At 57.5% G+C, this 86953-nt stretch carries 73 protein-coding genes, 1 tRNA gene, 2 pseudogenes and 1 other annotated feature; of the genes and pseudogenes, 41 read left to right on the top strand and 35 right to left on the bottom strand.

The features are described from left to right. Positions 1 to 12 precede the first annotated feature (12 nt). From dnaX (FQK12_RS14830) to FQK12_RS14795, 8 genes and pseudogenes are all read left to right on the top strand, one after another. Positions 13 to 480 (top strand): annotated as a pseudogene (gene dnaX, locus FQK12_RS14830) (DNA polymerase III subunit gamma/tau); the annotation flags it as partial. A gap of 14 nt (positions 481 to 494) precedes the next feature. Next, positions 495 to 2402 carry a DNA polymerase III subunit gamma/tau gene (gene dnaX / locus FQK12_RS14825; RefSeq protein WP_014228212.1) on the top strand — a complete coding sequence of 636 codons (1908 nt, stop codon included), beginning with the start codon at positions 495 to 497 and terminating at the stop codon, positions 2400 to 2402. Then, positions 1735 to 1799: a sequence feature (DnaX frameshifting element), on the top strand. Its footprint overlaps the gene before it by 65 nt. Positions 2403 to 2459: 57 nt before the next feature. Next, positions 2460 to 2792 (top strand): YbaB/EbfC family nucleoid-associated protein, encoded by a 333-nt coding sequence (locus FQK12_RS14820; protein ID WP_004099673.1) that lies wholly within the window; start codon positions 2460 to 2462, stop codon positions 2790 to 2792. After that, entirely contained in the window at positions 2792 to 3397 is a 606-nt protein-coding gene (recR, locus tag FQK12_RS14815; RefSeq protein WP_004129946.1) for a recombination mediator RecR, read from the top strand. The genes FQK12_RS14820 and recR overlap by 1 nt, the downstream gene beginning before the upstream one ends. A 111-nt stretch (positions 3398 to 3508) precedes the next feature. After that, complete coding sequence (htpG, locus tag FQK12_RS14810) at positions 3509 to 5383, top strand: molecular chaperone HtpG (protein ID WP_009653565.1); 1875 nt, start codon at positions 3509 to 3511, stop codon at positions 5381 to 5383. A 188-nt stretch (positions 5384 to 5571) separates the two neighbouring features. Continuing rightward, positions 5572 to 6216: an adenylate kinase gene (gene adk / locus FQK12_RS14805; RefSeq protein WP_004848363.1), complete on the top strand. Its 645-nt coding sequence runs from the start codon at positions 5572 to 5574 to the stop codon at positions 6214 to 6216. Positions 6217 to 6343: 127 nt separating this feature from the next. Further along, complete coding sequence (gene hemH / locus FQK12_RS14800; RefSeq protein WP_014228213.1) at positions 6344 to 7306, top strand: ferrochelatase; 963 nt, start codon at positions 6344 to 6346, stop codon at positions 7304 to 7306. Positions 7307 to 7369: 63 nt separating this feature from the next. Further along, positions 7370 to 8674, top strand: a complete 1305-nt coding sequence (locus FQK12_RS14795; RefSeq protein ID WP_004137947.1) for an inosine/guanosine kinase — start codon at positions 7370 to 7372, stop codon at positions 8672 to 8674. A gap of 43 nt (positions 8675 to 8717) precedes the next feature. Here FQK12_RS14795 and ybaL read toward each other — a convergent pair whose 3' ends face one another. Then, positions 8718 to 10394, bottom strand: coding sequence for a YbaL family putative K(+) efflux transporter (ybaL, locus tag FQK12_RS14790; protein ID WP_014228214.1), 1677 nt, complete (start codon positions 10392 to 10394; stop codon positions 8718 to 8720). A 357-nt stretch (positions 10395 to 10751) separates the two neighbouring features. Then, positions 10752 to 11972, bottom strand: a complete 1221-nt coding sequence (locus FQK12_RS14785; RefSeq protein WP_004848370.1) for an MFS transporter — start codon at positions 11970 to 11972, stop codon at positions 10752 to 10754. A 163-nt stretch (positions 11973 to 12135) separates the two neighbouring features. Here FQK12_RS14785 and ushA point away from each other — a divergent pair, with 163 nt between their 5' ends. Further along, on the top strand, positions 12136 to 13788 hold the full coding sequence (gene ushA / locus FQK12_RS14780; RefSeq protein WP_014228215.1) for a bifunctional UDP-sugar hydrolase/5'-nucleotidase UshA: 1653 nt from the start codon (positions 12136 to 12138) through the stop codon (positions 13786 to 13788). Positions 13789 to 13916: 128 nt separating this feature from the next. Here ushA and ybaK read toward each other — a convergent pair whose 3' ends face one another. Both ybaK and FQK12_RS14770 read right to left on the bottom strand, forming a co-directional pair. Next, on the bottom strand, positions 13917 to 14396 hold the full coding sequence (gene ybaK / locus FQK12_RS14775; RefSeq protein WP_014228216.1) for a Cys-tRNA(Pro)/Cys-tRNA(Cys) deacylase YbaK: 480 nt from the start codon (positions 14394 to 14396) through the stop codon (positions 13917 to 13919). A 201-nt stretch (positions 14397 to 14597) separates the two neighbouring features. Then, a complete protein-coding gene (locus FQK12_RS14770; protein ID WP_014228217.1) occupies positions 14598 to 15392 on the bottom strand; it encodes a TraB/GumN family protein in 795 nt (264 codons plus the stop codon). 323 nt (positions 15393 to 15715) lie between these two features. Between FQK12_RS14770 and FQK12_RS14765 the strand changes: the two genes are divergently transcribed. The 5 genes from FQK12_RS14765 to FQK12_RS14745 are packed head-to-tail and all read left to right on the top strand — an operon-like array spanning position 15716 to position 21053. Beyond that, on the top strand, positions 15716 to 16123 hold the full coding sequence (locus tag FQK12_RS14765; RefSeq protein ID WP_014228218.1) for an ExbD/TolR family protein: 408 nt from the start codon (positions 15716 to 15718) through the stop codon (positions 16121 to 16123). A 1-nt stretch (position 16124) separates the two neighbouring features. Further along, on the top strand, positions 16125 to 16868 hold the full coding sequence (locus FQK12_RS14760; protein WP_014228219.1) for an energy transducer TonB: 744 nt from the start codon (positions 16125 to 16127) through the stop codon (positions 16866 to 16868). Positions 16869 to 16902: 34 nt separating this feature from the next. Next, positions 16903 to 19143, top strand: a complete 2241-nt coding sequence (locus FQK12_RS14755; RefSeq protein ID WP_014228220.1) for a TonB-dependent receptor family protein — start codon at positions 16903 to 16905, stop codon at positions 19141 to 19143. A 19-nt stretch (positions 19144 to 19162) separates the two neighbouring features. Continuing rightward, a complete protein-coding gene (locus FQK12_RS14750) occupies positions 19163 to 19810 on the top strand; it encodes a MotA/TolQ/ExbB proton channel family protein (RefSeq protein ID WP_004137930.1) in 648 nt (215 codons plus the stop codon). Next, a complete protein-coding gene (locus FQK12_RS14745; RefSeq protein ID WP_014228221.1) occupies positions 19803 to 21053 on the top strand; it encodes a phospholipase D-like domain-containing protein in 1251 nt (416 codons plus the stop codon). Before FQK12_RS14750 ends, FQK12_RS14745 begins: the two co-directional genes overlap by 8 nt. Positions 21054 to 21127: 74 nt before the next feature. Here FQK12_RS14745 and copA read toward each other — a convergent pair whose 3' ends face one another. Next, positions 21128 to 23629, bottom strand: coding sequence for a copper-exporting P-type ATPase CopA (copA, locus tag FQK12_RS14740; RefSeq protein WP_014228222.1), 2502 nt, complete (start codon positions 23627 to 23629; stop codon positions 21128 to 21130). Positions 23630 to 23735: 106 nt separating this feature from the next. On the opposite strand from copA, the gene cueR reads away from it, so the two are divergent. Then, positions 23736 to 24146 (top strand): Cu(I)-responsive transcriptional regulator, encoded by a 411-nt coding sequence (cueR, locus tag FQK12_RS14735; RefSeq protein ID WP_014228223.1) that lies wholly within the window; start codon positions 23736 to 23738, stop codon positions 24144 to 24146. On the opposite strand, the gene FQK12_RS14730 is transcribed toward cueR, so the two are convergent. From FQK12_RS14730 to FQK12_RS14715, 4 genes are read right to left on the bottom strand one after another with little or no spacing between them, the layout of a single operon-like run. After that, positions 24143 to 24859, bottom strand: a complete 717-nt coding sequence (locus FQK12_RS14730; protein ID WP_014228224.1) for a DUF3142 domain-containing protein — start codon at positions 24857 to 24859, stop codon at positions 24143 to 24145. The genes cueR and FQK12_RS14730 overlap by 4 nt on opposite strands. Further along, the gene (locus FQK12_RS14725; protein WP_014228225.1) at positions 24829 to 26994 is read right to left on the bottom strand and encodes a hypothetical protein; all 2166 of its coding nucleotides are present in this window, start codon (positions 26992 to 26994) and stop codon (positions 24829 to 24831) included. Before FQK12_RS14725 ends, FQK12_RS14730 begins: the two co-directional genes overlap by 31 nt. A 21-nt stretch (positions 26995 to 27015) precedes the next feature. Further along, complete coding sequence (locus FQK12_RS14720) at positions 27016 to 27474, bottom strand: NfeD family protein (protein ID WP_014228226.1); 459 nt, start codon at positions 27472 to 27474, stop codon at positions 27016 to 27018. Further along, positions 27471 to 28388 (bottom strand): SPFH domain-containing protein, encoded by a 918-nt coding sequence (locus tag FQK12_RS14715; RefSeq protein WP_004129981.1) that lies wholly within the window; start codon positions 28386 to 28388, stop codon positions 27471 to 27473. The genes FQK12_RS14720 and FQK12_RS14715 overlap by 4 nt, the downstream gene beginning before the upstream one ends. A 136-nt stretch (positions 28389 to 28524) precedes the next feature. On the opposite strand from FQK12_RS14715, the gene fetA reads away from it, so the two are divergent. Together fetA and fetB are read left to right on the top strand one after the other, a co-directional pair. Next, complete coding sequence (gene fetA / locus FQK12_RS14710) at positions 28525 to 29205, top strand: iron efflux ABC transporter ATP-binding subunit FetA (protein WP_004848402.1); 681 nt, start codon at positions 28525 to 28527, stop codon at positions 29203 to 29205. Then, on the top strand, positions 29192 to 29974 hold the full coding sequence (gene fetB, locus FQK12_RS14705) for an iron efflux ABC transporter permease subunit FetB (protein ID WP_014228227.1): 783 nt from the start codon (positions 29192 to 29194) through the stop codon (positions 29972 to 29974). Before fetA ends, fetB begins: the two co-directional genes overlap by 14 nt. 108 nt (positions 29975 to 30082) lie before the next feature. Here the strand turns inward: fetB and FQK12_RS14700 are convergent, their stop codons facing one another. From FQK12_RS14700 to tesA, 3 genes are all read right to left on the bottom strand, one after another. Beyond that, the gene (locus FQK12_RS14700) at positions 30083 to 30937 is read right to left on the bottom strand and encodes a co-chaperone YbbN (RefSeq protein WP_014228228.1); all 855 of its coding nucleotides are present in this window, start codon (positions 30935 to 30937) and stop codon (positions 30083 to 30085) included. A 61-nt stretch (positions 30938 to 30998) separates the two neighbouring features. Next, positions 30999 to 31808 carry an SDR family oxidoreductase gene (locus FQK12_RS14695; protein ID WP_162097162.1) on the bottom strand — a complete coding sequence of 270 codons (810 nt, stop codon included), beginning with the start codon at positions 31806 to 31808 and terminating at the stop codon, positions 30999 to 31001. After that, the gene (gene tesA / locus FQK12_RS14690) at positions 31798 to 32421 is read right to left on the bottom strand and encodes a multifunctional acyl-CoA thioesterase I/protease I/lysophospholipase L1 (protein ID WP_014228230.1); all 624 of its coding nucleotides are present in this window, start codon (positions 32419 to 32421) and stop codon (positions 31798 to 31800) included. Before tesA ends, FQK12_RS14695 begins: the two co-directional genes overlap by 11 nt. Between tesA and ybbA the strand changes: the two genes are divergently transcribed. Together ybbA and ybbP are read left to right on the top strand one after the other, a co-directional pair. After that, positions 32392 to 33078: a putative ABC transporter ATP-binding protein YbbA gene (ybbA, locus tag FQK12_RS14685; RefSeq protein WP_014228231.1), complete on the top strand. Its 687-nt coding sequence runs from the start codon at positions 32392 to 32394 to the stop codon at positions 33076 to 33078. The genes tesA and ybbA overlap by 30 nt on opposite strands. After that, positions 33075 to 35492: a putative ABC transporter permease subunit YbbP gene (gene ybbP / locus FQK12_RS14680; protein ID WP_014228232.1), complete on the top strand. Its 2418-nt coding sequence runs from the start codon at positions 33075 to 33077 to the stop codon at positions 35490 to 35492. Before ybbA ends, ybbP begins: the two co-directional genes overlap by 4 nt. Positions 35493 to 35614: 122 nt before the next feature. On the opposite strand, the gene FQK12_RS14675 is transcribed toward ybbP, so the two are convergent. Continuing rightward, positions 35615 to 35923, bottom strand: a complete 309-nt coding sequence (locus FQK12_RS14675) for a monooxygenase (protein WP_014228233.1) — start codon at positions 35921 to 35923, stop codon at positions 35615 to 35617. A gap of 209 nt (positions 35924 to 36132) precedes the next feature. Between FQK12_RS14675 and FQK12_RS14670 the strand changes: the two genes are divergently transcribed. Beyond that, positions 36133 to 37278: a porin gene (locus FQK12_RS14670; protein WP_004130005.1), complete on the top strand. Its 1146-nt coding sequence runs from the start codon at positions 36133 to 36135 to the stop codon at positions 37276 to 37278. Between the two features lie 117 nt (positions 37279 to 37395). On the opposite strand, the gene mnmH is transcribed toward FQK12_RS14670, so the two are convergent. From mnmH to ppiB, 5 genes are all read right to left on the bottom strand, one after another. Beyond that, positions 37396 to 38475 (bottom strand): tRNA 2-selenouridine(34) synthase MnmH, encoded by a 1080-nt coding sequence (gene mnmH / locus FQK12_RS14665; RefSeq protein WP_014228234.1) that lies wholly within the window; start codon positions 38473 to 38475, stop codon positions 37396 to 37398. A 205-nt stretch (positions 38476 to 38680) separates the two neighbouring features. Next, positions 38681 to 39748 (bottom strand): 5-(carboxyamino)imidazole ribonucleotide synthase, encoded by a 1068-nt coding sequence (purK, locus tag FQK12_RS14660; protein ID WP_014228235.1) that lies wholly within the window; start codon positions 39746 to 39748, stop codon positions 38681 to 38683. After that, a complete protein-coding gene (gene purE / locus FQK12_RS14655; protein ID WP_004130058.1) occupies positions 39745 to 40254 on the bottom strand; it encodes a 5-(carboxyamino)imidazole ribonucleotide mutase in 510 nt (169 codons plus the stop codon). Before purE ends, purK begins: the two co-directional genes overlap by 4 nt. A 281-nt stretch (positions 40255 to 40535) precedes the next feature. Then, entirely contained in the window at positions 40536 to 41258 is a 723-nt protein-coding gene (gene lpxH / locus FQK12_RS14650) for a UDP-2,3-diacylglucosamine diphosphatase (protein ID WP_014228236.1), read from the bottom strand. Positions 41259 to 41261: 3 nt separating this feature from the next. Next, a complete protein-coding gene (gene ppiB, locus FQK12_RS14645; RefSeq protein WP_004099775.1) occupies positions 41262 to 41756 on the bottom strand; it encodes a peptidylprolyl isomerase B in 495 nt (164 codons plus the stop codon). Positions 41757 to 41929: 173 nt separating this feature from the next. Between ppiB and cysS the strand changes: the two genes are divergently transcribed. Next, a complete protein-coding gene (cysS, locus tag FQK12_RS14640; protein WP_014228237.1) occupies positions 41930 to 43315 on the top strand; it encodes a cysteine--tRNA ligase in 1386 nt (461 codons plus the stop codon). 294 nt (positions 43316 to 43609) lie between these two features. Here cysS and ybcJ read toward each other — a convergent pair whose 3' ends face one another. Beyond that, positions 43610 to 43822, bottom strand: coding sequence for a ribosome-associated protein YbcJ (gene ybcJ, locus FQK12_RS14635; protein ID WP_004099787.1), 213 nt, complete (start codon positions 43820 to 43822; stop codon positions 43610 to 43612). Between the two features lies 1 nt (position 43823). Beyond that, complete coding sequence (folD, locus tag FQK12_RS14630; RefSeq protein ID WP_004099791.1) at positions 43824 to 44690, bottom strand: bifunctional methylenetetrahydrofolate dehydrogenase/methenyltetrahydrofolate cyclohydrolase FolD; 867 nt, start codon at positions 44688 to 44690, stop codon at positions 43824 to 43826. Between the two features lie 340 nt (positions 44691 to 45030). On the opposite strand from folD, the gene FQK12_RS14625 reads away from it, so the two are divergent. After that, positions 45031 to 45107 (top strand) — tRNA-Arg (locus FQK12_RS14625). 18 nt (positions 45108 to 45125) lie between these two features. Here the strand turns inward: FQK12_RS14625 and FQK12_RS14620 are convergent. Then, positions 45126 to 45266 (bottom strand): annotated as a pseudogene (locus FQK12_RS14620) (integrase); the annotation flags it as partial. Positions 45267 to 45598: 332 nt separating this feature from the next. Between FQK12_RS14620 and FQK12_RS14615 the strand changes: the two are divergent. Further along, the gene (locus FQK12_RS14615; protein ID WP_038423285.1) at positions 45599 to 46213 is read left to right on the top strand and encodes an FMN-binding negative transcriptional regulator; all 615 of its coding nucleotides are present in this window, start codon (positions 45599 to 45601) and stop codon (positions 46211 to 46213) included. A gap of 223 nt (positions 46214 to 46436) precedes the next feature. On the opposite strand, the gene FQK12_RS14610 is transcribed toward FQK12_RS14615, so the two are convergent. From FQK12_RS14610 to FQK12_RS14600, 3 genes are all read right to left on the bottom strand, one after another. Next, a complete protein-coding gene (locus FQK12_RS14610) occupies positions 46437 to 48413 on the bottom strand; it encodes a glycosyl hydrolase family 28 protein (protein WP_014228239.1) in 1977 nt (658 codons plus the stop codon). 184 nt (positions 48414 to 48597) lie between these two features. Next, on the bottom strand, positions 48598 to 49425 hold the full coding sequence (locus tag FQK12_RS14605; protein WP_014228240.1) for an MBL fold metallo-hydrolase: 828 nt from the start codon (positions 49423 to 49425) through the stop codon (positions 48598 to 48600). A 9-nt stretch (positions 49426 to 49434) separates the two neighbouring features. Then, the gene (locus tag FQK12_RS14600; RefSeq protein ID WP_014228241.1) at positions 49435 to 49977 is read right to left on the bottom strand and encodes a hypothetical protein; all 543 of its coding nucleotides are present in this window, start codon (positions 49975 to 49977) and stop codon (positions 49435 to 49437) included. 137 nt (positions 49978 to 50114) lie between these two features. Between FQK12_RS14600 and FQK12_RS14595 the strand changes: the two genes are divergently transcribed. Then, complete coding sequence (locus FQK12_RS14595) at positions 50115 to 50990, top strand: LysR substrate-binding domain-containing protein (RefSeq protein ID WP_014228242.1); 876 nt, start codon at positions 50115 to 50117, stop codon at positions 50988 to 50990. A gap of 37 nt (positions 50991 to 51027) precedes the next feature. On the opposite strand, the gene FQK12_RS14590 is transcribed toward FQK12_RS14595, so the two are convergent. After that, positions 51028 to 51894: a GNAT family N-acetyltransferase gene (locus tag FQK12_RS14590; protein WP_014228243.1), complete on the bottom strand. Its 867-nt coding sequence runs from the start codon at positions 51892 to 51894 to the stop codon at positions 51028 to 51030. A gap of 351 nt (positions 51895 to 52245) precedes the next feature. Between FQK12_RS14590 and cadC the strand changes: the two genes are divergently transcribed. The 6 genes from cadC to FQK12_RS14550 all read left to right on the top strand — a co-directional run bounded on the left by cadC (position 52246) and on the right by FQK12_RS14550 (position 61669). After that, on the top strand, positions 52246 to 53778 hold the full coding sequence (gene cadC, locus FQK12_RS14585; RefSeq protein ID WP_014228244.1) for a lysine decarboxylation/transport transcriptional activator CadC: 1533 nt from the start codon (positions 52246 to 52248) through the stop codon (positions 53776 to 53778). Positions 53779 to 54142: 364 nt separating this feature from the next. Continuing rightward, positions 54143 to 55480 (top strand): cadaverine/lysine antiporter, encoded by a 1338-nt coding sequence (gene cadB, locus FQK12_RS14575; RefSeq protein WP_004848490.1) that lies wholly within the window; start codon positions 54143 to 54145, stop codon positions 55478 to 55480. Between the two features lie 81 nt (positions 55481 to 55561). Further along, a complete protein-coding gene (gene cadA, locus FQK12_RS14570; RefSeq protein WP_004848492.1) occupies positions 55562 to 57709 on the top strand; it encodes a lysine decarboxylase CadA in 2148 nt (715 codons plus the stop codon). A 59-nt stretch (positions 57710 to 57768) separates the two neighbouring features. Next, positions 57769 to 59244 (top strand): dipeptide permease DtpD, encoded by a 1476-nt coding sequence (gene dtpD / locus FQK12_RS14565; protein WP_014228245.1) that lies wholly within the window; start codon positions 57769 to 57771, stop codon positions 59242 to 59244. 341 nt (positions 59245 to 59585) lie between these two features. Continuing rightward, positions 59586 to 61103: a lysine--tRNA ligase gene (lysS, locus tag FQK12_RS14555; RefSeq protein ID WP_004848495.1), complete on the top strand. Its 1518-nt coding sequence runs from the start codon at positions 59586 to 59588 to the stop codon at positions 61101 to 61103. A 152-nt stretch (positions 61104 to 61255) separates the two neighbouring features. Next, the gene (locus FQK12_RS14550; RefSeq protein WP_014228246.1) at positions 61256 to 61669 is read left to right on the top strand and encodes a hypothetical protein; all 414 of its coding nucleotides are present in this window, start codon (positions 61256 to 61258) and stop codon (positions 61667 to 61669) included. A 267-nt stretch (positions 61670 to 61936) separates the two neighbouring features. Here the strand turns inward: FQK12_RS14550 and FQK12_RS14545 are convergent, their stop codons facing one another. Next, positions 61937 to 62812, bottom strand: coding sequence for an extended-spectrum class A beta-lactamase OXY-1-1 (locus FQK12_RS14545; RefSeq protein WP_014228247.1), 876 nt, complete (start codon positions 62810 to 62812; stop codon positions 61937 to 61939). Between the two features lie 162 nt (positions 62813 to 62974). On the opposite strand from FQK12_RS14545, the gene FQK12_RS14540 reads away from it, so the two are divergent. Next, positions 62975 to 64006, top strand: coding sequence for a Gfo/Idh/MocA family protein (locus FQK12_RS14540; RefSeq protein ID WP_014228248.1), 1032 nt, complete (start codon positions 62975 to 62977; stop codon positions 64004 to 64006). A 43-nt stretch (positions 64007 to 64049) separates the two neighbouring features. Here the strand turns inward: FQK12_RS14540 and FQK12_RS14535 are convergent, their stop codons facing one another. Then, on the bottom strand, positions 64050 to 65057 hold the full coding sequence (locus tag FQK12_RS14535) for a Gfo/Idh/MocA family oxidoreductase (protein WP_014228249.1): 1008 nt from the start codon (positions 65055 to 65057) through the stop codon (positions 64050 to 64052). A gap of 104 nt (positions 65058 to 65161) precedes the next feature. Here FQK12_RS14535 and FQK12_RS14530 point away from each other — a divergent pair, with 104 nt between their 5' ends. The 9 genes from FQK12_RS14530 (at position 65162) to FQK12_RS14490 (ending at position 76263) form a co-directional block, all read left to right on the top strand. Beyond that, positions 65162 to 66181 carry a LacI family DNA-binding transcriptional regulator gene (locus tag FQK12_RS14530; RefSeq protein WP_014228250.1) on the top strand — a complete coding sequence of 340 codons (1020 nt, stop codon included), beginning with the start codon at positions 65162 to 65164 and terminating at the stop codon, positions 66179 to 66181. A gap of 449 nt (positions 66182 to 66630) precedes the next feature. Further along, positions 66631 to 67554, top strand: coding sequence for a sugar ABC transporter substrate-binding protein (locus tag FQK12_RS14525; protein WP_004848507.1), 924 nt, complete (start codon positions 66631 to 66633; stop codon positions 67552 to 67554). Positions 67555 to 67578: 24 nt separating this feature from the next. Then, a complete protein-coding gene (locus FQK12_RS14520) occupies positions 67579 to 69063 on the top strand; it encodes a sugar ABC transporter ATP-binding protein (RefSeq protein ID WP_004848509.1) in 1485 nt (494 codons plus the stop codon). A 19-nt stretch (positions 69064 to 69082) separates the two neighbouring features. Beyond that, a complete protein-coding gene (locus FQK12_RS14515) occupies positions 69083 to 70105 on the top strand; it encodes an ABC transporter permease (RefSeq protein WP_170873311.1) in 1023 nt (340 codons plus the stop codon). Between the two features lie 253 nt (positions 70106 to 70358). Then, positions 70359 to 72239 carry a beta-glucoside-specific PTS transporter subunit IIABC gene (locus FQK12_RS14510; RefSeq protein WP_014228252.1) on the top strand — a complete coding sequence of 627 codons (1881 nt, stop codon included), beginning with the start codon at positions 70359 to 70361 and terminating at the stop codon, positions 72237 to 72239. After that, complete coding sequence (locus FQK12_RS14505; protein WP_014228253.1) at positions 72236 to 73660, top strand: glycoside hydrolase family 1 protein; 1425 nt, start codon at positions 72236 to 72238, stop codon at positions 73658 to 73660. The genes FQK12_RS14510 and FQK12_RS14505 overlap by 4 nt, the downstream gene beginning before the upstream one ends. Beyond that, entirely contained in the window at positions 73657 to 74496 is an 840-nt protein-coding gene (gene licT / locus FQK12_RS14500) for a BglG family transcription antiterminator LicT (protein WP_014228254.1), read from the top strand. The genes FQK12_RS14505 and licT overlap by 4 nt, the downstream gene beginning before the upstream one ends. Positions 74497 to 74645: 149 nt before the next feature. Then, positions 74646 to 74984 carry a helix-turn-helix domain-containing protein gene (locus FQK12_RS14495; protein WP_032694593.1) on the top strand — a complete coding sequence of 113 codons (339 nt, stop codon included), beginning with the start codon at positions 74646 to 74648 and terminating at the stop codon, positions 74982 to 74984. Next, positions 74974 to 76263, top strand: coding sequence for a type II toxin-antitoxin system HipA family toxin (locus FQK12_RS14490; protein WP_038423481.1), 1290 nt, complete (start codon positions 74974 to 74976; stop codon positions 76261 to 76263). Before FQK12_RS14495 ends, FQK12_RS14490 begins: the two co-directional genes overlap by 11 nt. Before the next feature lie 84 nt (positions 76264 to 76347). Here FQK12_RS14490 and FQK12_RS14485 read toward each other — a convergent pair whose 3' ends face one another. From FQK12_RS14485 to FQK12_RS14450, 8 genes are all read right to left on the bottom strand, one after another. Beyond that, positions 76348 to 77352 carry a LacI family DNA-binding transcriptional regulator gene (locus tag FQK12_RS14485; RefSeq protein ID WP_014228257.1) on the bottom strand — a complete coding sequence of 335 codons (1005 nt, stop codon included), beginning with the start codon at positions 77350 to 77352 and terminating at the stop codon, positions 76348 to 76350. A gap of 30 nt (positions 77353 to 77382) precedes the next feature. After that, positions 77383 to 78783 (bottom strand): sucrose-6-phosphate hydrolase, encoded by a 1401-nt coding sequence (locus FQK12_RS14480; protein WP_014228258.1) that lies wholly within the window; start codon positions 78781 to 78783, stop codon positions 77383 to 77385. After that, a complete protein-coding gene (locus tag FQK12_RS14475; RefSeq protein WP_014228259.1) occupies positions 78783 to 80153 on the bottom strand; it encodes a sucrose-specific PTS transporter subunit IIBC in 1371 nt (456 codons plus the stop codon). The genes FQK12_RS14480 and FQK12_RS14475 overlap by 1 nt, the downstream gene beginning before the upstream one ends. A 137-nt stretch (positions 80154 to 80290) precedes the next feature. Beyond that, the gene (locus tag FQK12_RS14470) at positions 80291 to 81808 is read right to left on the bottom strand and encodes a carbohydrate porin (RefSeq protein ID WP_014228260.1); all 1518 of its coding nucleotides are present in this window, start codon (positions 81806 to 81808) and stop codon (positions 80291 to 80293) included. A gap of 164 nt (positions 81809 to 81972) precedes the next feature. After that, entirely contained in the window at positions 81973 to 82896 is a 924-nt protein-coding gene (locus tag FQK12_RS14465; RefSeq protein ID WP_014228261.1) for an aminoimidazole riboside kinase, read from the bottom strand. Positions 82897 to 83177: 281 nt separating this feature from the next. Beyond that, positions 83178 to 83969: an ABC transporter ATP-binding protein gene (locus FQK12_RS14460; RefSeq protein ID WP_014228262.1), complete on the bottom strand. Its 792-nt coding sequence runs from the start codon at positions 83967 to 83969 to the stop codon at positions 83178 to 83180. Continuing rightward, a complete protein-coding gene (locus FQK12_RS14455; protein ID WP_014228263.1) occupies positions 83966 to 85048 on the bottom strand; it encodes a FecCD family ABC transporter permease in 1083 nt (360 codons plus the stop codon). The genes FQK12_RS14460 and FQK12_RS14455 overlap by 4 nt, the downstream gene beginning before the upstream one ends. A gap of 6 nt (positions 85049 to 85054) precedes the next feature. Continuing rightward, positions 85055 to 86173 carry an ABC transporter substrate-binding protein gene (locus FQK12_RS14450; RefSeq protein WP_009654147.1) on the bottom strand — a complete coding sequence of 373 codons (1119 nt, stop codon included), beginning with the start codon at positions 86171 to 86173 and terminating at the stop codon, positions 85055 to 85057. Between the two features lie 274 nt (positions 86174 to 86447). Here FQK12_RS14450 and FQK12_RS14440 point away from each other — a divergent pair, with 274 nt between their 5' ends. Next, a complete protein-coding gene (locus FQK12_RS14440; protein WP_004130158.1) occupies positions 86448 to 86840 on the top strand; it encodes a hypothetical protein in 393 nt (130 codons plus the stop codon). Positions 86841 to 86953: the final 113 nt, after the last annotated feature.

Here is an 86953-nt window from a genome sequence, read left to right as displayed (position 1 = left end):
CAGAGCCAGCCCATGAGTTATCAGGTCTTAGCCCGTAAATGGCGCCCACAAACCTTTGCTGACGTCGTCGGCCAGGAACATGTGCTGACCGCACTGGCGAACGGCTTGTCGTTAGGGCGCATTCATCACGCTTATCTTTTTTCCGGTACCCGCGGGGTCGGGAAGACCTCCATCGCCCGTCTGCTGGCGAAAGGGTTAAACTGTGAAACCGGCATCACCGCCACCCCCTGCGGCGTGTGCGATAACTGCCGGGAAATTGAACAGGGGCGCTTTGTCGATCTGATTGAGATTGACGCCGCCTCGCGAACCAAAGTCGAAGATACCCGCGATCTGCTGGACAACGTCCAGTACGCGCCGGCCCGCGGCCGCTTTAAGGTCTATCTCATCGACGAAGTCCATATGCTGTCGCGTCACAGCTTCAACGCGTTGTTAAAAACGCTGGAGGAGCCGCCGGCGCACGTCAAATTCCTGCTGGCGACGANCAGAGCCAGCCCATGAGTTATCAGGTCTTAGCCCGTAAATGGCGCCCACAAACCTTTGCTGACGTCGTCGGCCAGGAACATGTGCTGACCGCACTGGCGAACGGCTTGTCGTTAGGGCGCATTCACCACGCATATCTTTTTTCCGGTACCCGCGGAGTCGGTAAAACCTCTATCGCGCGCCTGTTGGCAAAAGGATTAAACTGCGAAACCGGCATTACCGCCACGCCGTGCGGCGTCTGCGATAACTGCCGTGAAATAGAACAGGGGCGCTTTGTCGATCTGATTGAGATCGATGCCGCCTCGCGCACCAAAGTCGAAGATACCCGCGATCTGCTGGATAACGTCCAGTACGCGCCGGCCCGCGGTCGCTTCAAGGTCTATCTGATCGATGAAGTCCATATGCTTTCGCGCCACAGCTTCAACGCGTTGTTAAAAACGCTGGAGGAGCCGCCGGCGCACGTTAAATTTCTGCTGGCGACGACCGATCCGCAGAAGCTGCCGGTGACTATTCTTTCCCGCTGCCTGCAGTTCCATCTTAAGGCGCTGGACGTCGAGCAGATTCGCCATCAGCTGGAGCATATTCTCGGCGCCGAGCAGATCGCTTTTGAACCGCGCGCGCTGCAGCTGCTGTCGCGCGCGGCGGACGGTAGCCTGCGCGATGCGTTAAGCCTGACCGATCAGGCCATTGCCAGCGGCGACGGTCGCCTGACGGCTGAATCCGTCAGCACCATGCTCGGCACCCTTGACGACGATCAGGCGCTTTCGCTGATTGAGGCGCTGGTGGCTGCCGACGGCGAGCGGGTCATGGCCGGCGTCAATGAGGCTGCCGCCCGCGGCGTGGAGTGGGAGGCCTTGCTGGTGGAGATGCAAAGCCTGCTGCACCGTATTGCGATGGTTCAGCTCTCGCCGTCGGCGCTGGGAGCGGATATGGCCGCGATTGAGCTGCGCATGCGCGAGCTGGCGCGGACGGTGCCGCCAACCGATGTTCAGCTGTACTATCAAACGCTACTGATTGGCCGCAAAGAGCTCCCGTACGCCCCGGACAGACGAATGGGCGTCGAGATGACGCTTCTGCGTGCGCTGGCTTTCCATCCGCGTATGCCGCTGCCGGAACCGGAGGCGCCGCCGGTGCAGGCTATTCAGGCCGCACCGGCCCAGCAGGCTGCCCCGGCATCCGCGCCGTCGTCGCCGCCGCCGAATTTGCCGCAGACCACCAGCCAGGTGCTGGCGGCCCGCAGCCAGCTGCAGCGTAGCCAGGGAGCGCCCACCCCAAAAAAGAGTGAACCGGCAGCCGCTTCCCGCGCGCGGCCGGTGAATAACGCTGCGCTGGAACGACTGAGTTCAATTACCGAACGCGTACAGGCGCGTCCGGCGGCGGCTGCGCTGGAGAAAGCGCCGGCGAAAAAGGAAGCCTATCGCTGGAAATCGACGACGGTTGTTGAAGCCGTAAAAGAAGAAGTGGCGACGCCGAAGGCGCTGAAAAAAGCGCTGGAGCATGAAAAAACGCCGGAACTGGCGGCAAAGCTGGCAGTCGAAGCGGTCGAGCGCGATAGCTGGGCGGCGGAAGTCAGCCGGCTTGCGGTACCCAAACTGGTGGAGCAGGTCGCCCTGAACGCCTGGAAAGAGCAGGAGGGCAATCGCGTCTGCCTGCATCTGCGTCCGAGCCAGCGTCACCTGAATTCGGCGGGCGCGCAGCAAAAGCTGGCGGAAGCGCTCGGTATTTTGTACGGTACGCCGGTTGAATTGACCATCGTGGAAGATGATAATCCCGCGATGCGCACGCCGCTTGAGTGGCGGCAGGCAATTTATGAAGAAAAGCTCGCGCAGGCGCGTGAAGCGATTATTGCGGATAATAACATTCAGACGCTGCGTCGATTCTTCGATGCGGACCTGGATGAAGAGAGTATTCGCCCCATTTGATTGCAAGTCTGACTTGCGGTCAGCATCCTTAACGATGACTTACTGAGAGAGAAGCCTATGTTTGGTGGAAAAGGCGGTCTGGGTAACCTGATGAAGCAGGCCCAGCAGATGCAAGAAAAAATGCAGCAGATGCAGGAAGAAGTGGCCCGACTGGAAGTGACCGGTGAATCCGGCGCTGGCCTGGTAAAAGTCACCATCAACGGCGCGCACAACTGCCGTCGCGTTGAGATCGACCCGAGCCTGCTGGAAGACGACAAAGAGATGCTGGAAGATCTGGTGGCTGCCGCGTTTAACGACGCCGCCCGCCGCATCGAAGAGACGCAGAAAGAAAAAATGGCGTCCGTGTCCGCCGGTATGCAGCTGCCGCCAGGCTTTAAGATGCCGTTCTGATGCAGACCAGTCCGCTGTTAACGCAGCTTATGGAAGCACTGCGCTGCCTGCCGGGTGTCGGCCCGAAGTCGGCGCAGCGCATGGCGTTTACCCTGCTGCAGCGCGACCGCAGCGGCGGAATGCGCCTGGCGCAGGCGCTAACGCGCGCGATGTCGGAAATCGGCCACTGCGCCGATTGCCGTACCTTCACCGAGCAGGAGGTGTGCAATATTTGCAGCAACCCTCGGCGCAAGGAAAACGGCCAGATCTGCGTGGTAGAGAGCCCAGCGGATATCTACGCTATCGAGCAGACCGGGCAGTTTTCCGGTCGCTACTTTGTGCTGATGGGCCACCTGTCGCCGCTTGACGGTATCGGGCCGGATGACATTGGGCTCGATCGTCTGGAACAGCGTCTGCGTGACGAATCGATGCAGGAAGTGATCCTCGCGACCAACCCAACGGTAGAAGGGGAGGCGACGGCCAATTATATCGCCGAGCTCTGCGCGCAGTATGGCGTAGACGCGAGCCGTATCGCCCATGGCGTACCGGTCGGCGGCGAGCTGGAGATGGTTGACGGCACGACGCTATCCCACTCGCTCGCCGGGCGGCATAAGATTCGTTTTTAATCAAACGGAGGCGCTTTTCGGGGCCTCCGCTTGAAAACTTCTCCCTCTGTCCCCATCTCACCCTCAACGGTTTTTTTACCATTAACAATGGCATTGTTGAGGTTGATTTAGATGAAAGGACAAGAAACTCGTGGTTTTCAGTCAGAGGTCAAGCAGCTTCTGCACCTGATGATCCATTCTCTTTATTCCAATAAAGAAATTTTCCTGCGTGAGCTGATTTCCAACGCCTCCGATGCGGCCGACAAGCTGCGCTTCCGCGCGCTGTCCCAGCCGGATCTGTACGAAGGCGACGGCGAACTGCGCGTGCGTGTTTCATTTGATAAAGACAACCGCACCCTGACCATCGCCGATAACGGCATTGGTATGAATCGCGATGAGGTCATCGACCATCTCGGCACCATCGCCAAGTCCGGCACCAAAGCGTTCCTTGAGTCCATGGGCTCTGACCAGGCGAAAGACAGCCAGCTGATTGGCCAGTTCGGCGTGGGCTTCTATTCGGCGTTTATTGTTGCCGATAAAGTTACCGTCCGTACCCGCGCGGCGGGCGACAGCGCCGAAAACGGCGTCTTCTGGGAATCCGCTGGCGAAGGCGAATATACCGTTGCCGACATTAACAAAGCCGATCGCGGTACCGAGATCACGCTGCACCTGCGCGAAGGCGAGGACGATTTCCTCAACGACTGGCGCGTGCGTTCGATCATCAGCAAATACTCCGATCACATTGCGCTGCCGGTGGAAATTGAAAAGCGCGAAGACGTTGACGGCGAAACCGTCATTAGCTGGGAGAAAATTAACAAAGCCCAGGCGCTGTGGACGCGCAATAAGTCGGAAATCAAAGACGACGAGTACAACGAGTTTTATAAGCACATTGCCCACGATTACAGCGATCCGCTGACCTGGAGCCACAACCGCGTTGAAGGTAAGCAGGAGTACACCAGCCTGCTGTATATCCCGTCGCAGGCGCCGTGGGATATGTGGAATCGCGATCATAAACATGGCCTGAAGCTGTACGTGCAGCGCGTCTTCATCATGGATGACGCCGAGCAGTTTATGCCGAACTACCTGCGTTTCGTCCGCGGCCTGGTCGACTCTAACGATCTGCCGCTGAACGTGTCACGTGAAATCCTTCAGGACAGCAGCGTCACCCGCAATCTGCGTACCGCGCTGAGCAAACGCGCCCTGCAGATGCTGGAAAAACTGGCGAAAGACGACGCGGAAAAATATCAGACCTTCTGGCAGCAGTTTGGCCTCGTGCTGAAAGAGGGGCCGGCGGAAGATCAGGCCAACCAGCAGGCCATCGCCAAACTGCTGCGTTTCGCCAGCACCCATACCGACTCCGCCGCGCAGACCGTGTCGCTGGAAGAGTACGTCTCCCGCATGAAAGAAGGGCAGGAGAAGATTTACTACATTACCGCCGACAGCTACGCCGCCGCGAAAAGCAGCCCGCATCTGGAACTGCTGCGTAAGAAAGGCATTGAAGTGCTGCTGCTTTCCGATCGCATCGACGAGTGGATGATGAGCTATCTGACCGAGTTCGACGGTAAGCCGTTCCAGTCGGTGGCGAAAGCCGATGAGTCGCTGGATAAGCTGACGGACGAAGTGGATGAAACTACTAAAGAAGCCGAGAAGGCGCTGGAGCCGTTCGTTGAGCGTGCCAAAACGCTGCTCGGCGACCGGGTGAAAGAGGTTCGTCTGACCCATCGTCTGACCGATACGCCGGCCATCGTCACCACCGACGCGGATGAAATGAGCACCCAGATGGCAAAACTGTTTGCCGCTGCGGGCCAGGCCGCGCCGGAAGTGAAGTACATCTTTGAACTGAACCCGCTGCATCCGCTGGTAAAACGCGCGGCGGATACCCAGGATGATGCGCAGTTCGGCGAGTGGGTTGAGCTGCTGCTCGATCAGGCGCTGCTGGCCGAGCGCGGTACGCTGGAAGATCCGAACCAGTTTATCCGCCGCATGAACCAGCTGCTGGCGTCGTAATCTTTACCCTCACTCTACCCCTCTCCCGCTGGGAGAGGGCCGGGGTGAGGGCATCAAACCGCACTCTACGTAAAATATCTCACCATTAACCGTTTCAGCCGCCCCGCCTTCCTTGAGCCATCCGCGTTCTGGTGGTATGGTTTAGCGTTTTTTGAAAAATTGAATCAACTTTTGAGGGGATTTTCGTAATGCGTATTATTCTGCTTGGCGCTCCGGGCGCGGGTAAAGGAACTCAGGCTCAGTTCATCATGGAGAAATACGGTATTCCGCAAATCTCCACCGGCGACATGCTGCGTGCCGCGGTGAAGTCAGGCTCCGAGCTGGGCAAACAGGCGAAAGATATTATGGACGCCGGTAAGCTGGTCACCGACGAACTGGTTATCGCCCTGGTCAAAGAGCGTATTACTCAGGAAGATTGCCGCAACGGTTTTCTGCTGGACGGCTTCCCGCGCACCATTCCGCAGGCTGACGCCATGAAAGAAGCGGGTATCACCGTGGATTACGTGCTGGAATTCGATGTTCCTGACGAACTGATCGTTGACCGCATCATCGGGCGTCGCGTTCACGCAGCTTCCGGCCGCGTTTACCACATCAAATTTAATCCGCCGAAAGTTGAAGGCAAAGACGACGTGACCGGCGAAGAGCTGACCACCCGTAAAGACGACCAGGAAGAGACCGTGCGTAAGCGTCTGGTTGAATATCATCAGATGACGGCTCCGCTGATCGGCTACTATCAGAAAGAAGCCGAAGCGGGCAATACCCAGTACGCGAAAGTCGATGGCACCAAAGCGGTGGCCGACGTTCGCGTTGAACTGGAAAAAATCCTCGGTTAATTCCGTTAGTTCTCATCCCGCCGCGGCGGGGTGAGAACTCCTCTCATTTTACCTTTTTCTATGATTGGTTCCGTTTAGCGCCATTTCAGCTACAATTGTCAGCGATTCAAATGGTTAAGAGGCGGTAATGCATCAGACGAAAACAGGTATCTTATTAGCCAATTTAGGCACTCCCGATGCGCCCACGCCCGACGCGGTAAAGCGCTATCTACGACAGTTTCTTAGCGATCGGCGCGTGGTGGATACCTCCCGTCTACTGTGGTGGCCGCTGCTGCGCGGCGTGATACTGCCCCTGCGCGCCCCCAGGGTCGCCAAGCTCTATCAGTCCATCTGGATGGAAGATGGCTCGCCGCTGATGGTCTATAGCCAGCAGCAGCGGCAGGCGCTGGCCGCGCGGCTTCCGGATACGCCGGTGGCGCTGGGGATGAGCTACGGTTCGCCGTCGCTGGAGAGCGCGGTTGATGAACTGCTGGAGCAGGGCGTGGATCACATCGTGGTGCTACCGCTCTATCCGCAGTACTCCTGCTCCACCGTGGCGGCGGTCTGGGATGAACTAGGGCGTATCCTTGCCAAAAAGCGCGCCATCCCCGGCATCTCTTTTATTCGCGACTACGCCGATGACGTGGACTATATTCACGCGCTGGCCGCCAGCGTGCGGGCATCCTTTGCGGTGCACGGTGAGCCAGATTTACTGCTGCTCTCCTATCATGGCATCCCGCAGCGGTACGCCCAGCAAGGGGATACCTATCCTCAGCGCTGTCGCGATACCACCCGTGAGCTGGTTTCAGCCCTGGGGCTGCCGCCTGAGCGGGTGATGATGACGTTCCAGTCGCGCTTTGGTCGTGAGCCCTGGCTGACGCCCTACACCGACGAAACGCTGAAAATGCTCGGTGAGAAAGGGGTGAAGCATATTCAGGTTATCTGCCCCGGCTTTTCCGCCGATTGCCTGGAGACGCTGGAGGAGATCGCGGTGCAGAACCGGGAAATCTTCCTCGAAGCCGGCGGCCAGCAATATGAGTACATTCCGGCGCTTAATGCGGACACCGCGCATATTGAAATGATGGTCAACCTGACGGCGAAATATCGCTGATCGCGCGTGCGGCGGGGAGTATGCTACTATTCCCCGCTTGTTCACTGTCAATAAATCGCCACTATGAAATTTCCCGGTAAACGCAAATCCAAACACTATTTTCCCGTCAACGCTCGCGATCCGCTGCTGCAGCAAATTCAGCCGGACAATGAGTCTAACGTCGCCTGGGTGGTCGGCATCGATCAAACCCTGGTTGATATCGAAGCGAAAGTGGATGAGGCGTTTATCGTACGCTACGGCCTGAGCGCCGGGCATTCGCTGGTGATTGAAGACGATGTCGCCGAAGCGCTGTATCAGGAACTGGTCCGCAACGACCTGATTACCCACCAGTTTGCCGGCGGCACCATCGGTAACACCATGCACAACTACTCGGTGCTGGCGGATGACCGTTCGGTTCTGCTTGGCGTCATGTGCAGCAATATTGAAATCGGCGGCTACGCCTACCGCTACCTGTGCAACACCTCCAGCCGTACCGATCTGAACTACCTGCAGGGGGTGGATGGGGCGATTGGGCGCTGCTTTACGCTGATTAGCGACTCCGGCGAGCGCACCTTTGCGATCAGCCCCGGGCATATGAACAAGCTCCGTCCGGAAAGCATTCCGGAGAGCGTCATCGCCGGCGCCTCCGCGCTGGTGCTGACCTCCTATCTCGTGCGCTGCAAGCCGGGCGAGCCGATGCCGGACGCGACGATGCAGGCCATCGCATATGCGAAAAAGCACGATGTACCGGTGGTCCTGACTCTGGGGACCAAATACGTTATCGCCGATAATCCGGCGTGGTGGCAGGCGTTCCTCAAGGAGCACGTCTCTATTCTGGCGATGAACGAAGAGGAGGCGGAAGCGCTGACCGGACTATCCGATCCGCTGCTGGCTTCCGACAAGGCGCTGGAGTGGGTTGACCTGGTACTGTGCACCGCCGGGCCTGCCGGGCTGTATATGGCCAGTTTTACCGAGGATGAGGCTAAGCGCAAAACGCAGCATCCGCTGCTGCCGGGCGCGATTGCCGAGTTTAACCAGTATGAATTCAGCCGCGCGATGCGCCATCAGGATTGCGAAAATCCGCTGCGTATTTATTCGCATATCGCACCCTATATGGGCGGGCCGGAGAAGATCATGAATACCAACGGCGCGGGCGACGGCGCGCTGGCGGCGCTGCTGCACGATATCACCGCCAATAACTATCATCGCAACAACGTGCCGAACTCCAGCAAGCACAAGTGCAAGTGGCTGACCTATTCCTCGCTGGCGCAGGTGTGTAAATACGCTAACCGCGTGAGCTATCAGGTGCTGAACCAGCACTCGCCGCGTCTGACCCGCGGCCTGCCGGAGCGTGAAGATAGCCTGGAAGAGGCTTACTGGGATCGCTAAGCCGGTAAGTAAAGCCGGCCCCGAGAAGTCGGGGCCGGAAGCATTAACCGGTAATAAGCTCGCCTGCTGGCGGCGTTTCGAGCAGCTGCAGCATGGCGCGGGCGATTTCCCGCTCGCCCATCACCACCTGGTTGGCGCCGCGTTCAACGATATACTCCACTTCATCGTCGTAGTGGGCGCGCGCGATGATCTCGATATTCGGGCACTTCTCGCGCGCGGAAGCCACGATTTCCCCGGCTTCATAGCCGTTAGGGATGGTCAGCAGCAGCCAGCGGGCGCAGTCAAGATGCGCCAGATTCATAATCTCTTCATTGGCGGCGTTGCCTAATACCGCGCGAATACCGCGTGCGCGCAGTTCGTCAACGCGGGTACGCGAGGTTTCGATAACCACCAGCGGCACGCCCTGCGCCATCAGTTTTTCACCGAGCAGGCTCCCGACGCGACCGAAACCGACCAGCAGCGCGTGGTTACAGATATCGACGGGGATCTGTTTCTCATCTTCAAGCACTTCTTCCAGCGTCTGTTCGTCCAGCGTCTCCGTTTTATCGAGATATTTTTCCAGCAGGGTAAACAGGACCGGGTTGAGCATGATGGAGATAATGGCGCCGGCAAGCACCAGGTTTTGCCCGGCCTGCGGCAGCAGATCCAGCGCCATTCCCAGCCCGGCGAGAATAAAGGCAAATTCACCGATTTGCGCCAGGCTGGCGGCAATGGTCAGCGCGGTGCGCGGCGAGTGGCCGAACATTCGTACCAGGAAGAAAGCGGCGGCCGATTTACCGAAAATAATGATGACCAGCGTCGCCAGCACCGCCAGCGGCTGATCGATCAGGATCATCGGGTCAAACAGCATTCCCACGGAAACAAAGAACAGTACGGCGAAGGCGTCGCGCAGCGGCAGGGTATCGTGGGCCGCGCGATGGCTGAGCTCGGATTCATTGAGCACCATACCGGCGAAAAAGGCGCCGAGGGCGAAGGAGACGTCAAACAGCTCAACGGCGCCGAAGGCGATGCCGAGCGCTAACGCCAGCACCGACAGCGTAAACAGCTCGCGCGAGCCGGTTGCCGCGCTGCGTGACATAATCCACGGCACCAGTCGGCGGCCGACCAGCATCATTATGGCGATAAAGGCAACGACTTTACCGATGGTAATGCCCATATCGAGGGCCAGGGTAGCCAGGCCAACGTCGCCTTTCTCGGTCATGCCGGCGACCGCCGGCAGCAGCACCAGCGTCAGCACCATCACCAGATCTTCCACAATCAGCCAGCCGATGGCGATTTGCCCCCGCTGGCTATCAATAAGCTGTCGTTCTTCCAGCGCGCGCAGCAGCACCACGGTACTGGCGGTAGAAAGACACAGACCAAAAACGATCCCGGTCATTAACGACCAGCCCAGCATGGCAGAGAGCGCCATACCCAACAGCGTCGCCACGGCGATCTGGGCGATTGCCCCCGGAATAGCGATAGCCTTGACCGCCATCAAATCTTTTAAGGAGAAATGCAGACCCACGCCGAACATCAGCAGGATCACGCCAAGCTCGGCCAGCTCCGGCGCCAGCTTGGTATCAGCAACGAAACCTGGGGTAAAAGGTCCGGCCAGCACGCCCGCTAATAAATATCCCACCAGAGGAGAAATACGTAGCTTATTGGCAATCATGCCGAGAATAAAGGCGAGCACAAGGCCGCCGACAATGGTGGTGATTAGCGGTGTTGCGTGGTGCATTCCGTCTCCTTGCAGTGGTGAGCTGATCCATTTTCGGCATATACCCGTCATACTTCAATTTGCATGGGCGTTGGCTTTCCTCGCTCACCCCAGTCACTTACTTCAGTAAGCTCCAGGGGATTCCCTGCGTCGCCGCCTTCCTGCAACTTGAATTATTTAGGGTATAAAACCAAAAAACCGAATAATAGTTTATGACAATTTCAGCGGTTTTGTTTATGAATAATCGTTGAATTTTGCAGAAAAATGGAATTGGCATGCAAAAAAGCACGGACCGCAAAATGGCAGCAGCTTATGCGGGGTAATGCTGGTGGAGTAAGGGATTGAGGCAGCCAAAGTTACACTTTGGCTGCCGAAGAATCAGGACTTTTGGTGGTTGTTAGGCAGAAATATCGTCAGGATGCCAATCAGTGGCAAGAAAGCGCAGATTTTATAGACCAGCTCGATACTGGTATGGTCAGCTAACAGCCCCAGCACCGCGGCGCCAAGGCCACCCATGCCAAAAGCGAATCCGAAGAACAAACCAGAAACCATACCGATCCGCCCCGGCAACAGCTCCTGAGCGTAGACCAGAATGGCGGAAAAAGCCGACGCGAGGATAAAACCAATTATCACCGTTAAAATGCCGGTCCATTCCAGCGATGCGTAGGGTAAAACAAGAGTAAACGGCGCTACGCCAAGGATAGAGCCCCAAATAACATATTTGCGCCCAATCTTATCGCCTACAGGCCCGCCAATCACCGTTCCCGCCGCGACGGCAAAAAGAAAAGCAAACAGATGAAACTGCGCGTTTTGCACCGATAATCCAAACTTTTGCATCAGATAAAAGGTGTAATAGCTGCTGATGCTCGCCATATAGAAGTATTTTGAGAAAATCAGCAGCAAAAGAATGCTAACCGCCAGAATGACTTTGTTTTTCGGCAATGGATTGACAATGACCGCTTTGGGTTTACCTTTGTTCATACGGTGCTGAGCGGCATACCAGCGGCTGATCTGCGCCAGCACGACGATCGCCAGCAGCGCCGCCAGGACAAACCAGCCAACGTTACCTTTGCCGTAGGGCGCGATAATCAGGGCCGCAAGCAGCGGGCCTAACGAACTGCCAAAGTTGCCGCCGACCTGGAATATCGACTGCGCCAGGCCATGGCGACCGCCGGAGGCCATTCGCGCCACGCGTGAAGACTCCGGGTGAAAGACCGAAGAGCCGGTACCGACCAGCGCGGCAGCCAGCAGAACCATCCCGAAGCTCCCGGAAATCGCCAGCAGTACCAGACCGCTTAAGGTAAAGCACATGCCTATCGGTAGCGACCACGGCATCGGGTGTTTGTCGGTCAGATAGCCGACGACCGGCTGCAGCAGCGATGAGGCCAGCTGAAAGGTGAGGGTAATCATCCCTATCTGCACAAAGGTCAGCGAAAACTCGGCCTGCAGCAGCGGGTAGATAGCCAGAATAAGCGATTGGATCATATCGTTTAGCAAATGTGAGAGGCTGATAGCGCCGAGAATGCGAAACGAGGTGCGTGCTTTTTGCGGCGCAGCAGCAGGGCCGGATAAGGGTTGTGCGGTCTGATTCATTGCCATAGGTTCGCTTAAGTATTTTTTATAGAGGATGCAGGTGGAATTATTATCTGCCTAACATACCTGCCCCTAAGGTTTGAAGGAAGTCGCAATTCTGAAAACATATTTGTCTAATCGGCTAACTCGCTATACTTTCGGCACTTGTCATTTCGTCAGGGAGAGAAATATGCACTTTATGAAGCAAGGCGTTGCGCTGGCGCTATTCACGGCGTTATCGCTGGGGAGCCTGTCTGCGCAGGCTTATGAGCAGGATAAAACCTATAAAATTACCATTCTGCATACTAACGATCATCATGGCCACTTCTGGCGCAGCGACTATGGCGAATACGGGCTGTCGGCACAAAAAACGCTGGTGGACGGCATTCGCAAAGAGGTGGCGGCAGAGGGCGGCAGCGTGCTGCTGTTATCCGGCGGCGATATCAACACCGGCGTGCCGGAATCCGACTTACAGGACGCGGAACCCGATTTTCGCGGGATGAACCTGATTGGCTATGATGCGATGGCGGTAGGCAATCACGAGTTTGATAATCCCCTTAGCGTACTGCGTCAGCAGGAAAAATGGGCGAAGTTCCCGTTCCTCTCCGCCAATATTTACCAGAAAAGCACCGGCGAGCGTCTGTTTAAGCCGTGGGCGCTGTTCAAACGCGGCGGGCTGAATATTGCGGTTATCGGCCTGACGACCGACGATACGGCCAAAATTGGTAACCCTGAGTTCTTTACGGATATCGAGTTCCGCAAACCGGCGGAAGAGGCCAAACTTGTTATCCAGGAGCTGCAGCAGAATGAAAAACCGGACGTCATTCTGGCCACCACCCACATGGGCCATTATGACAACGGCGCCCACGGCTCGAATGCGCCGGGCGACGTCGAGATGGCGCGCAGCCTGCCGGCAGGTTCGCTGGCGATGATCGTCGGCGGCCACTCGCAGGACCCGGTATGCATGGCCTCTGAGAATAAAAAACAGGTGGATTACGTTCCGGGCAGCCCGTGCGCGCCGGATAAGCAGAACGGTATCTGGATCGTCCAGGCCCATGAGTGGGGCAAATATGTGGGCCGCGCCGACTTCGAATTCCGCAATGGCGAAATGAAGCTGGTGCACTATCAGCTGATCCCGGTCAACCTGAAGAAAAAGGTCACTTACGACAACGGCGAGAGCGAGCGCGTGCTCTATACGCCGCAAATCGCCGAAAATCCGCAGATGCTCTCCCTGCTGACGCCGTTCCAGAATAAGGGCAAAGCGCAGCTGCAGGTCAAAATCGGTAGCGTAAACGCGCACCTGGAGGGCGATCGCAGCAAAGTGCGTTTTGTGCAAACCAATATGGGACGTCTGCTGCTGGCGGCGCAAATGGCGCGCAGCAATGCCGATTTCGCGGTGATGAGCGGCGGCGGCGTGCGTGATTCGATTGAAGCGGGCGATATCACCTATAAAGACGTGATGAAGGTACAGCCTTTCGGCAACGTGCTGGTGTATGTCGATATGAGCGGTAAGGAAGTGACGGAGTATCTGACCGCCGTGGCGCAGATGAAGCCCGATTCTGGCGCCTATCCGCAGTTTGCCAACGTCGGTTTTGTGGCCAAAGACGGTAAGCTTAATAATTTGACCATCAAAGGCGAACCGGTCGATCCGGCGAAGACCTACCGTATGGCGACCCTGAGCTTTAACGCCACCGGCGGCGACGGCTACCCGCATATTGATACCAGGCCCGGCTATGTGAATACCGGCTTTATCGACGCCGAGGTGCTGAAAGAGTATATCCAGAAAAACTCACCGCTGGACGCGGCAGCTTATGAACCGAAAGGCGAGGTAAGCTGGCAGTAACGTCAGAGCAGCGCCCCGGTGGCGCTGCGCTTACCGGGGCGACAGGTCTGAGCGGTTTTGGATTTTATAGCCCGGACAAGGCGCGTCAGCGCCGCCTCCGGGAGTGTTCCCTGACGAAAAACCGTCAATTAATCGCGACGCGCGATATCGGCGAATTTTGCCTCAAGGATCTTCGCCAGATCGCTGGCCGCCAGCTCAATATCCAGCCCGCGTTTGCCGCCGGAAATATAGATGGTGGCAAACGACTGGGCCGGCGCGTCAATCACCGTCGGCAGGCGTTTTTTCTGTCCAAGCGGGCTGATCCCGCCCACCAGATAGCCGGTGACCCGCTGCGCGACCATCGGGTCTGCCATATCGACTTTCTTAGCGCCTAAAGCCTTCGCCACCTTTTTCAAATCCAGCTGACCCGCTACCGGCGTCACCGCGACGGCCAGATGCTTCATATCGCCGTTGACGGCGACCAGCAGCGTTTTATAGACCTGGTCGGCGTTGAGCCCCAGCTTACGCACCACCTCATCGCCAAAATTGGTTTCGTTCGGATCGTGATCGTAGCTGTGAATGTGAAAACTAATTTTGTTTTTTTCGAGTAATTTTACGGCGGGAGTCATCGTTATCCTTCTTACCAACCGATTTAATGTGACATAAGCATACGCCCGACGGCTGTCTAAAAAATAGTATCATCTTGCGCAATAGTATTGGCAGTGATGGTCACTTTGAGCGACAATCAGACGATCCGGGGCGCGAACCCCGGAATAATAATAATGATGAAATTCCTCTTTGACGGGCCAATAGCAATATTGGCCATTTTTTTACGTCAGCATGTCCGGCAGATTCCCTTCCCCGTACAAATGAAGCGCCCCTACGGCAACCACGTAGCGCCCCGGCGGCAGCGCCAGCAGCGTTTCGCGCCAGGCGAGATTGCGCTGATGCATCAGCACATCATATAGCGACTGGCTAAACGTTGTCGGCAGCGAGGTTGCGCCCGTTGACGGCGGCTGCTCCAGCCACCAGCCGATCATCACCTGCAGCAGACGCGCATTCGTGCGCCAGTGGGTGAGGGTATCCTCCAGCAGCGCCAGACCGCCGTCGGGCAGATCCCGCAGCAGCGCTATCTGGCTATCGGCGCCCTCCAGCTCCATCACGCGGATATTGCTCTCACGCGCCGCCATCAGCAGTTGATAATCAATGCCGTAATCCGCCCTTAGCCCCAGTTTTTGCGCCTGAGTCGCCTGCAATACCATCGCCACCTGCCACAGCGGCTGGCTGTCGAACAGCGCGATGGACAGCCCCATTTCTCCTGCCCGCTCTTGCAGTTCAGCAAGCAGGGAGGCGCTCAGGCGTTCCGCCAGCGGCGGACAGGAGGGGAGGTTGCTGAACGGCGTTTCGCTGCCGCTAATATCCGCTTCCACAATCAGCGCATCGGCCTGGCGGATCTTTTTTAATAACCTGGCGGGCGGCGGCGACATGTCGCGGGTGCCCATATGAATACTGCCGACCAGGTGCAGATAGCGCTCGCCGGGAAGCGTGATATCCAGCGCGGGCCAGGAATAAGACGAGCCGACGGCGGCTTGCCACAGCATTTTTATTCGGTTTAACAGGCCCATACGTGCTCCGTAGTGTGAGGAAGCCATGCTAGCGCGCGGGGGGCTGGGGCGCAAGGGGACTCAACGTGCGCGACGGAAGAGGCGTTTTGCAATGTCACGAAAATAACAAAAAAATTTGATGTTCTCTTTTTCGTCATTTCTGTAATGGCGTTTTGAAATTAATTATCACTTAAAAAACAATGGAATGACTATTTATAACGTGAATGACCATGGTGTTTTTTTTCTCAAATATTCCTCTGTTGTGATAATAAAATAAAAAATCTGTAACAAAAAATAAACAAAGCGCTTCTATATTGGCCCCTTCAATTTTTGGGGGGAGTGACATGCGTAACTGGAGTGAGCCTAAAAAGAATAAAGCCCATATCGAGCTGATCCCGATGATCGATGTGATGATGTTTCTACTGGTTTTCTTTGTCCTGATTAGCCTGAATGTGATCCCGGCTCTGGGCTTGAAAACGCAGCTGCCGTCGGCCGGCAGCGCCCAACAGCTTAAACCGCAAAAAAAAGCCATTATCACCCTCGGCGCCGGCGACCAGCTGCAGCTTGATGGCCAGCCGCTGCCCCTGGATGCGCTGGTCAATACCCTGAAGCAACAGCAGCAGGAAAACCAAACCACCACCATTATCGTGAACAGCGATAAAGAGGTTGCGGTGGAACGCCTGATCGCCGTGATGGATACCCTGCGTCAGGGTGGTTTCTTCTCCATTTCCATTGCCACACGGAAGCAGTGATATGTATCTGCTTTATCGCTCACGTCACGTTGTTAGCTGGCTACCCGCCATTGTCGTCGCGGGATGTTTACTGTTTGTCAGCCAGCAGGCAGTGCTGCAGGTCAAACCGCATTATGACGATACGGTCATGGAACTGTCGCTGGCTGAACCCGAACCGCCGCAGCCGGAGCCTGTCCCGGAACCGCAGCCGGAAATACCGCCGCAAATTCAACCTGAGCCGGAACCGGAGGCGGTCGCTGAACCCGTCGTTCCTGCGCCAGAACCCATTATCCAGGCCAAACCGGTTGTTAAACCGAAAGCCAAACCCAGACCCAAACCGGTTGTGAAGGAAAAAGCGTCGAAACCGCAGGCGATCGCGGCTCCGCAGCCCGCCGCCGTTCGTAGTCCGGTGAGTAAACCAGCCGCGCCGCCTTCTCCCCCGGCGCCGAAGGCGAACGCGCAGGCGGTGGAAAACGGCTATCTGCAGGCGCTGCGCCGGGAGCTGGAGCAGCGCAAGCGCTATCCGAGCGGCCGTCAGGCTTCGCTGGAGCGCCCACAGGGCAACGTGGAGGTCTGGCTGGAGGTTGACCGCAGCGGCAGAGTGCTGGCTTCCGGTATTGCCAGCAGGGCGCCGAACATGCTGCTCAATCGCGCTGCGCTTAGTTCCCTGCAAAGCATCAGCCAGCTGAAGCCCTTTCCTGAAGAGGCTTTTGCCGGACAAAGCAGCAAAAAATTTACCGCGACGTTTAATTACCAGGCGCCATAAGCCTAATTAATCATTTGTTTTTACAGGAAAAGAAATGAAAAACTTTAATTATTCTGGGATTGCGTTAGCCGTGGTGTCGGCCCTGTTATCGGGGTCCTCGCTGGCGGCGGAAAGCAGCGACGTGGGGGAGATTAACGTTAAGGGGCAATCGCTCGGCGGCGGTCTGATGGTGCAGGAAGACAGCGGCAAAGCGCGTTCCACCCTGACCAAAGAGGCGATGGAAAAAGCCCCCGGCGCCAGCAACGCTATCGACATGCTGAAATATACGCCGGGAATGAACGTCAACAGCAATGACGCCAGCGGCCTGAGCGGTATCGACTACACCATGCGCGGGATGAACTCGGATCAGATCGGCCTGTCGATGGACGGCATCCCGATTAACGACTCGGGCAACTATGCGGTCTACCCCAACCTGCTGGGCGACGCGGAAAACCTTGAGCAGATCTTTGTCACCCAGGGCTCTTCCGAGGCTGACGGCCCGCATATTGGTTCCAGCGGCGGTAATATTGGCCTTGTGACAAAGCGTCCCTCAAAGGAGTTTGGCGGCTTCGTCAAACAAACGCTCGGCAGCCATAACCTCAGCAAAACTTTCGCTCGTCTGGAGACCGGGGAGTACAACGGTTTTAGCAACTGGCTCTCGTACTCGCATACTGAAGCCAAAAAATGGCGCGGGGAGGGGCGTAATTATTCCGATAAGTTCGAAATGAACTCGCTGTACGAGGATGGCAACGGCAACAGCAGCAACCTGATCATGAAGTATAACCGTCAGGATAACAGCAACTATAACACCCTGAGTAAAGCGCAGTTCGAAGAAGACCCGCGTCAGGACTACTCGACCACCCCGGTCTACAACAGCAAAGGTCAGCTGAGCAAATATTACAAGCTGAACCGTAATCCGTTTGAAACCTTCACCCTCTCTTTTGCCCAGCGCTTACAGCTGCGCGATAACCTCGCGTTGACCGTTCAGCCCTATTACTACTGGGGTAACGGCGGCAGCTTTACCGGACAAACGGCCTCGGTGCTGTCCAATACGTCTGATACCGCCGGACAGTACGATCTCAGCAACCTGACTTCCAATACCTACTACCGGCCTTCGTGGACCCAGACCTGGCGGCCGGGCGTTACCACGAAATTGAAGTGGGATATTAACGACGAACACAGCCTGGATATTGGCTACTGGTACGAGCGCGCGCGTCAGTCGCAGACCCAGCCGTTTATTAGCATTCAGGACGATGGCAACCCGGCGAACGTTTCCGGCAAACCGGGCGGTTCCGATCAGGTTAAAGATGCGAACGGCAATACGGTACAGGGGCGTAACCAGTACACGGTGACTCCTGCGCACAAAGTATGGCTTCAGGACAGCTGGTTCGTGACGCCGGACTGGACGCTGGTGGGCGGGCTGGCTTATCAGTATGTTGAACGTAAAGGCGATAATAAAGGCAGCCTGTATAGCGCTGCGGAAAAACGCCAGGCGACCTACCATGAATTCCTGCCGAACTTTAGCATCAGCTATAAGCCGGATAGCGAAAATCAGCTGTTCTATAACCTGACGCGCAACATGCGTACGCCACCCAACTACGTGCTCTACAACGTCGGCGACTCGATCAGCACCAAACCTGAGCTGAGCTGGAACCACGAGCTGGGCTGGCGTTTTCAGCGCGAAGATATGCTGCTGAGCGCGACGCTCTTCTATATGCGCTATACCGACCGGCAGATTTCGACCACCAATGCGGATGGTGACTACGAAATGATGAACATCGGCAGCGTGGAGAGTAAAGGTCTGGAGCTGGAGTGGAGCGGTAAGCTGCCGTACAACTTCAACTACTACACCTCTTATACCTACACCCATTCCGAACAAAAAGACGACATTGTGAGCAACGGCGGACATCCGCTGCCAACGGCGGGCAAAACGGTGCCAAACGTACCGAAAAACATGCTTAACGCGTCGCTGGGCTATGACGATGGTCTCTACTACGGCAGCTTCGGCGGCAAATACGTCAGTTCGTTCTACGGTGATTTGACCAACGACGAAAAAATCGGCGGGCGCACGGTCTTTGATGTCGCCGCGGGCGTGCATCTGCCGGTGGATAAAAAGATTGTCAAAAGCGCCACCCTGCGCTTTGGCATCGATAACCTGTTCGATAAACAGTACCTGACCTCCGTCCGCTCGACGACTTTTAACGCGGCGGCTTACGACGGCGTGAAGGCCAGTACCCCGTACTACAACGTTGGCGAAGAGCGCACCTTTAGCGTCTCGCTGGAAGCCACCTTTTAATTAACCGGAGGGCACTCTGATGGATGCCAATCTGATTCACGATATTATTTTCTACGTTATGTACGCCGCGCTGGCGATCGCCGTGGTGATACTGGTTGAACGCGGCCTCTATTTTTCGTGGGCCCAGCGTCAGGCTTTGCGCTTTGAAAAGGCGCTGACGCCGGACGTTCGCCGCGCGTCGGATCTGCCGGAATCGCTGACCGGCCGCAGTAGCCTCCCGCTGACCCTCATTCTGCCGGTGCTGGAGAAAAAGCAGACGGCGGAAGACCGTGAGGCGATGAGCGATCTGATCGACGCTCAGTATCTGCTCAGCAAACCGCAGATGTCGCGTGGGCTGTGGATGCTTGAAACCGTTGTCACCGCCGCGCCGCTGCTGGGCCTGCTGGGGACGATCCTCGGTATTATGGATACCTTTAAGGCCCTTTCCGCCTCCGGCGTCTCCGATGCCAGCATGGTTTCTGCGGGTATGGGGACCGCCCTGTATGCCACCGGCCTGGGCATTGCTATTGCGCTGCTGTGCCTGGTGGGCAATAACTATTTGCAAAGCCGCATGGAGCGAATCAACGAACTGCTGAAGGTGCTGCTGATCCGCGCCGGCAGCCCGGTCAGCCGTCCGGAGCAGGGCGGCAAACGCTGGGAAGGCCACGAGGCGCAGCGCTATGCCTGAACATGGTCAATGCGGGTGGCCGGCAGGCCGCCTGATGAGCGCGCTGGCGGGGAGCTGGATGCTGTTAAGCCAGCCGGTATGGGCGGCGTTCTCTATACCCGGCTACGAGCTGGTGTATAACGCGCCGCAGGAAACCACCTTACAGGATAACGACTTACGTCATGCTGCCGAGGTCTGGCAGCAGATGTTCGATGCGGCGCGCAGCCATATCGATCTGGCGCAGTTTTATGTGGCGAATGAAAAAGGCTCTCTGCTGGATGGGGTTCTGGCACGTCTGCGGGCCGCCGGGGAGCGTGGAGTAAAAATTCGTTTTCTGATGGAGGAGAAGGGCGTGGGCCTTTCAACGCCGGAAACGCTGACGGCGCTGAAAGCGATCCCGAACCTGGAATTGCGGGTGATTCCGTTCCATCGGCTGACTGGCGGTATTGTTCACGCCAAGTATCTGCTGGTGGATGGCAAAGAGGCTTTTGTCGGTAGCCAGAATTTTGACTGGCGCGCGCTGGAACAGATCCAGGAGACCGGTCTGCGCATCAGCGATCCGCAAACGGTGCAGCAGATTCAGGCTATTTTCGATCAGGACTGGCAGGCGCAAGCTCTGCTGGCGGAGAGTAAGCCGGTACCGAAGCCGGCGCGGCAGGCGGTAGCGTCGGCCCCGCAGGGCAATTATCTGGTTGCCAGCCCGCGCGATTATAACCCGAGCGGGGTGATTGATTCGCAGGTGGCGCTGCCGCGGCTGCTGGCGAGCGCCAAATCGCGGATCCGGGTGCAGGTGATGGACTATGCGCCGCTGGCGTGGGGAGAAAAGGGGAGCCGGCCCTTTTATGCGCCCATTGATAACGCTCTGCGCAGCGCGGCGGCCCGCGGCGTACAGGTGGAGCTGATGGTGGCGAACTGGAACCTGAAAAAGCCGGAGGTATTCTGGCTGAAGAGTCTCTCTCTGGTGCCAAACGTTCAGCTAAAAGTGGTGACCATACCTCCCGCCAGCCGGGGGTTTATCCCCTTTGCCAGGGTGGTACACAGTAAGCTGATGACCATCGACGGTACGACGGCGTGGGTCGGAACCAGCAACTGGAGCGGAGGCTATTTCGATAACTCACGCAACCTTGAGCTGGTGCTGAATAATGCGTCGATGGCCGCGCGCGTGGACGCGCTTTACAGCCAGCTGTGGAATAGCCGCTATGCGGCGCCGATCAAGGTCGATTTTGATTATCCGGTTCCGCATCCTGGCCGCGAGTTCGAATAGATAAATCGGCTGAGGCTTCCCCTCTCCCGAAGGGGGAGAGGGGAAGCCTGTTTTCGTCCTCGCCAGAGGCTGCCTTATGCTTTGGGCTTATAGCGCAGCAGGCGGTTGGCGTTGCTCACGACGGTAATCGAAGAGAGCGCCATGGCCGCGCCCGCCACCACCGGGTTGAGCAGCGTTCCGGTCAGCGGCCACAGGATCCCGGCGGCAATCGGAATGCCCAGCGAGTTATAAACAAATGCCCCCAGCAGGTTCTGCTTCATATTACGCAGCGTGGCTTTGGCGATGTCCAGCGCATCGGCAACGCCGTTCAGGCTATGGCGCATCAGGGTAATCGCCGCCGTCTCAATGGCGACATCGCTGCCGCCGCCCATGGCGATCCCCACATCGGCCTGCGCCAGCGCGGGCGCATCGTTGATACCGTCGCCGATCATCGCCACCTGATGCCCTTCGCTTTGCAGGCGCTTAATCGCATCGGCTTTACCGTCCGGCAGAACCCCAGCAATCACCTCATCAATGCCCGCCTCTTTAGCGATAGCGTTGGCGGTGGTGGGGTTATCGCCGGTCAGCATGACCAGACGATAGCCCTGGCGGTGCAGCCTGGCTAATGCCGCCACGCTATCTTCGCGCAGCGGATCGCGGATGGCGAACAGCGCCGCCGCCTGACCATCTACCGCCAGCAGCACCGGCGTGGCACCCTGTGACGCCTGGGCGGTCATGTCGTCTTCTATTTCAGCCGTTGCAATCTTGTGCTCATTAAGCAGCGCCTGGTTGCCGAGCAGCAGACGGCGGCCTTCGGCTTCGCCGCTGACCCCCAGCCCGCGCAGGGTGCGGAAGTTTTCTACCGCAGGCAGGCGTTGGTCCGCGGCTTTGTCGAGAATGGCGCGCGCCAGCGGGTGGCTGGAACCTTGCTCCAGAGACGCCGCCAGACGTAGAGCGGTGGACTCATCCATGGCGGTAAAGGTTTTTATCGCCACCACCTGCGGTTTACCCTCGGTCAGGGTACCGGTTTTATCAAAGACCAGCGTATCGAGAGTGCTGGCGCGCTGCAGCGCATCGGCGTCGCGCACCAGTACGCCGTACTCCGCCGCGCGGCCCACGCCGGAGATAATCGACATCGGCGTTGCCAGCCCCAGGGCGCACGGACAGGCGATAATCAGCACCGTGGTGGCGATCACCAGGGTATAGACAATTTGCGGCGCCGGGCCAAAAAAGTACCAGATCGCGGCGCTGAACAGGGCTATCGCCACAACCGCCGGGACGAACACGGCGGAGATTTTGTCCGCCAGCTGGCCGATTTCAGGTTTACTGCTCTGCGCCTGGCGCACCATGCGGATAATGCGCGCCAGGGTGGTTTGACTGCCGACGGCGCTGGCGGTAAACAGTACGCTGCCGTCCTGCACTACGGTCCCGGCATGAACGGCGTCACCGTCGCCTTTTTGCTGCGGCACCGGCTCGCCGGTGAGCATCGCTTCATCGAACCAGGCTTCGCCCTGGCTAATGACGCCGTCGACCGGTACGCGATCGCCGGTGGTCAGACGCAGGATCATTCCCGCCTGAACCTCAGCCAGCGGCAGATCTTTTTCGCCTTCGTCGGTGACCACCCTCGCTGACGGCGGGGTTAAATCGAGCAGTTTTTCCAGCGCTTTCGAAGAGCGCTGGCGCGCGCGGGCTTCCAGCATATGGCCGAGGTTAATCAGACCGATAATCATCGCGCTGGCTTCATAATAAAGGTGGCGGGCTTCCATCGGAAACCACTGCGGCCACAGGTTGACGCTCATTGAATAGAGCCAGGCGACGCCGGTACCCAGCGCTACCAGCGTATCCATGGTCGCGGTGCCGTTTTTCAGGCTTTTCCACGCGCTGCGGTAGAAATGGCCGCCGGCAAAGACCATCACCGCCAGGGTGACAACACCGATAGCCAGCCACAGGGAGCGGTTATCATCGCTGACCATCATATTGTCGCCGATCATTCCCCAGCCCATGACCGGGATACCGACCAGCAGGGCGACGATAGCCTGCCAGCGGAAGCGCTTCATTGTGGCGACGGCGGTTTCCTGCTGGCGCTCGCGGCGTTCGAGGTCGTCTTCGATAGCTTCCGCGCCGTAGCCCGCTTTCTCTACGGCCTGGACTAATTCTGCGGCGGACGCGCTGCCCATCACCAGCGCAGTGCGTTCCGCCAGGTTGACCCGCGCCTGCGAGACGCCCGGCACCGCGGCGAGCGCGTGTTGTACCCGGGATACGCAGCTGGCGCAGCTCATGCCGTTGATTAACAGCTGCTGGCTGTCATCTTCGTCACGGGCTGCCGGAAGCTCAGAGGTGGCCGCTGTCAGCGCTTCCGGCGGGATTGATGATTCTGCCAGCGGTTTAGCCTTTGGGTGGCTGAGCTCCGCGCCGTATCCGGCCTGTTTAATGGTCTCAATCAGCGCTTCCGCGCTGGCGCTGCCCGTGACGTGGGCTTCGGTAACGGTGACTTCCGCCTGCTCAACGTCGGGACGCTGCTCCAGACTCTCTTTCACCCGTTTAACGCAGTGGCCGCAGGAGAGGCCATCAAGCGCGAGGTCGATAGTGGTAGACATACATAACTCCTGAATAAATTTCCGGTTAATGATTGACCGAACACACTCTTTCATCGAGTATTAACAAGGTTAAACCTTCCAGCAAGGGGAAGGTCAAGGGGGAAAGATGAATATTAGCGATGTGGCGAAAAAGACCGGTTTAACCAGCAAAGCGATCCGTTTTTACGAGGAGAAGGGGCTGGTGACGCCGCCGCTGCGTAGCGAAAACGGCTACCGCAGCTACAGCCAGCAGCATCTGGATGAACTGACCCTGCTGCGCCAGGCGCGCCAGGTGGGGTTTAATCTGGAAGAGTGTCGCGAGCTGATATTCCTGTTCAACGATCCCTCGCGGCACAGCGCCGACGTGAAACGCCGGACGCTGGAGAAAGTCGCGGAAATTGAGCGGCATATCAGCGAGCTGCAGGGCATGCGTACGCAGCTGCTGGCGCTGGCGGACTCCTGCCCAGGCGATGACAGCGCGGATTGCCCGATCATCGATAATCTCTCAGGCTGCTGTCACCGCAAGGCGCAGGCTTAACGCCGCGCCGGGTTGAGCATAAAGACCACCGTGCCGCGGTAGTAGGGGGAGTCATTCAGCTGCATTTCCGCCTGCCGATCGCGTTTGCCGTTTTGCACCAGCCCGAGTTTGAACGGGATACGCAGCCGGCTGAGCGCGGGGAGATAGTCCTGATAATTCGCCACCGTGCGGCGTCCTTGATAGCTTTGTACCACCAGTTCATCAACCGCAAGCGCGTTCAGTGTGGCAATATCGCCGGTTTTAGCCCAGTCCAGCAGGCCCGTTACCCCCAGCGCGAACTCTGGCGGCAGCTGCTGGCGTAGCTGTTGCAAAAACTGGGCGTAGTCGGCGAGCTGATATGTGGCTGCGTCAAAATCAACCTGCAGACCAACCACCTGATTGCCAGCCGCCCGCCAGCGCTGCATCAGGCGTACGATCCGCGGCACAATCGTCTGTGGTACATCAAGTGTGGTAAACCGGACGGTAAGCCAGATTGCGGGAAACGTCAGGCGGCTGACCGGCAGGCCGAGGCGCTGGAATATGACCTCGCCCGCGCGCGTCAGCACCTCGCCCTGATGCAGATATACCGTCTGCGCGTTCTGCAGATCGTTGCTGGCTTTCACCCCGGACCACAGCCAGAAGGCGGAATGCTGGCGCGCATCCACGCGCTCCGCCGCCTGCGCTGACCCGGACAGCAGCGCGATTACCAGTAATATTTGAGTTTTTGCGCCCACGGGCTTCCCGGATACTGCGTTTTCAACTGCGTGAACCAGCCCTTACGCTGCAGTTTTTCGACATCTTCGCCGCCGCATTCGTTGCTACCGGAGGGGGCGTAACAGAGAATCGCCCGATAGAGCGCATAGCTTTTATCTTCCGGCTCCGCTTTCGGCGAGGTGATAATCTGCTGGTAATAGCGTTGGCGATCGTACTGTCCCAGAGGCTGCTGGCGGTTGATGGCGGGCTCGAGCATATCGTTGCCGGCGTGGTCTTTCCACAGATCAACATGCGTCTGCGTGGTGCGGAAGAACTCGCCCAGGCAGTTAAGCCCATGGGCATCGTCGGCGTTTTTACTGAGCACGGTGACGGTGTCATCCAGGCTGCGGCAGGCATAACCGGCTTCGGTCGCCTCGCCATCCCAGTCGAAGCTGCTAAGGTTGACGTCGTTAAAGGCCTCGCTGATTACCGGCTGGGTAATAGCGGTGGCGAGCTTTTTGTCGTTCAGCCAGTCGCTGAAGCGACTTTCCGTGAGATCCCGCACCAGCAGCGTATGCAGAGCGATAGTACGTTCTTCATTATTGGGACCGTTGGCCGCCTGTTGGCGTAGCAGTTCAGGCGAGGCCTGGGTTTTCAGCACTTGGGAGCGAAAGCGTAGATTGGTCACTGGGCTATCGGCGGCAAAGATAGCCGCCGCGTTACCGCTGTAGACCAGCGTTGCCGCCAGTTTTGCCTGGATATACTGCTGTTGCTCGGGATTTTGGCTAAGTTGTAGCAGCTGCTGCCAAAAAGAGCGCGCCGCGGGCCACTGTGTTTGTCCCATTAGCGCTTCGCCGTAGAGGACCTGTTCGCTGAAGGCGAGAATATCATTCGCCGGCAGCGTTTTCGCCGGCGTGACAGCCTGCAGGATGGCGGCATCGTTGCCCGTCGCGCTCCACAGCTGCAGCTGCAGGTCGCGCCACAGCGGCAGATTTCCGCTCTTCTCAAACGCCGCTTTGCTGGCGTCAAGCTGTGCCTGGGTTAAGGTTGGCTTATTGTCAGCATTCAGGCGCAGGGCGCGGAGAAGTTCGACATAGCTGACCTGCGGCGCGTCCGGGAATGCTGCCAGAACGGGCTGCGCGTAGAACGGCATGCCGAAGACATTATCATATTCACTCACCAGTCTACGCAGTTCCCCGGCGTCGGCAGCCTGCCGGAAGGCCTGCTCATAGAGTCCGGCCAGCTGCGGCCACGCCTGCAGATACCAGTTAATGCGGCGCAGCATATTGCGCGCGGAGTCGGCATAAAGCCCTGCGGGCCAGCGTTGCAAATAGGCTTGAGCTTCTTTTTGCGCCTGTGCGGCATCATCACGATTGATCCGCGCAATATCAAAATCACCGTACTGCCCGACGCTGTTCTGGCTACTTTTGTTGAGCGCCGTGCGCATCAGCATATATTGCGCGGTCTCGGTCAGCCAGGGCTGCTGACTCTCCCGCAACAGAGTGAAATCGTGGGTCGCGGCGGTGTAATTGCCGCCATAGAAGTGGGCGATGCCGGAAAGGTAATAAGCGAATAAGTCGGCGTCCGCATCTGCCGGGAAGCTATTGAGGATATCAGCGACTGCGGTGATATTGGCGCCATAAAACAGTTTCAGCCGCGCCAGCGCCAGGTCATGACGCTGCTGCGGGGTCACAGAGGGCGCGGCGAGCAGGGCGGCGTTGAACTGGCTGACGGCGGCAAGGGTGTTGCTGACAAAGCGGTTTTCCAGTTCATAGTCGGATGTTCCCAGCCGTTCAGCCGAATCGGCCGGCATGATCTGCGCCGGATCGATATTCAGCGCCGCCATTTGTTGGATGAAGGTTTCATCTTCGCGTTGCGCCGGCGGCGCGGGAGGCGGCGCGCTATCCCACTCAGGATGCCAGGCGAAGTAAACATCGCGGGTACGGCTGACATCAGCGGGAATGGCCTGAACGGGCAGGGCGAAAGATTTCGCTTCGCTCAGCAGGCGCAGCAAGTTGTCCCGCGAGTCATTTCCCGGTGTCAGTACAGGTTCGCCTTTTAGCAGGCATAGCGGGTCGCTCCACGAGCAATCTTCGATATCAGCAGAAGCATATGCCTGAGCGGCTGCCGCGAGCAGGGCGCAGAGCGAAAGGGTAAACGTTGTCTTCCTGACCATGACGGATGTCCTGTGGGGTGATTATTGTGATACGACTCTTATATGTAGGGTTATGCCTTCGATGGCGACCACTTCAACCTTGCTGCCCGCCGCGAGGTCGTCATCGGCAATAACCGGCCATGAACTGTCGCCCACGCGGACGTGTCCGCGGCCGTTAACCAGCGCCGTTTCCAGCGTAAAGCGGCGGCCAAGCAGCTGCTGCCCGCGCTGATTAAGCTGAGCGTCCGCCGGCTTCTGGCGCTTAACGCGGTTACGCAGCCAGCGCGACCACAGCCAGGCCGCCAGCAGGGTCAGCACGGCGAACAGCGTACCCTGCCACTCCCAGCTCAACGGCAGCATCCAGACCAGCAGCCCGGTTACGACGCCGGCAATGCCGCTCCACAGCAGATAACCGTTGCCGCCGAGCATTTCCGCCGCCAGCAGCAGCCCGCCGAGGCTGAGCCAGAAAATATGCGGGTGGGCGAGAATCAGCGCGATCATGATTTTTTCTGCGCGCCAGCGCCTTCTTTAAGCAGCTCGCCGATCCCGGCGATAGAGCCCATCAGACTGCTGGCATCGAGCGGCATCAGCACCACTTTGCTGTTATTGGCCGCGCCAATTTGCTGCAGCGCATCGGTATATTTCTGCGCGACAAAGTAGTTGATGGCCTGAATGTCGCCGGAAGCGATAGCGGATGAGACCATCTGCGTAGCGCGCGCTTCGGCTTCCGCGGAACGTTCGCGCGCCTCTGCCTGTAAAAACGCCGACTGACGCTCGCCTTCGGCTTTGAGGATCTGCGACTGCTTCTCGCCCTCGGCTTTTAAAATTTCCGCCTGACGTATCCCTTCGGCCTCAAGAATATAGGCGCGCTTGGTGCGCTCGGCTTTCATCTGGGCGTTCATTGAGGCGATAAGCTCCGCCGGCGGGCGTACGTCGCGGATCTCAACGCGGGTGATTTTGATGCCCCACGGGTTGGTCGCTTCATCGACAATATGCAGCAGGCGGGTGTTGATGCTGTCGCGCTGGGAGAGCATTTCGTCCAGCTCCATGGAGCCCAGCACGGTACGAATGTTGGTCATGGTCAGGTTGATAATCGCCAGCTCGAGGTTGCTGACTTCATAGGCGGCTTTCGGCGCGTCGATGACCTGAATAAAGCACACCGCATCAATGGTGACGTTGGCGTTATCGCGCGAAATCACCTCCTGCGAAGGGATATCGAGCACCTGCTCCATCATATTAATTTTGCGCCCGATACGATCCATAAAGGGCACCACCAGGCTCATCCCCGGCTGCAGCGTTTGCGTATAGCGGCCAAAGCGCTCTACCGTCCACTGGTAGCCCTGAGGAACGATTTTTACCGCCGCTCCGACGATAACCAGCGCGACGAAAATAAGAATGGGGATAAAAATCAGCATCAAAAACCTCCTGTCTTGTTGCCTGTTGATGCGCCGGGAGAGTGGCGCGCGTTTAACCAGAGTATATCTTTCCGCGCATCCGGGTGAAAGAAAAGTGGAGTAAACTAGAGGCGTTGTCGAAAAACTGGGAATAATAATGACCGAAAGTAACGCTATTTTGCGCCTGGACAATGTGGGTTTTCAGGCCGATGGAGTGACCATCCTTAATGAGATGAGTTTTCAGCTCAGGGCAGGGGAATTTAAGCTGATTACCGGCCCTTCTGGCTGCGGAAAAAGCACGTTATTAAAAATAATCGCTTCGCTGCTGAGCCCCACCGCGGGAAGCATTTTCTTCGCCGGTAAAAACATTAATGACTTAACGCCGGAAACCTATCGTCAGCAGGTTTCCTACTGCGCGCAAACCCCGGCGCTGTTCGGCGATTCAGTGTATGACAACCTGGTCTTCCCGTGGCAGATCCGTCATCAACAGCCGGATCCCAACGCGCTGGTCGCCGATCTGCTGCGCTTCGGGCTGGCGGAGAATACGCTGGAAAAGTCAATCAATGAACTTTCGGGCGGGGAAAAGCAGCGCGTTTCGTTGATTCGCAATCTGCAGTTTTTACCGCAGGTGCTGCTGCTCGATGAAATTACCAGCGCGCTGGACGAGAGCAATAAAAAAAACGTGAATGAGATTATCCATCGCTACACGACCGAAAAAAATATTGCCGTTCTGTGGGTCACTCACGATAGCAATGAAATTGCCCATGCGGATGAAGTGATTACCCTAAAGCCTGCCGGCGGAAAAGCGCAGGAGGAGAAAAAAAATGAACGGGCATAATATTACTAACGAATCGCTGGCGCTCTCCATGGTTCTGGTGCTGGTAGCGATCGTGGTCAGCTACCGGGAAAAGCTGGCGCTGGAAAAAGATATTATCTGGAGTATCTGCCGGGCGATTGTGCAACTGATTATCGTCGGCTACGTGCTGAAATATATCTTTAACGTTAATCACGCCGTGCTGACGCTGCTGATGGTGCTGTTTATCTGCTTTAACGCGGCGTGGAATGCGAAAAAGCGCAGCAAATATATCGATAAAGCCTTTCTTTCTTCGTTTATCGCGATAACCACCGGCGCCGGATTAACCCTGGCGGTGCTGGTTTTTTCCGGATCGATTGCGTTTGTGCCGATGCAGGTGATTCCGATTGCCGGGATGGTGGCCGGTAACGCGATGGTGGCGGTCGGGCTGTGCTACAACAACATGGGGCAGCGTTTCAGCAGCGAGCAGCAGCAGATCCAGGAGAAGCTGAGCCTGGGCGCGACGCCGAAGATGGCTTCCGCAAGGCTTATCCGCGATAGCATTCGCGCCGCGCTGATCCCGACGGTAGATTCGGCGAAAACGGTGGGGCTGGTGAGCCTGCCGGGGATGATGTCGGGGCTGATTTTCGCCGGGATTGATCCGGTAAAAGCGATTAAGTACCAGATTATGGTGACGTTTATGCTGCTGTCGACCGCCAGCCTGTCAACGATTATCGCCGGGTATCTGACCTACCTGAAGTTCTTTAATGCTCGCCATCAGCTGGTGGTGACGCAGCTGAAAAAACGCGCGTAAGTTTTTTCCCCGGAGGCGGCGCTGAACGCGCCTGTCCGGGCTACCGTCCCGCAGACGGCGGGGAACCTGTAGCCCGGCTAAGCGCAGCGCGAGCCGGGTTTTTTACGATTAATAAAGCAGAGAGTAGAGCTGGCGGCGGTACTTCGCGGCCAGCGCGTCGCCGGTGCCGAGGGCGGAGAGGATCTCCTGCAGCAGCTTGCGAACCTCGCCGTTTCCGGCGCCTAAATCTTTTTGCAGATGGCTGAACAGCAGCGCCAGCGCCTCTTCGTTACGCCCAACCTGATGCAGCTGTAATGCCAGCTGGGAGGCCAGCGCCGCGTCTTCCGGGTTCTGCTCTACCTGCTGCTGCAGTTGCTGAATTTCCGGCGTGTCGGCGGCTTTTTTCAGCAGCTCGATCTGCGCTACCAGTCCCTGATAGCGGGTATCCTGATCCTGCAGCGGCACGGTTTTCAGCACCGTTTCCGCTTCATCGGAACGGTGCAGGGCAATCAGCGTTTCCGCCAGCAGCAGGCCAATCTGGCTCTCCTGGTTCGACAGCTGCCAGGCGTCTTTCAGCAGCGGCAGCGCTTCGGCGTAGTTCTCTTCCTCCATCAGCGCCAGCGCCTGCTGCGCTTTGAGCTCCTCTTCGCGCGGCAGGAACTTATCCAGCAGCGCGCGCACCGCTTCTTCCGGCTGCGGGCCTTCGAAGCCGTCGACCGGCTGACCGTTCTGGAACAGGTAAACCGTAGGGATTGCGCGCAGGCCAAACTGCGAAGCCAGCATTTGTTCGGCATCGCAGTCAACTTTAGCGAGGGTAAACAGGCCGTTGTACTGGGCGGCGAGGCTCTCAAGTACCGGCGTCAACTGCTCGCAATGTTGGCTGCGCGCGGACCAGAAATAGAACAGCACCGGCGTTGTCGCGGACTGCTGTAGCGTCTGGTGTAGGTTAGCTTCGGTAATATTGACAATATTCTGTGCGGACATGAGCAAGTCTCTTTGATCGATATTTGTATAGATATATGGGGGCGACGGCAGGCGCTTCAACTTAGCCCTGGATAATTTTGTCCATCGCGCGGGTCGGCAGCAGGCGTTTCAGCAGGGCGACCGCATGCGCCACCAGAGTGACCGGGTAGCGCAGCTTCGGTTTATCGCTGACAAAAGCATGGCGCACTTTTTCCACCACCGCTTCCGGCCCGAGAGTAAAGCGGGCGGCGATGCCGGGGTTTTCCACCGGCTTATCGACCTGGGTCTGGTTGACGTTGTTGGTGAAGCGGGTGTGGATCGGGCCCGGCTCAATCAGGATGACCTTAACTCCGCTGTGGCGCAGCTCCATGCGCAGCGCATCGGACCAGGCTTCCAGCGCGAATTTGCTGGCGGCATAGGCGCCGCGGCCGGGGCTGGAGATAATTCCCATCACCGATGAGGTCATCACAATACGCCCTTCGCCGTGCGGCTCCATTGCCGGAAGCAGCAGCATCGTTAGCTGATGGACGCCGAAAAAGTTGGCGGAAAACTGCTGCTCCATCTGCCGGCGGCTGATGGTCGGCAGCGGGCCGTAGACGCCGTAGCCCGCGTTGTTAAACAGGCCGTACAGGCGGTTGTCGGTCAGGGCAATCACCTCGGCGGCGGCGCGTTCAACGCTCTGCGGATCGTCAAGATCCAGCAACACACCGGTCAGCCCCAGCTCCTGCATCCGTGCGACATCTTCCGCTTTGCGGCAGGCGGCCAGCACGTTAAAGCCCTGGCGCTTTAAATCAAGGGCGCTTTCAAGACCAATTCCGCTGGAACATCCTGTAACTAAAACCGATTTTTGCATAACTTTACCTGCAAATGACTCGCTGTTATCAGGAGTCATGATTAACTAAGGGAGCCAAACGCGTCGCCATCCAGTCGGCGATAAACGGCTGGGCGTCGCGATTAGGGTGAATTCCATCGTCCTGCATCCACTGCGGTTTCAGATAAACCTCTTCCATAAAAAAGGGCAGCAGAGGAATATCAAACTCTTTGGCCAGTGCCGGATAAATTGCGCTAAAGGCTTCATTATAACGGCGGCCATAGTTGGCGGGCAGGCGAATTTGCATCAGCAGCGGCTGGGCGTTCGCCGCTTTGATATGCTCAATAATGGTACGCAGCGTCTGCTCCGTCTGCTGCGGCGGGAAACCGCGCAGCCCGTCGTTACCGCCCAGCTCTACCAGCACCCAGCGCGGCTGATGCTGCTTAAGCAGAGCCGGCAGCCTTGCCAGCCCCTGCTGCGAGGTATCGCCGCTGATGCTGGCGTTAACCACCGGCGTTTTGGTCTGCCACTTATCGTTAAGCAGCGCAGGCCAGGCGGTATTGCCCGCCATGCGATAACCGGCGCTCAGACTGTCGCCGAGAACCAACAGCGTGTCGGCCGCCATCGCGCGGCAGGTAAACAGGACCAGAAACAGGAAAGGCAAATGCCAGCGGAAAACATACTTGAAGTTCATCGTCTTAAGAAATCCGTCGGTCAGGGTGAGCATCAGCTTTCCATCCTTACCGGAGTTGAGCTGGTTGTCAAACAGGGGCAGACCATCGCCCTGATTGGCGAGTCGGGGTCCGGTAAATCGACGCTGCTGGCGATCCTCGCCGGGCTGGACGACGGCAGCAGCGGGGAGGTTTCGCTGCTCGGACAGCCGCTGCACCAGATGGACGAAGAGGCGCGGGCGAAGCTGCGCGCTAAGCACGTCGGCTTTGTGTTTCAATCTTTTATGCTGATACCCACCCTCAATGCGCTGGAAAACGTTGAGCTTCCGGCGCTGCTGCGCGGCGAAAGCGATAGCCAGAGCCGCGGCAGCGCCCGGGCGCTGCTGGAGCAGCTGGGGCTGGGCAAACGCCTGCATCACCTGCCGGTACAGCTCTCCGGCGGCGAGCAGCAGCGGGTCGCGCTGGCGCGCGCGTTTAACGGCCGCCCGGAGCTGCTGTTCGCCGATGAACCCACCGGCAACCTCGACCGTCACACCGGGGATAAAATCGCCGACCTGCTGTTCTCGCTGAACCGCGAGCACGGCACCACGCTGATCCTCGTCACCCACGACCCGCTGCTGGCGGCGCGCTGCGACCGACGGCTGAGGCTGGTGGATGGCCAGCTGCGGGAGGAAGCATGATCGCCCGCTGGTTCTGGCGCGAATGGCGCTCGCCGTCGCTGCTGATCGTCTGGCTGGCGCTGAGCCTGGCGGTGGCCTGCGTGCTGGCGCTGGGCTCGATAAGCGACCGCATGGAGAAAGGACTCAGCCAGCAGAGCCGGGAATTTATGGCCGGCGACCGCACGCTGCGCAGCTCGCGCGAAGTCCCGGGCGCATGGATTGACGAAGCGCGTCGCCTTGGTTTAACCGTCGGCGAACAGCTGAGCTTCGCCACTATGACGTTTTCCGGCGATACGCCGCAGCTGGCGGACGTCAAAGCGGTTGACGACACCTATCCGCTATATGGTCAGCTGCAGACCCAGCCGCCGGGGCTGAAGCCGCACGCCGGCACCGTGCTGCTGGCGCCGCGATTAATGGCGCTGCTGAATCTGAAAACCGGCGACACCATCGACGTGGGCGACGCCACGCTGCGCATTGCCGGCGAGGTGATACAGGAGCCGGATGCCGGATTTAACCCCTTCCAGATGGCGCCGCGGCTGATGATGAATACCGCAGACGTGGCGAAAACCGGCGCGGTGCAGCCCGGGAGCCGCGTCTCCTGGCGCTATAAGTATGCCGGAACCCCGCAGCAGCTGGCGGACTACGAAAAGTGGCTGCTGCCGAAGCTGGGGCCTGAACATCGCTGGATCGGCCTGGAGCAGGATGACAGCGCGCTGGGTAAATCGCTGGAGCGCTCGCAGCAGTTTTTGCTGCTGTCGGCGCTGTTAACGCTGCTGCTGGCGGTCGCCGCGGTGGCGGTGGCGATGAGTCATTACTGCCGCAGTCGTTACGATCTGGTGGCGATCCTTAAAACCCTCGGCGCCGGGCGGGCGCAGCTGCGCAAGCTGATTGTCGGCCAGTGGCTGATGCTGCTGGCGCTGGCGGTGGTTGCCGGCGGGGCGATGGGCGTCGGGCTGGAGCATATTCTGCTGCTGATGCTTAAGCCGGTGCTCCCGGCGGCGCTGCCGGCGGCGAGCGGCTGGCCGTGGCTGTGGGCGATCGGCGCGATGGTGGTGATTTCCCTGCTGGTCGGGCTGCGTCCTTATAGACTGCTGCTGGCGACGCTGCCGCTGCGGGTGCTGCGCCAGGATGTCGTCGCCAACGTCTGGCCGCTGACGATCTATATTCCAGTAGTGTGCGCGGTGGTGGTAGCCCTGCTGGCGCTGCTGATGGGCGGCAGCCCCCTGCTATGGGCGGTGCTGGCGGGGGCCGTGGTGCTGGCGCTGCTGTGCGGCCTGGCGGGATGGGGCGTTCTGTGGCTACTGAAGCGTTTGACGTTAAAAGCGCTGCCGCTGCGCCTGGCGGTGAACCGTCTGCTGCGCCAGCCGTGGTCGACCCTGAGCCAGCTGGCGGCCTTTTCGCTGTCGTTTATGCTGCTGGCGCTGCTGCTGGTGCTGCGCGGCGATCTGCTTGACCGCTGGCAGCAGCAGCTGCCGCCGGAAAGTCCTAACTATTTCCTGATTAACATTGCGCCGGAGCAGGTGGTACCGGTGAAAACCTTCCTCGTCGAACATCAGACCCGCGCCACCGAGTTCTACCCCATCGTGCGCGCCCGCCTGACGCAAATTAACGGTCAGGTGACGGAGGGCAATAAAGATGAAGCCCTGAACCGGGAGCTTAACCTCACCTGGAGCCGCGAGCGTCCGGATCATAATCCGCTGGTTGCCGGTAGCTGGCCGCCGAAGGCGGGCGAGGTGTCGATTGAAGAGGGGCTGGCGCAGCGTCTGGGCGTCAAGCTCGGCGATAGCGTGACCTTTACCGGGGATACTCAGGACTTTAGCGCGAAGGTGTCCAGCGTGCGTAAAGTCGACTGGGAGAGCCTGCGGCCGAACTTCTTCTTTATCTTCCCGCAGGGGGCGCTCGACGGCCAGCCGCAAAGCTGGCTGACCAGCTTCCGCTGGGATAACGGCAACGGGATGCTCACGCAGCTCAACCGCGAATTCCCCACCGTCAGCCTGCTGGATATCGGCGCGATTTTGCAGCAGATTGGCCAGGTGCTGACCCAGGTAAGCCGCGCGCTTGAGGTGATGGTGATTCTGGTGACCGCCTGCGGCGTTTTGCTGCTGCTGGCGCAGGTACAGGTCGGGATGCGTCAGCGTTATCAGGAGCTGGTGGTCTGGCGCACGCTGGGGGCCGGGAAGTCTCTGCTGCGCACCACGCTGTGGGCGGAGTTCGCGCTGCTGGGCGTGGTGTCCGGCGTCGTGGCGGCGATTGGCGCTGAGGTGGCGCTGGCGCTGCTGCAAAGCAAAATTTTTGACTTCCCGTGGTCTCCGGACTGGCGGCTGTGGGTGATGCTGCCGCTGTGCGGGGCGATACTGCTGTCGCTGTGCGGCGGCTGGCTGGGGCTGCGTCTGCTGAAAGGTAAGGCGCTGTTCCGCCAGTTTAGTCAGGGATAGGGTTAGCTATGTAGCCCGGGTAAGGCGTTATCCGCCACCCGGGGGGTCACTGTATGCGGGAAAGTAGCCCGGGTAAGGCGTCAGCCGCAACCCGGGGGGTTACCCGGTACGGATGCGCGTTGCTATTGCAGATGACCGTGGTTCAGCGCGGTGAGCGGCTCATTAACATCGAAAATTTTGCAGATAACCTCGTTTACGCCGAGAGATTTCAGACGCGCGGTGTGCTTGTTGAGATAAGCGAGCGCGGTTTCTTCATTCGCAAAAAGATAGATCCCGCCCGCCTCCTGATTTTTTTCGCTTTCCGTCCAGACCTTCCAGATAAAACCCGGCTCCTGATTGATGGACTCGGCCAGCTCCACGAGCTGACGGGACATCTCGCTGCCGAAGGGACCGTTAAAGGCAAAGTGCAGCTGCAGTAGTTTTTTCGACATACTTCCTCCATGGATGATGTTTGCGCGGTAATAGACCATTTTAATGACATGGCGATGAAAAGATAACCACAGTTTTTTTAACGGCACAAAATGGTAAGTCACTGATTTTTAACCGCACGAAACATTAAAAACTCAACAACACGCCATACTCGAACGCAGTTAATATTCAACTGGCAAATATAAGGTTGCTTATTAATCAAGGAAAAAGTATGGCACATAAAATAAAAGCGCTGGCGATAACGATCGGCGCAGCCCTGGCGTTAACCTCTTTTGCATCCCAGGCGGAAATTACGCTTTTAAAACAAGATCCACAGGCGGGCGATCCGTTAAGCCGGCTTAATTTCACCGTCGGCGGCAGCATCCGTCCCCAGTTCAACATGATGTCCGGCGACGGAGACAAAGGCTCTTATAAACGTAACGGCTTCGATGGCGGTACCCGTTTCCGCTTCGCCGCCGACTACTATCTGTTCGATGATATTAGCTGGATCAGCTACTACGAGCTGGGCGTCAATATTCCGGCGCTTTTCGACTGGGATAACCACTACGCCGAAGGCGCGAATAACACCAGCCGCCGTATGCTCTATACCGGCCTGAAAAGCGATACCTGGGGGACGTTAACCTACGGTCAGCAGAACAGCGTTTATTACGACGTGGTCGGGGTAAAAACCGATATCTGGGATTACGACATGATAGGCCAGGCGCCGGGTAACGGCATCAACGGCGACTACGATGGCTCCTATCGCTCACGCAATATGCTGAAATATAAGAAAACCGTTGGCGATGTCGATCTTTACGCCTCTTATCTGTTTGAGGACAGCGAATATCTGCCGGGCAACGGCCTGCGCTACAAACGTAAAGGCGGTGGTTCCATCGGCGCCGATTACCACATCATGAAGGATTTGACCTGGGGCGCAGCGTGGAACTATACCCGCGCCGATATGCGTAACCCCTCCAGTTCAGACAGCAAATCATACGACCAGAATATCGTCGGTACCGCGCTAAGCTGGACGCCGGATAACTGGACCTTCTCCTTCGGCGGCGGCTGGTATCAGAACTTCCTGACCACCAAAAAAACCGATGTTCATAACTACTTCGCGGGCGATGCCTGGGGTATTGAGTACTTTGCCGGTTATAAATTCCCGATTGGTCAGTATGCGGTGAAATCTATTCAGCCGTACTTTATGGGCGACCGCCTGCAGTACGTGAACGGCCGCAACTATCAGCGGATTGATAACGGCGTCGGCGTGAGCTTCCAGCTGGATTATGGTTTCCGCGTTGACTATGAACACGTCTTCACGTCGAGCACCGACAACCTGGGCGATATGAACCTGGTGCGTCTGCGCTACGACTTCTAAGCGCTGACACTTCCCCGGTGACGCTGCGCTTACCGGGGCTACAGGTTCATCGCCGTCTGCGGACCCGTAGCCCGGCTAAGGCGTTTACGCCGCAAGCCGGGACAGGAGAGAATGTGATTACTCCGCCAGCCAGGCGGCGACGTCCTGCCAGCTGCCGCGAAAAATAATCTTCTCCGCTTTTTTGCCGAGCTGGTAGCGGTACATCGGATCGTAATACTCGTTCAGCAGGGGAACCAGCCAGCTGAAGTGGGCTTCGGTGCTGGCGGTTCGCTGCTGCTCAAGCAGGGCTTCATCAAGCCGGGCGGTGAGCTGGGCAAAACGCTGTAACCCAAGGCGGCGGCGGATCGCGAACAGACCATGATGCAGATATTCGCTATACGCCTGCCAGCCTTGCTCTTCGCCGTAGGCCGCCAGGAAATCATGATGCATGCGCGCAAAATACTCTTCCCGCAGCCGTTCAAGACGGACAGCGAACGGATCTTCCACCACCGCCAGCGGCGACTGCGCCATGCGAAGGCGCATGCACTCCGGCAGGTGATTGGCGCCAATCATATGCCCCTCATCCTCCAGCACCCAGCGCGTCTGCTGCCCTGACTTTTTGAGCATTGCCACGGCCAGGTGATTTTCAAAGGTTGCCTGCTGATGCTGCTCCTGCAGGGTTCGGCCAAATGAAGAGCCGCGGTGATGGGCGAGCCCTTCGAGATCGATACCGTCCGGTTGAGCGCCGACCAGCTGGGTTTTACCGTTACCGGTACAGCCGCCGATCAGTACGATAGGGCGCTGCACCAGCTCTTCGGTAAGCTGTATCGCCGCCTGGCGCAGCGCTTTGTAGCCGCCGACGATCAGCGGGTAATCCACGCCCGCTTCCTTCAGCCACTGCTGGACGATATGCGAACGCTGGCCGCCGCGAGCGCAGCACAGGTAGCCCTCGGGATAGCGCGCGCAGGCCTCTTTCCAGACGGCGAGGCGGCGGGCGCGAATCTCGCCGTTGACCAGCTGATGGCCCAGCGCGAGGGCGGCGTCCGGCCCCTGACGCTTATAGCAGGTGCCGACGGCGGCGCGCTCGTCATCGTTCATCAGCGGCAGGTTGATCGCCGCGGGCATGGCGCTTTGCCTGAATTCAACCGGGGCGCGTACGTCAATCAGCGGCGTATCGCTGGCGAGAATCTGCCGAATATTCTGTGGTACTAATTCCATCATTTAAACCGTTATGTCATTCAGACGCGTCGCTCGACGCGATAATTCTTCTATTGTACGCGGTGAGCGCCCTGCTGAATTGATTTTTCACGGTGTATCGCTGAATAGCGTCAGGAATGGCTGGATTTAAGCATCCGTGGGGCTGGCAAGTTGGGTAGCCCGGCTAAGGCGCAGCGCGCCGCAAGCCGGGATAAAGGAGAGAGGATTACGCCAGCTGCGCCTGCGCCCAGAAGATACCGCTGGCATATTCCGGCGGCAGCAGCGGCTTCAGCGCTTCCAGCGTCGCGCTCAGGCGGTCGGTATCGCTGTCGGTCAGGTTCAGGTGGCCGACTTTACGACCCGGACGTACCTCTTTGTCGTACCAGTGCAGATGCACCAGCGGCAGCTTCAGCCAGTCATAGTTCAGATCGGTACCGATCAGGTTGATCATCACCGACGGGCTGTTTACCACCGGCGGCGGCAGCGGCAGATCGGTAATCGCCCGCAGATGCAGCTCGAACTGGCTAATGGAGGCGCCGTTTTGCGTCCAGTGGCCGCTGTTGTGCACGCGCGGCGCCAGTTCGTTAATCAGCAGGCCATCAGCGGTGACGAAACACTCCATCGCCATCACGCCAACGTAGCCCAGCTCATGCATGATCGCCGACAGCATCTGCTCCGCCTGCGCCTGCTGGCGGGCATTGGCCTGCGGAAAAGCGACGCTGGCGCGTAAAATACCGTCCTGATGCAGGTTGCGGGTCAGAGGATAGAAGACCGTGCTGCCGTCCCGGGCGCGAGCGCCGACCAGCGACACCTCGCCGGAGAAGTTAATGCCCTGCTCAACGATACACTCGCCGTAGTTATCCTCCGGCAGCTGCGCGGTTTCATTTTCCCGCAAACGCCACTGGCCGCGGCCATCGTAGCCGCCGACGCGGCGCTTAACGATAGCCAGCTCCCCGAGGCGGGCGAATACCGCAGGCCATTCGCTTTTATCCGCCAGAAGCTGCCACGGCGCGGTGGCGAGCGCCAGCTTATCGAACAACTGCTTTTGTGTCAGGCGGTCGGCGATTATCGGGAAAACGTCGCGGTTAACGAAGGCGGAATGACGCGCCAGCTCGCGGGTCAGCGCCGTTTCCGGCCAGCGTTCAATCTCTGCGGTAATCACGCTTTGCTGTACCGGCACCGCTTCCGGGTCGGCTTCCAGACCGACCGGCCAGACCGCGATACCCAGCGGCTCGCCGGCCTGGCGCAGCATCCGGCCGAGCTGGCCGTTGCCGAGAACGCAAACCTGCTTCATGCCGCACCCCGCGGATCCGGGTTATCCAGCACGTCATCGGTTTGCGCCTGACGCCAGGCGCTGAGGCGCTGGTGCAGTTCCGCATCGTGCTGGGCGAGGATCTGCGCCGCCAGCAGGGCGGCGTTGGCGGCCCCGGCTTTGCCGATGGCCAGCGTACCCACCGGGATGCCGCGCGGCATCTGGACGATGGAGTAGAGGCTGTCTACGCCGCTCAGCGCCGCGCTCTGAACCGGCACGCCTAACACCGGCACCAGCGTTTTCGCCGCAATCATGCCCGGCAGGTGCGCCGCGCCGCCGGCACCGGCAATAATCACCTGAAAACCGTTTTCTTCCGCGCCTTCGGCGAAGCTGAACAGTTTATCGGGCGTGCGGTGGGCGGAGACCACTTCGACATGGTACGGAACGTTCAGGGCATCAAGGATTTCTGCGGTAAACTGCATGGTAGCCCAGTCGCTTTTGGACCCCATCACGATGGCGATACGCGCCGAATTATTGCGGGAAGACATGCGTCTTAAAACTCCTGTGGGTGTGTTTCACACTGCTTTAGAGGCCACAGAGAATAGCATGAACTCCCGGCAAGGAAAACGGTTGCGTGCGCATGGCCAGCCGCCTTTGTGTTGTCGGTATTCGATGAAACGCGCCGGTTATGAGCGGGCAAAAAGTAAAACCAGCCCCCGTCCCCGGGTCAGCATAAGAATGCCCATCACCAGCAGGTAGATTTGCACAACGCGCTCATCGTGCGGCCCGGATAAATCGCGGAAAATAAAGAATCAGCCCTTGCCGGGGGCTAGAAAGGAAAATGAATCAGCTCAACGTCTTCTGGCGTCACTTTGACCATAGAGCCCTGGCTATGCCAGGCGCCGAGCACCACGCGATACGCGGATTGACCGTTGGCTTCTAGCGGATGGACGGCAGGACGGTGCGTATGCCCGTGAATCAGCCATTGAACGTGATGTTTTTCCATAACGTCAACGACCGCCTGGGGATTCACATCCATAATTTCCATCGACTTGCTGCTGTTGGCCGCTTTGCTGTCGGCGCGCATTCTGGTGGCGATACGGCGGCGGATAAACAGCGGCAGGGCCAGAAACAGGCGCTGGATCCAGGGATTGTGCACTTTCGCGCGAAACGCCAGATAGCCTGCATCGTCGGTGCAGAGGGTGTCGCCGTGCATAATCAGCACCTTGCGCCCGTAGAGGTCGAGAAGCTTCTCTTCCGGCAGCAGGGTCATCGCGCTTTCGCGGGCAAAGCGCTTGCCGACGAGAAAGTCGCGGTTGCCGTGAAGGAAGTAGCATGGGACGCCGGAATCGGCCAGCGCTTTGAGCGCTGCGGCGATTTGCCGATGCAGCGGGTTAGGATCGTCATCGCCGATCCAGGCTTCAAAGAGATCGCCGAGGATATACAGGGCGTCCGCCCTGCGGGCTTCCCCCTGTAAAAAGCGCAGAAAACCGGCGGTAATCGCCGGTTCTTCCGTTTGCAGATGCAAATCCGCAATAAAAAGTGTCGCCACGAATTATTCGCTAACGGTGACGCTTTTGATCACAACATCTTCTTTCGGCACATCCTGGTGCATGCCGCTGCGGCCGGTGGCGACCGCTTTGATTTTGTCGACCACGTCCATCCCTTCAACGACTTCTGCGAATACGCAGTAGCCCCAACCCTGCAGGCTTTCGCCGGAGAAGTTCAGGAAGTCGTTATCGGCGACGTTGATGAAGAACTGCGCGGTGGCGGAGTGGGGCGCCTGAGTACGGGCCATCGCCAGCGTACCGCGGGTGTTTTTCAGACCGTTGTTCGCTTCGTTCTGAATAGGAGATTTGGTGGTTTTCTGATTCATGCCCGGCTCAAAACCGCCGCCCTGAATCATAAAGCCGTTGATTACACGGTGGAAAATAGTGTTGTCGTAGAAACCTTCACGACAGTAGTCCAGGAAGTTTTTAACTGTTTCCGGCGCTTTGTCGTCAAACGTCTTGATTACGATATCGCCATGATTGGTGTGGAAAGTAACCATTTTTGCATCCTGTTCCGATGATTGTGGTGCCTGCACCCGGAGTCGGGTGAGATATAGGGGGCTGTTATAGCATAACCGCGGGGTTGGATCACCTTGCAATGTGTGCTGCTTCGGGGTTGAATTAAGGTTAGAATACGCGACTTATATCCACACACGTCTACACGGAATCTTCGATGTTAAAAATTTTTAATACACTGACGCGCCAAAAAGAAGAATTTAAACCTATCCATGCCGGGGAAGTTGGCATGTACGTGTGTGGTATTACCGTTTATGACCTCTGTCACATCGGCCATGGCCGTACCTTCGTCTCATTCGATGTGGTCGCGCGCTACCTGCGTTTCCTGGGCTACAAGCTAAAGTACGTGCGCAATATCACCGATATCGACGACAAAATCATTAAGCGTGCTAATGAAAACGGCGAAAGCTTTGTTGCGCTGGTGGATCGCATGATTGCCGAGATGCACAAAGACTTCGACGCGCTGAATATCCTGCGCCCGGATATGGAGCCGCGGGCCACCCACCATATCGCGGAAATCATTGAGATTACCGAGCAGCTGATCGCCAAAGGCCACGCGTATGTCGCCGACAACGGCGACGTCATGTTCGATGTGCCGACCGACCCGAACTACGGTCAGCTGTCGCGTCAGGATCTCGATCAGCTGCAGGCCGGCGCGCGGGTTGATGTCGTTGACGTCAAGCATAACCCGATGGACTTTGTGCTGTGGAAGATGTCGAAAGAGGGCGAGCCAAGCTGGCCGTCGCCGTGGGGCGCGGGCCGTCCAGGCTGGCACATTGAGTGTTCAGCGATGAACTGCAAACAGCTGGGCAACCATTTTGATATTCACGGCGGCGGTTCGGATCTGATGTTCCCGCACCATGAAAACGAAATCGCCCAGTCCACCTGCGCCCACGACGGCGAGTACGTCAATTACTGGATGCACTCCGGGATGGTGATGGTTGACCGCGAGAAGATGTCAAAATCGCTGGGCAACTTCTTTACCGTGCGCGACGTGCTGAAGTTCTACGACGCGGAAACTATTCGCTACTTCCTGATGTCCGGCCACTATCGCAGCCAGCTGAACTACAGCGAAGAGAACTTAAAGCAGGCGCGTTCCGCGCTGGAGCGTCTGTATACCGCGCTGCGCGGAACCGACAAAACCGCAGAGCCGGCCGGCGGCGAGGCGTTTGAGGCGCGCTTTATCGAAGCGATGGATGACGATTTTAATACTCCGGAAGCCTATTCCGTGCTGTTCGATATGGCGCGTGAGGTTAACCGCCTGAAAACCGAAGATGCCGCCGCGGCCAACGCGATGGCCGCGCATATGCGCAAGCTCTCTTCGGTACTGGGGCTGCTGGAACAGGAGCCGGATGCCTTCCTGCAGAGCGGCGCGCAGGCGGACGACGGGGAAGTGGCGGCAATTGAGTCGTTGATCCAGCAGCGTCTGGACGCCCGTAAAGCGAAAGACTGGGCGGCGGCGGATGCCGCGCGTGACCGTCTCAACGAGATGGGCATCGTGCTGGAAGATGGCCCGCAGGGCACCACCTGGCGCCGTAAGTAGTCTCATTCTCTCTTTTTAGCCGGGGCCATCCCCGGCATTTTTTTGCCCTGACTCAGGCTAAGAAACGAAGCGCGGTCCTGATTTCGCCTGCGTTCGTTCCCGGCCAGCGGCTGCAGCGTTCGTCGGGGAGAAGAGGTATCAGGCGGAAGTGCAGGTTGCCGGAGGCAGCCAGGGGAGCGGCTGTGCTACACAGGACGTGATATCGGAAGATGGCGGCGCTGACTGAAGTGCAGAAAAACGAGAGATCATCTGTCGGGGTGGGGGGACAGGCGCCGGCTGCGGCGCCTGAACGTGTTACTCGGTAACGGTAACGCTCTGACCTTCAAAGCTGACCGTCTGACCGGCGACGATTTTACAGCGTTTACGGGTTTCCACCGCACCGTCGACTTTGACCAGACCGTCGGCGATAGCGATTTTAGCCTGCGCGCCGCTTTCGCTCCAGCCTTCCAGCTTCAGCAGATCGCACAGTTCAACGTGCGGGTGTTTGCCTAAAGAAAAATTCGCCATCTCAGGCCTCCTGAATATCGTGATACTCTTCACACGCCTGCAGCGTGTTCTGAATGAGGGTGGCTACGGTCATCGGGCCGACGCCGCCGGGAACTGGCGTAATGTACGATGCGCGCGCGGCGGCATCTTCATAGACCACATCGCCGACCACTTTGCCGCTTTCCAGGCGGTTAATGCCGACATCGATCACGATCGCGCCTTCTTTAATCCATTCGCCCGGAATAAAGCCCGGTTTACCGACAGCCACGATCAGCAGGTCGGCATTTTCGACGTGATGACGCAGGTTTTTGGTAAAACGGTGGGTGACGGTGGTGGTGCAGCCTGCCAGCAGCAGCTCCATGCTCATCGGGCGTCCGACAATATTGGAGGCGCCAATGACCACCGCGTTCAGGCCGTAGGTATCAATGTTGTAACGCTCAAGCAGCGTGACGATCCCACGCGGCGTGCACGGACGCAGACGCGGCGCGCGCTGGCACAGACGGCCCACGTTATACGGGTGGAAACCGTCAACGTCTTTGTCCGGCGAAATGCGCTCCAGCACTTTGACATTATCAATGCCGGCGGGCAGCGGCAGCTGGACCAGAATGCCGTCGATGGCGCTATCCGCATTCAGGGTGTCGATAAGTTCCAGCAGCTCCGCTTCGCTGGTGGTTTCCGGGAGATCGTACGAGCGGGAGACGAAGCCTACCTCTTCACACGCTTTGCGCTTGCTGCCGACATAAATCTGCGATGCCGGGTTGCTGCCGACCAGCACGACGGCTAACCCTGGAGCACGAAATCCGGCCGCAACGCGCGCCTTCACTTTTTCCGCAACCTCAGAGCGTACCTGCTGCGCAATCGTTTTACCGTCAATAATTTTTGCTGCCATCAGAGAGAGGATTCCATCTGTATCTTTACGAAAGGGGGATGGCGATATTTTGTCAGAAGCCAGCCCCGCTGTCAGTCTTCGTTTAAGATTTTATCTTTCTTTGGCGTTGCAGAGGCTGAAAAACGGGCCTGACCGCGCTGCGAATGGCGCAAAAAGGATCCCGGGAGTCGAAGAAAGGTTAACGTGCAGAAACATAAGGTTGGATAAACTTTATACTGCTTTTGCGGCATAAGCCGCCAGCCTGCACAGGCAAGCGCAGTTTCGCGGCAAAATACATTGACTCATCAGGCGTGGACCGTATAATTCCGGCGATTGCACATCATGAAGCTCGCTTCTCAATGCGCCCTTAGCTCAGCTGGATAGAGCAACGGCCTTCTAAGCCGTAGGTCACAGGTTCGAACCCTGTAGGGCGTACCATTTAAAATCAATAAGTTATTAACTTCCTCCTCTCGCTGATGTTTTCTCATGGAACACATTTGGGACATCTTCTGCAAAAATCGAGTCAATTTGCCTTGCGTGTTCCGTTAAATGGTTAGGCGCCAGCTGGGCATAACGGCGTACCATTTCGATGCTTTCCCGGTAGATCAAAAAAACACAATAGTCTGGCAAGAGATCAATATGTAGATAATACGAACACAGAATGTGTATATCTATGTAAGATCATTATATTCAATTGGTTAAAAAGGTGTTGATAATTAATATCATTAAAAAAATATAAAAACTTTATACAATTCTAACTAAAACGATAAAAACAACAAAAAATATTACTAACCAGTGCAATAAGGGGAAGCGAAGTGGATGACGTTCCCTGGCGCCAACGCTTTGATACACTAAATCATTGCTTAATAAAAAGGGGGCGTTATCTTTTCAAAGAAACTACCTGGCGGGTCAACATGATGAGGTAAAAAATGTATACACCTGATGCAATGAAGCTATCAGATAAAAAGCATATTTTTGATTTTATTGACACTTATAGCTTTGGATTAGTCGTTTCACCCACCCTCAACGCCAGCCATTTTCCTTTTATCCTCGATCGTAGTTCTTCATCGCAGGGAATTCTTCTTTCCCATATGGCCCGTGCGAATCCTCTATGGAAAGACTTTGACGGAAAGAGGGTTCTCGCCATATTTCAAGGGCCCCATAGTTACGTTTCTCCAACCTGGTATCAAACTTCTCCCGCGGTGCCAACATGGAACTATACCGCCATTCACTGTTATGGCACGGTAAGCCTTGTACCCGTCAATGAATTGCGCACGGTGATGGATGCGTTAGTTCATAAACATGAACCAACCCTTCAGGCGCAGAAAGACGTTATGCCAAAGGCATTTATCGAAGAAAAATTAAAAAATATTATTGGATTCAAAATTGAAATTGAGGAGTTTCAGGCCAAAGAAAAGCTGGGGCAGCATCGTTCTCAGGCCGATCAGCGAGGAACGCTGCAGGGGTTAATCAACAGCCAATCTTCAGAGTCCGTTGCGCTGGCTGACTATATGCTTAAGGTGAAGAAAGGTACTGGCGTTTAAAAGCGATACTTCGCTCTATTATTTATGTTGGAGGAAAATACTTACACCTTACGTAATGTATTGAATCAACCATCCCGGAAAAACGTACTCGCGAGCGGCTTGTCGGAAGGATAATGAAATTGAATTTGAGCGCCGCGTTTATCAGAAGAAAGCATAGGGAAACGCCGTTTAAATCAGGGGTGAGTTCGGTTAAACCCGGCGACTTACGCCGCCGGGAACGCCATTACTTCATTGCTCCCTCAAGGATAAGTTTGTCATTTTCTCCGCTGGTAATGCTCTGCTGATGAAGGCTGTCAGCGAGCGTCACGTCATTGACGGCGAAAAAAGCCCAGGCCTGCGGCGTATTGGCGAACGTCACCTCATCAAACTGACTGTCGTGCAGGAAGGAGATACTGGTCGCTTTGGTATTACGGAAGCTGACGTTGGAAAAACGCAGATTCTGGTGATAGGCATCGCGAGAATAGGTCAGCCCAAATGATTCTGCCATTTCGGCTACCGTCATGCCGTCAATCAGGATGCTGTGCTTAGCCGAAGTACCATCGACGGTGACGTCCTGCACCTGAACGTCGCGGAACTGAGCGGGCTCGTCGGCAGGGGTCGTATCATTCACGTCGGCGCTGTATTTGATAGTAAAAACGAACGGCTCTTTGGCGATATCTTTCATCGCATTATGACGGAACAACACATCCCGCACCCCACCGCCATAGTAGGGGCGGCTTTTCATGCGCAGGCCGACATCGGTCATATACATGACGTTATCCTCGGCGCGGACGTTTTCGATCCACGCGCCGGTGTGGCTACCGGTCACCACGGCGCCGTGGCCTTTGCGGAAATAGTTATTAAAGATCCACGCCCCGCTTTGCGGCTGTTGATGAAACGTTTTCGCGCCTTTACCAAACCCGGCGGCGAAATTGACGCAATCATCTCCGGTATCGAAGAAGTTGTTGAAAACCAGCGCATTCTGGCTATTGCCGAACTCGACGCCGTCGGCGTTATTGCCGTCAAAGGTCTGGTGGACCAGGCCATTGAGGGTGATATTTTTTGACTCCAGCACCATCACGCCGTGAAAGGCGGGGTTGCGGATCGTCAGCCCGGCAAGATAGAGGTTCTGCACGCCGCGCAGGGTCATCAGGCTGGAGCGGCGATTTTTATAGGCGCTATTGCTTTCGATGCCTTCCGCAATAGCCGCTTCGGTCTGATGCTTTGCCAGAATGCCGTCCGCGCTGACTTTTGCCGCATTGCTGGCCCGGTATTGCGGCAGCGCGTTCCCCATTTCGTCGATGATGGTGGCCTCGCCGCCGCTTTTGACGCCCCGGGTCCAGCCGTTGCCGTCAATCGTGCCTTGACCGACGATGCGAATATTGCGAAACGTCCCGGCCGGAGACTCGCCCTTATCGTCCGCTTCCAGCACGTTAATTAATGACGGCGGGCGGCGGGGCTGCGGATGGTCGCTGTAGGGATAGAGGTAATAGCCTTTTTCCAGCGGGTACTGGGCCGGATCGTCTGAACCCAGCAGAGTGGCGCCAGCGGCAATCTCCAGGGTCATATCGCTGTGCAGGAACAGCGCGCCGGTTTTGAATTCGCCGTCGGAAATCACCACCTTACAGCCCTGAGGATAGTGCGCGACGGTGCAGCTATCGATCGCCTGCTGCAGCGCCTGGGTATTCAGCGTGGTGCCGTCACCCTTCGCGCCGAACGTGCTGGCTTCGATGATGTGCGGCGTTTTGCTGGTCCGCGCTTTAATCACCGCGCTATCCGGCGACTCTTTGCCATTGGCGTAGACCGCGCGCACCGTAAATGCGTATTCCGTATCCGGCTCCAGGTGGGTGACCGTAAAGGTACGCAAGTCGATTGGCTGCTGCCAGCCGTCGCTGGCGACCCGCTGATAGAAGTTATCAATATAGGGTTTGGCCGGTGAAAAATGGTTTTGATTTTCGCGCGCCAGACCCAGCCGCTCGCCCTGACGGTAAATCGCGTAGTCCACCACCTGCTGCGTCTCTGATTCCGGTTTTTCCCAAACCAGCACCAGGCTATTTTCATCGGCAGAAAGCGCGGGAACGAAGACATTCTGCGGCGCGGAGGCGGGCGCATCCTGCTGATTGTCGCGGGGGCCGCCGCTGTCATTACAGCCGCCCGCGAGGCCAGCCAGCGCGATAGCCAGCGCCAGCATACTGCGTGAAGGTCCAAAGGTATTGCGCATAAATTTCCCTTAATGTCATATCGCCTGTAAAAAACAAAATACAAATTCATTTAAAATAAAATGACATTTTATATTTATGGCAAAAAATAAACGCGAGTCAGTTCAATCTTTCAGCAGGTGAAAAATAAAGCGTTGTTGGATAAGAAAAGGCGGCCAGGGCGTTAACCTCCGGCCCGCTTTCTCTTTACGGCGCGGAATATTGAATACGATAGCCATGCGAGGTCGGTACGATATGCGCAAATCCCGACCCGCCAAGGTGCATACCGGCAATCAGCAGGTTTTCGCTGACGGCCTGGGCGAGGATCGCTTCCCGCGTCGCTCTGGCCTGCGCGGGATCGCAATCAAAAGCAACGGCGGCGGCGGGTCGGGCGGTCTGAATATGCGGAAAATGGACGATGTCGCCCCAAATCAGCAGGCTTTGCGCCGCGGCGTCGATGCGAAACCCGCTATGGCCCGGCGTGTGCCCGGGTAGCCATAGCGGGCGGATACCCGCGACGGCCTCGCGCTCATCCAGAAAACCGAGGCTGCGGGAATAGGCGTCCAGGGCGCGGCGGGCGAGCGTGAAGTTGCGCTGCCCCCGCGCATTGGCCCGGTTTAGCATGGCGTCGTCCTGCCAGTACTCGGCTTCCAGAGGGTGCAGATAAAGACGGGCGTGGCGATAGCGCGGCGCGCCGTTGGCATCCAGCAGGCCGCCGATATGATCCGGGTGAGCGTGAGTCAGCAGGACAGTATCCACGTCGTCTGGCGCACTCCCCGCCGCTCGCAGACTGGTTTCCAGCACGCCGCTTCCCGTACCCGCGTCGACCAGAATCGTCCTTCCCCGACCGCGAATAAGATAGCCACTAATGTCGATATTGCCGGGGTCAATGACGCCCGCGCTGCGCTGAATGTCTGCGGCATCGTCGATATTAATACCCGACAGCAGCGCCAGGCCAGCGGCCATGCTGCCGTCGCTGAGGGGCGTCACCTGAAAATCGCCAATCTGGCGGGAGAGAAAAGCGGGTTTGTGCATATCAACCTCTTAGCGTGATGGGGGCTGTATTTCAGTCGGGCTTTGCAACTGACCGGCCATGGGCTCATACATCGAGACGTTTTCCCGTCCCGCCAGCAGCATGCCTTCCCGGCGCGGCAGAACGTACGCCACGCGCTGCGGCGGGTTGTTATCCAGCCCGGCGGCCGAAAGGTTTGTCGGCGGATATCCCAGTTCCGACTCAACGACGTCCAGCGGCTCGGGGCTCAGTAGCAAAACATCCCCCTCAGCGACGGCGGGAAAGACGCCGCCGTAGCGATACAGGTTTCGCCGCCAGTCGCGAATATGCGCCTGCCAGCGGGAAAAGCTGCCGCCGCCTTTCTGGCGATACGCTTCACTGGCGAGCGTATCGCCATGCTCGATGGTATGAATAGCAAGATAGACCGGGCAGCCGGAGGAGAGCGCCCTGAAGCGCTGCGAGGCGCGGAATCCGCTGACGGACACCAGCGCAGGCAGCTTGTCCTCGCTGTAAAACCTGTTCCAGCCGGCTTCGCTTTGCGGGTCGGCGTAGCTGCACTCAACGATATATAACATGGGCTGACCTCTGCATGATGGAATGATGTTATTGACGTTTGATCATGCTACGTTGGGCATTAAGCGCTATAAAACGATATTATTTCACCACTCAATGACATTTCATCATTGATAAACCTTCAGCAGAGGCGGCGTTCGTGCGAAAAAAACTCCCCAGCAGTACCTCGCTGCAGGCCTTTGAGGCTGCCGCCAGGCACGGTAACTTTGCCCGCGCGGCGGAAGAGCTGTCGCTTACCGAAGGCGCGATCAGCCGGCAAATCGCCCGCCTGGAATCGCTGTTAAACTGCAAGCTGTTTGAGCGGACTGGGAGCCGGGTGCGGCTGAACCCCAACGGCGCGCGCTATGCGCACCATGTCCGCGAGACGCTGGAGCGTCTTGAGCGAGATACGCAGTATCTGATGGGGGCTGCGGACGGCAGCCGAAGCCTGGAAATCGCCGCGCCGCCGACCTTTGCCAGCCGCTGGCTCATTCCCCGACTGGGGGATTTTCAGCGCCGGAATCTGGATATCACGCTGAATATCGCGGTCAGAACCGACCCGTTTATCCTCACCGGCAGCGGTTTTGACGCGGCGGTTCATTTCGAGCATCCCGCATGGGCAGGAATGCGCTTGCGGTTTCTGTTTGAAGAGAGACTGGTGCCGGTATGCCACGCCGGGCTACTTACGGCAGAAGATCTCGCCAGCCAGCTGAACGCGCTGCCGCGTATTCATCGACGGCAGAATCCTGACGCCTGGCAGCGCTATGCTGAAGAGTGCGGGATTGCGCTGGATAATCCGGCGCAGGGCGTGCGCTACGATCTGCATGAGATGGCGATAGCCGCCGCGCTGGCCGGGCAGGGCGTTGCGCTGGTACCGCACGTGTACGTTGAAAAAGCGCTCGAAAACGGGACGCTGGTTGCGCCCTGGCCGCAGGCCCGCAGCCTGAGCAAGCGCTTTTGCCTGGTGAAGCCGCTGGAAAACGGCGTCAACGAATCGGCGCTACAGGCGTTTGAACAGTGGTTATTGGCGCAATAAGGCCCGGTCGCGGGCCGTAGACGCGTTAAGCGCAGCCTCAGGCGTGGGATAAAAGCGGGAACATCAGCTTATTCTCTTTGAAGATATTTTCTTTTTGTCCGTAGATAAACAGAATATCTTCGCCTTCGATTTTTTCATACTCGCCGGTCCGATTCTCTTTGGGGGTAAAGCCGAGGATAGCCTGGTACGTATTTTCATCGGCGAGCTCGTTAATAATGGCCGACAGGGAACGTCCGCTGTCGCAGAAAATATCAAAACAGATCAGCGCCGGACCGTTTTGCATCGCAATCGCGATGGCCTGGTTTTTGTCGGAATAATAGACGAAGTGCTTCATAAAGGCGGAGCAGTAGAACATCAATAAACCGAAGTTATCCTCTACCCGCAGCTGTGAAAACGGATTCGATTTTTGATAGTACCGCTGTAATCGCGCAACCTCTTCCGGCTGGTCCATATCGAGCTTGCGGAAGTCGCCCGCTGCCGGTACCACCGGCATAATATATTGATATTCGGCGGTGCGCTCGAAGCCAAATTTCGGATAAAAATCAACGGTTGTCGGGTTAGCAAACAGGAAAAAGGCGTCGGCCTTATCCTGCCAGTCCGTCAGAATCTCCCTGACGAGCTGCCCGGCCAGGCCCTTATCACGATGATCGATATCGGTCATCACGGTGCCGATTTGAATATAGCGGCGGGGTTCGCCCTGCCAGATCAGATCGATAATATTGGCGGAGGCGTTAGCAATCACTTTATTGTTGCTCACCAGGGCGTAGGGAATATAGGCGTCGGTCCAGTACCCTTTGCGGTACCACTCTTTAAAGGAGAGATCGAAGGTTTTAATCGCCAGGTCAATGAAGCTATTTCTTAACACGTCATTGTGCACAATTTGCTTATCTAATTTGTAGTTCATCGTCGACATTCCTTACGCTGCGGGTGAGGCACTGTTTTCGGCCATCTGTTCGGCGGTCCGATCTCTGTCGGGCGAGCTAAAAATAGCATATCCCCACGGATGGGCGACGATTGTCGCGCCTAAGCTTTGCTCAGGTCACACATTCGGGGAAAATAGGGCTAAAAATGGCGCACTTTTGTCGCCCAGGGAACATCGCCCTCAGGCAAAAGACGCCTTTAGCAAATGAAAGTTTGCCAGTCATCAAAAACGAAGAGGAATATATTGCGTTCATGGTCATGACCCCTATCATTAATAGGTAGGGTAAATGTGGTATCATCGCGCCTTTCCCTTTTCGTCCTGGGGCTCTTTTTTATGCAACAACCTGTTGTTCGCGTTGGAGAATGGCTGGTTACTCCCTCTGTTAACCAAATTAGCCGCAAGGGGCGTCAGCTAACTCTCGAACCGCGCTTAATCGATCTTCTGGTTTTCTTTGCCCGTCATCCCGGCGAAGTACTCAGTCGGGATGAGCTCATCGATAATGTCTGGACCCGCAACGTTGTCACCAGTCACGTCGTCACGCAAAGCGTTTCCGAGCTACGTAAGTCGCTGAAAGATGGCGACGATGGCAGCCTTGAATATATCGCTACCGTACCCAAACGCGGCTATAAGCTGACGGTGCCGGTGATCTGGTGTACCGAAGAGGGGGAGGAGCCGACGCCGGTTATCCCCGCAGAAACGCAGACGGTCGGGTTTGACGCGCCGTTGACCTCCCCGCAGCCCGATGCGGCTGCGCCAGACAGCACAGCGGTGGCGAAGCCGGAAAAACGCAAGCGGCTGAGCACGTTTATCGTCTGGGGTCTGTTCCTGCTGGCCCTCGCGAGCTGCGTGGCGCTGGTGGCCCTGTCAACCCTGCAGTCGCGCCCGCCGGTCACGAAAACCCGGCTGCTGCTTAACCCGCGTGATGTCGATATTCACCTGCTCAGCGGCAACACCTGCAACAACTGGTCATCGCAGCACTCCTATGCCATCGGGCTGGGGAGCCTGATTACCACCTCGCTGAACACCTTCTCCACCTTTATGGTGCACGACAAAACCAACTACAACATCAATGAGCCTAGCAGTTCCGGTAAAACCCTGACCATTGAGTTCGTCAACCAGCGGCACTATCGCGCACAGCAGTGCTTCATGTCGGTGAAGGTGGTGGATAACGCCGACGGCTCGACCATGATGGATAAGCGTTACTTTGTCACCAGCGACAATCAGCTTTCGATTCAGAACGACCTGCTGAGCAGCCTCTCTGAGGCGCTGAAGCAGCCGTGGCCGGCGCGGATGCAGGAGATGTTAAAGCAGTATCAGCCGTCGCAAAGTATCGCGCTTACCCATTTCTATCAGGCGCATCAGCTATTAATGAACGGAGACGTTGATTCGCTGGGCAAAGCCAGTAGCCTGCTTGCCGACGTGAATAAGCAGTCGCCGGACTTTACCTATGCGTGGGCGGAAAAGGCGCTGGTTGACGTATTGCGCCATTCTCAGCAGCCGCTGGATGAGAAACAGCTCGCCGATCTGTACAGCGAAATAACCCGGGTGGGTAATATGCCGGGGATTAAAGATATGGCAATATTTTATCAGATTAAAACGGTGGATATGCTGGGCAAAGGAAAAGTGGATGAAGCCTATGACGCGATTAATGCCGGGATTGATCTGGAAATGTCGTGGATGAATTACGTGCTGCTGGGCAAAGTCTACGAAATGAAAGGGCAGAACCGGGAAGCTGCCGATGCCTACCTGACGGCGTTTAATTTACGCCCGGGTGAGAATACATTTTACTGGATTGAAAACGCCGTATTCCAGACCTCCGTGACCCGCGTGGTTCCGTATCTCGATAACTTCCTCGCTTCAGAATAAGTAAACCCTCATCATGGTCATGGTTTTGGCCGTGGTGAGGTTAAAATTATGTTTCTCATGAGCCACCGGGTTGTTATTTTTTATAACCTCTCCGGTTCCGCATGTAACACTTTTTCAACATGAAGTTGACCTCATAACCCAATGAAAAACATCTAAATTTACCTTTTCCTGATATCAACATGTCATCCTGATATGTTGCGCGAAAAAGGTCAAAATATCATTTGTCTGATGTTTGCAGTTATTTCACTTTATCTTTAGGACTTATCTCGTACTAATCCGTAATCTTGTTGGCAGTTGGTCGGGTCAATAAAAGGTTCATCATCATGATCTGTACCTCCCAAATAAACTTAGGAGAAAAGCAAACATGAGTTCTGCCAAGAAGATCGGGCTATTTGCCTGTACCGGCGTAGTCGCCGGTAATATGATGGGGAGCGGTATTGCATTATTACCTGCAAACCTCGCTAGCATCGGTGGTATTGCCATCTGGGGTTGGGTGATTTCTATTATTGGCGCGATGTCTCTGGCTTATGTTTATGCCCGGCTGGCGACCAAGAATCCGCAGCAGGGTGGCCCAATTGCCTACGCCGGTGAAATATCCCCAGCGTTCGGTTTCCAGACCGGCGTGCTTTATTATCACGCCAACTGGATCGGTAACCTGGCAATCGGTATTACCGCCGTCTCTTATTTATCAACATTCTTCCCAATTTTAAATAACCCGGTGCCGGCAGGTATTGCCTGTATCGCCATCGTATGGATATTCACCTTCGTGAATATGCTCGGCGGGACCTGGGTGAGCCGCCTGACAACAATTGGCCTGGTACTGGTACTTATTCCGGTGGTCATGACCGCGGTGGTCGGCTGGCACTGGTTTGATGCCGCAACCTATCAGGCAAACTGGAACACCTCCAGCACCACTGACAGCCACGCGGTAATCAAAAGTATCCTGCTCTGCCTGTGGGCCTTTGTCGGGGTAGAATCTGCCGCCGTGAGTACCGGGATGGTGAAAAACCCGAAACGCACCGTGCCGCTGGCCACCATGCTGGGCACCGCGATGGCCGGTATCGTCTACATCGCCGCGACCCAGGTGATTGCGGGTATGTATCCTGCCTCTCAGATGGCCGCATCCGGTGCGCCGTTTGCAGTGAGCGCCTCCACCATTCTCGGCGGCTGGGCTGCGCCGATGGTTTCCGCCTTCACCGCCTTTGCCTGCCTGACTTCGCTGGGCTCGTGGATGATGCTGGTGGGTCAGGCCGGCGTACGTGCCGCCAATGACGGTAACTTCCCGAAAGTGTATGGCGAACTCGACAGCAACGGTATTCCGAAAAAAGGCCTGCTGCTGGCCGCGGTGAAAATGACCGCGCTGATGGTGCTGATTACCCTGATGAACTCTACCGGCGGCAAAGCGTCTGACCTGTTCGGTGAGCTGACCGGTATCGCGGTACTGCTGACCATGCTGCCTTACTTCTACTCCTGCGTTGACCTGATTCGCTTCGAAGGCATCAATGTACGCAACTTCGTCAGCCTGATTTGCTCCGTACTCGGCTGCGCGTTCTGCTTCATCGCCCTGATGGGGGCAAGCTCCTTCGAACTGGCCGGTACCTTTATCGTCAGCCTGATTATCCTGATGTTCTACGGTCGCAAAATGCACCAGCGCCAGAACAACGACAACTCCGCTGATAGCAGCACCGCCAGCGCGCATTAATCAGCAACCCTATTCCTGAGGCTCCTTCCATCACCTGTCACGACGTGGCGGGAGGGGCTTTCTTTATCTGGAGATTTGACTATGAACGTTATCGCAATCATGAATCACATGGGTGTCTACTTCAAAGAAGAACCCATCCGTGAACTGCATCGCGCCCTCGAACGCCTGGACTTCCGTATTGTCTACCCGAACGACCGTGAAGACTTATTAAAACTTATCGAAAACAATGCGCGTCTGTGCGGCGTGATCTTCGACTGGGATAAATATAATCTCGAACTGTGCGAAGACATCAGCAAAATGAACGAATACATGCCGCTGTACGCCTTTGCGAACACTTACTCAACGCTGGACGTGAGCCTCAACGATCTGCGGATGCAGGTTCGCTTCTTCGAATATGCGCTGGGCGCAGCGGAAGACATTGCCAACAAAATCAAACAGAATACCGACGAGTATATCGACACCATTCTGCCGCCGCTGACCAAAGCGCTGTTTAAATACGTGCGTGAAGGCAAATACACCTTCTGTACCCCAGGCCATATGGGCGGTACCGCGTTCCAGAAAAGCCCAGTCGGCAGCATCTTCTACGATTTCTTTGGTTCCAATACCATGAAATCCGATATCTCGATTTCGGTTTCTGAACTCGGTTCTCTGCTGGACCACAGCGGCCCGCACAAAGAAGCGGAAGAGTACATCGCCCGCGTCTTCAACGCGGAACGCAGCTACATGGTGACCAACGGGACCTCTACCGCCAACAAAATTGTCGGCATGTATTCCGCCCCGGCCGGTAGCACCGTGCTGATTGACCGTAACTGCCATAAATCGCTGACCCATCTGATGATGATGAGCGACATTACGCCAATCTACTTCCGCCCGACCCGCAACGCCTACGGTATCCTCGGCGGTATCCCGCAGAGCGAATTCCAGCATGCGACCATCGCGAAGCGCGTGAAAGAAACCCCGAACGCGACCTGGCCGGTGCACGCGGTTATCACCAACTCCACCTATGACGGTCTGCTGTACAACACGGACTACATCAAGAAAACCCTGGATGTGAAATCCATCCACTTTGACTCCGCGTGGGTGCCTTACACCAACTTCTCGCCGATTTATGAAGGCAAATGCGGGATGAGCGGCGGCCGCGTCGAAGGGAAAGTGATTTACGAAACCCAGTCCACGCACAAACTGCTGGCGGCGTTCTCTCAGGCCTCGATGATTCACGTTAAAGGCGACGTGAACGAAGAGACCTTTAACGAAGCCTACATGATGCACACCACCACTTCTCCGCACTACGGCGTGGTGGCCTCGACGGAAACCGCGGCGGCGATGATGAAAGGCAACGCCGGTAAGCGCCTGATTGACGGCTCTATCGAACGTTCAATCAAGTTCCGTAAAGAGATCAAACGTCTGAAAGGCGAGTCCGACGGCTGGTTCTTCGACGTCTGGCAGCCGGAACATATCGATGGCGCTGAATGCTGGCCGCTGCGCTCCGACAGCGCGTGGCACGGCTTCAAAAACATCGATAACGAGCACATGTATCTCGACCCGATTAAAGTCACGCTGCTGACTCCGGGGATGAAGAAAGACGGCACCATGGATGAGTTCGGTATTCCGGCGAGCATCGTGGCGAAGTATCTCGACGAGCACGGTATCGTGGTCGAAAAAACCGGTCCGTACAACCTGCTGTTCCTGTTCAGTATCGGTATCGACAAAACCAAAGCGCTGAGCCTGCTGCGTGCGCTGACCGATTTCAAACGCGCGTTCGACCTGAACCTGCGGGTGAAAAACATGCTGCCGTCGCTGTATCGTGAAGATCCGGAATTCTACGAAAACATGCGCGTTCAGGAACTGGCGCAGAACATTCATAAACTGATTGAGCACCACAACCTGCCGGATCTGATGTTCCGCGCGTTCGAAGTGCTGCCGACCATGATGATCACGCCGTACGCCGCGTTCCAGAAAGAGCTGCACGGTCAGACCGAAGAGGTGTATCTCGAAGAGATGGTGGGCCGCGTCAACGCCAATATGATCCTGCCGTATCCTCCGGGAGTGCCGCTGGTGATGCCGGGTGAAATGATCACCGAAGAGAGCCGTCCGGTGCTGGAGTTCCTGCAGATGCTGTGCGAAATCGGCGCCCACTATCCGGGCTTCGAAACCGATATCCACGGCGCCTATCGTCAGGCGGATGGTCGTTACACCGTTAAAGTGCTGAAAGAAGAAAATAACAAATAATCGATGCACAACAGGGAAGTGGCTTGCCACTTCCCTTTTTCACGCTGCAAGGAGAACACATGAAAACACCCTCACAGCCGCGCGCGATTTATTACATCGTTGCGATCCAAATCTGGGAATATTTCAGCTTTTACGGCATGCGTGCCTTACTCATCCTCTACCTCACCCATCAGCTCGGCTTTGATGACAGCCACGCTATCAGCCTGTTCAGCGCTTACGCTTCCCTCGTGTACGTCACTCCTATTCTCGGCGGCTGGCTTGCCGACCGCCTGCTCGGCAACCGCACGGCGGTGATTGCCGGCGCGCTGTTAATGACGCTTGGCCACGTGGTGCTGGGCGTGGAATCCGATTCCACCTGGAGCCTGTACCTCGCGCTGGCGATCATTATCTGCGGCTACGGCTTGTTCAAATCCAACATCAGCTGCCTGCTGGGCGAGCTCTACGCCGTTGACGACCCTCGCCGCGACGGCGGTTTTTCGCTGCTGTACGCCGCCGGTAACGTCGGCTCCATCGCCGCGCCTATCGCCTGCGGGCTGGCGGCGCAGTGGTACGGCTGGCATATCGGCTTTGCGCTGGCGGGAATCGGCATGTTTGTCGGCCTGATGATTTTCCTCAGCGGTAGCCGCTACTTCCGCCACGCGCGCGGCGTCGATAAACAGGCGCTGCGGGCGGTAAAGTTTGTGCTGCCGACCTGGGGCTGGCTGGTGGTGATGCTCTGCGTTGCGCCGGTGTTTTTCACGCTGCTGCTGGAGAATAACTGGTCCGGCTATCTGCTGGCGATCGTGTGCGTGTTCGCCGCCCAGATGGTGGCGCGCATTATGGTCAAATCGCCGGAGCATCGCCGCGCGCTGTGGCAAATCGTTCTGCTGATGCTGACCGGGACTCTGTTCTGGGTTCTGGCGCAGCAGGGCGGGAGTTCAATCAGCCTGTTCATTGACCACTTTGTTAACCGTCGCCTGCTGAATATTGAGGTGCCGACCGCGCTGTTCCAGTCGGTTAACGCCGTGGCGGTGATGGCGGCGGGCGTCGTGCTGGCGTGGCTGATGCGGCCGGAAGGCGCGACCCGCTCGGCGCTGCGCGTGTGGCTGAAGTTCGCCTTTGGCCTGGTGCTGATGGGCTGCGGCTTTATGCTGCTGGCGCTTAACGCGCGCCACGGCGCGGCGGAAGGGCAGGCATCAATGGGCATGATGGTGGCCGGCCTGGCGCTGATGGGCTTTGCCGAACTGTTTATCGACCCGGTAGCGATGGCGCAGATCACCCGCCTCAATATGCCCGGCGTCACCGGGGTACTGACCGGGATTTATATGCTGGCGACCGGCGCGGTAGCCAACTGGCTGGCGGGAGTGGTGGCGCAGCAGACCACCGAGTCGCAGATCAGCGATACGGCGATTGCCGCGTATCAGCACTTCTTTGCCCAGATGGGCGAATGGACGCTGGGCTGCGTGGCGGTGATTGTCGTCGTCGCCTTCGCCGCCGCGTTTAGCGTCGGCAAACGCCGCGCGGCCGCCGGTGAACTTCCCGGCGGCGGCGCCTAGCCCCGTCTGGCGACAGGTCCGGCTTACCGGGGCTACAAAATCGTGCTGCCTGGTAGCCCGGCTAAGGCGTTTACGCCGCGAGCCGGGGATCGGTAACCCCAACAGTGGAGCGACAAGCCGCTCCTTGCACCGTTTACTGAACAGGAGGAGGATATTCTGGCAGGCGCGGAAGCCGAAGATAAAAAACTGTTACTGAAGCGATGGCTGAGCGAAATCAGCCAGAATTGAAGCCAGGCTCCTTAAGATTGTTCTTTGGCGTCGACGCCGGAACAGGCCGCGCTGGAGAGTGGCCTGGTTCAATTATCGAAGCAAGTTTGCAAGCAGGGTTATGAGGAACCAACATGTCTGAACAACAAGCACAAGGTGCCGATGAGGCAATTGACCTTAATAATGAACTGAAAACCCGTCGTGAAAAACTGGCCGCGCTGCGCGAGCAGGGCGTGGCGTTCCCGAACGATTTTCGCCGTGACCACACTTCTGACCAGCTCCATGCGGAATTTGATGGTAAGGAAAACGACGAGCTCACCTCTCTGAACGTCGAGGTCGCCGTGGCTGGCCGCATGATGACCCGCCGGATTATGGGGAAAGCCTCTTTCGTCACCTTACAGGACGTCGGCGGCCGCATTCAGCTGTACGTCGCCCGCGACGATCTGGCGGAAGGCGTCTACAACGAACAGTTTAAGAAATGGGATCTTGGCGACATCATCGCCGCCCGCGGTAAGCTGTTTAAAACCCAGACCGGCGAACTCTCCATTCACTGCACCGAGCTGCGCCTGCTGACCAAGGCATTGCGCCCGCTGCCGGACAAGTTTCACGGCCTGCAGGATCAGGAGGCGCGCTATCGTCAGCGCTATCTGGATCTGATCTCCAACGAAGAGTCGCGCCACACCTTCAAGGTGCGTTCGCAGATCCTCGCCACCATGCGTCAGTTCATGGTCGCGCGCGGCTTTATGGAAGTCGAGACTCCGATGATGCAGGTGATCCCCGGCGGCGCCTCCGCGCGTCCGTTTATCACCCATCACAACGCGCTCGATCTGGATATGTATCTGCGCATCGCGCCGGAGCTGTATCTGAAACGGCTGGTGGTCGGCGGCTTCGAACGGGTGTTCGAAATCAACCGCAACTTCCGTAACGAAGGCATCTCCGTGCGCCACAACCCTGAGTTCACCATGATGGAACTCTATATGGCGTATGCGGATTACAAAGATCTGATCGAACTGACCGAATCTCTGTTCCGCACGCTGGCGCAGACCGTGCTGGGGAAAACCGAAGTCCCGTACGGCGACCAGGTGTTCGACTTCGGCAAGCCGTTTGAAAAACTGACCATGCGCGAAGCGATCAAGAAATACCGTCCGGAAACCGAGATGGCGGATCTGGATAACTTCGAGGCGGCAAAAGCGCTGGCGGAATCCATCGGTATTCACGTTGAGAAGAGCTGGGGGCTGGGGCGTATCGTCACCGAGATTTTCGACGAAGTAGCGGAAGCCCATCTGATCCAGCCAACCTTTATCACCGAGTATCCGGCGGAGGTTTCGCCGCTGGCGCGCCGTAACGACGTGAACCCGGAAATCACCGATCGTTTCGAGTTCTTTATCGGCGGGCGTGAAATCGGCAACGGCTTTAGCGAGCTGAACGACGCGGAAGACCAGGCCCAGCGTTTCCAGGATCAGGTCAACGCCAAAGCGGCGGGGGATGATGAAGCGATGTTCTACGACGAAGACTACGTCACCGCGCTGGAATATGGCCTGCCGCCGACGGCCGGTCTGGGCATCGGTATCGACCGCATGGTGATGCTGTTTACCAACAGCCATACCATTCGCGACGTGATTCTGTTCCCGGCAATGCGTCCGCAGAAGTAAATCCCGCTAAAACCAGGTCCCCTCGTTTCCCTGAACCGGGGGGCCCTTATTTCGACGTGTTTAATTCCGACGAGTAATAATTGCGAATCAGCTTACTCCGGACACCTTATGTGCTATAACAGCGCGCATAAAAAACATAAGGTGTTAATTAAATGAAAAAAATAAAATTAATTGTTGGTGGCGTGATCTGTGCAAGTTATTTATTTACGTCAGTGTTATCAATGGCAAGTGATAATATCAACAACCATACCGTTCATTTTGATAAAGGCAGCAACGGCACGATAATAAAAAGCACCGTGACCGGTGACGGCGTTAACGACTATACGCTGGAGGCGAAAGCGGGCCAGATGATGCATATCAATATGAACAGCCAGCGGCCGCATCCTTATTTCAATGTTATCGCTCCTGATAATAATTCGATTTTTAACGGTTCTCTGAGCGGTGATACCTTTGAACAACGTCTGATGAGCAGCGGTAAATATACGGTGCGGGTTTATCAGATGGGCGGCGCGCGCGATGAAAGGAAAACCAGCGCTTACGCGCTGACGTTTAAAATTACCGACTAATATTTGGCGGCTGTCTATTCAGGCTGTCCCGGAGGCGGCGCGCTGCGCCTGTCCGGGCTACCGGCCCGCAGACGGTGGTGAACCCGTAGCCCGGTCAGCGCAGCGCCACCGGGAAACAAAGCGCAGAGTGGCTGAATTTCCCGGAGGCGATGCTGCACATCTGTCCGGGCTACCGGCCCGCAGACGGCGGGGAACCCGTAGCCCGGTCAGCGCAGCGCCACCGGGGAAACAAAGCGCAGAGTGTTGCAGAACGGGCCTGTTCCCGGGTTAAAGCCCTTCGGTGACGATTTTTGCCGCCGCGGCTAACACCTCTTTGCGGCTTTTCGCATCCTGCTGCGGCTGGGTAAAATAGGTCACCAGCACCAGCGGGGCATGATTTTCCGGCCAGATCACCGCGATATCGTTGGTGGTGCCGTAATCTCCGGCGCCGGTTTTATCCCCGACCGCCCAGCTTGCGGGCAGGCCTGCGCGAATGCTTTGCCCGCCGGTGGTATTGCCTTTTAGCCACGTCACTAACTGGGCGCGCTGCTGTTCGCCCAGCGCATTGCCCAGCGTCAGCTTGCGCAGGCTTTCGGCCATCGCCAACGGGGTGGTGGTATCGCGCTTATCGCCGGGAATCGCGCTGTTCAGCGCCGGCTCCGTACGATCGAGACGAAAAGTGACATCCCCGATACTCTGGGCGAATGCGGTCACCTTTTCCGGTCCGCCAAGGTAGCTAATCATCTTATTCATCGCGGTATTGTCGCTGTACTGCAGCGCCGCCGCGCTGAGTTCCGCCAGGGTCATTCCGCTTTGCAGATGTTTTTCGGTGATCGGGCTCCAGACCACTAAATCCGATTTTTTAATCTCCAGCCTTTTATTCACCACCTCTGGATTGCTTTCGCTCTGTTTTAACACCGCGGCGGCGGCCATCACTTTACCGGTGCTGCACATGGCAAAACGTTCATCGCCGCGATAGAGGGTTTGCGAATCATCTGCCGTGTTAATCAGCGCTACGCCCAGCCGACCGCCGGAACGTTTTTCTAAATCAGCCAGCTTTTGCTGGATAGCATCGGCACTGGCCCATAATGAACCGCTCGCCAGCAGCAGCGGAACGGCGGCGGCGGCCATCAGGGCGGTTTTACGCCACGAACTTTTCAACATCTCAGACTCCTTGATAGTGATGAGCTGCCCGGACTATCCGCGACTCCCGCGCTTTTGACAAGCACTATGTCGATGATGGAATTCCATCATAAATTCGTTATTCGTCCTCCTCTGCGCCTGCTTATAGTGTCTCTCCCCGGCAAAATAAAATCAGGAGCCGTTATGTTCCCGTCACAGTTACCAAAACCGCGCCATCCCGCCGCCTCGGCGATCCCCTCGCTGCGTTGGGCCATTATTGGCCCCGGCTGGATTGCCGAGCGCTTTGTGAAATCGTTAAAAGAGCTCAGCCGCCAGCGGGTGGTTGCCGTCTCCTCGCGCACGCAGCAAAAAGCCGACGATTTCGCCGCCCGCTGGGGGATCCCGCAGGCTTATGCTCAGGTGGATGAGATGCTGGCGCGAGCGGATATTGATGCGGTTTACGTTGCCACGCCGCATAACCACCACTTTCCCGACGGGCTGCGGGTGCTGCAGGCGGGCAAACATGTGCTGATTGAAAAGCCGTTTGCGCTGAACCGGCGGGAAGGCGCGGCGCTGAAAGCGGAGGCCATGAAGCAGGGGACCCTGGCGATGGAGGCGATGTGGTGCGACTACGCGCCGAAGTATGACGTGATTCGCCAGCTGCTGGAGGACGGCGTGCTGGGCGATCTGCACACGCTGCTCGCCGATCACGGCGAGTTTTTTACCCCGGATCATCGCATTTTTAATGCCGATCTCGCCGGCGGGCCGATGATGGATCTCGGCAGCTATCTGACCTCATTCTGCGTGATGGTCGGCGGCGTGCCGCAGGACATTATCGCCCGCGGGCGTCCCGCCCAAAGAGGCGTCAACGGGCAGATTTCGATGCTGTTTAACTGGGAAAACGGCTTACAGGGATTGCTCAATACCACCCTGTTCAGCAACACGCCGGGCGGCGCGGTGGTGGCCGGGCGCGATGCGACCCTTACCCTCGACGGGCAGTTCTACGCGCCGGGGAATTTTACCCTCGCCGCCAGCCAGGGCGGGCAGGTGCTGCGCTGGGAGGAGCCGCGCAACCGCTACGACCAGCTGTTTTATCAGGCCGAACATTTTGCCTGGTGCGTGGGGCAAGGGCTTACGGACTCGCCGATCCGCCCGCTGGCCAGGGTGCTGGAAAACCTGAGCGTGATGGACGAAGTGCGGCGGCAGATTGGCGTGATATTTAACGAGGAGCGTTAACGGCGCGCCGTTGCCCCGTATGCCGACCGCATACGGGGCTTTTTTACGCCAGCGGTTCGACGCTGACAAACTGCCCTTGCCGCAGGGAAAGCACGGCGGCTTCGGCGATAGCCTGCGCCCGCAGCCCGTCCAGCAGCCCCGGCAGGTCCGGCACCGCTTCTCCGCCTAGCGAGCGGACAAAAGCATCCAGATGCGCGTAGTACGACCCCTCGACGCGACTGAACCAGTCCGGATAGAGGCCGGGCTGAATGCAGCGCGCTCCCTGCCACAGCGTGACGCCGCGCGATGCCTGGCTGCCGGACTCTATCACTCCCTGCGGGCCAAGCAGGCTAATGCGCTCATCGTAGCCGTGGCCGGTGCGCCGGGTGTTGTCCAGCTGCGCCAGCGCGCCGCCGCGCATCCGCAGCATGACAATGGAGGTATCGACATCGTCGAATTCGGCAATTTCCGCCAGCGCCAGCGCAGCCCCCAGCGCGGCGACGGTCGTCACTTCATCACCGGTAAGAAAGCGCAGCAGGTCAAAGAAGTGAATCGCCTGGTCGCGCATCTGGCCGCCTGAGCTGCGCAGATATTCCAGCGGCGGCATAACCGATGCCCGACACACCATCTGAACCAGTTCGATTTTGCCAATCGCGCCCGCCTCGATCTCCCGGCGCAGCTGCTGGTGGCTGGCGTCGAAGCGGCGGTTAAAGCCAACGGTCACCGGTACCCCGAGCGGCAGCACTTTCTCGACGACCTGGCGGGCGCGGGCCAGCGAAAGATCGATCGGTTTTTCGCAGTAGACCGCTTTTCCCGCGCGCGCGGCGGCTTCCAGCAGCGCCGCGTGTGAAGGCGTCGAGCTGGCGATCAGTACCGCGTCAATGGCGTCGCTATTGATGGCTTCGGCAACGGTTACCGCCCGCGCGCCGTAGCGGGAAGCCAGCGCTTTCGCCCGCTCGGGATCGGCGTCGGCCACCATGGCCAGAAGGGTTCGCTCATGGCGAGCTAGGCTGGCGGCGTGAACCTGGCCAATAAAACCGCTGCCCAACAATGCAAAACGAATGCAGGTCATTTTTTTCTCCAGAAAGAGGGATTTAGCGTTGCCAAAGTAATCCGTTTGCTACACTGACCGACACGGGCGTTTTGATGGATTTCCATCATGGGGGAGACGAGACGATGAAAAGCATTTCGCTGGAGGCGCTGGCTAAACGGATTGGCGTGGGCGTCGCGACCGTTGACCGGGTGCTTAACGAACGCGGCGGCGTGTCGCCGGAAACCACGCGCAGGGTGCTGCAGGCCGCGCGGGAGGCCGGGCTGAAGCGCATTCTGCCGGAAGAGCGCCGTCTCCCGTGGCAAATAGAAGTGTTTCTCAGCGATAACGATTCGCGCTTTTTCTCCCGTCTGACGCAGGATTTCGCCGACGTGGCGGATAGCCTTGGCTATCGCCGGCTGACGCTGCACCGCACGCTGGTGGCGGAGTCCGCGCCGGAAAAGCTGGCGAAAAGCCTTATCCGCAGCAGCAAAAAGCGCCATGCGATAATTGTCTTTGGCAACGAACATCCGCGGGTCTATGACGCCTTGCGCCAGTGTCGCGAGGCGAACGTGCCGGTGATTACGCTGGTCACCGATCTCCCCGGCGCGCAGAGGCTTTGCCACGTCGGGATCGATCAGCAGCAGGCCGGCCGCACCGCGGGCATGATGATGGGGTTAATGGCGCACCGGTCTGGAGAAGTGCTGATGCTCAGCGGGCGCCAGGACTTCAGCGCTCATCGCTTGCGGATTCAGGGATTTCGCGAGGTGATTAGCCAGCGCTTTCCGCATCTGCTGCTGGGCGAGGTTTTGGCGGGGGAGGACAACCGACAGCGAATCGACCGCCTGCTGGAAGAGGCCCTGCGCCGCAACCGCGACGTGGTGGGCATCTACAATACCGGGCTGGGCAACACGCAGGTGGCGCAGGCGCTGGCTCGCCATCGCCGCTACGGCGAGTGCTGCTGGATGACCCATGAACGCTACAGCACCACCCGTGAACAGCTGGCCCAGGGGGGAATGGCGCTGACGATCGATCAAAACCCGCGCCAGCATGCCCGTCTGGCGGTGGAGCTGGCCCTGCGCCATCTGGAAACCGGCTATCAGCCGCATCTGTTCAGCGACGGCAAGGTCGAATTTATCCTTTACAGCGCTGAAAACGTCGACTGAGCGCCCGCGGCCCGCGGGGCGACATCCCCTTTTACACCCTATCTCCTGTCTCGTTTTAAACCGCTGCCGCTATCGGCGCGCCGCGCGGCAAACCGTCGCCTGCCTCTCATTTTTTGCGCATTTATGCGTCAATGTTAGATGTGTGTCAAAGTTCTGTTAACACGCAGTTTTAAAATTTTCATTTCAGTTATTTACTTATAAAAGTTTCATATGTGTTGTTAATGAAATAAACGGTCTGGAATTTTTCTTCCTCTATAAATGGACTAATGTTTCAAAAAACCATTTTAAAACAACTGAATTTTGTGATTTCGATCAACAACAAAAAATGCACCAGCGCGCGGGCTGTTTTTTCAAAAAGCTGGAAAAGCAGGCGCTTAACGCACAATTAATGAAACTATTTTTTCATTTTACCTTACCTAACCGATGTACCTGAAAATAAAGGATCAACGATGAATATTAAGAAAACGGTTGTTGCCTCTTTGATAGCCTGCATGCTGCCAGCGGTCGTGATGGCGAAAGATATTTCGGTCGGTGTTTCCATGGCGCTATTCGATGACAACTTCCTGACGATTCTGCGCACCGCAATGCAAAAAGAGATGCAAAAAGATGGCGTTAAGGCGCAGGTGGAAGATGCCAAAGGCGACGTCTCCCAGCAGCTACAGCAGGTACAGAACTTTATTGGCCAGGGCGTCGACGCGATTATCGTCAACCCGGTCGACACCAACGCGGTCAAACCGATTATGGACCAGGCGACCAAAGCGGGCATTCCGCTGATCTTTGTTAACCGCCGCCCGCAGGCGCAGCTGACCGACAAAATGGCCTACGTTGGCTCCGACTCGGTGCTGGCGGGGCGCTTACAGATGGAAGCGTTAGCCAAAGCGATGAACGGCAAAGGGAACGTCGCCATTCTGCTCGGCGACCTGGCGAATGAATCGACCCGTGACCGCACCAAAGGCGTCGAAGAGGTGGTGGCGAAGTACCCGGATATCAAAATCGTGCAGAAGCAGACCGCGAAATTTACCCGCAACGATGCCGTTGACGTGGTCAGCAACTGGATGACCAGCGGCGAAGACATTCAGGCCATCGCCTCCAACAACGATGAAATGGCCATCGGCGCGCTGCAGGCACTGGGTAAAAACCCGAACCATATCCTGATAGCCGGGGTGGACGGGACGCCCGATGCCCTGCAAATGCTCAAAAACGGCAAGATGATCGCCACGATTTTCCAGGATGCCAAAGGGCAGGGCGAAGGCGCGGTGGATGCCGCCATTAAGCTGGCCAACGGCGAGAAAGTGGAAAAGATCATCGACGTCCCTTACCAGCTGATCACCAAAGACAACATGGCTGAGTTCGTTAATCGCAACCAGAAATAGTCGCTCAGGGTACGGAGGTGAAGTATGAACGCTTTTGCACTTGAAGCCGAAGGGATCAGCAAATTCTTCCCCGGCGTGAAGGCGCTCGACAACGTCTCATTACGCGTGCGCCCGGGGACGGTGCACGCGCTGATGGGCGAAAACGGCGCCGGAAAATCCACGCTGATGAAATGCCTGATCGGGATCTACCGTCCCGATAAGGGCGCGATCCGCGTTAAAGGGGAGCCGGTCCAGTTTCAGGATACGATGGACGCGCTGCGCGCCGGGATCTCGATGATCCACCAGGAGCTGAATCTGGTGCCGCATATGACGGTGGCGGAAAATATCTGGCTCGGCCGCGAGCCGATGAAATACGGTTTTGTCGATCATCGCCAGCTTGCCCGCCAGACGCAGGATCTGCTGGATAAACTCAATATCCGGCTATCCGCCGACCGGCTGGTGGGGGAGTTAAGTATCGCCTCCCAGCAGATGGTGGAAATTGCCAAAGCGGTTTCGTGGAACGCGGATATTGTGATTATGGATGAGCCGACCTCGGCGTTAACCGAAAGCGAAGTGGCGCATCTGTTTACCATTATTCGCGATTTACGCCAGCAGGGAAAAGCCATTATTTATATCAGCCATAAAATGGATGAGATTTTCGCGATTACCGATGAGATCAGCGTATTTCGCGATGGCACCTGGGTCGGCAGTAAACATACCACCGAGTTTACCCGTCAGTCGCTGATCACCCAGATGGTCGGCCGGGAGCTCACCCAGCTCTTTCCCAAGTTCAATAACGCCATTGGCGAAGAGGTGCTGACCGTCCGCAATCTGTCGCGCAAGGGGGTCTTTCACGATATCAACTTTAGCGTACGCCGCGGCGAAATCCTCGGCGTGGCGGGGCTGGTGGGGGCCGGGCGTAGCGAAGTGATGGAGAGCCTGTTCGGCATGGATAAAGCCGATAGCGGCGAAGTGCTGATTGAGGGAGTACCGGTCACGATTGACTCGCCTTCGACGGCGATTGAAAAAGGGATGGCGCTGCTGACGGAAGACCGCAAAAAGTCCGGACTGTTTCTCGTGCTGTCGGTGCTGGAGAATATGAGCATCGTCAAAATGCCGGAATATATCGGTAAAACCGGCTTTGTTCAGCACCTCAAAATGGCCGAAGACTGCATGGAGCAGATCCGCCGCCTGAATATTAAAACCCCCACCATGGATCAGATTATTAATAACCTCAGCGGCGGTAATCAGCAGAAGGTACTGATTGCCCGCTGGCTGCTGGCCCAGCCGAAAATACTGATTCTCGATGAGCCGACGCGCGGAATCGACGTCGGGGCGAAAGCGGAAATTTACCATCTGATCAGCGAGCTGGCCAACCGCGGCGTGGCGGTGATTATGGTCTCTTCAGAATTGCCGGAGATTCTCGGGATGAGCGATCGGGTGATGGTCATGCATGAAGGGCGTATTACCGGCATCCTCAATAAAGAGGACGCCGACCAGGAAACCATTTTGTCGTTGGCATCCCATTGAGGCACAGAGAATGAGCAATATGAAAATAACGGCGACCCCGATCACTGAGAAACCCTCTTTCTTTGGGCAATTACGCCACCGGCTGCCGAAAGATACCGGGATATTTATCGTCATGCTGGTGATTGCCCTGACGTTTGAAATTGCCGGCTGGTACGTCCGCGACCAGTCCTTTTTATTAAACACCAATCGCCTGATATTAATTGTTTTGCAGGTAGCGATTATCGGTATTATCGCCGTCGGGGTCACCCAGGTCATTATTACCACCGGCATTGACCTCTCCTCCGGCTCGGTGATCGCTCTCGCCGCCGTGGTGGCGGCAAGCCTCGCGCAAACCTCCGATAGCCTGTCGCCGATGTTCCCGTCGCTGGTCAATATGCCGGCGATTATCCCGATTGGCGCCGGCATCGGCGTCGGTCTTCTGTGCGGCTTAACCAACGGCTTTCTGGTGACCCGCACCGGCATCCCGCCGTTTATCGCGACGCTTGGAATGATGGTGTCGGCGCGCGGTCTGGCGCAGTACTACACTCAGGGCAACCCAATCAGCTTCTTATCCGACAGCTTTACCGCCATCGGCCAGGGGGCGATGCCGGTGATTATTTTCTTCGTCGTCGCCGCGGTCTTCCATATCGCCCTGAAGCATACCCGCTACGGTAAATACGTTTACGCTATCGGCGGTAACATGACGTCGGCCAAGGTCTCCGGTATCAACGTGAATAAATACCTGGTGATCGTCTATGCCATCGCCGGGGCGCTCTCCGGCCTGGCGGGCGTGGTGCTGGCGGCGCGCGTCAGCAGCGGGCAGTCGAGCATGGGCATGTCCTACGAACTGGATGCTATCGCCGCGGCGGTTATCGGCGGCAGCAGCCTGATGGGCGGGGTGGGGCGCATCACCGGGACCTTAATCGGCGCGATGATCCTCGGCCTGATTAAAAGCGGGTTTACCTTTGTCGGCGTCGACGCCTACGTGCAGGATATTATCAAAGGCATCATTATCGTCGCGGCGGTGACTATAGATATGCGCCGCAACCGCAAAAAGCATTGATTTTTTATGGCCTGCAGCCGCTATCGCCGTAGGCCATAAATTATTTTAAATAAGAATTTACTTAATCCAGTTCACACTTTTGTTCGGTCGCCATTGTCATTACGCAGGGGCGCTTAGATAATCCGCCGAAATAACCCATTTTTATGATGGCGTGCTACTGCGAAAGCAGGCAAGACCAAAATAGAAATGCTCTCCCGCCAAGGGGAGCGTCTCTGTTTTGGTCTTTTTTTTTGCCCCAACACCAGGGAACACTATGAACTATAACGAAACAGCAGACAAAATCCTCCACGCGGTGGGCGGTGCGGAGAACATCCGTATGCTCACCCATTGCGCGACCCGGCTGCGCATGGAGTTCAACGACCGCGCAAAGGTTAACGATGCGCAGATTGGCGCCCTTCCCGGCGTGATCAGCGTAGTGGAGAAGGGCGGCCAGTTCCAGATAGTTATCGGCAATGAGGTGCAGCAGGTTTACCGACGGCTCAATAAGGCGCTGCCGGAGAAAAAAGGCCCGGCAGGCGGCGATAAAAACGCGAAGCCGGCCGGCATCGTCGCCCGGATTATCAGCGTTATTTCGACCACCTTTACCCCGGTGATCCCGGCGATTACCGGCGCGGGGATGATTAAAGCGCTGCTGGCCATTCTCAAGCTCACGGGGGTGATTAGCGAAACCAGCTCGACGTATCAGCTGCTGAATATTATTGCCGACGCCGCCTTCTTCTTCCTGCCGGTGCTGCTGGCCTACGGCGCATCGCTGAAGTTTGAATGCAACCCGATTCTGGCGATGACCCTCGCGGGCGTGCTGCTGCATCCGGGCATCGGCCAGATGCTGGCGGCCGGTAAAGCGGTGGATTTTGTCGGCATCAACGTCCTGCTTTCCGATTACGCCGGTTCGGTGCTGCCGATTATTCTGACCGTGTGGCTGATGTCGTGGGTGGAGCGCTTCGCCGAAAAAGTGTCGCCATCGATTATCAAGTTTTTCGTTAAGCCGATGCTGATTCTGCTGATTACCGCGCCGCTGGCGCTGGTGGTGGTCGGCCCGGCGGGCATTTTGCTTAACGATCTGGTCGCCGCCGGGGCGGGCGCTATCGACCGCCACGCCAGCTGGTTAATCCCGATGCTGATGGGCACCCTGCAGCCCTTCCTGATCATTACCGGCACCGCCTGGGCGATGACGCCGATCGCCACCGGTCAGCTGAGTAAAAGCGGTTACGAGATGATTAACGGCCCGGGGATGCTGGCCTCAAACGTGGCAATGGGAGCGGCGACGCTGTGCGTGGCGCTGAAAACCAAAAATAGCAACCTGCGCCAGCTGGCCTCTTCGTCGGGCTTTACCGCGCTGCTGGGGATCACCGAACCGGCGCTGTACGGGGTGCTGCTCAAGTTCCGCCGGGTGCTGATTGCCGCGATGATCGGCGGCGGCTGCGCCGGGGTCTACGCCGGGGTGAGCGGGCTGGTGCGCTACGCGTTTGTCTCGCCAGGCCTCGCGGCGCTGCCGGCGTTTATCGGCGAAAACCCGATGAACATCGTCCATGCGCTGGTGACCTGCGCGATTTCCATCGTGGTGACCTTTACCCTGACCTGGTTTATCGCTTTTAAAGACGTTCCTGAGGAACAAGACGCGGTGAGCGAGACGCCGCAGCCTGCGGTCAGCCCGACAAGCGAGGGGGGGACCGAAGTCTTCAGCCCGCTGCGCGGCCAGGTGGTGGCGCTCAGCGACGTGAACGACGACGTCTTTTCCGGCGGCCTGCTGGGCGAGGGGCTGGCGATTCGTCCCGAAGAAGGGGTACTGCGCGCGCCGTTTAGCGGCACGGTAATGATGTTTCTGCCCTCCTGCCACGCCGTTGGCCTGCAGAGCGACAGCGGTGTTGAGCTGCTGATCCATATCGGTATTGATACCGTTAATCTTAACGGCCAGCACTTTAGCTCATCGCTGAAGGTGGGGGATAGGGTGGAGGCGGGGCAGGTTCTGATCCGCTTTGATATTCCCGCCATCAAACAGGCCGGATACGACCTGATTACCCCGGTGATTGTGGTCAACGGCGATGGGCAGCACGCTCTGCGCCTCACCGCCGCCGCGCAGGTGGATTACGGCGAACCCCTGATGGTGCAATCCGTTAAGGAGGCGCAGCCATGATTTATCAACAGCAGGCCCGGTTCCCGGACGGTTTTCTGTGGGGCGCGTCCACCTCAGCCTATCAGGTTGAGGGGGCGTGGAATGAAGACGGTAAAGGACCGTCGGTAGTCGACATGCTTAGCCATCCGCCGGGAACGGCGGACTTCCGCATCGCCAGCGACCACTATCATCACGTGGAGGAGGACGTCGCGCTGATGGCGCAGATGGGGCTGAAGGCCTACCGTTTTTCGGTGGCCTGGTCGCGGGTGATACCTGACGGCGATGGCCCGGTGAATCCGGATGGGCTGGCCTTTTATCACCGCCTGATCGACGCCCTGACGCGCCACGGGATCACCCCCATCGTGACGCTCTACCACTTCGACCTGCCGTGGGCGCTGGAGCTAAAAGGCGGCTGGCTGAACCGCAAAACCGGGGAGGCATTCGTGCGCTATGCCAGGCTGCTGTTCAGCGAATTTGCCGCCAAAGTTCCGCTCTGGCTGACCATCAACGAACAGAACACCATGATTCTGCATCCCGGCGCGATTGGCGTGCCCGCCGATCGTGAACTGCCGGATAAGAAGGCGCTGTACCAGCAGAATCATCATATGATGCTGGCCCAGGCGCAGATCTTCGCCCTGTGCCACCGTGAGTTCCCCGGGCTGCGCATCGGCCCGGCGATAAACACCACGTCGATGTACGCCGAAAGCTGTAAGCCGGAGGACGCCATCGCCGCGCATAACTGGGAGACGCTGCGCTGCTGGAGCTTTTTGGATGTTGCGGTGCATGGGCGCTACAACGCCCTGGCGTGGGCCTATATGCAGGATCGCGGCCTTGCGCCGGAGGTGCAGCCGGAAGATGCGCTGATTTTGCAGCAGGGGAGGCCGGACTTTATCGCCATTAACTACTACTCGACCGCCACCATTGCCGCCAGCCGGGGCGACGGCGGCGACGTTGCGCCCCGCGCGGGCGATCAGCAAATTATGCTGGGCGAAGAGGGGGTTTATCGTCCGGCGGAAAATCCGTGGGTTGGCAAAACCCCTTACGGCTGGGTTGTTGACCCGGTGGGGCTGCGCCTGACGCTGCGTAAAGTGTGCGAGCGCTACGGTCTGCCGATTCTGATTAGCGAAAACGGGATGGGCGCGCCGGACAAGCTGGAGCATGACGGGACGGTAAATGACGACTATCGCATCGCCTTCCTCGACGCGCATATCGCACAGATGCGGCTGGCGATTGCCGACGGCGTCGAGCTGATGGGCTACTGCCCGTGGGCGGCGATTGACGTGGTCAGCACTCACCAGGGATACGCCAAGCGCTACGGTTTTATTTATGTCGATCGCGGCGAGGATGACCTGAAGCGCCTGCAAAGGATCCGCAAACGCAGCTTCTGGTGGTATAAGGATGTCATCGCGCAGAACGGCAACCACGACGAGTCGCAGAGATGATTGTTCAGAAGGTGCTCAATAATAGCCTCGTGCTCTCTATGGACGACGATAACAGGGAGGTTATCGTCATGGGGAAAGGCATTGGTTTCAATAGCAGACCCGGGGACGAGATCGCCCCGGAGAAGATAGAGAAGCTGTTCGTGACCCAGACGCTCGGCGCGCGCAGCGGCTATCTTGAGGCGCTCTCCGCCATTCCGGATGAGGTCATCGAAATGGCGGCGATGATTATTTCCCGCGCCAATCTGCAGCTCGCCGGCAAGGTTCGCGAGCAGATTTTCTTTACCCTCGCCGACCACCTGACCTTTGCCATCGAGCGCAGCCGTAAAGGGATCGCCATTCAAAATCGCCTGCTGCCGGAAGTCAGGCGTTTTTATCCGCAGCAGTTCCGCGTCGCCAGCGAGGCGGTGACGATTATTCGCCAGCAGTACGGGATCGAACTGCCGGAGGAGGAAGCCGGGAATATCGCCTTTCATCTGGTAAACGGCCAGAGCGAGGGCGACGACGTGGCGCAGACCATGCAGTCGGTGAAAATGCTGAAGGATATTTTTAATCTCGTGCAGTACCACTTTAAGCAGCAGATAGACACCGAATCGATAAACTACTCGCGCTTTTTGGTCCATATGCAGTTTTTCCTCCAGCGTTTACAGGAGGGGGAGCTGGACGGCGCGCGGGACAGTTTTCTGCTGGTGCAGGTGATTAAGGCGTATCCGGACGCATACCGCTGCGCGCTGCTAATCCGCGATTACGTCAAAGCCCAGCTCGATATCACCCTCGGCGGCAACGAGCTGCTGTGGCTCACCGTTCATCTGGTGCGGATCGCGGGACTGGATGCGTGATTGTGTTCTTTTAATGGGGCGTAATAGCTATTTCTGTTTTTTTTATGGGACATGAGCTCTTTGGAATGACTGAGTTGGCTCATTTGTAGTGTTCTATAAACAGGTTATAATCGCTAACTACGTTCTATTAATAAGACAAGAGAAGCATTATGGCAAAGCCGTCAACCCGAACCTACTCTCGTTACAGTCGCGATGCAGCACGGTTGCTGGGAATGATGATCCGCACCGCACGCATAGAATCCAGACTCACTATCGAGGAGCTGGCAGAACGTGCTGGCGTGTCGCGTGGGCTGGTTTATCGTGCTGAGGAAGGCGATATGGGATGTGCGATTGGCGCGGTATTTGAACTGGCGACAATAGTGGGCGTGCCGCTGTTTACGCCAGATCGTTCTGCTCTGGCGTTACATATTGCTAATGCAGAGAAAACGCTGTCATTAATGCCGCGTGCGGTTCATCACTCAAGGAAGGTGATAAATGATGACTTCTGAGAATAGCCTTGAGCAAGTGTATGTCTGGATCTGGCTGCCTGGAGCAACAGAACCCGTTGTCGCCGGAGTGTTAAGCAGAGACAACGGTCGGTTTATTTTCAACTACGGCCGCAGTTATCTGGAGCGGAAAGAGGCGATAGCGGTTTATGTGCCGGAGCTTCCTTTAGTCAGAGGCGCAATTGTACCTGCCCCTGGTTTGCAAATGGCTGGCGCGTTACGCGATGGAGCTCCTGATGCCTGGGGGCGGCGAGTTATTCTGAACCGACTGATGGGCGCACAAGGCAGAGAGACCGATCCCAACACCCTGGATGAAATGACCTACTTACTTGAGTCCGGTTCCGATCGGATTGGTGGTCTTGATTTTCAGCGCTCTGCGACGGAGTACGTTCCACGCGCGGCCCGAGGAGCATCGCTTGAAGAGCTTATGCAGGCAGCGTCGATGGTGGAAAACGGTATACCGTTAACCGTCGATCTTGAACAGGCGTTATTTCACGGCACTTCACTCGGTGGAGCACGACCAAAAGCGATGATCGAATTTGGGAATCGTAAATTTATCGCTAAATTTTCTTCTTCAACAGATACCTATAATGTTGTTAAAGGCGAATATATCGCCATGCGCCTGGCAGGCTGCGTTGGATTGAATGTTGCGCCTGTTCTCTTTCGCCATACTGCTGGTAAAGATGTTTTGCTTATCGAGCGTTTTGATCGCGTCCAAAGCAAGACCGGTTGGCAACGCCGCCTGATGGTGTCAGCGCTGACTATCTTTGGTCTTGATGAAATGATGGCAAGATATGCGAGCTATGAAGATTTGGCGGACATTATACGTCAGCGTTTTAGTGCCCCTAAAGAGACGCTGCGGGAGCTGTTTGGGCGGCTTGTTTTTAACATTATTTGTGGTAATACCGACGATCATGCCAGAAACCATGCGGCATTTTGGGATGGTAAAAGGCTTAGCCTGACGCCTGCATATGACATTTGTCCTCAAGGGAGAGCCGGCAATGAAGCCACGCAGGCTATGCTGATCGTAGGCGAAAATCGGATGAGTAACCTTGCGGTTTGCCTGTCGGCTGCCGACCGTTTTTTACTGAGCAGACGTGAAGCCATTGAGCTTATTGCCCATTATCTCGATACGGTCCATATGAACTGGAAAGCCCTCGGCGATGAGGTGGGGTTAAGTGAAGTGGACAGAAAACTCTTCTGGGGAAGGATGTTTTTAAATCCTTTCATATTTGAAGGCGCGCCAGAAGAGATTTTGAGACTACGTAAGTCGTGGCTTTAATGCGTCCGGTGCCACTGCATTTTCAACGCGGCAAGACAAATAGTCCGTTAACGCGTTTCGATAACCTTTTAAACCTCCGTAGTATCACCGATGCCGAAACTGCAGCGTCGCCGGCAGGTAGCGCTGTAGCGGTTCAGGCGTGTTGCCCTCGATCAACTGACTGATTAAATCGTAGCAGTGCCAGGCCAGCTGGCGGTTGTCCTGCTGTACGGTATCAATACGCAGCGACAGCGAATCGTAGAGATAGTGATCGTCAAAACTTGCCAGGTGGATGTCTGAATCCAGCAAATGGTGCTGGCTCATATAGCGCAGCACCCCTTCCAGCAGACCACAGGCGGCGGTAAACAGCGCCTTTGGCGGCCGGCCCAGGCGCGCGCAGAGGGCGGCGAACATCTCATAGCCGGAGCTGGGGTGATAGTTGCCGTTGATCACCCACTCCGGGCGCAGCGCAATGCCCGCCTGAGTCAGACCCTGCGTAAACCCGGCCAGGCGATCGCGGGAGGGCGACAGACGCGGCTGGCCGCCTAAAAACCAGAACTCATCGTGATGCTGAGGCGCGATGCGGGAAATCAGCTCCGCCGTCGGGGTAATCGAATCGGTCATCACCAGCGGCAGCGCGCTTTCAGTAGGACAGCGGTCAAACAGCACCACCGGCAGCTGTTCGCTGAGCTTCAGGTAGTCGGCATCGCTGTGCATACAGGAGGCGACGATCAGACCGTCGACCTGGCGGGCAATCATGTTATTGACCACCATGCTCTCCTGACCGGGGTTTTCATCGGTACAGGAGATCAGCAGCTGGACGCCCGCTTCGCGGCACAGCATCTCCAGCTCATGGGAAAAGACCGCAAAGCCGTAGTTGGTGATCTCCGGCACCACCAGGCCGATGGTGTGGCTGCGGTTATCGCGCAGCGAGCGGGCGTGAATGCTCGGCTGATAGTGCTGCTCGCGGGCAATCGCCAGCACGCGCTCGCGCGTTTCCTGCGCCACGCGCAGCTCCTTGCCACGACCGTTCAGCACCAGGCTGGCGGTCGCTTTGGAAACGCCCGCCAGTTCGGCGATATCTTTAATGGTTACGCGTTTGGTTTTCATTACGACGCCATGAGCCTGAAAGCAAAACGCTTATTCTATCATGCATGTTCGCAGCGGCCAGTAGCAGAATGCATCCGGCGCGCTGCCGGAGAAAATCAGCTGCGCCGGATAATCGGGGAAGCAGCGGCTGCTCATCACCCCCTCGCCGTCGTTGATGAAAATCTCCACGCTCGACCGATCGATGAAAATCCGCAGCGAGCGCACCTCGCCGCGCCAGTAGCGATAGTGCATTTCGTCGCTGGCGAGGCTGCGTCGCGCCAGACGGATACCGCTGGCGTCGCGCTCCAGGGTTAACGCGCCGCCGAAATCAAGGCTTAGCGCGTCGTCGCCGGCGGTTTGCAGGGCGATTTCCATCGGCGCCAGCGGCAGTGCGTTCCCCTGCCAGCCGTGTGCCTCCCCGCGCAGGGCGGTCAGCTCGCGCAGCGGACGCTGGTAGAGCCGGCCGTCGATAAATTCCAGCTCGCGCAGGCAGGTCATCTGGTGGATCCAGCCGCTGGCAAGCGTCGGCTGAAGCATCTCTTCACCGTCCGGGACGCCCATCCAGCCGACCAGCAGGCGGCGGCCATCGCTGGTGTGCATGGTTTGCGGGGCATAAAACTCAAACCCGGCGTCCAGTTCGTGCAGCTCGCCGTGTTTGAACGCGGCGCGGTCGTAGTCGACATCGCCGCTCATCCATACCGCCGGATAGGTATTGAGGAAGCGCTCGTCTTCGCGGGCAATCCCCTGCGGGCAGCAGATCAGAATATGCTGGTCGCCGAGCGGAAACAGATCCGGACACTCCCACATATAGCCAGCGTCGTCGAGGCCATTGAGGCCGTAGCCGGCGATTTCGCCCTTGCTGCGCCACTGATGAAGGTCCGGGGAGCTGAACAGCAGCACCTTACCGCGCTTTTGCCGATCCTGCGCTCCCAGTACCATGTACCAGCGGTCTTTATGCCGCCAGACCTTCGGGTCGCGCACGTGGCCGGTATAGCCCTCCGGCAGCGGCAGGACCGGACCGATTTTGCGGAAGGTACCGTCGGCGTTTTCCGTCGCCAGGCACTGCCACGCGGTTCGGCCGCCGTCGTCAAACTTCACGTTGCCGGTATAGCACAGGGTGAGCGTACCGTTGTTATCCACCGCGCTGCCGGAGTAGCAGCCGTTGCGGTCGTACTCTTCATCCGGCATTAGCGCAATAGGCTCATGCCGCCAGCGCAGCAGATCCTCTGAACTCCAGTGCGCCCAGCACTTGAACTTATGATCGCAGGCAAGCGGGTTCCACTGGTAGAACAGATGATAGCGCCCGGCAAACTCGACAAAGCCGTTGGGGTCGTTCATCAGCCCGGTCACCGGCGCATGGTGCCAGCGCGGATAATGGCTATCGGCCAGCGCGCGCGGCTGGCCCTGCATAACGGCCTGCAAAATCGCAGGCAGACGTGATGGTAGTGACATTATTCAGCGTCCGTTTTGTATTTCAGCAGCAGAGAGACGACGAAAGCGACGCCAAAGGCGATGACCATGCCGATAATGTAGTTCAGCAGCGAGCTGGCCTGCACGATGGCCATGCCGGGAATCGCCGTCAGGCCGACTGCGGTCATATAGACGTGCACTGACACGACCCACGCGCCGCCCGCCGCGCCGCCGATCAGCGCCGCGATAAACGGCTTCATGAAGCGTAAGTTGATACCAAAAATCGCCGCCTCGGTGATGCCCAGCATAGCGGAAAACGCCGAGGGCAGCGCAATGGCTTTGATTTTGACGTCTTTGGTTTTAAACCATACCGCCAGGCAGGCGCCGCCCTGGGCGACGTTGGCCATGGACCAGATCGGCAGCAGGAAGTTGACCCCGATGGACGGGTTGCCCAGCAGTCCGGCTTCGATGGCGTGGAAGCTGTGGTGAATACCGGTAATGACGATAACCGAATAGAGACCGCCAAACAGCAGCCCGGCCAGCCAGCCGGCGTGGCTAATCAGGGTGCTGAGGACAAACGAAATGCCGTCGCCGAGCGCGCGACCAGCCGGGCCGATAATCAGCAGGGCGATAAAACCGGAAATAATCACCGTCAGGAACGGCGTCAGGATCAGGTCCAGGGCATCGGGGATCGTGCGGCGCAGCTGCTTCTCAACGATGCTCATAAACCACACCGCCAGCAGAACCGGGAACACCGTCCCCTGATAGCCGATCATGGCGATTTCGAGGCCGAAGAAGTTCATGGTATGGAAACCGGCGGCCACGCCCCAGGCGTTAGTCAGCGCCGGGTGGGTCAGAATGCCGCCGAGCGTCGCGCCGAGATAGGGGTTACCGCCGAATTCGCGGGCAGCGGTAAAGCCAATCAGGATCGGCAGAATGATAAACGCCGCCGAACTGCACATATCCAGCATGATGTAGAGGGCGTTGCTCGGATCAACCCAGCCGTAGGTTTTGACCATCCCCAGCAGGCCCATCAGCAGGCCGGAGGCGACGATAGCCGGGATAATCGGTACGAAGATGTTCGACAGCAGGCGCGCGATGCGCTGGAAAGGATTAAGCTTTTTCGCCGCGATGTCGGCGGCCTCCGATTTGCTGGATTCGCTAATACCTGCCGCCTGAATAAAGGCGGCATAGACTTTATTCACCACCCCGGTGCCGAAAATAATCTGCATCTGCCCGGCATTGCGGAAACAGCCCTTAACCCCTTCAATTTTGCCGATAGCCTGCTGGTCGGCCAGCGCGTCATCGACCAGCACCAGGCGCAGGCGCGTGGCGCAGTGCGCGGCGCTGGCGATATTTTCCTTGCCTCCCAGAAGCGGAAGCAGCGAGCGGGAAATCTGTTCAAAATCCATAGTACCCTCTGAATGCGTAAAAAAATTCGTGTTGTCGTCCCGCGCTAACGGGGGCGCAGTCTCTGCGTCGTTATTGTGTCCGGGGCGATGAAAGGCGCGTCGTCGCCCCGGAGGGGCCTGTCGTCAGGCATTCACCGTCAGAACCAGGTTTCCATCTGCATACCGAACGACCATTCGCCGCCCGAGGTAAAACCATTGCTGCCCAGCGCGTCATCGCTGGCGTAATTATTCAGTTTTTTGCTCCAGTCCATCCACGAGGTGTAAAGGCGGATTTCAGGGCGGCTGAAGAAATCACCGATGCTGCCGACCTTAAATGTCGGGGCGAAGGTGAGCTTGTAGAAGCTACCGTTTACCGCATGACGATCGTTATAACCTTCGGGTTTGAGATCCATATACTGGTAGCTGCCTTCGTAAGCGAGAGCGAAGTTCTGGTTGATCTCCTGGATCAGGCGCATGTTGAGCGTGGCCCACTGATAGCTGTCGCCATCGGCATAACGGCCTTTACTGCTTTGCGCCAGGATCGCCGGGGCGATAGACCAGTTTTCGCTGAGCGGGGTGGTGCCATAGCTGGCGAAGCGCCAGGTGTTGGCTCCCGACCGTAGCGCGCCGTCAGAGCCGATACCTTTAACTTCCGCGCCCAGGCCGTGACCGTAGAGCAGGGCGGTTTTGCTGGTGCCTTCACGCAGACCGTAAAAACTGTCGTTGTGCAGGCCGAGCAGCGTATGTACCCCGGTATTTGCCGCATCGCCTTTGACCGGGTTACCGTTGGTATCCTGACGGTCGTCGTTGTCTTTTGCCCGCATCCCGCTGACCATCACCTGCACCGGACCGATGAAGTTGTTTATGCTGAGGATATAGTTCTGCACGCTGTTGCTCGAGTCAGCAATATCGCCGAAATTGCGCCCGTAAAGCGAGAGGTTGCTGCGGATGCTGTCGTTCCACCTGACGTCGTAAATACCGCCGCCGGTACCGGCGAGGAACACAACGTCAGAGTCAATCCAGTGAATATCAAAGTTGTCGCGGTCGAAGCGTTTCCCGGCCCACAGGGTGGAGCCTTTAAACGCCCCTGTGAAGGTGGGCAAGTTGCCCAGTTCGACAAAGGCCTGACGAACGTTCAAATCGCTGCTGCTTGCCGTCCAGTCGTTATAAGTGGTTTGTCCGTCGGCGACCATCACTTTGAAACGGGTCGTCGCGCCATTATCCAGGGTCTGCTTGTGTTCAAGGTTCATTTCAACATAGGTATCCGCCTGGTTTCCCAGACGACCGATAGCCCCGCCGGTTTCCCCCGCTGGCGTCATGTAGGCGCCGGATTTGGTGCTGGCGGCGGAATCATTCATTATCACGCCGGAGCGGGCGTAGCCGTGAAACTCAAAGCCGCTTTTCTCATCGGCCTTCTTCTCGAGTTTGGCGGTACGTTGAACCACTTCCTGCGTCGTGTCCTGATTTTTCTGCTGCTGCGCGGTGAGCTGCTGGACCTGTTTCTCTGCCGACTCGGCGCGGTTTTCCGCAGTCTGTGCCCGGTTTTCCGCCTCCTGCAGGCGTTTTTCCAGGGCGATCAAACGGGCTTCGATCGTGCTGAGATCCGTTTGCGCGTGGGCTGAGGCGGCGCCGGTTAGCAAAGCGATAAGGACGGCGAGTGTGCTTTTTTTATACATGCTGGTTGCATCCCGAAAGGAAAATGTAAAATGTTGTTTTTTGCTAAACCGGTTTAGGCGCTATGTTAAACACGACCCTTAACATTTTGAAATGGATTTTGCTAAACCGGTTTAATAAATGTGATGGATGCAACAAAGTGGGCCGCGCGCGGCGGCCTGAAGGATCAAAACTGGCGATTAAGATCGCGCTGGTATGGCAGGGCGGTCATGGCGCCTTTCGCCGTTGTCGCCAGGGCGCCGCAGGTTTGCGCCAGCGTGAGCGTCGGTTCCAGCGCAGCGATATCCGTCGGCATCCCGTTGGCAGCAAGGCTTGCGAGCAGTCCGGCGACAAATGCGTCACCCGCGCCGGTGGTGTCCACGCTGACAACGGGCTTGGCGCTGAAATGGGTAAACTGCTGCTGAAAGGCGGCAAGTACGCCGGCTTTGCCCTGGGTCACCAGCAGCAGTTCAGGCTGATAGCGTTCGGTCACGCTGGCGATTCCGTAGGCTAAATCATCACTGCCGCTGATGAATACCAGCTCCTCTTCCGACAGCTTCACCACGTTGGCCAAGCGCAGGGCGCGATCGAGGCAGGCGTGCAGCAGCTCCTGATCCTGCCAGAGGTCCGGGCGGATATTGGGGTCAAAGCTGACCCGGCCGCCGGCATGTTTGATGCTTTCCATCGCCGAGAAGGTGGTGCTGCGGCTGGGCTCGGCGCTGAGCGCGATGGAGCAGACGTGCAGCCACTGGTTGGCGGTAAACTGCGGCAGGTCTTCTTCCGCCAGGAACAGGTCCGCGCTGGGGCGCACCATAAAGGTAAAGGTACGTTCCCCCTGATCGTCCAGGTCGACCACCACGGTTGAGGTACGGTGCTGGCCGTCGAGGCGCATATGGCTGACGTCGACCTGCTCTTGTTGCAGGGTATGGCGCATAAAGCGGCCAAACGGATCGTCGCCGACGCGGCCGATAAATCCGCTGTCGCCGCCAAGGCGGGCGATACCGACCGCCACGTTAGCCGGGGCGCCGCCGGGGCAGCGCAGCAGGCGGCCTTCGCTCTCCGGCAGCAGGTCCACTACTGCGTCTCCCAGAACCCAAACTTTTGCATTCATGTTGAAAATTCTCCATAGCTAAACTTAATTAAACCGGTTTAGCACATTAAAGCATAGCGACAGAATGAGGGGAACGTCACGGGCGGAAAAGTGCCAATCAGGGCATAAAAACGTGAGCTGGTTAGCAAAAGAGTGATGATTCGGCCTGGCGGGAGGGGCTTCCGGTGGCGGCGGGCGAGATGGCGGCATAACGCGGTAGGCCGGAGAGGCGCAGCGCGCCGCCTCCGGCAAAGCCCCGGAGAGAGGGGACTTCAGGGCTTGATGTGAAACGCCGCAGCCGCTTAAGCCCCCGCCGCCAGACCGTCGATAATCACCTGCATCACCCCCTGAGAACAGGGCTCGATGCGCCCGCGCACGCCGTAAACCGCCGCCAGAGCCTGCGGGGTAATCACCTCGGCCGGCGCGCCGTCCCCCAGCAGTTGTCCCTCTTTCAACATCAGCACGTGATCTGCGTGGCGCAGGGCGATATTGATGTCGTGAACCACCACCAGCGTGATGATGTTGCGCCTCTGCGTCTCCTCACGCACCAGATCCATCACGTGGAACTGATAGTTTAAATCCAGCGCGCTAAGGGGCTCATCCAGCAGCAGCAGGACTGGCTGACGGATAAGCGATTGCGCCAGGCCGACGAGCTGCTTCTGCCCGCCGGATAGCCGGTCGAGGTAGCTCAGCGCCAGATGTTCAATGCCTAGCTGGCGCAGCAGCGACATCACCTGCGCCTGATTTTCCGGGCTGTGCGCTCCTCCGGCGGCGCGTTGAGCGACAATAATCGACTCCAGCACCCGCAAGTGCACGCCGGCGGGCAGCGTCTGCGGCAGGTAGACCACTTTTTCCGCACGCCGGGCAAAGGGGAGGGCAAGCAGATTCTCACCGTCCAGCGACAGCTCGCCCGCGGACGGCCCCAGCCCGGCCATCGCCCGCATCAGGGTGGATTTTCCGCTGCCGTTGGGGCCGAGCAGCGCGGTGATTTTACCGCGCTGCAGCCGCGGTACCGTCAGGTCACGGATCACCTGACGTCTGGGATAACCGGCGCTGAAATGGGTCAGCGCCAGTCCGGATACAACATGGCTCATACGTGTCCCCGATGGCGCAAAATGATGCTCAGGAAAAAAGGCACCCCCACCAGCGAGGTGACGATACCCACCGGAATCACTGCGCCGGGAATCAGGTTTTTTGCCGCAACCGAAGCCAGCGACAGGACGAGGGCGCCGATTAACGCGCTGGCCGGCAGGTAAAAGCGGTGATCTTCGCCGAAAACCAGCCTGGCGATATGCGGCGCCACCAGGCCGATAAAACCGATTGGGCCAACGAACGCCACCGAAATCGCCGACAGAACGCTGATGCGCAGCAGGGTGGTCAGGCGCAGGCGGCGCACGTTGATGCCGAAGCTGACGGCCCGGTCCTCGCCGAGGCGCAGCGCGGTCAGCTTCCACGCGCTGCGCATTGATAGCGGCATGACGACCGCCAGTATCGCAAGCAGGATCCCCACCTTTTGCCATGAGGCGCGGTCAATGCTGCCCATCGTCCAGAACACCAGTCCCTGGAGGGTATCTTCGTTGGCGACAAACTGCAGCATCGATACCAGCGCATTGAAGGTGAACACCAGCGCGATCCCGAACAGAATGACGCCGGAGGTGGCGACCTGGGTCCAGCGCGTAATGCCGTCCAGCAGCAGCGCCGCCAGCAGGGCGAAGATAAAAGCGTTGGCCGAGACAAACCACTGGCCGGGAACCCCGGGAATTCCTATCCCCAGCACGATAGCCAGCGCCGCGCCGAATGCCGCCGCCGAGGAGACGCCGAGCGTAAACGGGCTCGCCAGCGGATTGTTAAGGATGGTCTGCATTTCCGCCCCGGCGAGGCCGAGAGCCAGGCCGACGACGATCGCCATCAGCGCATAGGGCATGCGGATATCCCAGACGATCGCCCGCGTCCCGGCGCTGGCGCTGGCCGGGTCGGTAAGGGTTTGCCAAAGCGCCTGCAGCGACAGGCCGGATGGCCCCATCACGAAGTCGAGCAGCAGCGAGGCGACAATCAACAGCGTCAGCAGCAGCAGCATGATGGCGCGGCGGCGCACAATGTGACGGTAGTTTGCCATTACGTCACGGCTATCGACGCCGAACGCGACGATATCGGATTCAGGAGAGAGACTCATGGCTAATTACTCACCTTGTTGCCAGGAAAAAACAAACGGCAGATCGGGCAGGGTGGTGAAATGACGGACAATGTAGTGCCAGCTATCGTCAGGGTTGAGGTCGCTGAAGGTCTGGGGATAGATATCCTTCGCCAGATACGCCATACCGACGATATTCCACGGATGGTTGTAGAAGTGGTGGTAAATGCCGTAAGCGCGTTTTGCTTCAATCGTCGGGATGTTGCTCACGCCGGTGCGCGATAGCAGCCGCTCCGCCTGGCGATTGACCTCCTGAGGATCGGCCTGTAAACCGAGCGGCAGCACCTGGCTATTCCCGCGTTTTGAACCGGTCATAATATAGGCATCCGGCTTCATGCTAATCACTTTTTCCAGCGACACAAAGCCGGAAGCGCCCGGCAGCAGCTGCGAGCCGATATTGTTCGCGCCGACGGCTTCGACCAGACCGCCCCAGCCGTTGTGGCCGTGGGTAAAGCAGCAGGCATCGCTATTACCCGCCAGCGCCTCGACAAAAACGTTAGCCTTCGGCGTGATGTTCGCGGTTTTCTGGCGGATGGCGTCCAGCTGCTGACGGTAATAGTCGGTATAGGCTTTGGCGTTTTCTTCACGGTTAAGGACTTTCCCCAGCAGATCGATACTCGGGGCGGTGTCTTTGCCGGGGTTGATTTCATAATCGACGAACAGCACGGGAATATTCAGCGCGCTGAGCTTGCTGATGACACCGCTCTCCTCCAGCGCGGGCTTCGCGCGAAGCTGGGCGATCATCAGGTCCGGCTGGCGGGAAATGACGCTCTCAAGGTCAACGTTGCCCTTATCGCTAAAGCCCATATCGAGGATCTGAGCGGATTGCGGCCACTTCTCTTGCAGCATTTTCCAGGTATTGATGTCCTGTTTTCTGGCCAGGTTATTCCATGCCACGACGCGCCTGAAGGGGTTGTCGCGGTCGAGCAGAGCCATGGCCATAATATCGCGACCATCCTGCAGGATAATGCGCTGTGGCTCATGCTGGAGCGTAATCGCGCGGCCGTCGAGATCGGTGACGGTGAGCGGATATTGCGCGGCAAAGCTACAGAGAGGAGTGGAAATCAGGGCAGTAAGGATGAACGAACCTACTGATTTTCTTGCCATAATATGCGTTCCGTTTGCTAATTTATAAATATAATGATTCTGAGAATTATTCTCGTGTAAACATAAACGGCAAGTATATCAACGGCAAATGACTTAAAATGTAACAAATTTGTTGGAATTTATTCGCGCAATCAGAAGCGGGACGCGGCAGACCAAAAGTCGATAGAAAAGTCCGAAATCAGTTTTAAGAACAATCCCTAAAGCCAGACGGTAAAATCTTGTGCCATGCTAAATGCGACTCATAACATTAAGTTCGTTAGCGAGAGAGGACATTATGAAAAAAGCAATGATTGCGTTATCTGCGATTCTGGTAGCAGCTCCTGTTTTTGCTGCAACAACGACACACGCAACCGACGATACCGTCGCGGCGGCCCATGAAGGGGCGAACACCGCGAAAGAAAAACTGCACGAGGCCCAGCACCAGGGTGAAGAGCAGCAGCTGAAAGCCAAACACGCGGCAGAAGGCAAAAGCGACAGCGTAGGCAGCGAAGTCAGCGAAGGCGCGCAGAAAACCTGGAATAAGACCAAAGAAGGGACTGAGAAGGGCTGGAACGCGACTAAAGAAGGCACCGAAAAAGGCTGGAATAAGACCAAAGAGGTCAGCAAAGAAGGCTGGGATAAAACCAAGCAGGGTGCCGAAGAGCTAAAAACCAAAGTCACTGAGTAATCTCTGGCTATTTTCTAAAAAAGGTCGCGAAAGCGGCCTTTTTTGTTATTTGGTGCGCTTTGTTCAGCGTCGGGATAATATTTTTAAAACGTTATCATGCTCTCGCCCTGGAT

Origin of the sequence: Klebsiella sp. ME-303 (assembly GCF_007910085.1) — a bacterium.
GTDB classification, from domain to species: Bacteria; Pseudomonadota; Gammaproteobacteria; order Enterobacterales; family Enterobacteriaceae; genus Klebsiella; species Klebsiella michiganensis.
Note: the sequence above shows the minus strand (reverse complement) of the source record. Positions and strands in the feature narration are given on the sequence as shown.

Excerpts from the sequence above, each read along its gene's own strand:
- dnaX (WP_014228212.1), top strand. The coding sequence starts at position 495 with ATGAGTTATCAGGTCTTAGCCCGTAAATGGCGCCCACAAACCTTTGCT.
- FQK12_RS14820 (WP_004099673.1), top strand. The coding sequence starts at position 2,460 with ATGTTTGGTGGAAAAGGCGGTCTGGGTAACCTGATGAAGCAGGCCCAG.
- recR (WP_004129946.1), top strand. The coding sequence starts at position 2,792 with ATGCAGACCAGTCCGCTGTTAACGCAGCTTATGGAAGCACTGCGCTGC.
- htpG (WP_009653565.1), top strand. The coding sequence starts at position 3,509 with ATGAAAGGACAAGAAACTCGTGGTTTTCAGTCAGAGGTCAAGCAGCTT.
- adk (WP_004848363.1), top strand. The coding sequence starts at position 5,572 with ATGCGTATTATTCTGCTTGGCGCTCCGGGCGCGGGTAAAGGAACTCAG.
- hemH (WP_014228213.1), top strand. The coding sequence starts at position 6,344 with ATGCATCAGACGAAAACAGGTATCTTATTAGCCAATTTAGGCACTCCC.
- FQK12_RS14795 (WP_004137947.1), top strand. The coding sequence starts at position 7,370 with ATGAAATTTCCCGGTAAACGCAAATCCAAACACTATTTTCCCGTCAAC.
- ybaL (WP_014228214.1), bottom strand. The coding sequence starts at position 10,394 with ATGCACCACGCAACACCGCTAATCACCACCATTGTCGGCGGCCTTGTG.
- FQK12_RS14785 (WP_004848370.1), bottom strand. The coding sequence starts at position 11,972 with ATGGCAATGAATCAGACCGCACAACCCTTATCCGGCCCTGCTGCTGCG.
- ushA (WP_014228215.1), top strand. The coding sequence starts at position 12,136 with ATGCACTTTATGAAGCAAGGCGTTGCGCTGGCGCTATTCACGGCGTTA.
- ybaK (WP_014228216.1), bottom strand. The coding sequence starts at position 14,396 with ATGACTCCCGCCGTAAAATTACTCGAAAAAAACAAAATTAGTTTTCAC.
- FQK12_RS14770 (WP_014228217.1), bottom strand. The coding sequence starts at position 15,392 with ATGGGCCTGTTAAACCGAATAAAAATGCTGTGGCAAGCCGCCGTCGGC.
- FQK12_RS14765 (WP_014228218.1), top strand. The coding sequence starts at position 15,716 with ATGCGTAACTGGAGTGAGCCTAAAAAGAATAAAGCCCATATCGAGCTG.
- FQK12_RS14760 (WP_014228219.1), top strand. The coding sequence starts at position 16,125 with ATGTATCTGCTTTATCGCTCACGTCACGTTGTTAGCTGGCTACCCGCC.
- FQK12_RS14755 (WP_014228220.1), top strand. The coding sequence starts at position 16,903 with ATGAAAAACTTTAATTATTCTGGGATTGCGTTAGCCGTGGTGTCGGCC.
- FQK12_RS14750 (WP_004137930.1), top strand. The coding sequence starts at position 19,163 with ATGGATGCCAATCTGATTCACGATATTATTTTCTACGTTATGTACGCC.
- FQK12_RS14745 (WP_014228221.1), top strand. The coding sequence starts at position 19,803 with ATGCCTGAACATGGTCAATGCGGGTGGCCGGCAGGCCGCCTGATGAGC.
- copA (WP_014228222.1), bottom strand. The coding sequence starts at position 23,629 with ATGTCTACCACTATCGACCTCGCGCTTGATGGCCTCTCCTGCGGCCAC.
- cueR (WP_014228223.1), top strand. The coding sequence starts at position 23,736 with ATGAATATTAGCGATGTGGCGAAAAAGACCGGTTTAACCAGCAAAGCG.
- FQK12_RS14725 (WP_014228225.1), bottom strand. The coding sequence starts at position 26,994 with ATGGTCAGGAAGACAACGTTTACCCTTTCGCTCTGCGCCCTGCTCGCG.
- FQK12_RS14720 (WP_014228226.1), bottom strand. The coding sequence starts at position 27,474 with ATGATCGCGCTGATTCTCGCCCACCCGCATATTTTCTGGCTCAGCCTC.
- FQK12_RS14715 (WP_004129981.1), bottom strand. The coding sequence starts at position 28,388 with ATGCTGATTTTTATCCCCATTCTTATTTTCGTCGCGCTGGTTATCGTC.
- fetA (WP_004848402.1), top strand. The coding sequence starts at position 28,525 with ATGACCGAAAGTAACGCTATTTTGCGCCTGGACAATGTGGGTTTTCAG.
- fetB (WP_014228227.1), top strand. The coding sequence starts at position 29,192 with ATGAACGGGCATAATATTACTAACGAATCGCTGGCGCTCTCCATGGTT.
- FQK12_RS14700 (WP_014228228.1), bottom strand. The coding sequence starts at position 30,937 with ATGTCCGCACAGAATATTGTCAATATTACCGAAGCTAACCTACACCAG.
- FQK12_RS14695 (WP_162097162.1), bottom strand. The coding sequence starts at position 31,808 with ATGACTCCTGATAACAGCGAGTCATTTGCAGGTAAAGTTATGCAAAAA.
- ybbA (WP_014228231.1), top strand. The coding sequence starts at position 32,392 with ATGCCAGCGGAAAACATACTTGAAGTTCATCGTCTTAAGAAATCCGTC.
- tesA (WP_014228230.1), bottom strand. The coding sequence starts at position 32,421 with ATGAACTTCAAGTATGTTTTCCGCTGGCATTTGCCTTTCCTGTTTCTG.
- ybbP (WP_014228232.1), top strand. The coding sequence starts at position 33,075 with ATGATCGCCCGCTGGTTCTGGCGCGAATGGCGCTCGCCGTCGCTGCTG.
- FQK12_RS14675 (WP_014228233.1), bottom strand. The coding sequence starts at position 35,923 with ATGTCGAAAAAACTACTGCAGCTGCACTTTGCCTTTAACGGTCCCTTC.
- FQK12_RS14670 (WP_004130005.1), top strand. The coding sequence starts at position 36,133 with ATGGCACATAAAATAAAAGCGCTGGCGATAACGATCGGCGCAGCCCTG.
- mnmH (WP_014228234.1), bottom strand. The coding sequence starts at position 38,475 with ATGGAATTAGTACCACAGAATATTCGGCAGATTCTCGCCAGCGATACG.
- purK (WP_014228235.1), bottom strand. The coding sequence starts at position 39,748 with ATGAAGCAGGTTTGCGTTCTCGGCAACGGCCAGCTCGGCCGGATGCTG.
- purE (WP_004130058.1), bottom strand. The coding sequence starts at position 40,254 with ATGTCTTCCCGCAATAATTCGGCGCGTATCGCCATCGTGATGGGGTCC.
- ppiB (WP_004099775.1), bottom strand. The coding sequence starts at position 41,756 with ATGGTTACTTTCCACACCAATCATGGCGATATCGTAATCAAGACGTTT.
- cysS (WP_014228237.1), top strand. The coding sequence starts at position 41,930 with ATGTTAAAAATTTTTAATACACTGACGCGCCAAAAAGAAGAATTTAAA.
- ybcJ (WP_004099787.1), bottom strand. The coding sequence starts at position 43,822 with ATGGCGAATTTTTCTTTAGGCAAACACCCGCACGTTGAACTGTGCGAT.
- folD (WP_004099791.1), bottom strand. The coding sequence starts at position 44,690 with ATGGCAGCAAAAATTATTGACGGTAAAACGATTGCGCAGCAGGTACGC.
- FQK12_RS14615 (WP_038423285.1), top strand. The coding sequence starts at position 45,599 with ATGTATACACCTGATGCAATGAAGCTATCAGATAAAAAGCATATTTTT.
- FQK12_RS14610 (WP_014228239.1), bottom strand. The coding sequence starts at position 48,413 with ATGCGCAATACCTTTGGACCTTCACGCAGTATGCTGGCGCTGGCTATC.
- FQK12_RS14605 (WP_014228240.1), bottom strand. The coding sequence starts at position 49,425 with ATGCACAAACCCGCTTTTCTCTCCCGCCAGATTGGCGATTTTCAGGTG.
- FQK12_RS14600 (WP_014228241.1), bottom strand. The coding sequence starts at position 49,977 with ATGTTATATATCGTTGAGTGCAGCTACGCCGACCCGCAAAGCGAAGCC.
- FQK12_RS14590 (WP_014228243.1), bottom strand. The coding sequence starts at position 51,894 with ATGAACTACAAATTAGATAAGCAAATTGTGCACAATGACGTGTTAAGA.
- cadC (WP_014228244.1), top strand. The coding sequence starts at position 52,246 with ATGCAACAACCTGTTGTTCGCGTTGGAGAATGGCTGGTTACTCCCTCT.
- cadB (WP_004848490.1), top strand. The coding sequence starts at position 54,143 with ATGAGTTCTGCCAAGAAGATCGGGCTATTTGCCTGTACCGGCGTAGTC.
- cadA (WP_004848492.1), top strand. The coding sequence starts at position 55,562 with ATGAACGTTATCGCAATCATGAATCACATGGGTGTCTACTTCAAAGAA.
- dtpD (WP_014228245.1), top strand. The coding sequence starts at position 57,769 with ATGAAAACACCCTCACAGCCGCGCGCGATTTATTACATCGTTGCGATC.
- lysS (WP_004848495.1), top strand. The coding sequence starts at position 59,586 with ATGTCTGAACAACAAGCACAAGGTGCCGATGAGGCAATTGACCTTAAT.
- FQK12_RS14550 (WP_014228246.1), top strand. The coding sequence starts at position 61,256 with ATGAAAAAAATAAAATTAATTGTTGGTGGCGTGATCTGTGCAAGTTAT.
- FQK12_RS14545 (WP_014228247.1), bottom strand. The coding sequence starts at position 62,812 with ATGTTGAAAAGTTCGTGGCGTAAAACCGCCCTGATGGCCGCCGCCGCC.
- FQK12_RS14540 (WP_014228248.1), top strand. The coding sequence starts at position 62,975 with ATGTTCCCGTCACAGTTACCAAAACCGCGCCATCCCGCCGCCTCGGCG.
- FQK12_RS14535 (WP_014228249.1), bottom strand. The coding sequence starts at position 65,057 with ATGACCTGCATTCGTTTTGCATTGTTGGGCAGCGGTTTTATTGGCCAG.
- FQK12_RS14530 (WP_014228250.1), top strand. The coding sequence starts at position 65,162 with ATGAAAAGCATTTCGCTGGAGGCGCTGGCTAAACGGATTGGCGTGGGC.
- FQK12_RS14525 (WP_004848507.1), top strand. The coding sequence starts at position 66,631 with ATGAATATTAAGAAAACGGTTGTTGCCTCTTTGATAGCCTGCATGCTG.
- FQK12_RS14520 (WP_004848509.1), top strand. The coding sequence starts at position 67,579 with ATGAACGCTTTTGCACTTGAAGCCGAAGGGATCAGCAAATTCTTCCCC.
- FQK12_RS14515 (WP_170873311.1), top strand. The coding sequence starts at position 69,083 with ATGAAAATAACGGCGACCCCGATCACTGAGAAACCCTCTTTCTTTGGG.
- FQK12_RS14510 (WP_014228252.1), top strand. The coding sequence starts at position 70,359 with ATGAACTATAACGAAACAGCAGACAAAATCCTCCACGCGGTGGGCGGT.
- FQK12_RS14505 (WP_014228253.1), top strand. The coding sequence starts at position 72,236 with ATGATTTATCAACAGCAGGCCCGGTTCCCGGACGGTTTTCTGTGGGGC.
- licT (WP_014228254.1), top strand. The coding sequence starts at position 73,657 with ATGATTGTTCAGAAGGTGCTCAATAATAGCCTCGTGCTCTCTATGGAC.
- FQK12_RS14495 (WP_032694593.1), top strand. The coding sequence starts at position 74,646 with ATGGCAAAGCCGTCAACCCGAACCTACTCTCGTTACAGTCGCGATGCA.
- FQK12_RS14490 (WP_038423481.1), top strand. The coding sequence starts at position 74,974 with ATGACTTCTGAGAATAGCCTTGAGCAAGTGTATGTCTGGATCTGGCTG.
- FQK12_RS14485 (WP_014228257.1), bottom strand. The coding sequence starts at position 77,352 with ATGAAAACCAAACGCGTAACCATTAAAGATATCGCCGAACTGGCGGGC.
- FQK12_RS14480 (WP_014228258.1), bottom strand. The coding sequence starts at position 78,783 with ATGTCACTACCATCACGTCTGCCTGCGATTTTGCAGGCCGTTATGCAG.
- FQK12_RS14475 (WP_014228259.1), bottom strand. The coding sequence starts at position 80,153 with ATGGATTTTGAACAGATTTCCCGCTCGCTGCTTCCGCTTCTGGGAGGC.
- FQK12_RS14470 (WP_014228260.1), bottom strand. The coding sequence starts at position 81,808 with ATGTATAAAAAAAGCACACTCGCCGTCCTTATCGCTTTGCTAACCGGC.
- FQK12_RS14465 (WP_014228261.1), bottom strand. The coding sequence starts at position 82,896 with ATGAATGCAAAAGTTTGGGTTCTGGGAGACGCAGTAGTGGACCTGCTG.
- FQK12_RS14460 (WP_014228262.1), bottom strand. The coding sequence starts at position 83,969 with ATGAGCCATGTTGTATCCGGACTGGCGCTGACCCATTTCAGCGCCGGT.
- FQK12_RS14455 (WP_014228263.1), bottom strand. The coding sequence starts at position 85,048 with ATGAGTCTCTCTCCTGAATCCGATATCGTCGCGTTCGGCGTCGATAGC.
- FQK12_RS14450 (WP_009654147.1), bottom strand. The coding sequence starts at position 86,173 with ATGGCAAGAAAATCAGTAGGTTCGTTCATCCTTACTGCCCTGATTTCC.
- FQK12_RS14440 (WP_004130158.1), top strand. The coding sequence starts at position 86,448 with ATGAAAAAAGCAATGATTGCGTTATCTGCGATTCTGGTAGCAGCTCCT.